Annotated in this window: 112 protein-coding genes, 3 tRNA genes, 1 pseudogene and 1 riboswitch (2 of these 117 cut by a window edge); of the genes and pseudogenes, 57 read left to right on the plus strand and 59 right to left on the minus strand. The window is 71.5% G+C overall.

Translation table 11 applies throughout. The annotated features are described in order from the left end of the window. Positions 1-381, plus strand: partial view of an MFS transporter gene (locus OVA02_RS04400; RefSeq protein WP_267659316.1) — the end only. The gene continues 915 nt to the left of window position 1, outside the view; the window shows 381 of its 1,296 coding nt (coding positions 916-1,296); its start codon lies off the left edge, out of view; the stop codon is at positions 379-381. A 92-nt stretch (positions 382-473) separates the two neighbouring features. On the opposite strand, the gene OVA02_RS04405 is transcribed toward OVA02_RS04400, so the two are convergent. Further along, on the minus strand, positions 474-599 hold the full coding sequence (locus tag OVA02_RS04405; protein ID WP_255349713.1) for a hypothetical protein: 126 nt from the start codon (positions 597-599) through the stop codon (positions 474-476). Positions 600-728: 129 nt separating this feature from the next. Beyond that, positions 729-1,214: an Asp23/Gls24 family envelope stress response protein gene (locus OVA02_RS04410; RefSeq protein WP_267659317.1), complete on the minus strand. Its 486-nt coding sequence runs from the start codon at positions 1,212-1,214 to the stop codon at positions 729-731. Between the two features lie 201 nt (positions 1,215-1,415). Here OVA02_RS04410 and OVA02_RS04415 point away from each other — a divergent pair, with 201 nt between their 5' ends. Both OVA02_RS04415 and OVA02_RS04420 read left to right on the plus strand, forming a co-directional pair. Then, the gene (locus OVA02_RS04415; protein ID WP_056043282.1) at positions 1,416-2,984 is read left to right on the plus strand and encodes a cryptochrome/photolyase family protein; all 1,569 of its coding nucleotides are present in this window, start codon (positions 1,416-1,418) and stop codon (positions 2,982-2,984) included. A 167-nt stretch (positions 2,985-3,151) separates the two neighbouring features. Then, positions 3,152-3,748, plus strand: a complete 597-nt coding sequence (locus OVA02_RS04420; RefSeq protein ID WP_267659318.1) for a hypothetical protein — start codon at positions 3,152-3,154, stop codon at positions 3,746-3,748. 133 nt (positions 3,749-3,881) lie between these two features. Here OVA02_RS04420 and OVA02_RS04425 read toward each other — a convergent pair whose 3' ends face one another. After that, on the minus strand, positions 3,882-5,051 hold the full coding sequence (locus OVA02_RS04425; RefSeq protein WP_056043272.1) for an SGNH/GDSL hydrolase family protein: 1,170 nt from the start codon (positions 5,049-5,051) through the stop codon (positions 3,882-3,884). 58 nt (positions 5,052-5,109) lie between these two features. Further along, positions 5,110-6,798: an ABC-F family ATP-binding cassette domain-containing protein gene (locus OVA02_RS04430; protein ID WP_267659319.1), complete on the minus strand. Its 1,689-nt coding sequence runs from the start codon at positions 6,796-6,798 to the stop codon at positions 5,110-5,112. 79 nt (positions 6,799-6,877) lie between these two features. Between OVA02_RS04430 and OVA02_RS04435 the strand changes: the two genes are divergently transcribed. After that, complete coding sequence (locus tag OVA02_RS04435) at positions 6,878-7,063, plus strand: PspC domain-containing protein (protein WP_054147120.1); 186 nt, start codon at positions 6,878-6,880, stop codon at positions 7,061-7,063. Positions 7,064-7,190: 127 nt separating this feature from the next. On the opposite strand, the gene OVA02_RS04440 is transcribed toward OVA02_RS04435, so the two are convergent. Continuing rightward, on the minus strand, positions 7,191-7,667 hold the full coding sequence (locus OVA02_RS04440; RefSeq protein ID WP_056043265.1) for a DUF2017 domain-containing protein: 477 nt from the start codon (positions 7,665-7,667) through the stop codon (positions 7,191-7,193). Beyond that, a complete protein-coding gene (clpS, locus tag OVA02_RS04445; protein ID WP_056043262.1) occupies positions 7,664-7,969 on the minus strand; it encodes an ATP-dependent Clp protease adapter ClpS in 306 nt (101 codons plus the stop codon). The genes OVA02_RS04440 and clpS overlap by 4 nt, the downstream gene beginning before the upstream one ends. Before the next feature lie 60 nt (positions 7,970-8,029). Continuing rightward, a riboswitch (ZMP/ZTP riboswitch) is annotated at positions 8,030-8,113 on the plus strand. A 44-nt stretch (positions 8,114-8,157) separates the two neighbouring features. On the opposite strand from clpS, the gene glyA reads away from it, so the two are divergent. Continuing rightward, positions 8,158-9,474, plus strand: coding sequence for a serine hydroxymethyltransferase (gene glyA / locus OVA02_RS04450; protein ID WP_082460133.1), 1,317 nt, complete (start codon positions 8,158-8,160; stop codon positions 9,472-9,474). Between the two features lie 62 nt (positions 9,475-9,536). Further along, entirely contained in the window at positions 9,537-10,454 is a 918-nt protein-coding gene (locus OVA02_RS04455) for a bifunctional methylenetetrahydrofolate dehydrogenase/methenyltetrahydrofolate cyclohydrolase (RefSeq protein ID WP_056044483.1), read from the plus strand. A gap of 385 nt (positions 10,455-10,839) precedes the next feature. Here the strand turns inward: OVA02_RS04455 and galK are convergent, their stop codons facing one another. Both galK and galT read right to left on the minus strand, forming a co-directional pair. Continuing rightward, positions 10,840-12,045: a galactokinase gene (gene galK, locus OVA02_RS04460; protein WP_056043260.1), complete on the minus strand. Its 1,206-nt coding sequence runs from the start codon at positions 12,043-12,045 to the stop codon at positions 10,840-10,842. After that, on the minus strand, positions 12,042-13,145 hold the full coding sequence (gene galT / locus OVA02_RS04465; RefSeq protein ID WP_054146884.1) for a galactose-1-phosphate uridylyltransferase: 1,104 nt from the start codon (positions 13,143-13,145) through the stop codon (positions 12,042-12,044). Before galT ends, galK begins: the two co-directional genes overlap by 4 nt. 79 nt (positions 13,146-13,224) lie before the next feature. Between galT and OVA02_RS04470 the strand changes: the two genes are divergently transcribed. Together OVA02_RS04470 and OVA02_RS04475 are read left to right on the plus strand one after the other, a co-directional pair. Beyond that, positions 13,225-14,091 (plus strand): DeoR/GlpR family DNA-binding transcription regulator, encoded by an 867-nt coding sequence (locus OVA02_RS04470; RefSeq protein ID WP_233568449.1) that lies wholly within the window; start codon positions 13,225-13,227, stop codon positions 14,089-14,091. A gap of 70 nt (positions 14,092-14,161) precedes the next feature. Further along, complete coding sequence (locus OVA02_RS04475; protein WP_056043257.1) at positions 14,162-15,103, plus strand: aldose 1-epimerase family protein; 942 nt, start codon at positions 14,162-14,164, stop codon at positions 15,101-15,103. Between the two features lie 442 nt (positions 15,104-15,545). Here the strand turns inward: OVA02_RS04475 and OVA02_RS04480 are convergent. Beyond that, positions 15,546-15,618: transfer RNA gene (locus tag OVA02_RS04480), tRNA-Lys, on the minus strand. A gap of 148 nt (positions 15,619-15,766) precedes the next feature. Here OVA02_RS04480 and OVA02_RS04485 point away from each other — a divergent pair. From OVA02_RS04485 to OVA02_RS04495, 3 genes are all read left to right on the plus strand, one after another. Beyond that, the gene (locus OVA02_RS04485) at positions 15,767-16,396 is read left to right on the plus strand and encodes a hypothetical protein (RefSeq protein ID WP_055977451.1); all 630 of its coding nucleotides are present in this window, start codon (positions 15,767-15,769) and stop codon (positions 16,394-16,396) included. A gap of 779 nt (positions 16,397-17,175) precedes the next feature. Further along, on the plus strand, positions 17,176-17,772 hold the full coding sequence (locus OVA02_RS04490; protein ID WP_056043251.1) for a sigma-70 family RNA polymerase sigma factor: 597 nt from the start codon (positions 17,176-17,178) through the stop codon (positions 17,770-17,772). Then, complete coding sequence (locus OVA02_RS04495; protein ID WP_056043248.1) at positions 17,769-18,713, plus strand: anti-sigma factor; 945 nt, start codon at positions 17,769-17,771, stop codon at positions 18,711-18,713. Before OVA02_RS04490 ends, OVA02_RS04495 begins: the two co-directional genes overlap by 4 nt. 115 nt (positions 18,714-18,828) lie before the next feature. Here OVA02_RS04495 and pstB read toward each other — a convergent pair whose 3' ends face one another. From pstB to OVA02_RS04545, 10 genes and pseudogenes are all read right to left on the minus strand, one after another. Beyond that, positions 18,829-19,608: a phosphate ABC transporter ATP-binding protein PstB gene (gene pstB / locus OVA02_RS04500; protein ID WP_043597259.1), complete on the minus strand. Its 780-nt coding sequence runs from the start codon at positions 19,606-19,608 to the stop codon at positions 18,829-18,831. Between the two features lie 64 nt (positions 19,609-19,672). Continuing rightward, positions 19,673-20,767 (minus strand): phosphate ABC transporter permease PstA, encoded by a 1,095-nt coding sequence (pstA, locus tag OVA02_RS04505; RefSeq protein ID WP_056043244.1) that lies wholly within the window; start codon positions 20,765-20,767, stop codon positions 19,673-19,675. After that, positions 20,767-21,729, minus strand: coding sequence for a phosphate ABC transporter permease subunit PstC (pstC, locus tag OVA02_RS04510; RefSeq protein WP_056043239.1), 963 nt, complete (start codon positions 21,727-21,729; stop codon positions 20,767-20,769). The genes pstA and pstC overlap by 1 nt, the downstream gene beginning before the upstream one ends. A 142-nt stretch (positions 21,730-21,871) precedes the next feature. Continuing rightward, positions 21,872-22,972 carry a phosphate ABC transporter substrate-binding protein PstS gene (locus tag OVA02_RS04515; RefSeq protein WP_369700715.1) on the minus strand — a complete coding sequence of 367 codons (1,101 nt, stop codon included), beginning with the start codon at positions 22,970-22,972 and terminating at the stop codon, positions 21,872-21,874. A 226-nt stretch (positions 22,973-23,198) separates the two neighbouring features. Then, positions 23,199-24,140 carry an NUDIX hydrolase gene (locus tag OVA02_RS04520; RefSeq protein WP_056043236.1) on the minus strand — a complete coding sequence of 314 codons (942 nt, stop codon included), beginning with the start codon at positions 24,138-24,140 and terminating at the stop codon, positions 23,199-23,201. Beyond that, positions 24,137-26,310: pseudogene (locus OVA02_RS04525) on the minus strand (RNA degradosome polyphosphate kinase). The gene OVA02_RS04520 and the pseudogene OVA02_RS04525 overlap by 4 nt, the downstream one beginning before the upstream one ends. A gap of 154 nt (positions 26,311-26,464) precedes the next feature. Further along, a complete protein-coding gene (locus tag OVA02_RS04530) occupies positions 26,465-26,683 on the minus strand; it encodes a hypothetical protein (RefSeq protein WP_054146872.1) in 219 nt (72 codons plus the stop codon). Between the two features lie 142 nt (positions 26,684-26,825). Next, complete coding sequence (locus OVA02_RS04535; protein WP_056043232.1) at positions 26,826-28,163, minus strand: hypothetical protein; 1,338 nt, start codon at positions 28,161-28,163, stop codon at positions 26,826-26,828. 93 nt (positions 28,164-28,256) lie between these two features. Beyond that, entirely contained in the window at positions 28,257-29,087 is an 831-nt protein-coding gene (gene mshD, locus OVA02_RS04540) for a mycothiol synthase (protein WP_056043229.1), read from the minus strand. A 13-nt stretch (positions 29,088-29,100) separates the two neighbouring features. Then, a complete protein-coding gene (locus tag OVA02_RS04545; protein ID WP_056043227.1) occupies positions 29,101-29,781 on the minus strand; it encodes a winged helix-turn-helix domain-containing protein in 681 nt (226 codons plus the stop codon). A 121-nt stretch (positions 29,782-29,902) separates the two neighbouring features. Between OVA02_RS04545 and OVA02_RS04550 the strand changes: the two genes are divergently transcribed. The 4 genes from OVA02_RS04550 to OVA02_RS04565 all read left to right on the plus strand — a co-directional run bounded on the left by OVA02_RS04550 (position 29,903) and on the right by OVA02_RS04565 (position 33,414). Further along, positions 29,903-30,193 carry a hypothetical protein gene (locus OVA02_RS04550; RefSeq protein ID WP_056043223.1) on the plus strand — a complete coding sequence of 97 codons (291 nt, stop codon included), beginning with the start codon at positions 29,903-29,905 and terminating at the stop codon, positions 30,191-30,193. A gap of 202 nt (positions 30,194-30,395) precedes the next feature. After that, entirely contained in the window at positions 30,396-31,019 is a 624-nt protein-coding gene (locus OVA02_RS04555) for an FABP family protein (RefSeq protein ID WP_043597230.1), read from the plus strand. Further along, positions 31,012-32,265, plus strand: a complete 1,254-nt coding sequence (locus OVA02_RS04560; RefSeq protein ID WP_420709633.1) for a YgfZ/GcvT domain-containing protein — start codon at positions 31,012-31,014, stop codon at positions 32,263-32,265. Before OVA02_RS04555 ends, OVA02_RS04560 begins: the two co-directional genes overlap by 8 nt. A 33-nt stretch (positions 32,266-32,298) precedes the next feature. Beyond that, entirely contained in the window at positions 32,299-33,414 is a 1,116-nt protein-coding gene (locus tag OVA02_RS04565) for an FUSC family protein (RefSeq protein ID WP_162234585.1), read from the plus strand. Between the two features lie 65 nt (positions 33,415-33,479). Here the strand turns inward: OVA02_RS04565 and OVA02_RS04570 are convergent, their stop codons facing one another. Continuing rightward, positions 33,480-34,256 (minus strand): hypothetical protein, encoded by a 777-nt coding sequence (locus OVA02_RS04570; RefSeq protein WP_056043213.1) that lies wholly within the window; start codon positions 34,254-34,256, stop codon positions 33,480-33,482. A gap of 41 nt (positions 34,257-34,297) precedes the next feature. Here OVA02_RS04570 and OVA02_RS04575 point away from each other — a divergent pair, with 41 nt between their 5' ends. Then, a complete protein-coding gene (locus OVA02_RS04575; RefSeq protein ID WP_267659320.1) occupies positions 34,298-35,041 on the plus strand; it encodes a phosphoglyceromutase in 744 nt (247 codons plus the stop codon). Positions 35,042-35,137: 96 nt separating this feature from the next. Here OVA02_RS04575 and OVA02_RS04580 read toward each other — a convergent pair whose 3' ends face one another. Together OVA02_RS04580 and phoU are read right to left on the minus strand one after the other, a co-directional pair. Further along, positions 35,138-35,671, minus strand: coding sequence for an AAA family ATPase (locus OVA02_RS04580; protein WP_267659321.1), 534 nt, complete (start codon positions 35,669-35,671; stop codon positions 35,138-35,140). A gap of 94 nt (positions 35,672-35,765) precedes the next feature. Then, positions 35,766-36,419, minus strand: coding sequence for a phosphate signaling complex protein PhoU (phoU, locus tag OVA02_RS04585; protein ID WP_043597221.1), 654 nt, complete (start codon positions 36,417-36,419; stop codon positions 35,766-35,768). 238 nt (positions 36,420-36,657) lie between these two features. Between phoU and OVA02_RS04590 the strand changes: the two genes are divergently transcribed. Together OVA02_RS04590 and OVA02_RS04595 are read left to right on the plus strand one after the other, a co-directional pair. Continuing rightward, positions 36,658-37,851 (plus strand): sensor histidine kinase, encoded by a 1,194-nt coding sequence (locus tag OVA02_RS04590; RefSeq protein ID WP_056044479.1) that lies wholly within the window; start codon positions 36,658-36,660, stop codon positions 37,849-37,851. A 13-nt stretch (positions 37,852-37,864) separates the two neighbouring features. Continuing rightward, on the plus strand, positions 37,865-38,545 hold the full coding sequence (locus OVA02_RS04595; protein ID WP_056043202.1) for a response regulator transcription factor: 681 nt from the start codon (positions 37,865-37,867) through the stop codon (positions 38,543-38,545). Positions 38,546-38,674: 129 nt separating this feature from the next. Here OVA02_RS04595 and OVA02_RS04600 read toward each other — a convergent pair whose 3' ends face one another. Next, on the minus strand, positions 38,675-39,241 hold the full coding sequence (locus OVA02_RS04600; protein ID WP_056043199.1) for a hypothetical protein: 567 nt from the start codon (positions 39,239-39,241) through the stop codon (positions 38,675-38,677). A 166-nt stretch (positions 39,242-39,407) separates the two neighbouring features. On the opposite strand from OVA02_RS04600, the gene OVA02_RS04605 reads away from it, so the two are divergent. The 4 genes from OVA02_RS04605 to rlmB are packed head-to-tail and all read left to right on the plus strand — an operon-like array spanning position 39,408 to position 43,666. Further along, positions 39,408-39,890, plus strand: coding sequence for a CarD family transcriptional regulator (locus OVA02_RS04605; RefSeq protein WP_043597211.1), 483 nt, complete (start codon positions 39,408-39,410; stop codon positions 39,888-39,890). Beyond that, positions 39,880-41,208, plus strand: coding sequence for a 2-C-methyl-D-erythritol 4-phosphate cytidylyltransferase (gene ispD / locus OVA02_RS04610; protein ID WP_056043196.1), 1,329 nt, complete (start codon positions 39,880-39,882; stop codon positions 41,206-41,208). Before OVA02_RS04605 ends, ispD begins: the two co-directional genes overlap by 11 nt. Then, a complete protein-coding gene (gene cysS / locus OVA02_RS04615) occupies positions 41,205-42,623 on the plus strand; it encodes a cysteine--tRNA ligase (RefSeq protein ID WP_056043191.1) in 1,419 nt (472 codons plus the stop codon). Before ispD ends, cysS begins: the two co-directional genes overlap by 4 nt. After that, positions 42,620-43,666 carry a 23S rRNA (guanosine(2251)-2'-O)-methyltransferase RlmB gene (rlmB, locus tag OVA02_RS04620; protein WP_056043187.1) on the plus strand — a complete coding sequence of 349 codons (1,047 nt, stop codon included), beginning with the start codon at positions 42,620-42,622 and terminating at the stop codon, positions 43,664-43,666. The genes cysS and rlmB overlap by 4 nt, the downstream gene beginning before the upstream one ends. A gap of 74 nt (positions 43,667-43,740) precedes the next feature. On the opposite strand, the gene OVA02_RS04625 is transcribed toward rlmB, so the two are convergent. After that, positions 43,741-45,042 (minus strand): DUF4032 domain-containing protein, encoded by a 1,302-nt coding sequence (locus OVA02_RS04625; RefSeq protein ID WP_056043184.1) that lies wholly within the window; start codon positions 45,040-45,042, stop codon positions 43,741-43,743. A 143-nt stretch (positions 45,043-45,185) separates the two neighbouring features. Further along, positions 45,186-46,286, minus strand: coding sequence for an ABC transporter ATP-binding protein (locus OVA02_RS04630; RefSeq protein WP_043597318.1), 1,101 nt, complete (start codon positions 46,284-46,286; stop codon positions 45,186-45,188). A 273-nt stretch (positions 46,287-46,559) separates the two neighbouring features. On the opposite strand from OVA02_RS04630, the gene OVA02_RS04635 reads away from it, so the two are divergent. Further along, positions 46,560-47,522, plus strand: a complete 963-nt coding sequence (locus tag OVA02_RS04635; protein ID WP_056043182.1) for a DsbA family protein — start codon at positions 46,560-46,562, stop codon at positions 47,520-47,522. On the opposite strand, the gene OVA02_RS04640 is transcribed toward OVA02_RS04635, so the two are convergent. Next, complete coding sequence (locus OVA02_RS04640; protein WP_056043179.1) at positions 47,519-48,070, minus strand: metallophosphoesterase family protein; 552 nt, start codon at positions 48,068-48,070, stop codon at positions 47,519-47,521. The two genes, OVA02_RS04635 and OVA02_RS04640, sit on opposite strands and share 4 nt — an antisense overlap. Before the next feature lie 194 nt (positions 48,071-48,264). On the opposite strand from OVA02_RS04640, the gene OVA02_RS04645 reads away from it, so the two are divergent. The 3 genes from OVA02_RS04645 (at position 48,265) to OVA02_RS04655 (ending at position 52,157) form a co-directional block, all read left to right on the plus strand. Beyond that, positions 48,265-49,398 carry an AI-2E family transporter gene (locus OVA02_RS04645; RefSeq protein WP_159827634.1) on the plus strand — a complete coding sequence of 378 codons (1,134 nt, stop codon included), beginning with the start codon at positions 48,265-48,267 and terminating at the stop codon, positions 49,396-49,398. Positions 49,399-49,700: 302 nt separating this feature from the next. Continuing rightward, positions 49,701-51,596: an MDR family MFS transporter gene (locus OVA02_RS04650; RefSeq protein ID WP_082460131.1), complete on the plus strand. Its 1,896-nt coding sequence runs from the start codon at positions 49,701-49,703 to the stop codon at positions 51,594-51,596. A 144-nt stretch (positions 51,597-51,740) separates the two neighbouring features. Continuing rightward, positions 51,741-52,157 carry a MarR family winged helix-turn-helix transcriptional regulator gene (locus tag OVA02_RS04655; RefSeq protein WP_043597312.1) on the plus strand — a complete coding sequence of 139 codons (417 nt, stop codon included), beginning with the start codon at positions 51,741-51,743 and terminating at the stop codon, positions 52,155-52,157. A gap of 88 nt (positions 52,158-52,245) precedes the next feature. Here the strand turns inward: OVA02_RS04655 and OVA02_RS04660 are convergent, their stop codons facing one another. Together OVA02_RS04660 and OVA02_RS04665 are read right to left on the minus strand one after the other, a co-directional pair. Further along, positions 52,246-53,289: an NAD(P)-dependent alcohol dehydrogenase gene (locus tag OVA02_RS04660; RefSeq protein WP_056043170.1), complete on the minus strand. Its 1,044-nt coding sequence runs from the start codon at positions 53,287-53,289 to the stop codon at positions 52,246-52,248. A gap of 171 nt (positions 53,290-53,460) precedes the next feature. Beyond that, the gene (locus OVA02_RS04665) at positions 53,461-54,402 is read right to left on the minus strand and encodes an ROK family protein (protein ID WP_267659323.1); all 942 of its coding nucleotides are present in this window, start codon (positions 54,400-54,402) and stop codon (positions 53,461-53,463) included. A gap of 82 nt (positions 54,403-54,484) precedes the next feature. Here OVA02_RS04665 and OVA02_RS04670 point away from each other — a divergent pair, with 82 nt between their 5' ends. Further along, entirely contained in the window at positions 54,485-55,408 is a 924-nt protein-coding gene (locus OVA02_RS04670; protein WP_056043164.1) for a carbohydrate kinase family protein, read from the plus strand. Positions 55,409-55,471: 63 nt separating this feature from the next. Here OVA02_RS04670 and OVA02_RS04675 read toward each other — a convergent pair whose 3' ends face one another. From OVA02_RS04675 to OVA02_RS04685, 3 genes are all read right to left on the minus strand, one after another. After that, positions 55,472-56,479, minus strand: a complete 1,008-nt coding sequence (locus OVA02_RS04675; RefSeq protein ID WP_056043162.1) for an NADP-dependent oxidoreductase — start codon at positions 56,477-56,479, stop codon at positions 55,472-55,474. 167 nt (positions 56,480-56,646) lie between these two features. Next, positions 56,647-57,543, minus strand: coding sequence for a neutral zinc metallopeptidase (locus OVA02_RS04680; protein ID WP_056043159.1), 897 nt, complete (start codon positions 57,541-57,543; stop codon positions 56,647-56,649). A 27-nt stretch (positions 57,544-57,570) separates the two neighbouring features. Beyond that, on the minus strand, positions 57,571-58,008 hold the full coding sequence (locus OVA02_RS04685; protein WP_043597192.1) for a DUF5997 family protein: 438 nt from the start codon (positions 58,006-58,008) through the stop codon (positions 57,571-57,573). 33 nt (positions 58,009-58,041) lie between these two features. On the opposite strand from OVA02_RS04685, the gene OVA02_RS04690 reads away from it, so the two are divergent. The 4 genes from OVA02_RS04690 to OVA02_RS04705 all read left to right on the plus strand — a co-directional run bounded on the left by OVA02_RS04690 (position 58,042) and on the right by OVA02_RS04705 (position 60,247). Next, complete coding sequence (locus tag OVA02_RS04690; RefSeq protein ID WP_056043156.1) at positions 58,042-58,767, plus strand: LysR family transcriptional regulator substrate-binding protein; 726 nt, start codon at positions 58,042-58,044, stop codon at positions 58,765-58,767. A gap of 68 nt (positions 58,768-58,835) precedes the next feature. Further along, positions 58,836-59,600, plus strand: coding sequence for an SDR family oxidoreductase (locus OVA02_RS04695; protein WP_082460130.1), 765 nt, complete (start codon positions 58,836-58,838; stop codon positions 59,598-59,600). 151 nt (positions 59,601-59,751) lie between these two features. Further along, positions 59,752-59,961, plus strand: coding sequence for a DUF2945 domain-containing protein (locus tag OVA02_RS04700; protein WP_056043151.1), 210 nt, complete (start codon positions 59,752-59,754; stop codon positions 59,959-59,961). A gap of 49 nt (positions 59,962-60,010) precedes the next feature. Further along, a complete protein-coding gene (locus OVA02_RS04705) occupies positions 60,011-60,247 on the plus strand; it encodes a hypothetical protein (RefSeq protein ID WP_043597179.1) in 237 nt (78 codons plus the stop codon). Here OVA02_RS04705 and OVA02_RS04710 read toward each other — a convergent pair. Beyond that, complete coding sequence (locus OVA02_RS04710) at positions 60,240-61,487, minus strand: MFS transporter (RefSeq protein ID WP_082460038.1); 1,248 nt, start codon at positions 61,485-61,487, stop codon at positions 60,240-60,242. The genes OVA02_RS04705 and OVA02_RS04710 overlap by 8 nt on opposite strands. Positions 61,488-61,573: 86 nt before the next feature. Here OVA02_RS04710 and OVA02_RS04715 point away from each other — a divergent pair, with 86 nt between their 5' ends. Beyond that, positions 61,574-62,266 (plus strand): TetR/AcrR family transcriptional regulator, encoded by a 693-nt coding sequence (locus OVA02_RS04715; protein ID WP_056043144.1) that lies wholly within the window; start codon positions 61,574-61,576, stop codon positions 62,264-62,266. Positions 62,267-62,325: 59 nt separating this feature from the next. Here the strand turns inward: OVA02_RS04715 and OVA02_RS04720 are convergent, their stop codons facing one another. Continuing rightward, positions 62,326-63,180, minus strand: coding sequence for an ABC transporter permease (locus OVA02_RS04720; protein WP_056043141.1), 855 nt, complete (start codon positions 63,178-63,180; stop codon positions 62,326-62,328). Continuing rightward, complete coding sequence (locus OVA02_RS04725; RefSeq protein ID WP_267659325.1) at positions 63,177-64,226, minus strand: ATP-binding cassette domain-containing protein; 1,050 nt, start codon at positions 64,224-64,226, stop codon at positions 63,177-63,179. Before OVA02_RS04725 ends, OVA02_RS04720 begins: the two co-directional genes overlap by 4 nt. A gap of 204 nt (positions 64,227-64,430) precedes the next feature. Between OVA02_RS04725 and OVA02_RS04730 the strand changes: the two genes are divergently transcribed. Next, positions 64,431-67,931: a bifunctional proline dehydrogenase/L-glutamate gamma-semialdehyde dehydrogenase gene (locus OVA02_RS04730; protein WP_267659326.1), complete on the plus strand. Its 3,501-nt coding sequence runs from the start codon at positions 64,431-64,433 to the stop codon at positions 67,929-67,931. A gap of 121 nt (positions 67,932-68,052) precedes the next feature. Here the strand turns inward: OVA02_RS04730 and OVA02_RS04735 are convergent, their stop codons facing one another. The 5 genes from OVA02_RS04735 to OVA02_RS04755 form a co-directional block, all read right to left on the minus strand. Continuing rightward, on the minus strand, positions 68,053-69,261 hold the full coding sequence (locus tag OVA02_RS04735) for an alcohol dehydrogenase catalytic domain-containing protein (protein ID WP_267659327.1): 1,209 nt from the start codon (positions 69,259-69,261) through the stop codon (positions 68,053-68,055). Positions 69,262-69,495: 234 nt separating this feature from the next. Beyond that, complete coding sequence (locus OVA02_RS04740) at positions 69,496-70,479, minus strand: NAD-dependent epimerase/dehydratase family protein (protein ID WP_267659328.1); 984 nt, start codon at positions 70,477-70,479, stop codon at positions 69,496-69,498. Beyond that, positions 70,476-73,253 (minus strand): alpha/beta fold hydrolase, encoded by a 2,778-nt coding sequence (locus OVA02_RS04745; protein WP_267659329.1) that lies wholly within the window; start codon positions 73,251-73,253, stop codon positions 70,476-70,478. Before OVA02_RS04745 ends, OVA02_RS04740 begins: the two co-directional genes overlap by 4 nt. After that, the gene (locus tag OVA02_RS04750; protein WP_056043127.1) at positions 73,250-74,272 is read right to left on the minus strand and encodes a 3-oxoacyl-ACP synthase III; all 1,023 of its coding nucleotides are present in this window, start codon (positions 74,270-74,272) and stop codon (positions 73,250-73,252) included. Before OVA02_RS04750 ends, OVA02_RS04745 begins: the two co-directional genes overlap by 4 nt. 183 nt (positions 74,273-74,455) lie before the next feature. After that, positions 74,456-74,737, minus strand: a complete 282-nt coding sequence (locus OVA02_RS04755; RefSeq protein ID WP_056043124.1) for a hypothetical protein — start codon at positions 74,735-74,737, stop codon at positions 74,456-74,458. A 63-nt stretch (positions 74,738-74,800) separates the two neighbouring features. On the opposite strand from OVA02_RS04755, the gene OVA02_RS04760 reads away from it, so the two are divergent. After that, the gene (locus tag OVA02_RS04760; RefSeq protein ID WP_123571699.1) at positions 74,801-75,046 is read left to right on the plus strand and encodes a hypothetical protein; all 246 of its coding nucleotides are present in this window, start codon (positions 74,801-74,803) and stop codon (positions 75,044-75,046) included. A 31-nt stretch (positions 75,047-75,077) separates the two neighbouring features. On the opposite strand, the gene OVA02_RS04765 is transcribed toward OVA02_RS04760, so the two are convergent. Next, a complete protein-coding gene (locus OVA02_RS04765) occupies positions 75,078-76,031 on the minus strand; it encodes an FUSC family protein (RefSeq protein ID WP_267659330.1) in 954 nt (317 codons plus the stop codon). Between the two features lie 226 nt (positions 76,032-76,257). On the opposite strand from OVA02_RS04765, the gene OVA02_RS04770 reads away from it, so the two are divergent. The 3 genes from OVA02_RS04770 to OVA02_RS04780 are packed head-to-tail and all read left to right on the plus strand — an operon-like array spanning position 76,258 to position 78,844. Beyond that, positions 76,258-76,755 (plus strand): MarR family winged helix-turn-helix transcriptional regulator, encoded by a 498-nt coding sequence (locus tag OVA02_RS04770; protein ID WP_082460032.1) that lies wholly within the window; start codon positions 76,258-76,260, stop codon positions 76,753-76,755. A gap of 57 nt (positions 76,756-76,812) precedes the next feature. After that, the gene (locus OVA02_RS04775; RefSeq protein ID WP_123571696.1) at positions 76,813-77,688 is read left to right on the plus strand and encodes a serine aminopeptidase domain-containing protein; all 876 of its coding nucleotides are present in this window, start codon (positions 76,813-76,815) and stop codon (positions 77,686-77,688) included. 49 nt (positions 77,689-77,737) lie between these two features. After that, positions 77,738-78,844, plus strand: a complete 1,107-nt coding sequence (locus tag OVA02_RS04780) for an acyltransferase family protein (protein WP_267659331.1) — start codon at positions 77,738-77,740, stop codon at positions 78,842-78,844. 11 nt (positions 78,845-78,855) lie between these two features. Here OVA02_RS04780 and OVA02_RS04785 read toward each other — a convergent pair. Further along, positions 78,856-78,928 (minus strand) — tRNA-Thr (locus OVA02_RS04785). A 145-nt stretch (positions 78,929-79,073) separates the two neighbouring features. On the opposite strand from OVA02_RS04785, the gene OVA02_RS04790 reads away from it, so the two are divergent. Further along, positions 79,074-79,256, plus strand: a complete 183-nt coding sequence (locus OVA02_RS04790; RefSeq protein WP_055974590.1) for a hypothetical protein — start codon at positions 79,074-79,076, stop codon at positions 79,254-79,256. Between the two features lie 46 nt (positions 79,257-79,302). On the opposite strand, the gene OVA02_RS04795 is transcribed toward OVA02_RS04790, so the two are convergent. Both OVA02_RS04795 and msrB read right to left on the minus strand, forming a co-directional pair. Further along, entirely contained in the window at positions 79,303-79,848 is a 546-nt protein-coding gene (locus OVA02_RS04795; protein WP_267659332.1) for a nitroreductase family protein, read from the minus strand. Continuing rightward, the gene (msrB, locus tag OVA02_RS04800; RefSeq protein ID WP_043593533.1) at positions 79,848-80,249 is read right to left on the minus strand and encodes a peptide-methionine (R)-S-oxide reductase MsrB; all 402 of its coding nucleotides are present in this window, start codon (positions 80,247-80,249) and stop codon (positions 79,848-79,850) included. The genes OVA02_RS04795 and msrB overlap by 1 nt, the downstream gene beginning before the upstream one ends. Before the next feature lie 91 nt (positions 80,250-80,340). Here msrB and OVA02_RS04805 point away from each other — a divergent pair, with 91 nt between their 5' ends. From OVA02_RS04805 to groL, 5 genes are all read left to right on the plus strand, one after another. After that, complete coding sequence (locus OVA02_RS04805) at positions 80,341-81,315, plus strand: DUF2332 domain-containing protein (RefSeq protein WP_267659333.1); 975 nt, start codon at positions 80,341-80,343, stop codon at positions 81,313-81,315. Positions 81,316-81,450: 135 nt separating this feature from the next. Continuing rightward, positions 81,451-81,738, plus strand: coding sequence for a DUF3263 domain-containing protein (locus OVA02_RS04810; protein WP_056043106.1), 288 nt, complete (start codon positions 81,451-81,453; stop codon positions 81,736-81,738). A 17-nt stretch (positions 81,739-81,755) separates the two neighbouring features. Continuing rightward, positions 81,756-82,328, plus strand: a complete 573-nt coding sequence (locus tag OVA02_RS04815) for a LytR C-terminal domain-containing protein (RefSeq protein WP_123571693.1) — start codon at positions 81,756-81,758, stop codon at positions 82,326-82,328. A 308-nt stretch (positions 82,329-82,636) separates the two neighbouring features. Beyond that, a complete protein-coding gene (locus OVA02_RS04820) occupies positions 82,637-82,840 on the plus strand; it encodes a cold-shock protein (RefSeq protein WP_054146828.1) in 204 nt (67 codons plus the stop codon). A 199-nt stretch (positions 82,841-83,039) separates the two neighbouring features. After that, on the plus strand, positions 83,040-84,659 hold the full coding sequence (groL, locus tag OVA02_RS04825) for a chaperonin GroEL (protein ID WP_043593524.1): 1,620 nt from the start codon (positions 83,040-83,042) through the stop codon (positions 84,657-84,659). 229 nt (positions 84,660-84,888) lie between these two features. On the opposite strand, the gene OVA02_RS04830 is transcribed toward groL, so the two are convergent. The 6 genes from OVA02_RS04830 to OVA02_RS04855 form a co-directional block, all read right to left on the minus strand. Then, the gene (locus OVA02_RS04830) at positions 84,889-86,649 is read right to left on the minus strand and encodes a sensor histidine kinase (RefSeq protein WP_267659336.1); all 1,761 of its coding nucleotides are present in this window, start codon (positions 86,647-86,649) and stop codon (positions 84,889-84,891) included. 116 nt (positions 86,650-86,765) lie between these two features. Further along, on the minus strand, positions 86,766-87,458 hold the full coding sequence (locus OVA02_RS04835) for a response regulator transcription factor (RefSeq protein WP_043593521.1): 693 nt from the start codon (positions 87,456-87,458) through the stop codon (positions 86,766-86,768). Between the two features lie 126 nt (positions 87,459-87,584). Beyond that, complete coding sequence (locus OVA02_RS04840; protein WP_056043098.1) at positions 87,585-88,148, minus strand: hypothetical protein; 564 nt, start codon at positions 88,146-88,148, stop codon at positions 87,585-87,587. Continuing rightward, positions 88,145-89,779, minus strand: a complete 1,635-nt coding sequence (locus OVA02_RS04845; protein WP_056043095.1) for a DNA repair helicase XPB — start codon at positions 89,777-89,779, stop codon at positions 88,145-88,147. The genes OVA02_RS04840 and OVA02_RS04845 overlap by 4 nt, the downstream gene beginning before the upstream one ends. 108 nt (positions 89,780-89,887) lie before the next feature. After that, a complete protein-coding gene (locus tag OVA02_RS04850; protein ID WP_267659338.1) occupies positions 89,888-91,747 on the minus strand; it encodes a helicase-associated domain-containing protein in 1,860 nt (619 codons plus the stop codon). A gap of 39 nt (positions 91,748-91,786) precedes the next feature. Beyond that, on the minus strand, positions 91,787-92,065 hold the full coding sequence (locus OVA02_RS04855; RefSeq protein WP_054146822.1) for a hypothetical protein: 279 nt from the start codon (positions 92,063-92,065) through the stop codon (positions 91,787-91,789). Positions 92,066-92,156: 91 nt separating this feature from the next. Between OVA02_RS04855 and OVA02_RS04860 the strand changes: the two genes are divergently transcribed. Both OVA02_RS04860 and OVA02_RS04865 read left to right on the plus strand, forming a co-directional pair. Further along, the gene (locus OVA02_RS04860) at positions 92,157-92,534 is read left to right on the plus strand and encodes a cold-shock protein (protein ID WP_043593516.1); all 378 of its coding nucleotides are present in this window, start codon (positions 92,157-92,159) and stop codon (positions 92,532-92,534) included. Continuing rightward, positions 92,527-93,150 carry a DUF3027 domain-containing protein gene (locus OVA02_RS04865; protein WP_267659339.1) on the plus strand — a complete coding sequence of 208 codons (624 nt, stop codon included), beginning with the start codon at positions 92,527-92,529 and terminating at the stop codon, positions 93,148-93,150. Before OVA02_RS04860 ends, OVA02_RS04865 begins: the two co-directional genes overlap by 8 nt. A gap of 96 nt (positions 93,151-93,246) precedes the next feature. Here the strand turns inward: OVA02_RS04865 and serC are convergent, their stop codons facing one another. Then, positions 93,247-94,359 carry a phosphoserine transaminase gene (gene serC, locus OVA02_RS04870; protein WP_056228870.1) on the minus strand — a complete coding sequence of 371 codons (1,113 nt, stop codon included), beginning with the start codon at positions 94,357-94,359 and terminating at the stop codon, positions 93,247-93,249. Positions 94,360-94,447: 88 nt separating this feature from the next. Between serC and OVA02_RS04875 the strand changes: the two genes are divergently transcribed. From OVA02_RS04875 to OVA02_RS04890, 4 genes are all read left to right on the plus strand, one after another. Beyond that, positions 94,448-95,140, plus strand: a complete 693-nt coding sequence (locus OVA02_RS04875) for a metal-dependent transcriptional regulator (protein ID WP_056043076.1) — start codon at positions 94,448-94,450, stop codon at positions 95,138-95,140. A 327-nt stretch (positions 95,141-95,467) separates the two neighbouring features. After that, complete coding sequence (locus tag OVA02_RS04880; protein WP_173153103.1) at positions 95,468-96,301, plus strand: C40 family peptidase; 834 nt, start codon at positions 95,468-95,470, stop codon at positions 96,299-96,301. Positions 96,302-96,648: 347 nt separating this feature from the next. Next, positions 96,649-97,143, plus strand: a complete 495-nt coding sequence (locus OVA02_RS04885; RefSeq protein ID WP_159827583.1) for an HNH endonuclease — start codon at positions 96,649-96,651, stop codon at positions 97,141-97,143. Between the two features lie 142 nt (positions 97,144-97,285). After that, positions 97,286-97,357, plus strand: a tRNA-Arg gene (locus tag OVA02_RS04890). Positions 97,358-97,624: 267 nt separating this feature from the next. Here the strand turns inward: OVA02_RS04890 and OVA02_RS04895 are convergent. Beyond that, a complete protein-coding gene (locus tag OVA02_RS04895) occupies positions 97,625-97,801 on the minus strand; it encodes a hypothetical protein (protein WP_158612924.1) in 177 nt (58 codons plus the stop codon). A 155-nt stretch (positions 97,802-97,956) separates the two neighbouring features. Here OVA02_RS04895 and OVA02_RS04900 point away from each other — a divergent pair, with 155 nt between their 5' ends. From OVA02_RS04900 to OVA02_RS04910, 3 genes are all read left to right on the plus strand, one after another. Next, positions 97,957-98,763, plus strand: coding sequence for a phosphatase PAP2 family protein (locus OVA02_RS04900; protein ID WP_123571686.1), 807 nt, complete (start codon positions 97,957-97,959; stop codon positions 98,761-98,763). Between the two features lie 112 nt (positions 98,764-98,875). After that, complete coding sequence (locus OVA02_RS04905; RefSeq protein WP_267659341.1) at positions 98,876-100,102, plus strand: sensor histidine kinase; 1,227 nt, start codon at positions 98,876-98,878, stop codon at positions 100,100-100,102. Next, on the plus strand, positions 100,099-100,713 hold the full coding sequence (locus OVA02_RS04910; RefSeq protein WP_267659342.1) for a response regulator: 615 nt from the start codon (positions 100,099-100,101) through the stop codon (positions 100,711-100,713). The genes OVA02_RS04905 and OVA02_RS04910 overlap by 4 nt, the downstream gene beginning before the upstream one ends. Before the next feature lie 15 nt (positions 100,714-100,728). On the opposite strand, the gene OVA02_RS04915 is transcribed toward OVA02_RS04910, so the two are convergent. Next, positions 100,729-101,274, minus strand: a complete 546-nt coding sequence (locus OVA02_RS04915; protein ID WP_267659343.1) for a GlcG/HbpS family heme-binding protein — start codon at positions 101,272-101,274, stop codon at positions 100,729-100,731. Positions 101,275-101,476: 202 nt separating this feature from the next. Beyond that, positions 101,477-101,839 carry a VOC family protein gene (locus tag OVA02_RS04920; protein ID WP_267659344.1) on the minus strand — a complete coding sequence of 121 codons (363 nt, stop codon included), beginning with the start codon at positions 101,837-101,839 and terminating at the stop codon, positions 101,477-101,479. A 72-nt stretch (positions 101,840-101,911) separates the two neighbouring features. Here OVA02_RS04920 and OVA02_RS04925 point away from each other — a divergent pair, with 72 nt between their 5' ends. Next, positions 101,912-102,352, plus strand: a complete 441-nt coding sequence (locus OVA02_RS04925) for a MarR family winged helix-turn-helix transcriptional regulator (protein WP_123571685.1) — start codon at positions 101,912-101,914, stop codon at positions 102,350-102,352. Positions 102,353-102,407: 55 nt separating this feature from the next. Here the strand turns inward: OVA02_RS04925 and OVA02_RS04930 are convergent, their stop codons facing one another. After that, the gene (locus tag OVA02_RS04930) at positions 102,408-103,430 is read right to left on the minus strand and encodes a LacI family DNA-binding transcriptional regulator (RefSeq protein ID WP_173153093.1); all 1,023 of its coding nucleotides are present in this window, start codon (positions 103,428-103,430) and stop codon (positions 102,408-102,410) included. A gap of 294 nt (positions 103,431-103,724) precedes the next feature. Here OVA02_RS04930 and OVA02_RS04935 point away from each other — a divergent pair, with 294 nt between their 5' ends. From OVA02_RS04935 to OVA02_RS04945, 3 genes are all read left to right on the plus strand, one after another. Further along, complete coding sequence (locus tag OVA02_RS04935) at positions 103,725-104,657, plus strand: carbohydrate ABC transporter permease (RefSeq protein ID WP_056043057.1); 933 nt, start codon at positions 103,725-103,727, stop codon at positions 104,655-104,657. An 89-nt stretch (positions 104,658-104,746) separates the two neighbouring features. Beyond that, a complete protein-coding gene (locus tag OVA02_RS04940; protein ID WP_056044474.1) occupies positions 104,747-105,580 on the plus strand; it encodes a carbohydrate ABC transporter permease in 834 nt (277 codons plus the stop codon). A 145-nt stretch (positions 105,581-105,725) separates the two neighbouring features. Continuing rightward, positions 105,726-107,054 (plus strand): ABC transporter substrate-binding protein, encoded by a 1,329-nt coding sequence (locus OVA02_RS04945; RefSeq protein ID WP_267659345.1) that lies wholly within the window; start codon positions 105,726-105,728, stop codon positions 107,052-107,054. Positions 107,055-107,151: 97 nt separating this feature from the next. On the opposite strand, the gene OVA02_RS04950 is transcribed toward OVA02_RS04945, so the two are convergent. The 3 genes from OVA02_RS04950 to OVA02_RS04960 form a co-directional block, all read right to left on the minus strand. Next, positions 107,152-108,507: an APC family permease gene (locus OVA02_RS04950; RefSeq protein ID WP_267659346.1), complete on the minus strand. Its 1,356-nt coding sequence runs from the start codon at positions 108,505-108,507 to the stop codon at positions 107,152-107,154. 206 nt (positions 108,508-108,713) lie between these two features. Then, positions 108,714-109,256, minus strand: coding sequence for a GNAT family N-acetyltransferase (locus OVA02_RS04955; RefSeq protein ID WP_267659347.1), 543 nt, complete (start codon positions 109,254-109,256; stop codon positions 108,714-108,716). A 56-nt stretch (positions 109,257-109,312) separates the two neighbouring features. Further along, positions 109,313-109,975 carry a TetR/AcrR family transcriptional regulator gene (locus OVA02_RS04960; protein WP_267659348.1) on the minus strand — a complete coding sequence of 221 codons (663 nt, stop codon included), beginning with the start codon at positions 109,973-109,975 and terminating at the stop codon, positions 109,313-109,315. A gap of 92 nt (positions 109,976-110,067) precedes the next feature. On the opposite strand from OVA02_RS04960, the gene OVA02_RS04965 reads away from it, so the two are divergent. Beyond that, a complete protein-coding gene (locus OVA02_RS04965) occupies positions 110,068-110,757 on the plus strand; it encodes a GNAT family N-acetyltransferase (protein WP_267659349.1) in 690 nt (229 codons plus the stop codon). Between the two features lie 217 nt (positions 110,758-110,974). On the opposite strand, the gene OVA02_RS04970 is transcribed toward OVA02_RS04965, so the two are convergent. Both OVA02_RS04970 and OVA02_RS04975 read right to left on the minus strand, forming a co-directional pair. Then, the gene (locus OVA02_RS04970; RefSeq protein ID WP_192122868.1) at positions 110,975-111,712 is read right to left on the minus strand and encodes a hypothetical protein; all 738 of its coding nucleotides are present in this window, start codon (positions 111,710-111,712) and stop codon (positions 110,975-110,977) included. Further along, positions 111,709-112,019, minus strand: the final stretch of a protein-coding gene (locus tag OVA02_RS04975) for an ATP-binding cassette domain-containing protein (RefSeq protein ID WP_324289770.1). 730 nt of this gene lie beyond the right edge of the window; the window shows 311 of its 1,041 coding nt (coding positions 731-1,041); the start codon falls outside the window, past its right edge; its stop codon occupies positions 111,709-111,711. Before OVA02_RS04975 ends, OVA02_RS04970 begins: the two co-directional genes overlap by 4 nt.

Consider the following 112,019-nt stretch of genomic DNA (forward strand, 5'->3'; position numbering starts at 1 on the left):
CGACCGCGGGTGAGCATCCCGATCGGCGTGGCCGTGGTCGGACTGGCCGTGAGCGGCATGCTCGTGTTCGAGGGCATGCTCGTGCCGTCGCTGGTGGCCTTCGTGCTGTGGGGCGTGACGTTCGGAGCGCTGCCGCCGCTGTTCCAGACCCGGATGCTGCAGGTCGCCCCCGAGCGGATGCGCGACCTCGCGAGCGCCTTCTACACGACCGGCTTCAACGCCGGCATCGGCGGTGGAGCACTGATCGGTGCCCTCGTGCTCGACGGGTCCGGGCTCGACTCGCTGCCCGTCCTCTACATCGTGGTCGCCGCGGTGGTGCTCGTCGCCGTGCTGGCGAGCGACCGCCTGCTCGCCCGTCGGTCGGCCCGCCCGGCCGCCTGAGCGGCGCTGCCGGGACGACGAAAGACGCAGGAGGCGCGACTCGCGTGAGTCGCGCCTCCTGCGTCCGAGGCGGTGCGGGTGGTGCCGGTGGGTCAGCGACGACGACCGGGCTGCTGGTAGCCGCCGGCCTGGCCGTTGCCGCCACCGCGCTTGTTCATGATCTTCTTGATGACGAAGCCCACGATGAGCGGGGCGAAGCGTCGGAGCAGTGATGCCATGGGGTGCCTCCTGGGGCGATGGTGCACGGGTCGTGCGGTCGAGCCGGTCGGCTCGGTGGGGTGCGGCCCGCGGTGCTGCGGGGACGATCGTGTCGGGACGACCGCCGCGGGTACCAGTGAACTCGCTGTCTACTGAACCCGCTGCGAGTCGTTCGTGCCGTCCGAGTCGTCGTCCTGTCCGGCGATGAAGATGTCGCTGACCTCGATGTTGATCTCGACGACCTCGAGCCCGACGAGCTGGGTGATGGCGTCGGCGACGGCCTGGCGGACGTCGTCCGCCACCTGCTGCACCGACAGCGGGTAGTCGACGACGATGCTGAGGTCGGCGGCGGCCTGGGTCTCGCCGACCTCGACCTTGACGCCCTGGCCGTGGTCCTGCTGGCCGACGGCGGTGCGCAGCGCGCCCACGGCACGCGACGCGCCGCCACCGATCGAGTGGACGCCGGACACCTGACGGGCGGCGATGCCCGCGACCTTGGCGACGACGCCGTCGGCGATCCGCGTGGTGCCCGCGGCGTCGGACGACACGGTCGAGGCACCGTCCACGCGCGCGGCGCCGTCGACGCGCGAGCTGCTGGTCAGGGTGGCGGGGGTGGGAGCGGCGGTGTTCGACATCTCGGGTCCTCTTTCGGCTGGGGGAGTCGTGCGGATGGTCGTGCGGTGGTCGTCGTGCGAGCGGGCGTGTCCGGGCGAACCGGGGCGATCCGGGTGAACCGGGGCGACCCGGGCTGCACGTCAATGAGACGCCGCGCCCGCCCCGTTCGTCACGGTGAACATGCTGGCAACCCGCTGAGTGCCCACGTCTACTGTCGGGGCATGCAGCGCACCCGGTGGATCTTCCTCGACCAGCTCGGCCCGCACTTCGACGACGGCGACCCGATGCTGCTGATCGAGAGCCGGTCGTCGTGGCGGGGCCGCACCCTGCACCGCGCCAAGCTGCAGCTGATCCTGTCGGCGATCCGGCACCGGGCGGCCGAGCTCGGCGACCGTGTCGACTTCCGGCAGGTCGAGCACTACTCCGAGGCCCTCGAGGGGCGGGACGACCTGCAGGTGGTCGACCCCACCTCGTACCGGGCGCGCCGTCTCGTGCGGTCGGTGGGAGCCGAGGTGCTGCCGAGCCGCGGCTTCGTCTCGAGCGAGGCCGAGTTCGCCGAGTGGGCCGCGGGTCGCCAGGGCGGGCGCGGTCCGGGCCGGTCCGCAGGCGCGACGGCGGACGCCGACGACGCCCGTCGAGGAGGCGCGGGTCGACCGACCGGCGCGTCCGGCGGTCGACCGGCACCGCGCCTCCTGATGGAGGACTGGTACCGGGCGGTGCGCCAGCGCACCGGACTGCTGATGGAGGGCCCGCAGCCCGTCGGAGGCCAGTGGAACTACGACCACGACAACCGCGAGAAGCCACCGAAGGGCGCGGCCACTCTCGGCCTGCCGCCGCAGGAGTGGCCCGAGGAGGACGACATCGACGCCGAGGTGCGGGCCGACCTCGAGCGCTGGGAGCGTGACGGGGTCGTCCGGCTCGTCGGCGACGACGCGCCCCGACGGTTCGCGGCGACCCGGGCCGAGGCGACGGCCGCGCTGGCGGACTTCGTCGAGGTGCGGCTGCCCGACTTCGGCCCGTTCGAGGACGCCACGCTGTCGGGCGACTGGACGATGGCGCACTCCCTGCTCAGCGCCCCCATGAACCTCGGGTTGCTCGACCCGCGCGAGGTCGTCGAGGCCGCCGTCGCGTCGTACCAGGCCGGAGACGCCCCCTTGCGGAGCGTCGAGGGGTTCACCCGGCAGATCGTCGGCTGGCGTGACTGGGTCTGGCACCTCTACTGGCACCTCGGCGAGGACTTCGCGACGACGAGCAACGCGCTCGGGGCCACGAACCCCCTGCCCGAGGTGTTCGCCGGCCTCGACGTCGAGGCCGTCGAGGCCGAGTGCCTCAGCGAGACGCTCGACGGCCTGCGGCGGCACGGCTGGAACCACCACATCCAGCGGCTGATGATCCTCGGCAACTGGGCCCTGCAACGCGGGGTCGACCCGGCGGCACTCAACCAGTGGTTCGTCGACATGTACGTCGACGGCACGCCCTGGGTGATGCCGGCCAACGTCGTGGGCATGTCGCAGCACGCCGACGGCGGCGTCGTGGCGACCAAGCCGTACGCGTCGGGTGGTGCCTACATCAACCGCATGACCGACCACTGCGGCTCGTGCCGCTTCGACCCGAAGAAGCGGCTCGGCGAGGACGCCTGCCCGGTGACCGCCGGCTACTGGGCGTTCCTCGACCGCGTCGAGCCGGTGCTCTCGGGCAATCCGCGCATGGGGCAGCAGTTCGCCGGGCTCCGCGGGCTCGCCGACCGCGAGGCCGTCGTCGAGCAGGAGCGCACCCGCACGACCTGGTGAGCCGCGGCGACCGACGCCGCCGGAGGTCGCACCACCGTCGCGTCGTCGAACCAGCCTCCGGGGTGGTTCGACGACGCGGCGACGGTGCGTCCTCGGAGGTGCCCCTCGTTAGGGTGACGGGAGCACCGGGCACAGCGAGCCCGAGGCAGATCACGAGGGAGCCCCCGATGACCACGACCATGCGCAGAACGGCCGTGACGGCCACCACCACGGGCGTGCTCGCCCTCGGCCTGCTGCTCGCCGGCTGCACCTCAGGAGGCGCGGGTGACGGTGACGAGGCCGGTTCCGGCGGGTCCTCGGCCGACTCGACGGAGGGCACCTTCGACGACCTCGCCAGCTGCGACGACGTCGGCTCGGCACTCGGCGGCGTCGTCGACGGCCTCGAGCTGCGCGATGACAGCACGTTCTCGGGTGACCAGGCGAACTGCCAGTGGGCCACCCCGACCACCGAGGCGACCGACGCCGCCGACGTGACGGCGATCGTCGTCCTCGCCCAGCGCCAGGAGTTCAGCGCCGACGACATCAGCGCCCAGACCTCGCAGATCGAGGGCACCGAGGGCGTCGAGACCGTCGACGACTCGCGCGTCCAGGCGTTCGGCGGCCAGGCCTTCTCGCAGTCGGTGACGCAGCAGGGCATCACGGCCTCGGCCAGCACGGTCCTCTCGCCTCACGGCCTGGTCGCCGTCACGGCGACCGGTGCGGGTGACGACGCCCCGCTCAGCACCGACGAGACGCTCGACGCCGCCTACGGCCTGTTCGACTGAGCTGCGCCGCGGCGGGCGTCCGTCCTCGTGACGTGCCCGCGCCTCCTCGTCCCGCTCGACACGTCGGTCGAGCGGTTCGGAAACGTCCTCGCGTGCGGGCCGAACCACGATTCGGGACCACTCGACGGGTCGCTCAGTCGACGCTGAGCTTCTCGAGCACGAAGTCGGCGATGACGCGTTGTCCGGCGTCGTTCGGGTGCACCCCGTCGGCCGAGAGCAGCGAGGCGATCCCGTCGGCGGGCAGGGCGTCGGCGAGGTCGACGTAGGCGCTGCCGGTCTCGGCCGCGAGGCGCTGCACGACGGCGTCGTACTCGGCGGCGTCGCCGGCCAGCCCCTCGGTGAGGTTCGTGCCCGGCACGAACTCGCCCATCAACAGGACCGACGGCGGGTCGTCGAGGCTCTGCAGGCCGTCGATCAGGGTGCGGTAGTCGTCCTCGAACTGGTCCGGCGTACGGCTGAACGCGTCGTTGGCGCCGAGCGTGATCGTGACCAGGTCGGGCTTGGTCGCGGCGATCGAGTCGAGGAACCCGGGCAGGTCGGCCGTGAAGGTGCGGGCCGTGGCGCCGGAGCGGGACGAGTCGAAGAGCGTGATGCCGCGGTCGCGATCGCCGTCGAAGGCGGTCAGACCCTCGAGGTCGACCGGCGTCTGCGCGTGGATCGTCACGGTGTGTGCGCCCGCGTCGAGCCCGGTCACGGACGTGATCCCGCTGGTGGCCATGGAGTCGCGGGTGTCGACCTCGACCGCCTCGCCGTCGTCGACGGCGTAGTCGAAGGTGCCGCGTCCGCTCGACCACCAGAGGTCGAGGTCGGTGCCCGTGAACGGGTACGTGGTGGTCGCGCCGGCACCGAGGGTGACCGCGCGGTAGCCGAGGTCGGCGGTGCGGGACGACGCCGACACCGATCCCTCGCTGCTCGAGGCCCAGCGGGCCCAGGTCGAGGCCGGGGGAGCGACGGCGAACGCGGCCGGCCGGTAGCCGACCCCGCCCGGCACGTCGTCGGTCGGGTAGCGCTCGCGCAGGCCGTCGAGGGTCAGGTCGATCCACCGGGAGTCCACGGTCGAGGCGCCCATGCCCTCGGAGATCGAGTCGCCGACGGCGACCCAGCGGGCGGAGTAGTCGTCGCGGGCGTCGAGGGCGGTCGCCCAGTCGGCGAGCTCCGAGGAGGCGCGGGTCGGCTGGGGAGAGGAGGTCCCGTCCGTGGAGGCGCCGCCCGTGGGCTCGCTCGGGTCGGTCGGGGCCGCCGTGCAGCCCGTGAGCAGGGCGAGGGCAGCGGCGACCGCGACCAGTCGGGTGGTTCGGGTCATGACGACGACGGTAGTCGAGGGGCGCGGGGGTCGTTCACCGGCGACGGCGTCGGCGCCCTCACGACTCGGTGACGGTGCCGCCCTCGACCCTCCAGTGGCGATCGAGCCGGACCGTCTCGAGCATGCGCCGGTCGTGCGTGACGAGCAGCAGCGTGCCGTCGTACGACTCGAGGGCCTGCTCGAGCTGCTCGATGGCGGCGAGGTCGAGGTGGTTCGTGGGCTCGTCGAGCACGAGCACGTTGACGCCTCGGGCCTGCAGCAGGGCGAGGCCGGCGCGGGTGCGCTCGCCGGGCGAGAGCTCGTCGACCGGACGCGAGACGTGGTCGGCCTTGAGCCCGAACTTGGCGAGCAACGTCCGCACCTCGGCCTGGGGCCAGTCCGGCACGAGCGCCTCGAACGCGTCGGCCAACGGCACGTCGCCGGCCAGGAGTGCCCTGGCCTGGTCGATCTCGCCGACGGCGATGCTGGCTCCGCGACTCGCGCCTCCTTCGCTGGGGGCCTGGCGGCCGAGCAGGCCGCGCAGCAGGGTCGACTTGCCGGCGCCGTTCGGGCCGGTGATGCCGATGCGGTCGCCGCCGTCCACCTGCAGCGACACCGGACCGAGCACGAACTCGCCCGTCGCGGGGTCGCCCTGGCGGAACACTGCACCGCTCAGGGTCGAGACGACCGAGCTCGACCGGGGTGCGGCGCCGATCGTGAACTCGAGCTGCCACTCTTTGCGGGGCTCGTCGACCTCGTCGAGGCGGGCGATGCGGCTCTCCATCTGGCGGACCTTCTGGGCCTGCTTCTCGCTCGACTCGGCCGAGGCCTTGCGACGGATCTTGTCGTTGTCGGGGGCCTTCTTCATCGCGTTGCGGACGCCCTGGCTCGACCACTCGCGCTGCGTGCGGGCGCGGCCGACGAGGTCGGCCTTCTTCTCGGCGAACTCGTCGTAGGCCTCGCGGGCGTGACGGCGGGCCGTCTCGCGCTCGTCGAGGTAGGCGTCGTAGCCGCCGAAGACGCGGTTCGACGACTGCGCGAGGTCGAGCTCGAGCACCTTCGTCACGCATCGGGCGAGGAACTCGCGGTCGTGGCTGACGAGGACGATGCCGCCCCGCTGCCCCTGCACGAAGCGCTCGAGTCGTTCGAGGCCGTCGAGGTCGAGGTCGTTCGTGGGCTCGTCGAGCAGCGCGACGTCGAAGCGGCTGAGGAGCAGGGCGGCGAGGCCGACGCGGGCGGCCTGGCCTCCGCTGAGGCCGGTCATCGGGCTGTCGGGGCCGACGGCTCCGTCGCCGTCACGGTCGAGGCCGAGGTCGGCGAGCACCTGCGGCAGGCGGTCGTCGAGGTCGGCGGCGCCGCTGGCGAGCCACCGGTCGAGGGCGGTCGAGTAGACGTCGGCCGGTTCGAGGCCGTCGGCTCGGGGCGCCGGGTCGGGGTCGCCGAGGGCGGCGGCGGCGGCGTCCATCTCGGCGGTGGCCTGCGTGCTGCCCGTGCGGCGGCCGATGTAGTCGGCGACGGTCTCTCCGGGCACGCGCTCGTGCTCCTGCGGCAGCCAGCCGACGAAGGCGTCGCCGGGGTTGAGGGTGATCGTGCCGGCCTGCGGCTCGTCGACCCCCGCCAGGAGGCGCAGCAACGTCGACTTGCCGGCCCCGTTCACGCCCACCACCCCCACGACGTCACCCGGGGCGACGGTCAGGTCGAGGTCGTCGAAGAGGGTGCGGTGCCCGTGGCCGCCGGCCAGGCCCTTGGCCACGAGTGAAGCGCTCATCCGGTCATTCTCGCGTACCGGGCGCCGGCCCGCGAGGCGGCCCTGGCGCCCTCCAGGCGGGGCTGGCATGCTCGGGGGCATGGCCTCCCTCACTCGTCCCCGCCGCGGCAAGATCATCGCCGGAGTCTGCGCCGCCCTCGCGAACCGCTTCGGCATCAGCGCCTTCCTGGTGCGCCTGATCTTCGTGCTGTCGATCATCCTCCCGGGGCCCCAGGTGCTCGTGTACCTCGTGCTCTGGGTCGTGTTCCCGAAGGAGAACCGCTAGACCTCGCCCCACGGGTCTGCTGATCGCCGGGTCGCGGCCCTCGCCCTGCGGGGCGCCGGGCGCGTGGCGCCGGACTGGGGCGCCGGGCGTGTGGCGCCGGGTCGGTGCGCCGGGTTCGGGCGCTGGGTCAGCCCTTGTGCAGGGACCGCAGCAGCGCCTCCTGCAGGTAGCCCAGCCAGTCGAAGACGTGGCCCATCGCCTGCAGCTGACGGTCACCGCCCTCGGGGAGGCCGTCACCCGTGACCCCCAGGCGCTCGCCGAGGGTCAGGCGAAGGTCGTTGAGGGTGCGCAGCCACGACTGCTGGGCGGCACGGTCGAGCGTCGACCCCGCTTCGCCGAGCGTCGCCAGCACCGCCCGGCCGTTCTCGACCTTGCGCCGGGTCAGGTCGTCGGCCGTGAACCGCCGGAACTCGGCGGCCGCCTCGGCGTCGTCGCGGTACGCCGCCGGCAGGAGGCGCGCCAGGGCCGGATCGCCCTCGTCACCGTTCTCGAGCAGCGACAGCAGTTGACCGACCAGGTCGGTGAGCAGGCCCCGCTCGTCGGCGTCGAGCCGCACGCGGATCTCGTCGCCGCCCCGGGGGCGGACGAACGGCACCAGCGTCACGCCTCGTCCTCCTTCGAGAGGGTCGCCCACAGGCCGTAGTCGTGCATCGCCTCGACGTGCCGCTCCATCGCTTCGCGGTTGCCCGTGGCGACGACCGCACGACCCTCGGTGTGGACCCGCATCATCAGGCGCTTCGCCTCGGCCCGGCCGAAGCCGAAGTAGGTCTCGAAGACGTGCGTGACGTAGGTCATCAGGTTGACCGGGTCGTCCCAGACGAGCGTCACCCAGGGGGTGTCGGGCGAGGTCAGGAGGCGCTGGTCGGCCTCCGTTCCCGTGCGGGTGTCGTCGAGGGTGGGGCTCACCCGTCCAGGGTGTCACACGGTCGCCGAGCGGGTTCCCCGTCAGGGGTCGTCTTGTTATGCTGTGCGGGTCGCGACTGGCGTTCAGATGGTCACCATCGGGGAGCGACTGACACACGTGCGTGGCCGTACGCCTGGGCCACGACATCCGACCTCCGTCCGTCCCGTGTGCCAAGGAGTCCTCCGTGACCATCTCCGACCAGACCAGCGCCCAGACCGCCGCCTCGTCCGCCGAGTCGACCGATCGCCAGCCGTCGACCTTCAACCAGCCGCTCTCGGTCGTCGACCCCGAGATCGCCGCCGTCCTCGAGCAAGAGCTGGGGCGCCAGCGCGACTACCTCGAGATGATCGCCTCCGAGAACTTCGTGCCGCGTGCCGTGCTCGAGTCGCAGGGCTCGGTGCTGACGAACAAGTACGCCGAGGGCTACCCGGGTCGTCGCTACTACGGCGGTTGCGAGTTCGTCGACGTCGCCGAGAACCTCGCCATCGAGCGCGCCAAGTCGCTGTTCGGCGCCGAGTTCGCCAACGTCCAGCCGCACTCGGGTGCCCAGGCGAACGCCGCCGTGCTCGCCGCGATCGCCGACATCGGCGACACGATCCTCGGTCTCGAGCTGTCGCACGGCGGCCACCTGACCCACGGCATGAAGCTCAACTTCTCGGGCAAGATGTACAAGGCCGTGGCCTACGAGGTCGACCCCGAGACCTACCTGATCGACATGGACGTCGTCCGTCGCCAGGCGATCGAGCACCAGCCCAAGGTCATCATCGCCGGCTGGTCGGCCTACCCCCGTCAGCTCGACTTCGCGGCCTTCCGCGCCATCGCCGACGAGGTGGGCGCCTACCTCTGGGTCGACATGGCGCACTTCGCCGGGCTCGTGGCCGCGGGCCTGCACCCGTCGCCCCTGCCGCACGCGCACGTGGTCTCGTCGACGGTGCACAAGACCCTCGCGGGTCCCCGCTCGGGCGTGATCCTCTCGAACCACGAGCCCCTGTTCAAGAAGCTCAACTCGGCCGTGTTCCCGGGCCAGCAGGGCGGCCCCCTGATGCACGTCATCGCGGCCAAGGCGACGGCGTTCAAGCTCGCCGCCGAGCCCGAGTTCAAGGACCGTCAAGAGCGCACCATCCGCGGCGCCCAGGCCCTCGCGGCCCGCCTCACGGCCGACGACGCCAAGGCCGCCGGGGTCGACGTGCTGACCGGTGGCACCGACGTGCACTTGGTGCTCGTCGACCTGCGCGCCAGCGAGGTCGACGGCAAGCAGGCCGAGAACCTGCTGCACGACGTCGGCATCACGGTGAACCGCAACTCGGTGCCGTGGGACCCCCGCCCGCCGATGGTCACCTCGGGCGTGCGCATCGGCACGTCGGCCCTCGCCACCCGTGGCTTCTCGGATGACGAGTTCGCCGAGGTCGCCGACATCATCGCGCTCACCCTGATGCCCTCGCCCGACGTCGAGGCCCTCGCGGCCCGCGTCAAGGCGCTGACCGACGCGTTCCCGCTCTACGCGTGAGCGCTGACGTCGCGGCCGGGACTCCGGCGGGCGTCGGGGTCGAGGCCTCGTCACGGGGTGCGGTGGGCGTCGAGCGTGCCCGTTTCGTCCCCGGCGACGACTCGTCCGCCGTGAAGATCGACGGCACGGCTCTGGCCGCCGCCGTCAAGGACGACCTGCGCCTCCGGGTGGACGCCCTCAAGGCCCGGGGCATCGCGCCGGGACTCGGGACGATCCTGGTCGGGGCGAACCCCGGTTCGCTGTCCTACGTCGCGGGCAAGCACCGTGACTGCGCCGAGGTCGGCATCGAGTCGATCCGCATCGACCTGCCCGACACGGCGACCGAGGACGAGATCCGTCGGGCGATCGAGACGATGAACGCCGACCCCGCGGTCACGGCGTTCATCATCCAGTTGCCGTTGCCCGCCGGCATCGACCCGACGGCGATGCTCGAGCTCATGGACCCGGCCAAGGACGCCGACGGCCTGCACCCGGTCAACCTCGGCGAGCTCGTGCTGGCCGTGCCCGGCGGCAAGGGGTCGATCGACACGCCCCTGCCCTGCACGCCGCGCGGCATCGTCGAGATGCTGCACGCCTACGACATCCCGATCGCGGGGACGCACGTCACGATCATCGGCCAGGGGCTGACGGTCGGGCGGCCGCTCGGGCTGCTGTTGACCCGCCTCGAGGCGACGGCGACGCTGACGCACTCCCGGACGGTCGACGTCGCCGCCGAGGTGCGCCGGGCCGACATCGTCGTGGCCGCCGCGGGCGTCGCGGGGCTGGTCAAGCCGGACTGGGTGAAGCCCGGGGCCGCCGTGATCGACGTGGGCATCACCCGCGTGCAGAACGAGGAGACGGGCAAGTACAAGCTGCGCGGAGACGTCGATCCGGCCGTCGCCGCGGTCGCGGGCTTCCAGTCGCCCGTTCCGGGTGGGGTCGGGCCGATGACCCGGGCCATGCTGCTGAAGAACGTGGTCGAGGCCGCCGAGCGTCCCTGACGCCAGGGCCTGCCGGGCGTGCTGCCGCTGCCCGCACCACGCCCGGAGATGAGCACAGCGCCAGGTTTTCCCCTGGCGCTGTGCTCATCTCGTGGTGCTGTGCCCACCTCGTGGAGCGCTGGCCGTCCCGTGGTGCTGAGTCGGGGTCGTGCCCTCATCCCGCCACGGACTCGACACGCCGCCACGCAATGACGTGGCGGCGTATTGACCTCGTGGCGGGGAGCACTGCCGCCGCCCCCACCACGCCAGAAGATGGTCACAGCACCAGGTTTTCCCCTGGCGCTGTGCTCATCTCGTGGTGCGATGCCCAACTCGTGGCGCGATGCCCATCTCGTGGCGCAGCACCCACGCCGTGGCGCTGTGCCCGTGGCAGGGCAGCCCGGCGTCAGGCGTCGCGGCGGGCGCCCTCGGCGGCGTGCACCGTGAAGACGGTCGGAGCCGTGTAGCCGGCCTCGGCGAAGGCGGCGACGATCGCGGCTTCGACGTCGGCGCGGGCCTCGGTGGGGACGAGCGCGATGGCCGACCCGCCGAAACCGCCACCCGTCATGCGGGCACCCACGGCGCCGGTCGCCTGGGCGGTGGCGACGGCGAGGTCCAACTCGGGGACCGAGATCTCGAAGTCGTCGCGCATCGACACGTGCGAGGCGTCGAGCAGATGGCCGATCGCCTGCGGGCCGTCGGTGCGCAGCGTGCGGACGGTGTCGAGTACGCGCTGGTTCTCGGTGACGACGTGACGGACGCGACGGAAGGTCTCGTCGTCGAGCAGCTCTTCGGCCCGACCGAGGTCGTCGGCGTCGAGGTCGCGCAGGGAGTCGACGCCGAGGGCGGCGGCACCCTTCTCGCACGACGCGCGACGCTCGACGTAGCCGCCGGTGGCGTGGGCGTGCTCGACGTGCGTGTCGACGACGAGCACCTCGAGGCCGGCGGCGGCGAAGCCGAGGTCGACGACGTCGGCGTCGAGGCTGCGGCAGTCGAGGAACACGCCCGAGTCGGCCTCACCCAGCAGCGACGCGGACTGGTCCATGATGCCCGTCGGTGCGCCGACGACCTCGTTCTCGGCGAGTTGCCCGACCGCGGCCAGGGCCGAGCGGTTGACGTCCAGCGACCAGAGCTCGGCGAAGGCCACGGCCACCGAGCACTCGAGCGCCGCGGACGACGAGAGCCCTGCGCCGACCGGCACCTCGGACTCGACGAACAGGTCGAGGCCGGGGACGCCGGACAGGTCGATGGTCGACAGGTCGCCCCCGGCGGCCGCGAACGAGGGTGAGTCGGCGCGGTCGTGTGCGACCGACAACGCCCAGGCGATGCCGAGGGCGTACGCCGACCAACCCGACATCGATGCCGGGTCGAGGTCGTCGAGCGACACCTCGTGCACGCCGCCCTCGAACGACGACGCCACGCGCAGCAGGCGGTCGTCGCGCCGACCGACGGTGACGGTGGTGCGTCGGTCGATGGCGAAGGGCAGCACGAAGCCGTCGTTGTAGTCGGTGTGCTCGCCGATGAGGTTCACGCGGCCCGGGGCGGACCAGCGTCCGGCGACCTCGGTGTCGAAGACCTCGCGGAAGCCCTGGGGAGTGGTGGTGTCGGTCATGATCGCTCGATCGCCTCTCGGATTCGGTCGGCCTGCACCTCGGGGACGAGGTCGCCCACCCAGGCTCCCATCGCCGCCTCGGAGCCTGCCAGGAACTTCAACTTGCTCTCGGCCCGGCGAGGCGAGGTGATCTGCAGCATCAGGCGCACGGTGTCGCGTCCGACGCCGACCGGGGCCTGGTGCCAGGCGGCGATGTAGGGCGTCGGGTCGTCGTACAGGCCGTCGACACCGCGCAGGAGGCGCCGGTACATGACCGCGAGCTCGTCGCGTTCGTCGTCGGTCAGCGCCGCGAAGTCGGGGGCGTGACGGTGCGGCAGCAGGTGGATCTCGATGGGCCATCGCGCGGCGAACGGGACGAACGCCGTGAAGTGCTCGCCTGCGAGGACGACGCGGGGGCCGGAGCGTTCGCGGTCGAGCAGGTCGGCGAAGAGGGTCGGCCCGTAGGTCTCGATGCTGTCGAGCAGCCGCGTGGTGCGCGGCGTGACGTAGGGGTAGGCGTAGATCTGACCGTGCGGGTGGTGCAGGGTGACGCCGATGGCCTGGCCGCGGTTCTCGAAGGGGAACACCTGCTGGATGCCGGGCAGCGCCGACAGGGCGGCCGTGCGGTCGGCCCAGGCCTCGACCACGGTGCGGGCGCGTGACTCGCTCAGGTCGGCGAACGACCCGTGGGTCTCGGGGCTGAAGCAGACGACCTCGCACCGGCCGACGCTGCGCAGGGTGCGTTCGAGGCCGATGCGGGTCAGGTCGTCGAGGCCCTCGGGAGCGTCGTCGCTCTCGAGCAGCGGCCCGAACGACGGCGAGCGGTTCTCGAACACGGCGACGTCGTAGACGTCGGGGATCTCGGACGGGTTGGTCTCGCTGGCCGGCGCCAACGGGTCGAGCTCGGCCGGGGGCAGGAACACGCGGTTCTGCCGCGACGCGGCGATCGAGACCCACTCGCCGGTGAGGACGTCCTGTCGCATGGTCGCCGTGTCGGGCCGTGGATCGAGCGTGCGCGCGTCGACGCGGCGCTCCGCCGTGAGCGTGGTGTCGGCGTCGTCGAAGTAGATGAGTTCGCGACCGTCGGACAGGACCGTCGCGCGTTTCGTGATGGACGACATCGCGCCTCCTTCAGTTCGGGGCACTCGCGACCACGATTTGCAGTTGCGAAAGTACGTGAAAGCATACGAAACTAGCCGGGTGAACGGCAACTCGACCCCGCCCCCGGTGCCGCAGCCGGCGGCGCTGCCGGGCGAGCGGCGCCGCGACCGCATCGCCGACCTCGTCGGGCGTCGCGGCTTCGTCCGCACGGCCGAGCTGGCGCGCGAGTTCCGGCTGTCCGAGGTGACGATCCGCACCGACCTCGAGAGCCTGGCGGCCGACGGCCTCCTCTCGCGCGTGCACGGCGGGGCGCTGTCCGTCGACCGCCCGGCCGAGCGACCGTTCGAAGAAGAGAGCTCGGTCTCGACCGAGGCCAAGCGGGCCATCGGGGTCGAGGCCGCGTCGCTCGTGCGGTCGGGCGACTGCGTCGTGCTCGACGTCGGCACGACCACCACCCAGATCGCTCTGGCCCTGCTCGAACGGCACGACCTCGAGGGCGTCGTGGTCGTGACGAACGGCCTCACCATCGCGCTGGCGCTCGAGCAGGCCGTGCCCCGGTTCACGGTCATCGTGTCCGGCGGCACCCTGCGGCCGTTGCAGCACTCTCTGGTCAACCCGCTGGCGACGAGCGTGTTCGCGAGCGTCACGGCCGACCTGGCGTTCATCGGCTGCACCGGCGTCCACGCCCTGCACGGGGTGACGAACGTCAACCTGCCCGAGACCGACCTCAAGCGCCTCATGACCCAGACCGCCCGCCGGTCGTACATCGTCGCCGACGGCAGCAAGCTCGGCGAGGCCCACCTCGGCGTCATCGGTCCGCTCGACACCTTCGAGGCGCTCATCACGGCGGGGGCCGACGAGGCGCCCGTCGCCGAGCTGCGTCGAGCCGGCCTCGCCGTCGTCACCGCAGGAGGCGCGGGCGAGGTCGACGCGCCTCCTCGCGACCCTGCCCCCTCGCGTCCCTGAGCCCCGGCCCCCGTCGCGGGGCCTCGAGCGATCCCGGACGCCACCGACACCCGAGAGCGAGACTGGAACGATGACGACGAGCAGCCCGACCGGAGAACAGTACGACCTCGCCCTGGAGCACGACGGGCACCGCGTCACGGGTGTGGTCACGCAGGTGGCGGCGGGCATCCGCGCGCTGGCCGTCGACGGCATCGCCCTGACCGAGACGTTCGGTGCCGACGAGGTGCCGCCGTCCGCCTGCGGCATCACCCTCGTGCCCTGGCCGAACCGGGTCGCGCGCGGCCGATGGACGCTCGACGGCCGCGAGCAGCAGCTCGACCTGACCGAGCCGTCCAAGGGCAACGCCAGCCACGGGCTGCTGCGGTACACGGCCTACCAGGTGGTCGGCCGCGAGCCCCACGCCGTGACGCTCGGAGCGACGGTGTTCCCCCAGCACGGCTATCCGTTCGAGCTCGACACGAGCGTGCGGCACGAGCTCGTCCCGGACGGCATGGTGGTGACGCACACGATCACGAACGTCGGCCCGGACCGGGCCCCGTTCGCCGTCGGGTCGCACCCGTTCTTCCGTGTGGGCGACCACGATCCGGCGACGCTGACCGTCACGCTGGCGGCCTCGACGCGCTACGAGACCGACGAGGCGAGCATCCCGGTCGGGACGGTGCCGGTGGCCGGCACCGAGTTCGACCTGTCGCAGGGCCCTCGCCTGGGCGACCTCGACCTCGACACGGGTTACCGCGACGTCGAGCCCGACGCCGACGGCATCCGCACGACGACCTTCACGGCCCCCGACGGCTCGGCGACCGAGCTCTGGCAAGACCCGTCGTTCGAGTACGTGCAGGTGTTCACGCCCCGCAACTTCCCCCGGGACGGGGTCGAGGGGCTGGCCGTCGCCGCCGAACCGATGACGGCACCGGCCAACGCGCTGGCCTCGGGCGAGGGCCTGCGCTGGCTCGAGCCGGGCGAGACGTGGACGGGCACGTGGGGCGTGCGGTACCGGGCGTCCGGCTCATGACGATGACGTGGCGGTTCGTCGCGACTCGCTCGAGGGTCAATGTCCAGAAAACGCGAACCTGAGACCGGCACGATGCCGGGCGCGTAACGTCGAGTGCTGTCTCCCCAGGGTCCCGTAACCCTGGCGTACCCCGTAACGACCGCGTCGGCTTGCCCGACACGTGTCGCGAGGAGGCCGAGCGCCCCTCCCGGCCCGAACCGGAGGGGCGCTTTCTCTCGCCCTCAACAGACTCGTCGAGACGCGGAGGCGGACAAGGCGTAGGTTCTGCGCATGCCAGGTGGGTGGGACCCACCTGAAATCGGGGGACAGGATTCGGGTTCGGTCTCTCGTGGTGGGGCCGCCGCATTCGGGTGCGACGTCGGCCCCACCTTCCTGGTCGGAAGGCGGCCGTCCGTGACGGGCGACGACGTCGGAGCGATGTGGCGACGGCGACGCGTACAGGTGGGCCCCGTGGGGCTCGAACCCACGACCCGCGGATTAAAAGTCCGATGCTCTACCAACTGAGCTAGAGGCCCGTGCGCGTCCACTTTACGGGATGCCGCGCCTCCTGGCCGCCAGGCCCACCCGCGCCTCCTCGGTGTCGACGGGTGCGCCCGGTGCAGGCGGTGATGCCGTGGGCGAACGCCCGGCTCGGTGTCGGTGGTCGCGCCTATCGTGGGTCCGGTGCCGAGACCATTCCACCGCCCCACCCAGTTCTCGGGGTCCGAGTTCGAAGCCTTCCAGGGCGGAGACGACCCCGCGACGATGAACCGCGTCGCCCACGAGTCGGCCTCGGCCCTCGTCGCGCGCGTCAAGCACGACCCGAGCCCCGAGATCCTCGACCGGCTCGTCACCTTCACCGACCAGCACGGCATCGACGCGGTCGCCGAACTCTGGGCCCGGGCCAGTCCCCACAGCCTTCCCGGCGCCCTCTGGCGCATCTACCTCGTGCGGGCCGTCATCCGGCAGAACCCGGTCGAGGTCACCCAGCTCTTCGAGCGCGGGGTCGAGGTCGCCACCACGATCGACCCGGTCGTCGCGGGTGCGCCCGCTCCGGCCAGCCCGGAAGAGATCCTCGAACTCGCCGACCTGATCCTCCGCGGGGTCTTCGTCGGGGACTTCGCCATCGCCCTCGAGCGGGGTGCCGCGTTCTGCCGCCTCGCCGCCGCCGGCGCCACCTCGGTCGCCGACGACCAGGACGCCGTCGGGTCCGACCGCGCGGGCGAACTCACCCGTCGCGCTCTGCGCTTCAGCGAGCTCGGGGTCGACCTCGTCGCCTGCGCCCACCTGTGGCGCGACGACAGCCTCGACTGAGCGCCGGGGCCAGCGCCGCGCGGGCGGGCCTGCGCCGCGCTGAGGAGGGCGGCACGGCCGAGCGCCGACCGCCGACCGGCGACCGCCCCCCGCTCGACACGCGCGGACCCGCCTCGCGTTCGCACGACGCGAACTCGGCGGACCGCTCGGCCCGAGGCGGGTAAAGTCTTCCCTGTCGGGCCGCAGTAACCCCGGGCTCCAAATTTAGCCGCTTCGAGCGGCCTCGCGCCGAGAGGCGTTTCTGCGGTCCGGCGCCTCTTCCTCCCGAGGTGGGTCCTCGGTCGAGAGCCGACGTGACGACCGACCGTCGGCCTCCTTTCCGCCGGCACCGCGCCTCCTCGGCTCGTCGGTTCGGGTACGTCGGGAGCAGGCGACGGCGTCTGGCGATCGCTGGGTGACGGTGAGCGACGCGTCGGGGCGAACCCGTCGGCCCCTGGACGGCTGTCGGTCCGCCCCTGTCAGGTTCGACACCCGGGGTCCGGCCGGGCACCACGAGCGCGCCGGGATGTTCACCCAATCCGGCGGGCCCCCCGTGCCGAATCATTGACGTGAGGGATCCACGATCCCCCGCCGACACCCGTCCTCCCTTAGTTTCGGGCGTCGGCGGGCTGGTCTCCCTGCGATGCACCGGGCCTGAACGCCATCCCAGACGGACGCATCGCAGGGAGTCCCGTCCGCACCACGAACACACCGCACCACGAACACCGCACCACATCACGATCCGCCCCGGATCGTGACCCACGACCCGACGAACAGTGCGACCGGAGGTGAACCCTGACATGCTCGAACTCGTGACCCGAGAGACAGAGACACCCGAGAGCGGGCCTGCTCCGTCGACCCCCGACATGTTGTTGCCGCGGGTCGCGCAGGGTGATCAGGCCGCTTTCGCCGAGCTGTACGACCAGACGGCGCCCCGCGTGCTGGGTCTGATCAAGCGCCTCCTGAAAGACCACGCCCAGTCCGAAGAGGTGGCCCAAGAGGTCTTCCTCGAGATCTGGCAGAACGCCACGCGCTTCGACTCCACCCGGGGCAGCGCCGCCAGCTGGATGCTCACGATGGCGCACCGACGAGCCGTCGACCGCATCCGCGCCTCCCAGGCCGGCCGCGATCGCGACCTCAAGATCGGCGTGCGCGACCTCGAGACCGACTTCGACTCGGTCACCGAGTCCGTCGAGATCCGCATCGAGCACGAGCGGGTCGAGCGGGCCCTCGGACGCCTCACCGAACTGCAACGGCAGGCGGTGAAGCTCGCCTACTACGGCGGCCTCAGCCACAGCGAGGTCGCGAAACTGTTGGACGTGCCGATCGGCACGGTCAAGACCAGACTGCGCGACGGCATGATCCGTCTGCGCGACGAGATGGGGGTGGCTTCGTGACCGACCACGACGAGCCCACGCACGGCCGCCACGCGGACGACGCGGGCACCACGAGAACCGACACCGACAACCTGTCCGGCGCCTACGTGCTCAACGCACTGAGCGACGACGAACGACACGCGTTCGAGGCACTCCTCGACGACACATCAGACCAGCACGACGACACCAGGACGGAGGTGGCCGAATTGAGAGAGACCGCATTGTTGCTCGCTCACGCGGCCCGGCCCGTCACCCCGTCGGCCGGGCTCCGCGCAAGCGTGCTCGACCTCATCGCGTCGACGCCGCAGCTCGCGCCGCTCACGGCGACGGCGGCACCGACGAGCCCCACGGCAGACCACGACATCGCGACGACCGCAGGAGGCGCGGGTGACGACGACCACGCACGTCGCGTCGAGCGCACCCCCGCCCCCGAGATGGAGCCGAGCGAATCCGAGGGTGCTCGCGTCCTCACGCCGACCGGAGCCGCGCACCGTCGTTGGTTCACGCGCCCCGTCGCCGTCCTCGGGGCGGCCGCCGCGGCCGCCGCGCTCTTCTTCGGCGGTGGAGCCCTCGTCGAGGGCCTCGGTCAGTCCGGCCAGCAGCAGGAACAGCAGGCCTCGGGCATCGACGAGATCTACGCCGCGAGCGACTTCCAACGCTCGGTGGCCGACGTCAGCACCGGCGGCAAGGCGACGCTCATCTGGTCGGACGAGCTCGGTCGCTCGGCCGTCGTCGTCGACGGGATGACCTCGCTGCCCGGCGACCAGACCTACGAGCTCTGGTACATCAACGATGACGGCGCCGTCCCCGCGGGTACCTTCGACGCCTCGTCGAGCGCCCCGGCCACGCACCTGCTCAAGGGTGAGATGAACGCGGGCGACACCATCGGCATCACGGTCGAGCCGGCGGGTGGCTCGTCCTCGCCGACCAGCGACCCGGTCGTCGCCATCCCCAGCGCCTGACCCGTCGCCACGCCAGAAGAGGCGGTCCACCAAATGGTGGACCGCCTCTTCTCGTGTGCCCCTCACGGACGCGCCGCGTGCGGGTGCGCCTCACCCCGAGGAGGCGCGGCGCCGATCAGCCGAAGCGTCCCGACACGTAGTCTTCCGTGGCCTGCACGCTCGGGTTCGAGAACATCTTCGCGGTGTCGTCGTACTCGATGAGCTTGCCTGGCTTGCCGGTGCCGGCGATGTTGAAGAACGCGGTCTTGTCGCTGACGCGGCTGGCCTGCTGCATGTTGTGGGTCACGATGACGATCGTGTACTGCTGCTTGAGCTCCTCGATGAGGTCCTCGATGGCGAGCGTCGAGATCGGGTCGAGGGCCGAGCAGGGCTCGTCCATCAGCACGACGTCGGGGGAGACCGCGATGGCCCGCGCGATGCAGAGGCGCTGCTGCTGACCACCCGAGAGGCCCGAGCCGGGCTTGTCGAGGCGGTCCTTGACCTCGTTCCAGAGGTTCGCGCCCTGCAGCGACGACTCGACGAGGCCGTCCTGGTCGCTCTTCGACATGCGGCGGTTGTTGAGCTTGACGCCCGCGAGCACGTTGTCGCGGATGCTCATCGTCGGGAACGGGTTGGGGCGCTGGAACACCATGCCGACCTGTCGACGGACCAGGACGGGGTCGACGCCGGGGCTGTAGAGGTCGTTGCCGTCGATCAGCACCTCGCCCTCGACGTAGGCACCGGGGATGACCTCGTGCATGCGGTTCAGCGTGCGCAGGAAGGTCGACTTGCCGCAGCCGGACGGGCCGATGAACGCGGTGACCGTGCGGGGCTCGATGGTGATGTTGACGTCTTCGACAGCCTTGAACTTGCTGTAGTAGACGTTGAGGTCGTTGACCTCGATGCGCTTGGACACGGTGATTCCTTCGGGGTGGGAGCCGGGCGGGAGCCGGGACGGGGTGTGGGTCGGGGCGGCCGGGTCAGCGGCCGAGCTTGGGGGCGAACACGCGGGCGATCAGGCGGGCCAGCAGGTTCAGCGCCATGACCATCAGGATCAGGGTGAGGGCGGAGGTCCAGGCCCGGTCGATGAAGGCCGCCGCGTCGGTGCCCTGGCTGACGTACGAGCTGTAGGCGAACACCGGCAGCGACTGCATGCGACCGTCGAAGAGGTTGTAGTTCATGCTCGCGGTGAAGCCGGCCGTGATCAAGAGCGGAGCGGTCTCGCCGATGATGCGCGCGATGGCCAGCATGACGCCGGTCGTGATGCCCGCGACCGAGGTGGGGATGACCACCTTGACGATGGTCAGCCACTTCGGGACGCCGAGGGCGTAGGCCGCTTCTCGCAACTCGTTCGGCACGAGCTTCAGCATCTCTTCCGTGCTGCGCACCACCACGGGGATCATCAGGACGGCGAGGGCCACGGAGCCGGCCGCGCCCATGCGGACCCCTTCGCCGAAGAAGATCACGAACAGGGCGTAGGCGAACAGGCCGGCGACGATCGAGGGGATGCCCGTCATGACGTCGACGAAGAACGTGATGGCGCGGGCCAGGCGGCCCTGACCGTACTCGACGAGGTAGATGGCGGTCAGCAGGCCGATCGGCACCGAGATGACGGCGGCCAGCGCCGTGATCAGCAGGGTGCCGGTGATGGCGTGCAGACCACCGCCGCCGGCTCCGACGACGTTGCGCATCGACATCGCGAAGAAGTCGGCGTCGAACCGGTTGGAGCCCGACGTGACGACGGTGAAGAGCAAGGAGACCAGCGGAACCAGCGCGATGATGAACGCCGCACTGACGGCGGTCGTGACGACGCGGTCCTTCGCACGGCGGATGCCCTCGATCTGCATCGCGACGACGAAGACGAGCACGGCGTAGAGCACGGTGCCGAGGATGATCGCCCCGACCCAGTTGAAGGAATCGGTGACGCCCGCCGCGTTCAGGAGGGCGAAGACGACGCCCATGACGACCCAGCTGCCGAGCAGGATGACGAGGGGCGCGGCCTTGGGCAGGCGCCCCGTCGTGAGGGCGTTGACCGTGCGGGTGGACCGGCGCACGCCGGCGGTGGTGGTGGCCATCAGTTCGCTCCCGAGAAGGCCTTGCGGCGGTTGATGACGTAGCGTGCGATCGAGTTGACGATCAGGGTGATGACGAACAGCACGAGGCCGGTCGCGATGAGGGTGTTGATGCCGATGTCGTGCGCCTCGGGGAACCGGAGGGCGATGTTCGCCGCGATGGTCGAGGAGTTCGTCGACGTCAGGATCGCGGGGTTGACGACGAGGGCCGGCGAGAGCACGAGCGCCACCGCCATGGTCTCGCCCAGGGCACGACCGAGGCCGAGCATCGCGGACGAGATGACTCCGGGGCGACCGAACGGCAGCACGGCGATCTGGATCATCTCCCAGCGGGTGGCGCCGAGGGCGAGGGCGGCCTCTTCGTGCAGTACCGGCGTCTGGAGGAAGACCTCACGACTCAGGGCGGTGATGATCGGCAGGATCATCACGGCGAGCACGATCGAGGCGGTCAAGAGGGTGCGACCGGTGCCCGAGACCGGGCCGGCGAAGAGCGGGAACCAGCCGAACGTGCTGACCAGCCAGTCGTAGAAGGGCTGGATCGCGGGGGCGAGCACGATGCTGCCCCACAGGCCGAAGACGACCGACGGCACGGCGGCCAGGAGGTCGATCACGTAGCCGAGCCCCTGGGCGAGCTTGCGGGGGGCGTAGTGCGAGATGAAGAGGGCGATGCCGATGGCGACGGGGAGGGCCATCAGCAGGGCGAGCGCGGCGGCGTAGACCGTGCCGAACGCCAGCGGTCCGACGTACTCCCAGAACGAACCCGGGTAACCCGAGAGCGAGACGTCCTCGGGAGCGGCCGTGAGGGCCGGGATGCTCTGCACGATGAGGAAGAGCGCGACGGCCGCGAGGATCGCGAGGATGAGACCACCGGCGACGACCGTGCTGCCCGAGAAGATCCGGTCGGCAGGACGTCGCTTGGGCTTCGGGACGACGGCGGGGGCCGAGGTCGTGGCGGGGGCGGTCATCGGACGGGGTCCTCCGGAGGCTCGGGTGGGGTTCGGGGACGAACACGGGTGCTGGTGCTGGTGCTTGTGCTGGTGGTGCCTGTCAGGCCGACGGCCCGGGAACGCACGCGGTGCGTTCCCGGGCCCCCGGGGTGGTGCCGTGTTACTTGATGAGCGCGATGGCGTCGGCGACCTGACCCGAGAGGGTGCTCGAGATCGGGGCCGAACCGGCGGCGTCGGCCGCGACCTTCTGGCCGTCCTCGCTGGTGACGTACGAGAGGTACGCCTTCACGAGCTCGCCCTTGGCGGCGTCCTCGTAGGACTCGCAGGCGATCAGGTAGCTGACCAGGACGATCGGGTAGACGCCTGCGGCGCTCGAGGTGCGGTCGAGCTTGATGGCGATGTCGCCGTCGGTGCGACCCTCTTCTTCGGGCGACTCGTCGACGATGGCGGCTGCGGCCTCGGCCGAGTAGCCGACGAAGTCGTCGCCGACCTTGACCTTGGCGACGCCGAGGTCACCGGCGCGCGAGGCGTCGGCGTAGCCGATGGTGCCGGTGCCGTTGGTGACGGCGTCGATCACGCCGGTGGTGCCCGAGGCGCCCTCGCCGCCGAACGCGGTCGGCCAGGTGCCGTCGGCCTCTTCGGTCCAGGTGTCGCCGGCCGTGGCGTGCAGGTAGTCGGTGAAGTTCTCGGTGGTGCCCGAGTCGTCCGAGCGGTGGACGGCCGTGATGCCCGTGCTGGGCAGGTCGGCGTCGGGGTTGTCGGCCTTGATCTCGGAGGCGTCCCAGGTGGTGATCTTGCCGCTGAAGATGCCGGCGAGGGTGGCGGGCGTGAGGTTGAGCTCCTTCACGCCGTCGAGGTTGAAGACGACCGCGATGGGCGAGACGTAGGCGGGCAGTTCGACGATGCCGGTGTCGGGCGTGCAGCCGGCGAAGGTGCTCGACGAGATCTCGTCGGTCTTGAACGCACGGTCGGAGCCGGCGAAGTCCGCGGCGCCCGAGATGAAGCTCTCACGGCCGCCACCCGAACCCTGCGGGTCGTAGTTGATCGTGACGTCGGGGTTGGCGGTCTGGAAGCCCGCGACCCAGGCCTCCTGCGCAGCCTGCTGCGACGAGGCGCCGATGCCCGAGATGGAGCCGGAGAGGTCGCTGGCCGATGCGTCGCCCGAGGGCGAAGCGCCGCCTTCGTTGCTGGCGCAGGACGCGAGGAGCATGGTTCCGACCGCGGCGATCGCGACGATGCTGCCGGTGCGCTTGAAGTTCACAGGGGGGTCCTTTTCGGGATGTGATGGCTGGGTGCTGTGGGCCAGGTGCCGACCCGTGCGAGACGCTACGGCGACGGGTTAACCACGGTCGCCTGCCCCGGTGAACGGAAGGTGAACGAGGGGGGAACATCGGCCCGGACAGGCGCGTCCGGACGGCGGTCGACCCCGGCCCGGTGCGGGCGGGGGTCGACCGTCTCGGCGTCGCGGCGAGCCGAGGAGGCGCGGGTCAGGCGGCCGGGCCGTGCGTCTCGATCGCGACGAGCGCCGTGTCGTCGACCGAGACGTGTAGCACCGTGAACTCGGCCGTGCCGAGCGAAGAGGCACGGCGCAGATCGATGCGGTCGCCCCCCTTGGTACCCAACGAGATCTGTCGGATGACCTCGGGCAGCACCGGGCCGTGGCTGCAGATGACGGCCGCGGCCTTCTTCTTGAGGCGCTTCTTGACGACGCCGGCGACGTCGTCCGTGCCCTGCTCGAAGGCGTCCTGGCTGATCGCGTCGGTCTGCTTGACGCCGACCCGGGTCAGCTCGGAGAGGGGCTCGAGGGTGGCCAGGCAGCGCGCCGCCGTGCTGCTGACGATGCGGGTGGGGGCCCAGGCCGCGATGACGGGGGCGACCGACCTCGCCTGGCGGCGGCCCTGGGGCAGCAGGGGGCGCGTGGCGTCCGAGCCGTGCCAGTCCGACGGCGAGGTCGTCTTGGCGTGGCGGAGGGCCACGATCGGGAAGGTGCGGGCCGTGCCCGTCGCCACCCGGTCGGCGAAGCGCTGCAGGACGTCGGCGTCGCGGGCGTAGGTCAGCATGGCCTTCGCCTTCTCGATGCCGACCCACTCGATGGCCGCGACCTCGTGGTTGGGCGTGAACGTCCCGGCCGCGGCGAAGGACTCGTCGGTCACCTCGGCGGACCAGTAGTGCACCACCTTGTCGCGACCGCCGGGCAGCAGGTACTCGGCCGTGCCGAGCGGGGCGCCCAGCGTCACCCGGTAGCCCGTCTCTTCGTGGATCTCGCGCACGGCCGTCTGCGGCGTCGCCTCGCCCGGGTCGACCTTGCCCTTCGGCAGCGAGACGTCGCCGTGGTGGTCGCGGTGGATCAGCAGCACCCGGACCTTGCCGTCGACCAGCCGCCAGCAGACGGCACCCGCGGCGACGACCGTCGTCGAGGTGATGGTCATCGCTTGGAGCGCTTCCGCTGCGTGATGGCCTTCATCTGGGCGTTCTGCAGATCGGTCAGCGAGCGGCCGTCGGCGTCACGCGCGTGGCGGGTCCAGGTGCCGTCGGCCTCGAGCCACCACGAGGCGGTCTCGTCCGACATCGCCTGCTCGAACAGGTCGGCGACCTCGGCGAGGTGGTCGGCCTGCGTCAGGCGCACCAGGGCCTCGACGCGACGGTCGAGGTTGCGGTGCATCATGTCGGCGCTCCCGATGAAGACCTGCGGGTCGCCGTCGTTGAGGAACCAGAACAGACGGCTGTGCTCCAGGTACCGCCCGAGGATCGACCGCACACGGATGTTCTCGCTCAGGCCCGGCTCGCCCGGCTTGATGGTGCAGATGCCGCGCACCCAGACGTCGACGGGCACCCCCGCCTGGCTCGCCTTGTAGAGGGCGTCGATGATCTGCTCGTCGACGATGGAGTTGATCTTGATGCGGATGCCGGCGGGTCGGCCGGCCTGGGCGTTCTCGATCTCGTTCTGGATCTGCTTGAGCAGACCTCGGCGGAGGGTAGCGGGGGGCCACGAGCAGCCGCTTGAACTTCTTCTCGATCGCGTAGCCCGAGAGTTCGTTGAACAGGCGCGTCAGGTCTTTCCCGACCTGGTCGTCGGCGGTGAAGAGCCCCATGTCTTCGTAGATGCGGCTGGTCTTCGGGTTGTAGTTGCCCGTTCCGATGTGCGTGTAGTGCTTGAGCGTGCCCTTCTCCTGGCGGATGACCAGGGCGAGCTTGCAATGGGTCTTGAGCCCGACGAGGCCGTAGACGACGTGCACGCCGGCCTTCTCGAGCTTGCGGGCCCAGGTGATGTTGTTCTGTTCGTCGAACCGCGCCTTGACCTCGACGAGCGCGAGGACCTGCTTGCCGGCCTCGGCGGCGTCGATGAGCGCCTCGATGATCGGGCTGTCACCGCTGGTGCGGTAGAGCGTCTGCTTGATGGCCAGCACGTTGGGGTCGGCCGCGGCCTGTTCGAGGAACGCCTGCACGCTGGTCGCGAACGACTCGTACGGGTGGTGCACGAGGATGTCCTGCCGGGCGATGCTCGCGAACATGTCGGGCTTCATGTTCGGCTCGGTCTGCTGCAGCTGCACGGCCGTGGTCGGCAGGTGCTTGGGGTACTTGAGGTCGGCCCGCGGCATCTTGGTGATCTCGAACAGGCCGGCCAGGTCGAGCGGGGCCGGCAGCTTGTAGACCTCTTGATCGGTCACGTCGAGTTCGCGCACGAGCAGCTCGAGGGTGACCGGGTCCATGTCGTCGGTGATCTCGAGCCGGATCGGCGGACCGAACCGGCGGCGCAGCAACTCGCGCTCGAGGGCCTGGATGAGGTTCTCCGACTCGTCCTCGTCGACCTCGACGTCCTCGTTGCGGGTGACGCGGAACACGTGGTGCTCGACGACCTCCATGCCGGGGAAGAGGTCTTGCAGGTGGTTGGCGATCAAGTCCTCGAGGGGGATGAACCGCACGCGCCCGCTGTCGTTGTCGGGCAGCTGCACGAAGCGCGGCAGCATCTGCGGCAACCTTGAGGCGCGCGAACTCCTGTCGCATCGTCTTGGGGTTGCGGACGCGGATGGACAGGTTCAGGGACAGCCCCGAGATGTAGGGGAAGGGGTGGGCCGGGTCGACCGCCAGGGGCATGAGGACGGGGAAGATCTGCTCGGCGAAGATCTCGCGCATGCGGACCCGGTCGGCCTCTTCGAGGTCGGACCAGTTCTCGATGTGGATGCCCGCGTCGTCGAGGTCGGGCTTGACGAGGTCGAGGAACGCCCGGGCGTGGCGTTCTTGCAGCTCGTGGGCCTTCCGGTTGATGTCGGCCAACACCTCGTTCGGCCCGCGCCCCACGTTGGTCGGCACGGCGAGGCCCGTCGCGATGCGGCGCTTGAGGCCGGCGACCCGCACCATGAAGAACTCGTCGAGGTTGCTCGCGAAGATCGCCAGGAAGTTGGCCCGTTCGAGCAGCGGCGTGGTCGGGTCTTCTGCGAGCTCGAGCACGCGCTGGTTGAACGCGAGCCAGCTCAGCTCGCGGTCGAGGTAGCGCTCGGCGGGCAGGGTGCCGTCCTCGAAGCTGACGATCTCGTCGAAGTCGTCGAGGAAGTCGGGGGTGACGCCGGCGCCGTCGACGCGGGGTTCGCTGCTGTCCATCGCACCATCGTGCCACCCCCGACCGCCTCGCAGCGTCGTCCCGGGTAAACGCGAGATGACGTGTGGACACCCGGCCGCGGGGGAGGAGCGGTCGAGGGGACGACGACGCCCCCGCCGGGTGGGCGGGGGCGTCGTCGCAGTGGAGGACCTGCGGTTACTTCTCTTCGTTCTTCAGGGCGAGGCCCAGGGCGAAGAAGGTCGGCGCCCAGTGGCCGATGAAGATGCCCCAACGGTCGGACTGGGCCTTGTCGGACGAGTCCTTGCCCTGCGAGGCGATCCAGGCCACGAGGGCGATCACGATCGAGGCGAACCCGCCCCAGTAGGCGTGCTTGCTCTGGAGGCCGAGATCGGAAAGGAACTTGACGGGGTTCATGTTGTTCTCCTGACGATGGGATGCGTGCCTTGCGCGGTGCCTCAATCCACTCCCCGGTGCTGGGAGTGCGGTGGCAGGTCGGCTCGGACCCCAGGAGTACGCGTCGCCGCCCCGCTTCTGTACCCCGGCTGTACCCCTTGGGTCAGGTGAGCGGCGTGGCGACGCTCGAGGTGAACGTGGCGCCGTCGGCGGTCACGTCGCTGATGAGGCCGCCCACCCGCACCGGCACGGGGGCGAGCGAGCCGTAGACGCCGCTGTTGCCCGCAGCATCGACGCCCTGGGCGGTGAAGGAGGCCGAGCCCGGAGTCGTGGTGCTCACCGTCCACCCGCCGTCCTGCCAGTCACCGACGGTGAACTGCGGCGCGGACTCGAGTGTCCACTTCTGGCCGGACAGCGTGTACCGACCGGACTCCGTGTCGTACAGGCCGAAGCTGCAGCCCTCCGGACGCAGGTCGGTCGAGGCGATGCAGCCCGCCACCCAGGCGTCGACGGCCGCGGTCGCCGCCTCGGTGCCGGCGGGCGTGAGCGCGGTCGTGAGCAGGGTCGGTTGGGCGATGGCGTCGGCGCCTTCGACCACGGCGGTGGCGGCGGTCGCCGAGTACGACTCGTTCTCGGCGGCGAGGGCGACCTCGTAGCTGCCGGGGAAGGCCTTGAGGCTCACCGATCCGTCGGACCCCCGGGTCACGGGAGTGCCGTCGACGGCGATCTCCGCCGATGCCGGTCCGGCGACCTGCACCGAGACCGTGCCGAGGTCGACCGGCTGGAGCGCCCATCGGTCGAAGAAGAGGAGATCGCGCCCGTCGCGCACGAGAGTGAACTCCTGGGCGTGGGTCGACCCGTCGCCGCGGTGCACGACGGTCTCGACCTGCGCGTCGTCTCCGTCGGTCGAGACGGCACCCACCTGGAACCCGTCGACCCGGTCGCCGGCCGCGGCGTAGGCGTCGTCGGTCAGCAGCACGTCGCCGTCGGCGACCTCGGTGCCGTCGAGCGCGAGGGCGCGTTCGACCTCACCGGCCTGGACCGCGCCGAGGTAGTCGCGGACGGTCGCCTCGGGCCGGTGGGAGGCGCTCATCGTGGCGAACGTCACGGCACCCGCCACGACCAGCACGAGCAGCAGGGCTACGCCACCGATCAGGCCGATCAGCAGTCGTCGACGTCGTGCGGCCTCTTCGGGCGTCCTCGGTGCCGGGGGAGTCGGAGCCTGCGCGTACGCGAACTGCGAGGTCGGCTGGCCCGAGGCGTCGTACGGCTGCTGGTACGCCCCCTGCGGCTGTCCCTGGTCGCCCTGCTGCGGCGAGGAGCCGTAGAGCTGGTCCCCGTAGCCGGTCGCCTGGTGCGGGTTCCCCTCGGGCTGCTGCCCGTACGGCAGTCCCTGGTACGGGAACGCGGCGGGCTGCTCGTGGCCCCCGGCCGGTGCCCCGTCGTGCTGCGGCTCGTCGTGCCCCTGGTCGTCGCCGTCCGGTCTGGTCTGATCGGTCATGATGCCCCCTCGATCGCTGTCATCCGATCCGCAGCATATCGGTGGACCGGAGGGGCCCGCACCCCCCGAGGACGGGCCGTGCCCGGGCGGGGTTCAGCGGGTGAGGGTGTACTGCACGTCGACGGCGTGGTCCGTGAACCCGCGGGCCGCGTAGAGCCGGAGGGCGGCGGTGTTGTCCCCTTCGACGTACAGCGCCGCGGTGCCGGCACCGCGCTCGGCGAGGCGCGCGAACCCGGTGTCGACCACCGCGCCTCCGAGTCGTTCGCCCTGGTGGTCGGGCGAGACGCCGACCGCGTAGAACTCCCCGGGCTGACCCTCGTCGAGCTTCAGCCAGCAGAAGGCCAGCAGGTCGTCGCCGCGCCAGAGCAGGAGGAAGTCGTCGGCGTCGAACCACGATTCGGCCTGCCGGGCGTCGAGGTCCGCCTGGACGAGCGAGCCCTGCTCGGGGTGGTCGGCGAACGCGCGGGCGTTGAGGTCGAGCCAGGCCTCGTCGTCGACTCCAGGCCGGAACGAGGCGACCCGGTCGGCGTCGCGGAGGCGGGGCGCACGGGGGTCGGCGGGGACGTCGGCACGCTGTTGCAGCAGGCGACGGGTCTCGGCGAGGCCGAAGCGCGCGGCGAGCACGCGGGAGCCGGGGTGGTCACCGTGTGCCCAGAACAGCAGCGGGCCCTCGGTCTCGTCGACGAGTCGTTGCAGCAACTCCGCACCGCGACCCTGTCGGCGGTCGTCGGGATGCACGACGAGCTCGGTCTCGCCCTCGCGCAGCACGGCCGCGGCGTGCGCGTCGCCGACGACGGTCGCGACGCCCGACCGGACGTCGACCAGGGTCTGGTCGGAGAACGGCGGGCTGCCGTCGGCCGTGGTGGCCGCTCGGGCGAGCGTGGGCACGAAGGAGGCGCTGGTCGCGTCGGCGGCGTCGGTCACCGCGACACCGTGCTCACGAGACGACCGCTTGGGCGTCGTCGTCGTAGACGTTGAACCGGTAGCCCACGTTGCGCACCGTGCCGATCAACGACTCGAGGTCGCCGAGCTTGGCCCGGAGCCGTCGCACGTGCACGTCGACCGTGCGCGTGCCGCCGAAGTAGTCGTAGCCCCAGACCTCGCTGAGCAGCTGTTCACGGGTGAAGACGCGGGAGGGATGCGTGGCGAAGAAGCGCAGCAGCTCGAACTCTTTGAAGGTGAGGTCGAGGGGGCGACCGTGCACCTTCGCCGAGTAGCTGGCCTCGTCGATGACGACACCGGAGGCGTGGATCTTCGAGCCGTTCTGCGACTGCGCGAGACGACCGGTGACCAGTCGGATGCGGGCGTCGATCTCGGCGGGGCCGGCCGTCTCGAGGATGACGTCGTCGACGCCCCACTCGCTGTTGACGGCGGTCAGCCCGCCCTCGGTGAGCACCAGGACGAGCGGCACCGTGACGCCCGTGGTCCGCAGGATCTTGCAGAGCGACTTGGCGCTGGCGAGGTCGACGCGGGCGTCGACGAAGATCAGGTCGCTCGAGGGGGCGTTCACCAGTTGCGCGGGTTCGGCCGGGATCTGCCGGGTACGGTGGCTTAGCAGGGCGAGAGACGGCAGGACCTCGGGGCCGCCCGCAGACGTCAGTACCAAGAGCTGCGCCACACGACCTCCAGTGAATGTACTGTCGAGCAGTCTAAAACATGAGACACCGCCACTCCGACCATCCGATGCTAGGGCAGGTCGGCAGGTCGGCAGAACGGCGGACACGAACGAGGGACGAACGGTGCAGACAGGCGAACGAGACGTCGACGCGACGACGGCACGGCTCAAGCCGATCACGGTCGTCCCGGTCTGGGCCGCCACGCTCGTCGTGGCCGTGCTGATCGGCCTGCGGTCGCCCGCCTCCGAGTACTGGGACCACGTCGTCCTGGCCCTCGGCGGGGCCATCGTCCTCACCTTCGTGCTGCAGCTCGCCACGAGCCAGAAGGACGGCCTGGTCTCACGCACGATGCTCAGCACCTGCGGCAGCCTGGTGATCCTGGCCGTCGTGACGGGCGTCTTCGCACTCGTCTGAACGCCCGACCTCCGGCTCGTCTGAACGGTCGCCCCGAAGGGCTGGGCACGTCCGCGGTCGCCGGGTAGGCTCGACGGCATGGATTCCCTGCTCGCACTCGAGGTGTTCTACATCGGGCTCCTCGGCCTCGCCACCCTCGCCATCGGCTTCGTCTCGGTCGTCGTCCTGCTCAAGTTGTTCAAGGGTCAGCGCTGACCGCTCCATGATCGACATCCCCACCGACCTGCCGTCCGAGCTCGTCCCCCTCTCGTGGTTGATCGGCGTCTGGCAGGGCACCGGCGTCGTCGACTACAAGATCGGCGAGGGCGACCCCGACTCCGAACCGGGCACCGAGCGTCGCACCCACGAGTTCGGGCAGCGCATCAGCTTCAGCCACGACGGCCTGCCGTTCCTCAACTACAGCTCGTTCACCTGGCTGCTCGACGACGAGCACACGCCACTGACGAGCGAGACGGGCTACTGGCGGCTCGAACGTCCGGCCGAGCCGGGTGACCGCGGCCCGGGGATGCTGCCCGGCGTCGGCGTCCAGCCCTTCACGTCGGCCCGGGCGGTCGAGATCCTCCGCACGCCCGACGACGGCTTCGGCCTCGAGGTGCAGATCGCCCACCCGACCGGCGTGAACGAGCTCTACCTCGGTCGGGTCAAGGGGCCGCGGATCGACCTCGCGACCGACGCCGTCGTCCGGTCGAGCAACGCGAAGGAGTACTCGGCGGCCACCCGCATGTACGGCCTCGTCGAGGGCAAGCTCTTCTGGGCATGGGACATCGCGGCCCTCGGGCAAGAACTGCGCTCGCACGCATCCGGGCAGCTGGCGCGCGTTGACTGACGTCGGCGGCCCGTCCCTCGACACCACGGGTCCCGTGGTCTCGCCCTTCTCGTCGCGCGACGGCTTCGTCGACGACGGCTCGGGCGTGGCGTCCCACTACGGCAATCCTCTCGGCGAACAGCGGCTGCTCGCCCGGGGGGCGGCGATCGTCGACCTCTCCGATCGTGGCGTGCTGACCGTCACGGGGCCGGACCGGCTCAGCTGGCTCAACTCGCTGACGAGCCAGGCCCTGGTCGGTCTCGCGCCGGGCGTCTCGACCGAGACCCTGCTGCTCGACGCCAACGGCCGCCTCGAGCACGCCGCCCGCGTCCTCGACGACGGCGAGACCACCTGGCTGCTCGTCGACCGCTCCGAGGTCGAACCGCTCGGCACCTGGCTCGACCGGATGCGCTTCATGCTGCGCGTCGAGGTCGTCGACCGCACGGCCGACGTCGCGACGATCGGCTCGATGCACGACCTGCTCGACGGCCCCGACGGCTCCGAAGGCCCTGACGGCTCTGCTCCGATCGTCCCGGTCCTGACGTCACACGACACGGCGCTCGTGTGGGTCGACCCCTGGCACGAGGTCGCGGCCGGCGGTCACAGCTACGCCGACTCCGACCGTCACCCGGGTCACGACTGGACCTACCGCGAGAGCCTCGTCCGGCGCTCCGACCTCGACGCCCTCGCCGCGTCGCCGGCCGACCGGCTCGCCGTCGCGGGCACCCTCGCCCTCGAGGCCCTGCGCATCGAGGCCTGGCGTCCCCGGCTCTCGACCGAGGTCGACGAGCGGACCATCCCGCACGAGCTCGACTGGATGCGCAGCGCCGTCCACCTCACCAAGGGTTGCTACCGCGGGCAAGAGACCGTCGCCAAGGTGCACAACATCGGTCACCCGCCGCGTCGGCTCGTCATGCTCCACCTCGACGGCAGCGACGGCGTGCTGCCCCCGCGCGGTGCCGAGGTCGTGCTGGCCCCGGTCGCCGGCGGTGCCCCCGACGCGGCCGCCACCGCAGGAGGCGCGGTGTCCGATCCCGAGGCGACCGCACCCAAGTCGGTCGGGCACGTCACGAGCGTCGCCCTGCACCACGAGCTGGGCCCGGTGGCCCTCGCGCTCGTCAAGCGCGGCACCGACGAGGCCGCACCGCTGGCCGTCGTCGTCGACGACCTGATGATCGCCGCTGCGCAAGAGATCGTCGTGCCCGCCTCGGCTGGTGCCGCCGCAGGCGTTCCCCGGTTGCCGCGCCTCGGCGCCGTCCGCCGCTGACGGCCTGGTGACGCGGTGCACCCGGGCCCGGTCGTGACCGGGCCGACGCGCGGCGGCGGGCTGCGACGCGGCTGGCACCGCGCCTCCTCGTCCTTCGACGTGCGCGACGCGACGGCGCGGACGATCGCGTCCGGTCCGGCGATCGTCCAGATCGTGCTCGCCGTGGCGGGGGCCTACGCCATCACGCACTACGGACTCGGGCACGCGGTCCCCCTGCTGGCCGTGACCGTCACGATCTCGTCGCTCGGCCTGGCCCGTGACGCCCGTCCGCGTCGGGTGCTCGAGAACGCGGTCGGCGTGCTCATCGGCATCGCGCTCAGCGAGGTTCTGCTCATGGTGGTGGGCAAGGGGCTGTGGCAGATCGCCCTGGTGCTGTTCGTGACGCTCCTCGTCGCCCGGTTCTTCTCGTCGAGCAGCGCCTTCGCGGCGGCCGCCGCGACCCAGTCGATGCTCGTCATGCTGCTGCCCGACCCCGACGGAGGGGCGTTCGTCCGCAGCATCGACGGCGCGGTCGGGGGAGCGGTGGCGTTGCTCGTCACGGCGATCGTGCCGCGCGACCCGGTCGGCCTGGCCCGCCACGACGCCCGGCGCCTGTTCGACGAGCTCGACCGGGCCTTCGCGGCGCTCGTCGGCGCCCTCCGCGCCGACGACGCCCCGCGGGCCGACGACGCCCTCGAGCGGTTGCGGTCGACCCAGCCGGTGCTCGACGACTGGTCGTCCACCCTCGAGTCCGCCGAGTCGATCGCGCGGCTGTCACCGTTCCTCCGCTCCCGGTTGCCCGACCTGCGGCAGCAGGCGACGGTCCGGCGCTACGTCGACCTCGCCGTGCGCAACCTGCGCGTGGTGGCGCGACGGCTCGACACGCAGCTCGGCGACGGCGTCGACCGGTCGGCCCTGGCCGACCTCCTCGAGTCGACCTCGCGCGCGGTCGCCGTGCTGGGCCGGTCGGTGCACGACGTCGAGCAGCGGCCCGTCGCCCGTGAGGCCCTGTCGGCCGTCGCCCGTCGACTCGATCCGACGGTCGTGCTGCCCGGGGCACCCGTGACCGAGGCGATGGTCGTGCTGATGCTGCGCCCGCTGCTCGTCGACCTGCTCATGGCCACCGGCCTGGACCACGACGAGGCCCGAGGCCGACTCGCCCACGTCTGAGGACACCCGCCCCGCCCCGACCCGACCCGGCTCGCCCCGACCCACCCGACCGGGCTCGACCCGGCTCAGTCGCGCGGCGTCACGGCGGCCCAGGGCAGCGAGAGCTCGCCGAGCCGCCAGCGGGACCGCCCGCCGAGCACCGGCCAACCCATGTCGCGGAGCCCCTGCACCGTCGCGAGCCACCGTTGGACCGGCCCGTAGACCGAGAGCGGGGCCGCCACCGCCCACTGCCGGTCGAGGTCGACGAGCAGGTCGTGCACGCGCTCACCCGGCACGTTGCGGTGGATCAGGGCCTTGGGCAGCCGTTCGGCCACGATCGAGGGCAGCTCGAGCCCGGCCAGGCGCAGCGAGATCGTGAACGTCGTGGGCCCCTCGGGGGTCACGTCGATCCAGCTCGCGACTCGCCCCACCTCGTTGCAGGTGCCCTCGACGAGGACGCCTCCGGGCTGCAGCCGGCCGGTCATCAACGCCCAGGCGTCGGCGACCTGGGACTCGTCGTACTGCCTGAGCACGTTGAACGCCCGGATCACCGCGGGTCGCCGGTCGCCGTCGAGCGGCACCTCGAAGCCGCCCCGCCGGAAGCTCACGCCCGGCCGCGCCGAGAGGCTCGCCAGCCGGACGCGCTCGGGCTCGATCTCGATGCCCACGACCTCGACGTCGTCTCGCACCTTCAGGAGGCGCTGGTGCAGTTCGAGAGGAGTCGTCGCGCTCGCCCCGTACCCCAGGTCGACGACGAGCGGGTCGTCCGCCCGCCGGAACGACGGGTGCGCGGCGATCCAGCGATCGACGCGGCGCAGGCGGTTGGTGCCGGTCGTCCCTCGCGTGACGGAACCGATGGGCATGAGCCAAGTCTGCCATCGGGCCGTCGCGATACGCTGGCGGCATGACTTCGACCCTCATCCTCCTGCGTCACGGCAACAGCGAATGGAACGCGAAGAACCTCTTCACCGGATGGGTCGACGTGCGGCTCACCGAGCAGGGGCGCCGAGAGGCCAAGCGTGCCGGCGAGCTGCTGCGCGAGGCCGACCTGCTGCCCGACATCCTCTACACGTCGCGCCTGACCCGGGCGATCCAGACCGCCGACATCGCCCTCGACGAGGCCGACCGCCTCTGGATCGACGTCAAGCGCTCGTGGCGTCTCAACGAGCGCCACTACGGGGCGCTCCAGGGCAAGGACAAGGCGCAGACGCTCGAGCAGTACGGCCCCGAGCAGTTCCAGACCTGGCGTCGCTCGTTCGACGTGCCGCCGCCCCCGCTCGACGACGAGAGCGAGTTCTCGCAGGCGCACGACAAGCGCTACGCCGAACTCGGCATCGACGCCCCGCGCACCGAGTCGCTCGCCCTCGTCATCGAGCGCATGCTGCCCTACTGGCACAGCGACATCACCGAGAGCCTGGCCGCCGGTGACGTCACCCTCGTCGTCGCACACGGCAACTCGCTGCGTGCGCTGGTGAAGCACCTCGACGGCATCAGCGACGACGAGATCGCCGAGCTGAACATCCCCACGGGCATCCCGCTCGTCTACGAGCTCGACGACGACTTCGTGCCCACCGGCCCGGCCCGCTACCTCGACCCCGAGGCCGCCGCCGCCGGTGCCGCCGCGGTCGCGAACCAGGGCAAGAAGTAGCGCCTCCCGACGTTCCCGCGCCCCGCGCCCCGTTCTCGGGGGCGTGGGGCGCTTCGGCGTCCGGCACCCCCGGCGCCACAGGGTTCGGGGCGGTCGTCAGTCGAACCGCTCGCTGATCTGCACGACCAGGTCGTCCATGTCGACGGGTGCGCTCGTGTCGACGCGGATCACGGGCCAGTCGCCGAGTGGCCCGGCCGCGGCGGCCCACGTCGGCCACGAGGCCCGGGCCGATTCGACCGTGCCGTGCGCCGGGTGACGACCGCCGGCCGCGAGCCGGTCGACCACGCGCTGCAGCGCGGTGTCGGGGTCGACGTCGCACCACACCTCGACCGTGCGGGGCGACCCGGCACGCTCGACGCCGGCCCGGGCGAACTCGAGGTCGCGCTCCCGGTGCCAGAAGGCGTCGACGACGACACCCGCCTCGACCTCGCCCGCCATCGCCCAGACGGTGTCCATCGCGATGCCGCCGAGGGCCTCGGGGGCGATCATCGGCCCGGCCAGGTCGACCAGCGCCTCCTTGACGGGGTCCTTCGCGAGCAGCGGGCATCCGAGCACCCCGGCGAGCGTGGCCGAGAGGGTGGTCTTGCCCGATCCGGGCAGACCGTTGACGAGGATCGCGACTGAAGCCATGCCCCCATCCTCGCGGACGACGCAGGCCCGACCGGACGCAGGAGGCGCGGCGCCCGTCGAACGGGCACCGCGCCTCCTGTGGTCCGAGGGTCGATCAGACCTCGGGCGCGACCCAGTCGCCGGTCGCGAGGTACTGGACCTTCTTGGCGATCGAGACGGCGTGGTCGGCGAAGCGCTCGTGGTAGCGCGACGCGAGGGTGGAGTCGACCGTGTCGACGGCCGCGCCCTTCCAGGTCTCGCCGAGCACCTTGTCGAAGACGCTGAGGTGCAGCTCGTCGATGCGATCGTCGTCGTTGCGGATCTCTTCCGCCAGGCGGACGTCCTCGGTCGTGAGCAGCTCGGTGAGCTTGTTCGCGATGGCGACGTCGAGCTCGCCGAGCTCTTTGAACGTCGGACGCAGCGACTTGGGCACGACCTTCTCGGGGAACCGGTAGCGGGCGAGCTGGGCGATGTGCTCGGCCATGTCGCCCATGCGCTCGAGCGAGGCGCTGATGCGCAGCGCGCTGACCACGATGCGCAGGTCGCGGGCGACCGGGTTCTGGCGGGCCAGGATGTCGATGGCCAGCTCGTCGAGGGCGATGGCGCGCTCGTCGATCTTGTCGTCGTCGGCGATGACCTGCTCGGCCAACGAGACGTTCGACTCGTTGAAGGCCGTGGTCGCGTTCGCGATCGAGACGGCGACGAGGCCGGCGATCTCGACGAGACGCTCCTGCACCTCCAGGAGTTCCTGCTGGAATACCTCGCGCATGTCGTGTTCGACCCTCTCGTCGTGGGGGCTCGGTGGCCCTGGGAGCACGGTGGCTGTGAGCGACGTGCGGGTCGCACGGTCGGCTCGTGACGTGGGGCAGAGTCGCCCGCACAGTCCCGACGATGGTCTCCGGTGAAGGTTAACGACCGGTGATCACCGCCTGAACTCTGACCAAAGTACAGCGGATGGGACGACCTCCCGTTCATCCGCCCGCTGGGGGGTCACTACTGTGAACGACATGGAATCCGCCTGGCTGGTGCCGTTGTCGCTGGCCTTCGGGGTCGTCGTCGGCGCCGCGATCGTGGTGGTCGTCGTCTCGGCCCACCGACGAGCCGTGCGTGCCGCGGCACTCGTCGACGTCGCCCTGCCCGACGGCATCGACGCCGTGCTCGACGCACTCGAGTCGGCGGGCCTCGTGGTCGACCCGTCGGGCAACGTGCTCAAGGCCTCGGCGGCGGCACGTCAGCTCGGCCTGGTCTCGGCCCAACAGCACCTCGTGCACCCCGAGGTCGAGACGATCGTGGACGCGGTGCGTCGGCACGGCGACCCGGTGGTCGAAGAGCTCACCCTCCCGCGCCTGCCCGGCAGCGAGGCCACCATCGCCGTGCACGTGCGGGCTGCTGCACTCGGTGGACGATTCGTGCTGGTGCTCGCCGAGGACCGCACCGAGGGTCGTCGGCTCGACGACATGCGCCGTGACTTCGTCGCGAACATCAGCCACGAGCTCAAGACGCCGATCGGGGCCGTCGGCCTGCTCGCCGAGGCGCTGGAGTCCGCGTCGTCCGACCCCGAGCAGGTGCGCCACTTCGCCGCTCGGCTGACCCGAGAGGCCGGCCGCCTCGGCCGCCTCACGCAGGACATCATCGAGTTGTCGCGTCTGCAGGCGACCGACGCCCTCGAGACCAGCGAGTCGGTCGACGTGCGCCACGTGGTCGACACCGCCGTCGACCGCAACCGCGTGGGTGCCGAGGCGAGGGGCATCGACCTCGTCGTCCGGGGTGGCAAGCACGCGCACGTGATCGGCGACCAGGCGATGCTCGTCACTGCCGTCGACAACCTGGTCGCCAACGCGATCAACTACTCGCCGGACGGTTCGCGGGTCGGCATCGGCGCCACCCTCGACCAGGCCGGCGTGGTCGAGATCTCGGTGACGGACCAGGGCTACGGCATCCCCGACGACGAGCTCGACCGGGTGTTCGAGCGGTTCTACCGGGTCGATCCGGCCCGCTCGAGACGGACCGGCGGCACGGGACTCGGACTCGCCATCGTGAAGCACGTGGTGCAGAACCACGGCGGCGACGTGCGCGTCTGGTCGCAGGTCGGCAAGGGGTCGACCTTCACCCTGCGCCTGCCGGCGGCGGACGTCGACCCCGTCACCCGATCGATCCCGACCACGGCCGCCTCGGCACCCGAGCACCAGGAGACACGATGACCATGGAGACCCGATGACCCACATCTTGATCGTCGAGGACGAAGAGTCCCTCAGCGAGCCGCTCGCCTACATCCTGCAGCGCGAGGGCTACCAGGTGAGCGTGGCCGAGGACGGCCCGGCCGCCGTCGCGGCGTTCGACAAGACCGGTGCCGACCTCGTGCTGCTCGACCTCATGCTCCCGGGCATCCCGGGCACCGAGGTCTGCCGCGTGATCCGCACCAGGTCCCAGGTGCCGATCGTCATGCTCACCGCCAAGGACAGCGAGGTGGACATCGTGGTCGGCCTCGAGCTGGGTGCCGACGACTACGTCACGAAGCCGTACTCGACGCGGGAGCTGCTCGCCCGCATCCGGGCCGTGCTGCGCCGCCGCGTCGACCCCGACGACCTGTCCGACTCGATGCTCGAGGCAGGCGACATCCGCATGGACGTCGAGCGTCACGTGGTGACGGTCCGCGGGGACGACGTCGCCATGCCCCTCAAGGAGTTCGAGCTGCTCGAACTGCTCATGCGCAACGCCGGCCGGGTGCTCACCCGCGGTCAGCTGATCGACCGGGTCTGGGGTTCGGACTACTTCGGCGACACCAAGACGCTCGACGTGCACATCAAGCGCATCCGCTCGAAGATCGAGGCCGTGCCGTCCGAGCCGAAGGCGCTCGTCACGGTGCGCGGTCTCGGCTACCGCATCGAGGCCTGATCCCGAGGGCGGGCCGTCGGCCCGTCCCCACCGCGCCGACGGCCCCGAGGAGGCGCGGTGTACGGAGTACGCGAGAGGCCCGGCACCGCACTCGGCGGGCCGGGCCTCTCGGCTGACGTGGCGGAGACGCTACGGCGTCGGCGACGAGGAGGGTGCTTGCTGGGTCGCCTCGGGCAACGGCGTCGACGACGGCGTGGCCTCGCCGGACGGCGTGGGCGAGGGCAGCAGGGTGGCGTACTCGCCCAGCGCGCCCGTGAGGACGGGTACGACGAACGACTTGCCGGTCTCGGTGCCGTACTGGACGAAGATCGTCACGAGGGCACCCGGGTCGGAGTCGAGGGACTCCATGAGGAACTGGTCCTGACCGGGCTCGGTGCCCAACGAGACCTGCGACGAGCCGTCGACGTCGACGGTCTGGGTCTTCTTGCCGTCGGTCGTGGGGTACTCGAACGAGACCTCGGCGGCTTCGTCGCTCGTGTTGAGCACGACCATGCTGAGGCTGGCGGTGCCGCCGTCGCCCTCGCTCGCGGTGAGGGCGATCGCGTTGCGCACCTGGATGGCGCCCACGTTGACGCTCGTGCCGTCGCTCGCGTCGTACTGCTTGGTGGTGGCCTGGGGGCTGATGAAGTTGCAGCCGGCGGCGGTCAGGACGACCACGGCACCGACGGCGGCGGCCGAGACGAGCCGCGTCGTCAAGCCACGCGACTTCAGGGTTGGGGCTCGCACAGGTGTCCTCCAGGATCAGCGTCACGACAAACGTACGTCGGCCAGCTTATCCGCGCCCGCAGGGGTCGGTTCCTTAGGGCAGCCTTACCAACGACGGCTTATGGTATCCTGGGTGTCGCAGAATGGAGCCTGATTCATGCAGTTCGAGGTCGGCGAGACCGTTGTATACCCGCATCACGGGGCAGCGACAATCTCAGAAGTCAAGAAGCGGATCATCAAGGGCGAAGAGAAGCTGTACCTCAAGCTTCGCGTCACCCAGGGTGATCTGACCATCGAAGTACCCGCAGACAACGTCGACCTGGTCGGCGTGCGAGACGTCATCGGCAAAGAAGGGCTGGACCGCGTCTTCGACGTGCTCCGCGCCCCCTTCACCGAAGAGCCGACCAACTGGTCGCGCCGCTACAAGGCGAACCTCGAGAAGCTCGCCAGCGGTGACGTCATTAAGGTGTCCGAGGTCGTCCGCGACCTCTGGCGTCGCGATCAGGACCGTGGCCTCTCGGCCGGCGAGAAGCGCATGCTCGCCAAGGCTCGTCAGATCCTGATCAGCGAGCTCGCGCTCGCCGAGAAGACCGACGAAGAGAAGGCGTCGAGCGTCCTCGACGAGGTCCTTGCGTCCTAGCACTCCCGACGACCGCTCGGTCGACGACGGCGGGGTCCACACCCCGTTCGCCGCCGGTCGGGCGGTCGTCGTCGTTGCGGCCGGAAGCGGCACGCGCCTCGCGCTCGGCAAGCCGAAGGCCTTCGTCGAGGTGGCCGGGCGCAGCATCCTCGAACGCTCGCTCGACGCCGTCTTCGCCTCGGCCGTGCCGACGCAGGTCGTCGTCGTCGTGCCCGAGGCGCTCGTCGACGAGTCCCGCACCCTCGTCGACGCCCTCGCCGGCCCGGCCCGTGACTACGCCTCCGTCGTCGTCGGCGGTGCCACCCGCCAGCAATCGGTCGCGGCGGGCCTGACGGCCCTGGGGCCCGACGTCGAGACCGTGCTCGTCCACGACTGCGCCCGACCGTTCACGCCCACCGCCCAGTTCGACCTGGTCGCGACGACCGTCGAGGCGAGCGGTGACGGCGTCGTCCCGGGGCTCCCGGTCACCGACACGATCAAACGCGTCGACTCTGACGCCGCCTTCGTCGTCGACACCGTCGACCGCAGCGAACTCGTCGCCATGCAGACGCCGCAGGGGTTCCCGCGCGCCGCCCTCGACCACGCCTACGCGACGGCGTCCGTCGAGCACACCGACGACGCGGCGCTCTTCGCCGCCGCCGGTCACCGCGTCCGCGTCGTGGCGGGCGACCCCGTGGCCTTCAAGATCACCACCCCGTGGGACCTGCGCCGGGCCGAGACGATCGTCGCCGAGACCGAGGCGACCCGGCCGGGTCCCGAGGCGAGCGGTGGACCGGCCCCGCGCCTCCTGACCGGGGTCGGCACCGACGTCCACGCGTTCGACGCGGCCCAGCCGATGCACCTCGGGCTGCTGCACTTCCCGGGCGAGGCGGGCCTCGCGGGCCACAGCGACGGCGACGCGGTCGCCCACGCGATCGTCGACGCCCTGCTCTCGGCCGCGGGCCTCGGCGACATCGGGTCGAGTTTCGGCACCGACGACCCCCGGTTCGCCGGGGCGTCCGGCGACGTCTTCCTCACGGCGACCCTCGAGCTGCTCGCGGCGGCGGGGGCCGCTCCGGTCAACGTCGCCGTCCAGGTCGTCGGCAACCGGCCCCGGCTGTCCTCCCGCCGCGTCGAGATGCAGGCGGGGCTGACGCGCGTGGTCGGCGCCCCGGTGAGCGTGTCGGCCACGACGACCGACGGGCTCGGCTTCACCGGTCGGGGCGAGGGCGTGGCCGTGATCGCGACGGCACTCGTCACGCACGACGGATCGTCCACGCGCCACGGGGCGTCCCCGGGCGACGCGACCGAAGCCGCGTCAAATAGGCTGATCACGTGACCATCAGGCTCTACGACTCCCGTCAGCAGACGCTCGTCGACTTCGTCCCGCTCGTGCCCGGCCAGGTCGGGCTGTACGTCTGCGGACCCACCGTCCAGTCGTCGCCCCACATCGGGCACCTGCGCTCGGCTCTGGTCTACGACCTCTGGCGTCGCTGGTTCACCTACCGTGGCCTCGACGTCACCCTCGTGCGCAACGTCACCGACATCGACGACAAGATCCTCGCGCTGGCCGCCGACACGACCGAAGAATGGTGGGCGCGCGCCTACCGCTACGAACTCGAGTTCACCGCCGGCTACCAGGCGCTCGGCATCCTGCCGCCGACCTACGAGCCCCGGGCGACCGCCAGCGTCAGCGAGATGCAGCAGATCATCACGACGCTGCTCGAGAAGGGGCACGCCTACGTCGCCCCGGACGGCTCGGGCGACGTCTACTTCGACACCGCCGCCTGGCCGACGTACGGTGCCCTGACCAACCAGTCGATCGACGACATGGCACCCGCGGCCGACGCCGACCCGCGGGGCAAGCGCGACTCCCGCGACTTCGCCCTCTGGAAGGGCCACAAGGCCGACGAGCCCGAGTCCGCCTCGTGGGCCTCGCCCTGGGGTGAAGGGCGACCCGGCTGGCACATCGAGTGCTCGGCGATGTCGGCCCGCTACCTCGGCGAGGCGTTCGACATCCACGGCGGCGGGCTCGACCTGCGGTTCCCGCACCACGAGAACGAGCTGGCGCAGTCGACCGCGGCCGGCATGGGCTTCGCCTCGTACTGGATGCACAACGGCCTCGTCGCCGTCGAGGGCCAGAAGATGTCGAAGTCCCTCGGCAACTCCATCTTCGCCGCCGACTTCCTGGCGCAGGCCCGTCCCGTCGTCGTCCGCTACTTCTTCAGCGCCGCGCACTACCGGTCGACCATCGACTACCACGAGGGCGCGCTGCTCGAGGCCGAGGCAGCCCTCGACCGCGTCGAGACGTTCCTCGAACGGGCTCAGCGTCGCCTCGCCGACACGCGCTTCGCCGGGGTCGGTGCCCGCGTCGTGCCCGACGAGTTCGGCGAGGCGATGGACGACGACCTCAACGTCCCCCAGGCCGTGGCCGTGCTGCACGACACGGTGCGCGCCGGCAACGTGGCCCTCGACGACGGCGACCTCGACACCGCCGCGCGCTCCTGGCAGCACGTGGCCGCCATGGTGGCCGTGCTCGGCATCGACCCGACGGCGCCCGAGTGGCGCGCCGGTGACGAGGTCGACGCGCACCGCGCGCTCGGCACGCTCGTCGACGTACTCTTGGCCGAACGCCAGCAAGCCCGGGCCGATCGCGACTTCTCGCGGGCCGACGAGATCAGAGGCGTCCTGACGGGCGCCGGCATCACCATCGAAGACACCCCCAGCGGGTCGCATTGGAGCCTCGAACAGTGAAGAACACCAGCGGAGCACGCAAGGGCCGTCCCGGCAGCAGTGCCGTGCGTCAGGGCAGCAAGGGCAAGCAGGTCGGCAGCGGCGGCCAGGGGCGCCAGGCGCTCGAGGGCAAGAAGCCCACCCCCGCGGCGGAGGACCGCCCGTACCACCCCGCGGGCAAGGCCAAGGCGGCGCGCGAGCGACTCGAGGCGGCCCGTGGTCGTGGCGGAGCCGGTCCCCGTGCCGGGTCGCCGATCGCCGGTCGAGGCGGACCGGACGCCCCCCGTCGTCGCCCCAAGTCGGCCGACGACCACGAGATGGTGACCGGTCGCAACTCCGTCGTCGAGGCCCTGCGGACGCGCATCCCCGCCACGACGCTCTACATCGCGGCCCGCATCGAGATGGACGAGCGCACGAAAGAGATCCTGCAGCTCGCCACCCGCCGCGGCCTACCGATCCTCGAGGTCATGCGCCCCGAGCTCGACCGCATCACCGGGCACGACTCCGTGCACCAGGGCGTCGCGCTCAAGGTGCCGCCGTACGAGTACGCGCACCCCGTCGACATGCTCGAGGCCGCGGTCAAGCGCCAGCAGAAGCCGCTCTTCGTCGCGCTCGACGGCATCACCGACCCGCGCAACCTCGGAGCGATCATCCGCTCGGTGGCCGCGTTCGGCGGGCAGGGCGTCATCGTCCCGCAGCGTCGTTCGGTCGGCCTGACGGCGTCGGCCTGGAAGACCTCGGCCGGTGCGGCCGCGCGCATCCCCGTCGCGATGGCGTCGAACCTGACCCAGACCCTCAAGTCGTTCAAGGAGCAGGGCGTGTTCGTCGTGGGCCTCGACGGTGACGGCGACGTCATGCTGCCGGGGCTGGAGCTCGCCGACCGCCCGATCGTGGTCGTCGTCGGCAGCGAGGGCAAGGGCCTGTCGCGCATCGTCGCCGAGACCTGCGACGCGATCGTGTCGGTGCCGATCACGGGTGCCGTCGAATCGTTGAACGCCGGCATCGCGGCCTCGGTCACGTTGTACGAGATCTCGAAGCTCCGCGCCGAGCGCAAGAAGAAGTAGCGCAGGCGCCCGCGAGACGCGGGGCCTCGAGGAGGCGCGGGTCGGCTGGTCGCCGGCCCGCGCCTCCTGCGTTCTCAGACCTTGCTGCGCCAGTCCTCGTCGGCGTCGGCCTCGTCGGCCTCGAGCTGGGCGGCCTCGGGCAGCGTGAGGGACTCGGTCGCGGGCTCGATCACCATCTGCTCGTCGCGACGGTGGCGCAGCACGTCGTTGATGTACGAGGTGAGGGCCTCGGCGATCGGCACGTCGCGGTTCTCGGCCTGCGACTGGTACCAGCGGTGCTCGAGCAGCTGGTGGAAGACCTCGGCGGGTTCGAGCCGTCCGCGCAGGTCGCGGGGGATCGAGCGCACGACGGGCTCGAAGACGCGCGAGGCCCACTCGTGGGCGATCATCTCTTCGTCAGAGTCCGACTGGTCGGTGCGCATGCGGTACGCGTCGAGGTCGTTCAACAGTCGACGGGCCTGGTTCTCTTCGACGTCGAGGCCGGTGAGTCGGAGCAGGCGGCGCGAGTGGTGCCCGGCATCCACGACCTTGGGCTGGATCTTGACCTGGCTGCCGCCCTCGGCCGTCTTGATGGCCAGTTCTTCGATGTCGAAGCCGAGGTCGTTCAGGCGCTCGACGCGGTCGTTGATGCGCCAACGCTCCGAGCTGTCGAAGGTCTCGGCCCCGGTCAGTTCGGTCCAGAGGCTGCGGTACGCGGCGACGATGCCGTTGCTCACGTCGACCGGGTCCAGGTTGTCGTCGAGGCGACCCCCGGCCTCGAGGTCGAGCAGTTCGCCGGCGATGTTGACGCGGGCGACCTCGAGGTCGTTCTCGCGCTGCCCGTTCGAGAGGCCGCCCGGGTAGAGCTTGCCCGTCTCGGCGTCGACGAGGTACGCCGCGAACGCACCGGCGTCCCGGCGGAACAGCGTGTTCGACAACGACACGTCGCCCCAGTAGAAGCCGATGATGTGCAGCCGGACGAGCAGGAGGGCGAGCGCGTCGACGAGGCGACGAGCCGTGTCGGGGCGCAACGTCTGCGAGTACAGCGCCCGGTAGGGGAGCGAGAACTTCAGGTGCCGTGTGACGAGCACCGGGTTCAGGGGCGACCCGTCGGCGTCCTGGCGGTTGGTGATGACCGCGAGCGGGTCGACGCACGGGATGTCCATGCGCTGCAGCGTGCGCAGCATCTCGTACTCGCCGCGGGCCATCTCGCCCGACGTCTCCTTGATGGCGATGACGAAGCCGCTGAGGTGCGCGAACCGGACGAGGTGGCGCGAGATGCCCTTGGGCAGGGTCGCGATGGCCTCGTCGGGCCACTCCTCGAGCGGGAGGGCCCAGGGCAGGTCGAGCAGCGCCGGGTCGGCCGTGGCCGAGGTGATGTTGAGGGAGTCGGGCATGAGGGCCTCTCGTGCGGGGGAGCGCCGCCTGAGGCGAGGCGGCGGGGGAGGTTCGGGAGGCGCGGGGCCGGAACGCGGGACGGCCCGCCGGGTCGATCGGAGGAGTGCTCCGAGCGGACTCGACGGGCCGACCCGACGGGGTGCTACGCGCTGACGACGGCCTTGTCGCCGAGGCGCTCGCCGCTCTCGGTGTCGAAGACGTGCACGTGGTGCGCCTGCGGGGTGACGTAGATCGTCTCGCCCAGCTTGGGGTGGTTGCGACCGTCGACGCGGACGACGACGTCGACGCGGTTGCCGTCGACCTCGGTGTGGCCGTAGAGGTACCCGTCGGCGCCGAGCTCTTCGACGACGTCGACGGTGACCGCGAGGCCCTCGCCGGTCGTGTTGACCACGACGTCCTCGGGACGCACGCCCACGGTCACGCTCTTGCCGTTGGCCTGGCCGACGGTGTCGCGGTCGACCGCGGTGACGGCGGTGCCGAACTGGATGCCACCGTCGACGACGTCGGCGGGCAGCAGGTTCATGGCGGGCGAGCCGATGAAGCCGGCGACGAAGACGTTCTGCGGCTTCTCGTACAGGTCGCGCGGCGTGCCGACCTGCTGCAGGACGCCGTCCTTCAGCACGGCGATGCGGTCGCCCATGGTGAGCGCCTCGGTCTGGTCGTGCGTGACGTAGACCGTGGTGACGCCCAGTCGGCGCTGCAGCGACGCGATCTGGGTGCGGGTCTGCACGCGCAGCTTGGCGTCGAGGTTCGACAGCGGCTCGTCCATGAGGAACACCTGGGGCTGACGCACGATGGCGCGGCCCATGGCGACGCGCTGACGCTGACCACCCGAGAGGGCCTTGGGCTTGCGCGAGAGGTAGGGCTCGAGGTCGAGCAGCTTGGCGGCCTCGAGGACGCGGGTGGCCCGCTCTTCTTTGCCGACGCCGGCGATCTTCAGGGCGAAGCCCATGTTCTCGGCGACCGTCATGTGCGGGTAGAGCGCGTAGTTCTGGAAGACCATCGCGATGTCGCGGTCCTTCGGCGGGACGTCGGTGACGTTGCGGTCGCCGATGTAGATGTCACCCGAGTTGACCTCTTCGAGGCCTGCGAGCATGCGCAGGGTGGTCGACTTGCCGCAACCGGAGGGGCCGACGAGCACGAGGAACTCGCCGTCGGCGACCTCGAGGTCGATGCCGTCGACCGCGGCGCGGGTGCTGCCGGGGTAGAGACGAGTTGCCTTGCTGAACGTGACTGACGCCATGATCTTCTCCTTCACCGGCAGGTACGTGCCGGACGATCCGTTGTGAATGGACGGTGATCAACCTCAGAGGTCTGCGGTGACCACCACCGATCAGCATGCCATGAAAATCTCTCGGATCGCCACGGGAGCGCCTCTTCTCCACCCGCTCTCGCCCGCGCCTGGCGGACTTCTGCCAGGCTCGCCTCGTACCATGTTTCGTGGCCACGACTCGTGGCGACCGTCCCCACCACCCGCTCGACGCGACCATGCGAGGCCGTCGCGCACCGGAGCCCCATGACTGACCTGAATCCCGACGACTCGTCGTTGACCAAGAACCAGCGGCGCGCGGCGGCCCGCCAGAAGGCCCAGCTGGCGCGCCAGAAGCAGAAGCGGCGCCAGCGCGCGGGCAAGTGGGCGCTGCAGGGCGGTCTCGCCCTCGTGGTGATCGCGATCGTCGTCGGCGTCGTGCTGGTCATCACGAACAGCATCCGCCCGGCCGGCCCCGGCCCCGCCAACATGGCCAGCGACGGCATCAAGATCGGCCAGGGCTTCGAGGCCGTGCAGACCGGGGCCCTCGGCCCCGACGACGAGCCCACGGCGTCGGCGTCCACGGCGTCGAGCGACACGGTCGACATCGTCGTCTACCTCGACTACCTCTGCCCCATCTGCGGCGAGTTCGAGCAGGCGAACAACGACTACATCAGCGGCCTCGTCGAGTCGGGGGCGGCGACGGTCGAGTACCACCCGGTCGCCATCCTCACGAACCAGTCCCTCGGCACGAAGTACAGCAACCGGGCGGCCAACGCGGCGGCCTGCGTGGCGAACTACTCGCCGAACTCGTTCTTCGACTTCAACACCGCGATGTTCGAGCAGCAACCCGAAGAGGGCACGCGCGGTCTCGACGACTCGCAGCTCGCCGACATCGCGACCGGCGTCGACGGGGTGACGAAGGCGAGCGACATCACCAGGTGCATCGACGACGACGAGTTCGGTTCGTGGGTGACGGCGGCGACCCAGCGGGCCATCGACGGTCCCTTGCCGAACAGCGACCTCGACGCCCTCACGGGCACGCCGACGGTCCTCGTCAACGGGCAGAAGTACGACGGCAGCCGTCCGTTCACGGTGCAGGAGTTCCGCAGCTTCGTCGTGACGGCGGCCGGCAACAGCTACACCGAGTCGGGTACGGCCAGCCCGGCGCCGACCCCGACCGAGTCGGCTCCTGCCGAGTCGGCCCCGGCCGAGACGCCGGCCGGCTAGGTCGTCATGCGGGGGTGCGGGAGCACCCCCGTGCGGTCCCGGGCGGCCACGGGCAGCTCGTGCAGCACCACGTCGCGCACCTCGCCCGCGTCGAGGGTCAGCGTGAGGTAGGTGGCGTGCGGCTGGCGACGGCGGTCCGTGGGCGACCCCGGGTTCAGCAGGCGCAGGCCCGCAGGGGTCGTCGTGTCCCACGGGATGTGGCTGTGCCCGAACAGCAGCAGGTCGGTCTCGGGGAAGTCACGGTCCATGCGTCGCTCGCGCGCCTCCTTGGCTCCCGTCTGGTGCACCACGGCGAGGCGCACGCCCTCGATCGTCGTGCGGGCCACCTCGGGCAACCGGGCGCGCAGCGCGTCGCCGTCGTTGTTGCCCCAGACCCCGATCAGGAGGCGCGCGCGGGCCTCGAACTCGTCGAGCAGCGGTTCGCCGGTCCAGTCGCCCGCGTGCACGACGACGTCGGCCCTCTCGACCGCGGTCCACACGGCACCCGGAACGGCCTTGGCCTTCTGCGGCACGTGGGTGTCGGACACGACGAGGACGGAGGTCGGCATGCCTCCCACGCTAGGCGCGCGTCGGGTCGCGGGGGCACCGATCCGGCCCGATATTCTCGTGACGGGGTTGGCTGTCCTAGTCGGGCCGATCACCCCCGACGCCTCCGTCGGCGCACCGGCACGCGGCCGTGTCCGGCCGTGCCCTCCCCGGCGCCCCTCTCGACCCCCGCACCCCCAGAAACGAGGACGACACCGTGGCACTCTTCCGCAGCCAAGAAGCCGAGGTGGCCAAGCAGGACGCCGCGGTCCGGCACTCCCTCTGGGCCGACGCGTTCGGCACGCTCGCGACGCGCGCCGTGCAGATCATCGCGGTGCTCGTCGTCGCGATCGGCGTCATCTACGTCTTCCTCAGCCTGAGCCTCGTCACCCTGCCGGTGCTGCTCGCGCTGATCTTCGCCTCGGCCATGCTGCCGGTCGTCGCCTTCCTGCGGCGCCACAAGGTGCCCTCGGTGCTCGCGACCCTGATCTGCCTCTTCGCCGTGTTGATCATCCTCGGGCTCGTCGCCTGGCTGATCGTCTGGGCCGTCGAGAGCCAGGCCAGCTCGCTCGCCGACTCGGCCACCTCGGGCTTCAACAAGCTGCAGGACTGGGTCACGACCCTTCCGTTCTCGATCAGCGACCAGCAGATCGACGACGTCCGCAACACGGCCGTCGACTTCGTGACGAGCTCGCAGTTCGGTTCGGGCGCACTCGCCGGCGCCTCGGCCGTGGGCAGCTTCGCGACGGGCCTCGTGCTGATGATCGTCGTGCTGTTCTTCTTCCTCAAGGACGGCCCGGCGATCTGGGAGTTCCTGCTGCGCCCGTTCAAGGGTGAGAACTACGCCCGCGCCCGTCGCATCGGCGACAAGACGGTCACCACCCTCGGCGGCTACGTGCGCGGCACGGCGACGGTCGCCGCCGTCGACGCCATCGGGATCGGCGTCGGCCTCTGGATCGTCGGCGTGCCGCTGGCCCTGCCGCTCGCGGTCATCGTGTTCCTGACGGCGTTCATCCCCCTCGTGGGCGCCACGGCCGCGGGCATCCTCGCGGCGCTCGTCGCCCTCGTCGCACTCGGCCCCGTCCAGGCGCTGATCGTCGTCGGCATCGTGGTCGTCGTGAACCAGCTCGAGGGCAACTTCCTGCAGCCGGTGCTGATGGGCCGCACGTTGCAGCTCCACGGCCTCGTCATCCTCGTCGCCCTGACCGCCGGCACGATCCTCGGCGGCGTCGTCGGGGCCGTCATCGCCGTGCCGCTCATGGCCGTCGTCTGGGGCATCACCCAGGTCTGGAACGGTGACCACCAACCGGCCGAGATGTTCCGCCAGAAGCGGCCCGAAGAGGTCCGCTAGCGCTCACGGGCGAGGCGGGACGCGCAGGAGGCGCGGTGCGAGGACGACTCGCACCGCGCCTCCTGCGCGTCCTCGGTCGGGAGCCCCCTCGCGCGGGCGTTCGAGAGAAATGTGCAGCAACTGCACTCAAATGGTTGCGGATCGTCAACGAAAGCGTATGGTTGACATTCTGCAACCAACGGACCCGGCCAACGGCGGTCAGTCCTCACCATCTCGAACCACCGGAGCGCACCTTGTCGCAGACCACGACCGCCGCGGGCACGAAGCCCGCGGCACCCCACGAACCGGGCGAAGCGCCCGGCATGAGCCACCGCGAAGTCCTCACGGCCCTGTCGGGCCTGTTGATGGGCATGCTCGTGGCGATCCTCTCGTCGACCGTCGTGTCGACCTCGCTGCCGCGCATCGTCAGCGACCTCAACGGCAGCCAGACCTCGTACACCTGGGTCATCACCGCGACCCTGCTGGCCACCACCGTCAGCACCCCGCTGTGGGGCAAGTTCAGCGACCTGACGAACCGCAAGGTGCTGCTGCAGGTCGCCCTCGTGCTGTTCGTGCTCGCCTCCGTCGCCGCAGGTTTCTCGCAGAACACCGCGACGCTGATCACCTTCCGCGTCTTCCAGGGGCTCGGCGCCGGTGGCCTCACCGCGCTGGTGCAGGTCGTCATGAGCGACATCATCAGCCCGCGTGAGCGCGGCCGCTACATGGGCTACCTCGGCGCCGTGATGAGCGTCGGCACCATCGGCGGGCCGCTGCTCGGCGGCGTGCTCACCGACTCGATCGGCTGGCGCTGGAACTTCTTCGTCGGCGTGCCCGTCGGCGTCGCCGCGCTCATCGTCATCCAGCGCACCCTGCACCTGCCCCCGAAGCCCAAGAAGGCCGTCGTCGTCGACTACTGGGGCGCGGGCCTGATCGCCGGCGGCGTCTCGCTGCTGCTCGTCTGGGTGTCGCTCGGCGGCAAGCAGTTCGACTGGAACTCGACCACCAGCTGGCTGATGGGCGTCGGCGCGGCCGTCCTGCTCGCGCTCGCCGTCGTCGTGGAGTTCCGCTCGAAGGAGCCGATCATCCCCCTGACGCTCTTCACGAACCGCACCTTCACCTTCGCGGTGATCGCCTCGCTCAGCGTCGGCGTCGCCATGTTCGGCACCAGCGTGTTCCTCGGCCAGTACATGCAGCTCGCGCGCGGCCAGTCGCCGACCATGGCGGGCATCCTGACCCTGCCGATGGTGCTCGGCCTGCTGATCTCGTCGATGGTCGCCGGTGCGCTCATCTCGAAGTACGGCAAGTGGAAGCCCTACATGATCGTCGGGTCGATCCTGCTCGCCGCCGGCCTCTTCCTCATGTCGACCATCGAGTACGACACGAACTTCGCCATCGTCTCGGTCTTCATGGCCATGATGGGGCTCGGCATCGGCATGGTCATGCAGAACCTCGTCCTCGTCGTGCAGAACTCGGTCGACGTCAGCGTCGTCGGTGCCGCCTCGTCGAGCGTCGCGTTCTTCCGCAGCCTCGGCGGCACGATCGGCGTCTCGGTCATGGGCGCCGTCCTCGGCACCAAGGTCTCGGGCTACATCACCGACGGCCTCACCGACGCCGGGGTCGACCCCAGCGCGCTCGGCAGCGGCGGCTCGACGAGCATCCCCGACCTCAGCACCGTGCCCGGCCCGATCCGGACCATCATCGAATCGGCCTACGGTCAGGGCGTCGCCGACGTGTTCCTCATCGCGGCGCCGCTGGCGATCATCACCATCGTGTTCGTCTGCCTGCTGCCCAACGTCGAGCTCGGCACCAAGACCGGCCTCCAGCGTGCGGCGGCGAAGACGGACGACCCGGCGGACGGCGCTGCCTCGGCCTCGGCCTCGGTCGAGCACGACGGAGGCGCGGCTCCGGTCGACGCGAACGCCGCGTCCCCGGCCGCCAAGGGAGCCGCGGCCACGGCCGGCCTGGCCCCCGCCGTGTCGAGCGCCCCGGCGACGGAGTCGACGCCGGCACCGGTCTCGCCGATCGACGAGGGCCGCGGTCCCGCCGAGGGCCAGCGCCGTCACCACGGCCACACGACTACCGCCACCGGTACCATCGACACGATCATCGCGACGGGCGCCGCCGAGGTGGCAGGGCACCCGGTGCCCGCCGACGAACTGGCCGAGAGCCCGGTGTTCTCGTCCCTGGTCGAGGAGAAAGATGTCGCAGCCGACCGTTGACGGCCAGCCCGAGGGTGCGGTGCTCGACGCGCCGCGCCCCTCGGGGGCGACCCTGCCGACCAGGCCGCACCGCACCTCCTCGGGGCTGCGGGGCAGGCCGCACCCCACCTCCCGGGTCCCGACGACGACGGGCGCGAGGGCCTCATGGCCGGCGTGGTCGACGAGATCGGCTCGATGATGGTCGAGGCCAAGCGCACCATCGCCGCGGCAGCGTCGCGCTTCGACCCGGACGTGCCGCCCACGGCCTTCTACGTGCTGCGCTACGTGATGAAGCACCAGCCGTGCAGCGCCGGCGACATCGTCAAGGCGATGGCGATGGACAAGAGCGCGGTCAGCCGGCAGGTCACGCTGCTGCGCGAGGCCGGGTTCGTCGACGTGGTGCCCGACGCGGCCGACGGTCGGGTCATGACCCTGCGCAGCACCGAGCGCGCCGAGAGCCGCATGCTCGAGGTGCGCCACGAGAACCGCGCCGTGTTCCGCAACCACGTCGAGGGCTGGTCCGACGACGAGCTCGCCGAGTTCGCCGGCTGGCTGCGCCGGTTCAACACCCCCGCCGGGTAGCGCCGGAGCCGTCCGGCAGCGCCCCGCACCACGACGACGAAGGCCCCCTCCCGTGATGGGAGGGGGCCTTCGTGCGTGCAGGTGGGTGCTAGATGGTCGCGGTGTCGATCACGAAGCGGTAGCGGACCTTGCTGGCGACGACGCGCTCGTAGGCCTCATCGACCTCGTCGGCGCCGATCGTCTCGATCTCGGCTCCGATGTGGTGCTCGGCGCAGAAGTCCAGCATCTCTTGCGTCTCGGGGATGCCGCCGATGTTCGAGCCGGCGAGGCTGCGACGGCCACCGATCAGCGAGCCGGCGCTGAACGACTGCGGGTTCTCGGGCAGGCCGACGAACACCATGGTGCCGTTCAGGCGCAGGGTGCGGGCGTAGGCGTCGATGTCCATGTCGGCCGAGATCGTGTTGATGATCAGGTCGAACGAGCTGCGCAGCTGCGTGAACGTCTCGGGGTCGCTCGAGGCGTAGTAGTGGTCGGCACCGAGCTTCAGGCCGTCCTCCTGCTTGGACAGGGTCTGGCTGATGACGGTGACCTCGGCGCCCAGCGCGTGGGCGATCTTGACGGCCATGTGGCCGAGCCCACCCATGCCGACGACCGCGACCTTCTTGCCGGGGCCCGCGCCCCAGTGCTTCAGCGGCGAGTAGGTGGTGATGCCGGCGCAGAGCAGCGGCGCGGCCTCGTCGAGCGAGATGCCCTCGGGGATCGACAGCACGTAGTTCTCGTCGGCGACGATCTGCTTGGCGTAGCCGCCGTAGGTGGGCTCGCCCGAGTACTGGCGACCGTTGTAGGTCGCGACGTTGCCCTTGACGCAGAACTGCTGTTCGCCCGCGAGGCAGTTCTCGCACTCGCGGCAGCTGTCGACGAAGCAGCCGATGCCGACGCGGTCGCCGACCTTGTGCTTCGTGACGTCGGAGCCGACCTCGGTGACGATGCCGGCGATCTCGTGGCCGGGCACCATCGGGAAGATGGCCTTGCCCCATTCTTCGCGGGCCTGGTGGATGTCGCTGTGGCAGATGCCGGCGAACGCGATGTCGATCTGGACGTCGTTCGGGCCGACGTCGCGCAGTTCGACGGTGGAGTGCTCGAAGGGGGCGCCGGCGGACGGCGTGAGCAGGACGGGGACGGTGGTGGGCATGAGATGACCTCTCTGCGAGTGGTGGTGCGGTGGTGGTGCGCGCCCCGCGGGCGCGACGGATTCCGACGACGTTGTGGGATGCAACCCAGCCTAGGCGGCACCTCCGACACCGGCTCTCAGAGAAGCGGCGGACCGGAGGAGGCGCGGGTCGTCGACCCGAGGAGGCGCGGCTCAGCCGAGCAGCTCGGCCTGCCAGACGAGCGCGGCGGCCCCGACCAAGGGGCTCTCGTCGCTCAACCCGGAGCGGACGACCCGGACGCGACGGGCGTACTCGTTGACCGGCGCCTCCTGGACCGCGGCCCGGACGAGGTCGAGGTAGTCGTCGCTGACGCGCGAGAAGCCGCCGCCGATGGCGACCACGTCGAGGTCGAGGAGGGTCGTGACCGACGAGATCGCCTCGCCCACGGCGTTCGCGGAGCGACGCACCGCCGCGACGGCGATCGCGTCCCCGGCGACGTAGCCGGCGGCGAGGTCCTCGCCGCGCTCGCCCGTCCAGCCTCGTTCCCGGGCCCAGGCGACGACGTTCGGGCCCGAGGCGATGACCTCGAGCGTGGCGGCCCAGGCGCTCTCGCCCTCGGGGCGGTCCGCGATCTGGATCTGGCTGATGTGACCGGCGTTGCCCGTGCCTCCCGAGAGCAGCCGGCCGTTGACGATCAGGCCGCCGCCGACGCCGGTCGAGACGGTGATCGCGAGGGCGTTGTCCGCCCCCTGCGTGGCACCCACCCAGTGCTCGGCGAGGGCGAGGCTGACGCCGTCGAGCCGCAGGGTGACCGGGGCCGCGTCGGGCAGGGTCGACGCCGCCAGGGCCGCCACCTGCTCGCGCAGCGGATAGCCGCGCCAGGCGTGCAGGTTGATCGGCGAGACGGTGCCGTGCACGAGGTCGACGGGCCCGGCGCTGCCGATGCCCGCCCCGACGAGGGCGTCACCGTCGGGCAGGGCGTCGAGGGCGTGCGCGACGACCGCGCGGACCGCCTCGGCGAGTTCGTCGGACGTCGACCCGGCACCGGTGGGGCGTCGGTCGCGACTTCCGTCGAGGAGGGCTCCGTCGGAGGCGACCAGCGCCGCCTCGACCTTCGTTCCGCCCACGTCGACGGCCAGTGCGTAATCGGTCACGTCGGCCAGCGTAGCGGGGGAGTGCGGCCCGACCGCGTGCCGGAATAGGGTGGCTGCCGGCACGCTGACGAAAGGCACCCCCATGGACACCACCGACGGTCGGGTCGCCGTTCTCGGCGACGCCCTCATCGACGAGCTCCGCACCGACGAGGGCTCGACCGACCACGTCGGCGGGGCCGGCCTCAACGTCGCCGTCGGGCTGTCGCGCCTCGGCGTGCCCACGACCCTGCTCGCCTCGATCGGGGACGACGCCGACGGCGAGGCCATCCGGTCGTTCCTCGCCGAGCACGGCGTCGAGCTCGTCCCGACGATCAACCCCCTCGGCACCGGCCGGGCGGTCTCGCTGCGGGTGGCCGGCGAGCCGACCTACGTCTTCACCGACGCCGCCGTCGCCCGCGGTCTCGACTTCTCGCCCGAGCAGCGGGCCGTGCTCGACGCCGCCCGCGTGGTCGCCGTCAGTTCGTACCCGTTCGACGACGCCCCGCTGACCGATCGCTTGCTGCGCGCGGTCGGCACCGACCCCGTGCGGCTCGTCGTCGACCCGAACCCGCGGCCGGGGTTCCTGCCCGGCGGGGCCGCGCAGATCGCCGACTTCGCCGCCGGCTTCGAGCGGGTCGCGGCCTCGGCCCTGCTCGTCAAGATCGGTGACGACGACGCCGAACTCGTCGCCGGGCGCTCGCTCGACGACTGGGAGGAGGCGCTGCTCGCGGCGGGCACCGGGGGAGTGCTCGCGACCCGCGGCTCGGCCGGGGCGGGTCTGGTGCTGGCCCCGTCGGCCGGCGACACGGCGGGCACCTCGCTCACCCGCGGCATCTCGGACGCCGACGGCGAGGTCGTCGACACGATGGGTGCGGGCGACGCGACCTTCGCGTCGATCGTCGCCTCGTTGCTCGCCGAGCGGCGCGGGCCCGGTTCGGTCGACTGGGCGGCCGCCCTCGGGCGGGCCATGGACGTGGCGGCGGCGACGGTCAGGGCTCCGGGAGCGCTCCTCCGGCTGCCCCGGTGACGTCGGCGGGTCCGGTGGTGCGCGCCTCCTGAGCCCGCCCGCCTCGCCCGCCGGGCGGGAGGCTCAGCCGAGCGACTCGGCGACCGCCCGCGCCTTGCCCGACAGGTACCAGTGCGAGCGTGCACCGGTCTCGACCGGCTGCATGCCCACGACGACCTTGCCGCGCGAGTGCTGCTCGGCGAGGTCCTCGAACGCCTGGGCGATGTAGTCGAACGGGTAGAAGCCCGAGACGAGCACGCGCAGCTTGTTCTCGGCGATGAGCTTCGCGAGGGCCGAGAGGATCATCGCGGGTTCGGTGTCGTCGCGCTCGGCGCCGATGAAGCGGATCTCGCGCTCGAGGCGGTCCTCGCTCGAACTGAACCGCGCCGGCAGGACGCCGAGGTCGGCGCTGAGGGCCGGGTTGTCCCCGCCGAAGTTGTCGATGAACGCCGTCACGTGGCGGTCGGTGCCCGCGGCCTTGTCGATGCGCTCGCGCAGGCCCTCGCCGTAGTCGACGGGCACGACGCCGATCGAGCGCAGGTAGTCGTGGTTGCCCGGGCTGCAGGTGCCGATCACCTTGGCGCCGAGCTGCAGGGCGAGCTGGCACTCGATGTGGCCCACGCCACCCGCCGCGGCCGTGATCACGACGACGTCGTCCGGCCCGAGGTGCAGGCTGCGGACGGTGTCGTACGCGGTGGCTCCCGCCAGGTAGAGCCCTCCGGCGACCTCCCACGGGACGTGCTGCGGCTTGGGCACGACGGCGCTCGCCGGCACGGCGATGTAGGTGGCGTGCGCGCCGCCCCCGACCGCGTGACCGATCACCTCGGCGCCGACCGAGAAGTTGCGCACCGCGGCACCGCGCTTCTTCACGATGCCCGCGAAGCACGAGCCCTCACGGGCCGGGAAGTCGAGGGGCAGCCGGTCGACGAAGTCTCCCTGCCGGATGAAGTTCTCGATGTGGTTGAGGCCCGCGCAGATCACCTCGACGACGACCTCGTCGTCGGCCGGTGTCGGCAACGGCTGCTCGACGAAGTGGAGCTGCGAGACGTCTCCGTACCCGTCGAACTCGATGGCCTTGCCCGGTCGTGCCATGACGTGCCTCCACTGCTGTCGTCGCGGCGGCGCCTGTGCCGTCGCGAGGGTGAGTGAAGTGTGCGCCCTCCGGGCCGCCCTCGCCCGGAAGCGCGCTTCGAGTTGCCTGGACGCACCGTGCCGCGGTGGCGGCGTCGACCGTCAGGAGGCGCGGGTCGGCCTCGTCGTCAGAGCTGGTCGGTCGGCACCGAGAAGGTGTCGCAGGCCGTCGCGCCCTGGCTGCGCCCGGTCTCGAACCACTTCTGGCGCTGCTCGGCCGAGCCGTGCGTCCAGGTGTCGGGATCGACCTGGCCGCCGCCGGCGGACTGGATGCGGTCGTCGCCCACCGCGGCCGCCGCGTCGAGCGCGTCGGCGACCTGCTGGTCGGTCACGGGCTCGAGGAACGTGGTGCCGTTCGCGTCCTGCACGGTGGACGCCGCGCCGACCCAGGCCCCGGCGTAGCAGTCGGCCTGGACCTCGAGCCGGATGGTGTCGGAGCCCGGGCCGGTGCCGCTGCGGTCGGCGCGGTCGAAGGCGCCGGTCAGCTGCTGGACGTGGTGGCCCCACTCGTGGCCGACGACGTACATCTGCGCGAGGGGGCCGCCGCTGGCGCCGAACTGCGACCGGAGCTGCTCGAAGAAGTCGGTGTCGACGAAGAGGGCCTCGTCGGGTGGGCAGTAGAACGGGCCCGTGGCGCTCGTCGCCCCACCGCAGCCGGTGTCGGTCGAGCCGCTGAAGAGGAAGAAGTCGGGGGTGCGGTAGTCGGTGACACCGAGTGCCGGGGCCTCGGCGGCCCAGTACGCGTCGAGCGAGTCGGCCGCGCCGACCATGCGGCAGTCCACGCTGTCGTTGGCCTGCGCGCCGGTGGTGCACTCGGACGACAGGTCGCCCTCGCTGACCGGCTGGGCGCCTCCGCCGGCCGTCCCGCCGCCGAGCAACCCCGAGACGTCGACGCCGGTGACCTGACTGATGAGGAAGACGGCGATCAGGCCGACGATGCCGATGCCGGCGACACCCACCGTGCGACCGCGACCGCGTCGCTTGACCTTGCTGCCGTCGAGGCGCGCGTCGTCGTTGAAGGACATGTCGCCGACGGTAGCGCAGGGCGGGGGTCAGTGCCCTTCGGCGGCTTCTTTCGCCTCGCGCTCTTTGCGGAGCACCTCGCGGCCGGCGTTGCGCTCTTTCACGCGCAGTTCTTCTTCGCGCACGTCGGCGTGGATGCCGCGTTCGGTGCGGAGCCAGTCGGGCATCTCGTCGAGCAGGGCGTGGATCTCGTCGGTGGTCATGACGTCGTCGACGCCGGCCCGGGCGAGGCCGGAGGTCGAGATGCCGAGCTTCTGGGCGACGACGGGTCGCGGGTGGGGACCGGTGCGGCGCAGCTCGGACAGCCACTCGGGCGGGTTCGTGCTGAGCTCGGCGAAGGCCTCGCGCGTGACGGGGGCGGCCTGGAACTCGGCGGGCGTGGCCGGCAGGTACACCCCGAGCTTCTTGGCGGCCGTGAAGGGCTTGAGGGTCTGCGGCTGCTTGCCGGACGGCGCGTCGGAGGTCATCTGCCCAGGGTACCGGGCCGATACCCTCGACCCATGACGACCGAGCCGGCCCGCACCCCGTTCCGCATCGGGGTCGTGCCCGGCGTCACCCTGTCGAAGTGGTCGAGGCTCTGGGAGGAACGCCGTCCCGAGACCCCGCTGGCCTTCGTGCCGCTCGCCGACGCGGACGCGGTGCCCGCCCTCGACGACGCCCGGGGCGACGACCGGGTCGACATGGTCCTGGCCCGTCTGCCGATCGAGGTCGAGGGGTTGTCGGTCATCCGCCTCTACGACGAGCGAGCCGTCGTCGTCGTGCCCAAGGACCACGCCGTCACCGCGGCCGGCCTCGAGGACGAGGTCGAGGCCGCCGCGTTCGACGACGAGCATCGTCACGACCTCGACCCGTCCCTCTCGCTCGCCGATGCCGTCGCCGTCGTCGCGACCGGGGCCGGAGTCGCCGTCATGCCGCAGTCCCTCGCGCGATTGCACGCCCGCAAAGAGGTGACGTACCGCTACGTCGCCGACCTGCCGCCGACCACGATCGCGCTCGTCTGGCCCGAGGGCGAACTCACCGACGACCTCGACGACTTCATCGGCGTCGTGCGGGGTCGGACGGCCCGCAGCTCGCGATCGCGGAGGCGCGACGAACCCGAGCAGGCCGCCACGGCCCGCAAGGGGTCGGCTCCCGACCCGCGCGGGGCGAAGCCGAAGCGCACGCCGCCGAAGGGCCGAGGGCCGCAGCGCGGCACGGGCCGCAGCCGACCGCGCCGCGGGCGCTGATTCCTCTCGCGTGACCCCGCCGGCGCCGACCGGTCTGACAAGCTGAGCGGATGTCGAAGGAGACCCGCATGTCGAAGAAGATCTGTCTGCTCACCGGTGCCGGCCGCACGAACTCGATCGCGAACGGCGTCGCCCACGAGCTCGCCGCCGACGGGTGGGACCTCGCCCTGACCACCTGGGACGGTTACGACGCCGCCATGCCCTGGGGTCTCAAGGCCGTCGACGTGGGGTCGCTCGTCGGCGAGCTCGAGGCCGCGGGTGCGCGCGTGGCCGTGTACCCGGCGGATCTGGCGGACCCCGCGACCCCCGCGCGCCTCCTCGGGGCGGTGAACGACGACCTGGGGCCGGTGACGGCGCTCGTGCTGTCGCACTCGCACAGCGTGGACTCGTCGATCCTCGACACGACGCTCGAGAGCTGGGACGCGCACTACGCCGTCAACGTGCGGGCGGCGTGGCTCGCGATCAAGGCGTTCGCCGAGCAGCTGCCCCCGGTCGACCTCCTCGACGACGGTGCCCGCATCGTCGCCCTCACGAGTGACCACGTCGTGCACAACCTGCCCTACGGCTCGAGCAAGGGCGCCCTCGACCGGCTCGTCATCGCGGCCGCCCGGGAGCTCGGGCACCTCGGCGTCTCGTCGAACGCCCTGAACCCCGGGCCGATCGACACGGGCTGGATGGACGACGAGATCCGCGCGAGCGGCATCGAGCGGCAACCGACCGGCCGTCTCGGCACGCCCGCCGACCTCGGCCCGGTCGTGCGCTTCCTGCTGTCGCCCGAGGGGCGCTGGATCTCGGGCCAGCTGATCAAGGCCGACGGCGGCTTCTCGGTCTGACCGGTCCGGCCCGCCGCCCGCCCGACCACGGATCGCCGCGCCCTGTACCCCGCGTCGCTGGGTGACGGGTCGGCACGGGCGGGGTACCGTCCACGCCACCACCGCGCGGCACCGGACGCCGACGGACGGATCGACACACCAAGGAGGCGCGATGTCGTTCAGCAAGGGAGATCACGTCACCTGGAACACCCCCCAGGGCGAGACCCACGGCACGGTCGTGGAGAAGCGCGTCGAGGAGTTCCAGCTCGACGGGCAGAAGTTCAAGGCCTCGGACGACGAGCCCTACTTCGTCGTCGAGAGCGACAAGAGCGGGGCGAAGGCCGCCCACAAGGGTTCGTCGTTGAGCCCGAAGAAGAAGTAGCACCAGCCGCACCCCACCCACCACCGCCCCACCCCACGAGGAGAACACCATGGCCGACCTGAACGACGTGCGCTGGAACGACGAAGCGCGTGACAAGATCCTGACCGACGCCGACAACGTGCTGCGTGATGCCGTCCGCGACGCGGCCGCAGCCCACTCGGGCGAGTCGTGGGAGGAGTCCTTCAAGGCGATCAACGACGCCGTCAAGGACCGCTTCATCGACTACGAGCCCGGCCCGGACGTCCGCAAGTACGCCGAGGCGATCGAGCGCGGCGACTTCAGCTGACCCGCGCCTCCTGGCCGGCGTCGATCCGTCGCACCCGTGAGCTCAGCGCCACGGCCACCGCGACGGCGACCACGAGGCCGGCCAGGGCGGCGAGGGTGGCCGGGGTGCCGATCACCTGGGTGAGCGGTCCGACCACCACCTCGCCGACGGGCACGCCCGCCAACGACGCCAGCGTCAGGCACGAGAAGACGCGCCCCAGGTAGGCCCCCGGCACCTGCCGCTGGACGACCACGTCCAGCGGCACCGTGAAGACCTCGAGCCCGACGCTGGCGGCGAAGAGGCCGAGGCTGATCCAGAAGAACCAGTGCAGCGGGTCGAAGACCACGGGGTCGGTGCCGTAGGCGAACGACAGCAGCACGAGCGGCAGGGCCAGCGCCGCGGCGCCGAGGCAGGCGGCCCACAACCGGAGCCGCCCGCGGAGGGCCCCGGCCCAGTACGCCCCGACGATCAGGCCGAGGGTCTGCAGGGCACCCGCGAAACCCCAGAGCAGACGTCCGAACGACTGGTCGGCCACGAGCGGACCCACCACCTGGACCCCGCCCGCGAAGGCGAACTGGAACGTGAACGCGAGCGCCGCGGTCGAGACGAGCCAGCGCGTGCGCCAGACGAAGCCGAGTCCGCTGCCGAGGTCCCCGAGCACCGACGTCCCTCCGGAGGCGCGGGCACCGTCCCGGGGCAACCCCACGAAGACGGCCGCCGCGACCACGAAGACGACCGCGCCGACGGCCAGGGCGACGCCCGATCCGGCGGTCGCCACGACGGCCCCGCCCACCGCCGTGCCGATCACCAACCCGACGTTCATGCCGACGCGGCTGAGCACCGTCGCGTCCCGGAGCCGGTCGTCGGGGACGGTCTCGCGCAGCAGCGCGCTCGTGGCAGGGCCGAAGAAGGCGGCTGCGGCGCCGCTCACCGCGCCGACCGCCGCGAGGGTGGGCAACGTCTCGGTCTGGGTCAGCATCAGGGCGGCCGCGACGACGAGCGACGCCGCCGACAGCCACGACGAGGCGATCGCGACGGTGCGTTTCGAGAAGCGGTCCGCGAGGGCACCGCCGACCAGGACCAGGGCGATGTTGGGCACCGACCGGGCGACGACCACGAGCCCGAGGTCGACGGCGTCGGCCCCCAGGTCGATCGCCGCGAAGACGATGGCCAGGGGCGCGAAGCCGCTGCCCACCCACGAGAACAGGCGCCCGACCCAGAGGGCCCGGAAGGCAGGCGTTCTCAGCAGCGACCACGGCACCGCTGAACTCTATGCCGACGCACCGTGTGCGGACGCCGCGTCCCGCGGCGTCGTCATCCGCGCGGGGACGACCTAGGCTGACCCCGATGGACGCCCCCGAGCCCGACACGACCCGCGCCGACGTCACCGACGTCCCGCCGGTCGCTGCGGTGCGCGAACCCGGTCGCTACCGCAAGGGCATCGCCAAGCGCGAGGCGATCCTCGACGCGGCCCTGCCGGTCTTCGGCAAGGTCGGGTTCCACGGTGCCACCCTGCGCGAGATCGCGCGGCGGTGCGGCGTCTCGCACCAGTCGCTCATGCACTATTTCCCGACCAAGGACGAACTGCTGATGGCCGTGCTCCGGCGGCGCGACGAACGACTGCGACGCCACTTCGACGACGACGGTGGCATGCGCGTCGACGAGCTCGTCGCGCTCGCCGAGTACAACGTCGACGTGCCGGTCGTCATCTCGCTGTTCATCACGGCGTCCGCCGAGGCCACCTCGCCCGACCACCCGGCGCACCGCTACTACGCCGACTACTACGAGCGCATCGTCTCGTCGACGTCGGCCTACCTCGGGCTCGCGCAAGCCCGCGGTTGGTTGCGCGACGGCTACACCGCCGAGTCGGCGGCCCGCGTCGTGCTCGCCGTGCAGGACGGTCTGCAGTTGCAGTGGTTGTACGAGCGCGACGCCGTGGACGTCCCGGCCCTCATGCGCCTCGTGATCGGGAGCGTCCTCACGGTGCCGACGAGCGAACTCGACACCGCCGTGCGCGAGGCGGCCGGGCACGCGGGCTGACCCGCGCCTCCTCGGCGGACGGGCGACGCCAACGGCAGGCGACGGGCGTCCGGCGTCCGCTACTTCGCGCTGATGCGCTGGAACTTGCGGATGCACAGCGGCACGAAGACCACCAGCATCACGGTGATGCCGAGCAGGACGGTCGCGTAGGGGTGCTGCATCGTCCAGATGTCGGGCACCGGGGTGTCACCCAGGTTGCCGAACGAGGTGCGGGCGGCCTGCACGAGCGACGACACCGGGTTCCACTCGGCGAAGACCCTCAGCACGGTCGGCAGGGTGTCGCTCGGCACGAACGCGTTCGAGACGAAGGTCAACGGGAACAGGATCATGAACGACGCGTTGTTGATGGTCTCGGGCGTCTTGACGCTCATGCCGAGCAGGGCCATAACCCAGCTGAACGAGTAGCTGAACAGCAGCAGCAGGGCGACCCCGCCCACGAACGAGGCAGGTGAGGCGTTGACCCTCCAGCCGACGGCGAGACCGGTGAGCATCATGATGACCATCGAGATCGTGTTGAGCGCCAGGTCGCTGTTCGTGCGACCGATCAGCACGGCCGACGGGCTCATCGGCAGGGTGCGGAACCGGTCGATGATGCCCTCCTTCAGGTCTTGGGCCATGGCGGCACCGGAGAAGGTCGAGCCGAAGACCACGGTCTGCGCGAAGATGCCCGCCATGAGGAACTGCGTGTAGTCGGTGCCCTGGACGGCGATGGCACCGCCGTAGACCTGGCTGAAGAGCAGGACGAACATGATCGGCTGCAGCACGGCGAAGATCAGCATGTCGGGCGAGCGCTTCACCTTGATCAGGTTGCGCTTGGTGACCGTCCAGCCGTCCGAGGCCCAGGTGCCGAGGCCCGTGTCGGTCGACGGGACGAGCGTCTGCGCCAGGGCGGAGGTGGTTCCGGTGGTGGTCATGCCCGTGCCTCTCTCTTCTTCGCACCGCGCCGACCGCGACCTCGACCGCCGGCCGGGTCGTCGTCGGGGGAGTCGTGGTCGTCGCGCGCGTCGTCGTCGGCCGCGCGGTGGCCGGTGAGCTGGAGGAACACGTCGTCGAGGGTGGGGCGTCGCATGCCGGCGTCGTGCAGCTCGATGCCGGCCGCCCCGAGGTCGGCGAGCGTCCGCTGCAGAGCGGTCGGGCCGTCGGTGACCGCGACCTCGAGCTGGCGGCCGTCGGCCCCGACGGTCGGCTCGGAGTCGCCGTGCCGCCGGAGCACCTCGACCGCCTGGTCGGCCCGCGCCTCGTCGACGAGGGCGACGACGAGGCGGTGGCCGCCGACCTGGGCCTTGAGCTGGTCGGCCGTGCCCTCGGCGATGACGGCGCCACCGTCGATGACCGAGATGTCGTCGGCCAGGCGATCGGCCTCCTCGAGGTACTGCGTGGTCAGCAGCACCGTCGTGCCACCGTCGACCAGCCCGGTGATGATGTCCCAGAGGGCGAGGCGGCTGCGGGGATCGAGCCCCGTCGTCGGCTCGTCGAGGAAGAGCACGCGCGGATTCGTCACGAGCGCCCCGGCGAGGTCGATCCGTCGGCGCATGCCGCCCGAGAAGCCCTTGACCGGCCGGTCGCCCGCAGCGGCGAGGTCGAAGACCTCGATCAGCTCGCGGGCGCGATCCCGACTCACTCGGCTGCCCAGGTGGTATAGCCTCCCGATCATGTCGAGGTTCTCGAATCCGGTGAGGTTCTCGTCGACCGCGGCGTACTGCCCCGAGACGCCGATCGAGCGGCGCACGGCCTGGGCGTCGGCGACGACGTCGAGCCCGGCGATCGTGGCCGTGCCGGCGTCCGGACGTTCGAGGGTGGTGAGCATCTTGACGCCCGTGGTCTTGCCCGCGCCGTTCGGCCCGAGCAGCGCCTTGACGGTGCCCTCGGGCACGATCAGGTCGAGGCCGGTCAGTGCGTGGACCGGGCCGGACTTCGACCGGTAGGTCTTCGTGAGGCCGCGGGCCTCGATCATCGCCATGGGTGCTCCCGGTGCAGGGGGCCCGTCCATCCGCAGACGGGTCCGTCTTGGCGGCCGCTGTGCACCGCCTGAACGCGCCCAAGGTAGCGCTGTCCGGCCCTCGCCGCCAGTGCCGATCGACCCCTCGTGGAGAAGGAGGCGCGGCCACGTTACGGTCTCGTGTCAAACCTTGCCAGGTGGCAAGTTCCGCCCTACATTCATCCCATGACCACCATCGACGAGACGGCGGGGCCGTCCACCGCTGAACAGCTCCTGCCCGTCGGCATCGGCGACGACGCCGTCGCCCTCGCCCGCCGCTGGGCGCACGAGGCGTCCGGCGCCCCGAGCACCGGTTCGGCCCACCTGCTCGCCCAGGTCCTCAAGGACGAGTCGGGCCTCGCGTTCACGATCGGTTTCGTCGACCGGGTCGTCCGGCCGGAGGACCTCGGCGTCGCGGCCCGCAACCTGTCGACCCTGGCGAAGCAGGCACCGGCCTTCCTGCCGTGGCACATGCGTTCCGCCGTGCGTCTCGGCGGCGTCATGGCACCCGTGCTCCCCGGCGTGGTCGTGCCGATCGCCCGTCGCGTCCTGCGCGGCATGGTCGGCCACCTCATCGCCGACGCCCGCCCCGCCAAGCTCGGTGCGGCCATCGCGAACATCAAGAAGGACAGGACGCGGCTCAACCTCAACCTGCTCGGCGAGGCCGTCCTCGGTGACGCCGAGGCCGAGCACCGCCTCGCCGGCACCCGGGCGCTCCTCGCCCGCGACGACGTCGACTACGTGTCGATCAAGGTCTCGTCCATCGTCAGCCAGCTCTCGATGTGGGCCTTCGACGAGACCGTCGAGCGCGTCGTCGAGAAGCTCACCCCGTTGTACGAACTCGCCGCCCGGTCGCCGAAGCCGAAGTTCATCAACCTCGACATGGAGGAGTACCGCGACCTCGACCTGACGATCGCGGTCTTCACGCGCCTCCTCGACCAGCCGCAGCTGAAGGGCCTCGAGGCCGGCATCGTCCTGCAGACCTACCTGCCCGACGCCCTCGGCGCCCTGCAGCACCTCACCACCTGGGCGACCGAGCGGGTCGACGCCGGCGGGGCCGCGATCAAGGTGCGCATCGTCAAGGGCGCGAACCTCGCGATGGAGACCGTGGACGCCACGGTGCACGAGTGGCCGCTCGCCACCTACGGCACCAAGCAGGACAGCGACACCAACTACAAGCGCGTCCTCACCTGGGCCTTCACCCCCGGACGCACCCGTGCCGTCCGCGTCGGCGTCGCCGGTCACAACCTCTTCGACATCGCCTTCGCCCACCTGCTCGCCGAGGCCCGTGGCGTGAGCGACCGGGTCGAGTTCGAGATGCTGCTCGGCATGGCCGAGGGGCAGGCCGAGCTGGTCAAGGCCGACGTCGGCGGGCTGTTGCTCTACACGCCCGTCGTGCACCCCCGAGAATTCGACGTCGCCATCAGCTACCTGATCCGCCGCCTCGAGGAGAACGCGTCGAGCGAGAACTTCATGTCCGCCGTTTTCGAACTCGCCTCGAACGAGGCCATGTTCGAGCGCGAGAAGGGCCGGTTCCTCGCCTCGCTCGCCGAGGTCGACGGAGACACCCCGGCACCGCACCGCGTGCAGAGCCGCCTCGACGCGGCCCAGGCGTTGCAGCCCCGCGCGGCCGGCAGCGGCTTCGACAACGAGCCCGACACCGACCCCGCCCTCGCCGACAACCGCGCCTGGGGTCGTGAGATCGCCGCCCGCTCGGCCGACTCGCGCCTCGGCGTCGAGCTGATCGAGTCCGCCCGGGTGACCGACGAGGCCACGCTCGACGCGATCGTCGCCGAGGCCGTCGCCGCCTCCGCCGCCTGGTCCGACCGCGGAGGCGCGGGTCGTGCCGCGATCCTGCGCGAGGCCGCGGCCACGCTGTCGGCCCGCCGCGCCGACCTGATGGAGGTCGCCGCGAGCGAGACCGGCAAGACGGTCGCCGAGGGCGACGTCGAGGTCAGCGAGGCCATCGACTTCGCCAACTGGTACGCCCACCTCGCCGAAGAACTCGACCGGGTCGACGGTGCGACGTTCGTCCCCGAGCGACTCACCCTCGTCACGCCGCCCTGGAACTTCCCCCTGGCGATCCCGGCCGGCTCGACCCTCGCCGCGCTCGCCGCGGGCAGCAGCGTCGTCGTCAAGCCGGCGGGCCAGGCCAAGCGCAGCGGGGCCGTCATGGTCCAGGCGCTCTGGGACGCCGGCGTGCCCCGCGAGGTGCTGAAGCTGGTCGACGTCGACGAGGGCGACCTCGGTCGTCACCTGGTGTCGCACCCGTCGGTCGACCGCGTGATCCTCACCGGCGCCTTCGAGACGGCCGCGCTGTTCACCAGCTGGCGCACCGACCTGCCCCTGCTCGCCGAGACGAGCGGCAAGAACGCCATCATCGTCACCCCCAGTGCCGACCTCGACCTGGCCGCGTCCGACGTCATCAAGTCGGCCTTCGGCCACGCGGGTCAGAAGTGCTCGGCGGCGAGCCTGGTGATCCTGGTCGGCTCGGTCGCCACCTCCGAGCGCTTCCGCCGTCAACTCGTCGACGCGGCGTCGACCATGCGCGTCGGACTGCCCTCCGACCCCACCACGCAGATGGGCCCGATCGTCGAGCCGGCCCACGGCAAGCTCGAACGTGCGCTCACCACGCTCGGCGCGGGCGAGACCTGGCTCGTCGAGCCGAAGCGACTCGACGACACCGGGCGCCTCTGGTCGCCCGGCGTGCGCGCCGGCGTCGCCGCGGGCAGCGAGTTCCACCTCACCGAGTACTTCGGACCGGTGCTCGGCGTCATGACCGCGAAGACGCTCGACGAGGCGATCGAGCTGCAGAACGCGACCGACTACGGCCTGACCGCGGGTCTGCACACCCTCGACCCCGCCGAGCTGTCGACCTGGCTCGACCGCGTCGAGGCGGGCAACCTCTACGTGAACCGCGGCATCACCGGGGCGATCGTGCGTCGCCAGCCGTTCGGCGGCTGGAAGAAGTCGTCGGTCGGTGCCGGCGCCAAGGCGGGCGGGCCGAACTACCTCGTGCACCTGGGGTCCTGGCAGCCGACGACGCTGACCGAACCGCAGGAGGCGCGCCCGGGTCGCGAGGCCCTGGCCGCCCTCGAGGCCGCGTCGCCCCTGCTCGGGGCGTCGGGTGCGTCGGCCCCCGACGACCTGCGGGCCGCCGCCGCCAGCGACGAGCACTTCTGGGCCACCGAGTTCGGCGTCGCCCGTGACGTCAGCGACCTCGGCCTCGAGCGCGACCTGCTGCGCTACCGTCCCCTGCCCGTCACGATCCGCGCCGCCGACGGCGCGGCCCCGGCCGACGTGGTCCGCGTGTTGCTCGCCGGTCTGCGCTCGGGCGCGCCGCTCACGGTGTCGTCGTCGGTCGAGCTGCCCGGCGCCCTCGTCCGTGCGCTCGGCCTCGCGGCATCCGACGTCGTGCACGAGGACGACGCCACGTGGCACGACCGGGTGCGTGCGGGGCGCCTGTCGACCGAGCGCGTGCGGTTGGTGACCGGTGCCGGTGACGCGACCCGCGCCTCCTCGGCCCTGGCGGACGCCCTGGGCGGCGACCCGGCGGTGGCCGTGTTCGTGGCCCCGGTCACGCCGACCGGCCGGCTCGAACTGCTGCCGTTCCTGCGCGAGCAGGCCGTCGCCATCACGGCCCACCGCTTCGGCAACCCCGACGACTGGAGCGCCTCGGTCATCTGACCCCGCTGGCGCACGCAGACGCCCGAACCCGCCGGACCCTTCGGGAACCGGCGGGTTCGTGTCGTCCACGGCGGTCCGGCGATGGCCCGCCGGGAGCGACGGGAACAGCCGGCCCGAGGCCCTAGCCGGGGACGACCTCGACCTTGGTCCAGCCGGGCTCCCGGCGATCGAACGCCTCGTAGGCCTCGATGGCCGAGCCGATGCCCTCGTGCTCGGTGATGAACGCCGTGGGGTCGAACTGACCCGAAGCGACCAGGTCGATCAACGGCGGGGTCACCGAGTGGTGGTCGCAGTTGCCCATGCGGATGGTGAGGTTCTTCAGCATCGCCTCGCCGAAGGGGAACGACGTCACGGTCGGCGAGTAGACGCCGATGACTCCGATGCGGCCGTACTTCGCCACGACCTCGACGGCCCAGCGCAGGGCCTGGGTCGGCGCGTTGCCGGGCACCCACTGGTCGCCCTGCGGGTTCGCGTCGGGGGCGACCTGCTCGACCTCGGCGGCGAACTCGGCGGCCGTGTCGGGGTCGGGGGCGGCGGGACCGTGGCTCGCGTGCTGGGCGTCCACGCCGACCGCGTCGATGACGGCGTCCACACCGGCGCCACCGGTGAGGCGCTTGATGGTCTCGACCGGGTCCTCCTCGTCGAAGTTCACGATCTCGGCGTTCTGGGCGAGCGCCTGCGCCAGGCGGGTCTCCTCACGGTCGACCACGATCACGCGGCTCGCGCCCTGCTTGAAGGCCGAGGCGATCGCGAACTGGCCCACGACGCCGGCACCGAAGACGGCGACCACGTCGCCGCGGGTGACCCCGGCGAGTTCGGCGCCGAACCAGCCGGTGGGGAAGATGTCGCTCAACAGGATGGCCTGCTCGTCGCTGACCGTGTCGGGCAGGCGGTGCATGGTGTTCTGCGCGAACGGGACGCGCACCTGCTCGGCCTGCAGGCCGTTCACCGGTCCGGTCGAGGCCGGGCCGCCGAAGAAGCAGGTGCCGGCGTCGGGGCCGTTGGGGTTCGCCACGTCGCATTGAGCGGTCTGGCCCTGGCGGCAGTAGCGGCAGGTGCCACACGACACCGTCGAGTTGATCACGACCCGGTCGCCGGCACTGAAGCCGCGCACGTCGTCGCCGACCGCGGTGACGACGCCCACCGCCTCGTGGCCGAGGATCGTGCCCTCGGCCATGGGCGCCATCGTGCCGCGCACGAAGTGCAGGTCGGTGCCGCAGATCGCACTCCGGGTGATGCGGACGACCGCGTCGGTCGGGTCGACGACCGTGGGGTCGGCGACCTCGTCGAGTCGGATGTCGCCGATGCCGTGCCAGACGACTGCCTTCATGGGATGGTCCTTCCGTTGAGCCCTGGGCACCGGAGCTGCCCGGTACCCGTGCGACGGTAGGCGGCACGACGCCGGAGCGACGTGTGCCCTCACACAGAGAACGGGGGACGCCGCCTCGCCCTGGTTCCCTCCGCCCGGGGGAGTCGGCAGACTCCCGCCACCCCTGGCGGGTCATCGCCGACCCGCCGGGCACGACGGGAACCCGCCGACCCGAGGGTGGCCGGGCGGCGGGTCTCAGACGGAGGGCTGCCCGGCGGCGTACCAGGCGGCGAGACGGCTCAGGCCCTCGTCGACGCTCACGGCCGGTGTCCACCGCAGGTCGCGCTGGGTGCGCCGCTGGTCGAACCAGTGCGCCGTGGACAACTGCTCGGCGAGGAACCGCGTCATGGGTGGTTCGTCGGTGCCCGGTCGCACGGCCCAGACGCGCTCGACCAGCGACCCCGCGGCGCGGGCGATCCCGGCCGGCACCCGCAGGCGAGGCGCGGGCACCCCGGCGGCCGCGCAGATGCCGGCCATCAGGTCGGCGACGGTGCGGGGCTCGCCGTTGCTGATCACGTACGACTCGCCGCTGACCTCGTCGACGCGTGCGAGCGCGGCGGCGATGCCGGACGCCGCGTTGTCCACGTAGGTGGAGTCGATCAGGGCGGCGCCGTGGTCTAGCAGCGGCAGGCGGCCGGAGCGCGCACGGTCGACGATCCGCTCGACGAGCTGCGTGTCGCCCGGTCCCCAGACGAGGTGGGGGCGGACGGCCACCACGCGCAGGTCGGCGTCGGCGGCCCCGAGGGCGACCCGCTCGGCCGCGGCCTTGGTGCGGGCGTAGTCGCCTCGAGCGTGTCCGGGCGAGGCGGGCAGGGCGTCGTCGCCGACGATGGACGACCCGGCGTGCGCCACGGACGGCGACGAGACGAAGACCAGCCGGGGCACCGAGGAGGCGCGCATCGCCTCGACCAGGGAGCGCGTGCCCCCGACGTTGACGGCTTCGAACTCGGCGGGGTCACCCGTGAGCGACACCTTCGCCGCGAGGTGGACGACGGCGTCCTGGTCGCGGACGGCGGCGGCGACGGCCCGCGGGTTCGTCATCGACCCGAGCACGTCGCGGGCACCGGGCACGCCGGAGGGCCGACGCTGGAAGGTCGTGACCTCGTGCCCGGCGTCGGTGACGGCGCGGGCGACGGCACCGCCGAGCAGGCCGCTCGCGCCGGTGACCAGCACCCTCACGGGCGACGCATCCGGCCGCCGGACAGCACGGACGTCGCCCACGCGGCCAGGCCCGTGCGGTCGATCTTGCTGTTGTGCCGCACGTCGGTCGGCAGCTGCGGCACGACGAGCACCGCGGCCACGGGTCGACCCGACGCCGACCGGACGGCCGAGCGGACCGAGGCCGCCAGGGCCGCGGACGCCAGCCCCGGGCGACGAGCCGGGGGGACGGTCTCGGCCACGACGACGACCTGCTGCGTGCCGGCCGGACCGACGCCGACGACGGCGGCGCGCGCGATGGCGGCTCGCGCCTCCACGGCCTGTTCGGATGCCACCGGCGTCAGCACGCCCGTCGACGTCGTGATCACGTGGGGCAGGCGGCCCTCGACCCAGAGCCGACCCTGCGCGTCGAGGTGCCCGACGTCGCCGGTGCGGTGCCAGCGGGTCTCGGCGGTCGAGCCCAGGCGGCTGAGGCGGTGCGTCAGCCAGAGACGGTCGTAGTGGTCCTCGACGTGGGGCGCCGAGACGACGATCTCGCCCGTGACGCCGGGGGCGTCGGTGAACGCCGAGGAGGCGCGGCCCCCGTCGTCGAGCGGAGCGATCCGCACGGTCGTGGTCGCGCCGGGCAGCCCGACGCAGACCCCGCCGGCGTCGGGCGCACCCGCGGCGACGGCTGCCCCACGGTCGGCGGCCGCGGAGCGCACGCCCTCGAGCGTGACGTCGGTCATCAGCAGGCCCTCGGTCATGCCGTAGGGCGTGTGGGGCGTCGCGTTCGGCATGAGGTCGCCGGCCGCCGCCAGCAGCGCCTCGGAGACGGGCGCGCCCGCCGACAGGAAGGTCTCGACGCCGGCCAGCGCGCGGTGGTCCGCGTCGTCGAGGTCGTCCGACGTCGCGACGACGTTGGCGAGCGCGGCGGGGGAGAGGAACACCACGGTGGCGTCCACCGCCGCCGTGGCGGCCGCGACGGACCGGGCGGTGAGGGTGCGCGGCTTCGTGACGTCCATGTCGGGGGTGACGCTCGTCGCCCCGAGGGCGGGGCCCAGCAGGGCGAACGGGGCGAAGCCGGCCACCAGGCCCGTGCCCGGACCGACGTCGTACTGCTCGGCCAGGGCGTCGCGCAGGGCCGTCAGCTGGCCGTGCCGGTAGACGACGCCCTTCGCGGGGCCGGTCGAGCCCGAGGTGAACAGGATGGCGGCCTCGGCGTCGGCCGTGGGGGCGTCGGGCAGCTCGGCGAGGGCACCGCGGGCGCGGCGGCCGAGGGCGGCGATCTCGGGCAGCGAGGCCTCGACGCCGAGTGCCCGGGCGGCGACCGGCGACAACGTCGTCGTCGAGATCTTGCGGCCCGGCCAACCGAGGGCGGTGGCCGCCGTGAGCCCCGGGAGCTGGCCGATCACGTGGTCGGGCCACGCGCCGCGGACGGCGCGGGTCAGGCCGCGCACGCCGAGACCGGCATCGGCCACGACCACGACGGCACCGAGGCGGACGCAGGCGTAGAGCACCGCGGTCAGGTCGGCACCGGGCTGGACGAGCAGCGAGACGCGGTCGCCGGGGCGCACGCCGTGCTTCCGCAGACCGAGCGCGATCTCGTGGACGCGACGGGCGAGCAGGCTCCAGCTGATCGAACGCGGGCCGTCGGCACCCGCGGGTGCCATCTCGACGAGCGCGGTGGCCGGGCTGTCGGCCAGGGAGTCCAGGTACGACCAGAGGGGGCGGTCCTGCGGTGAGGCGACCCGCGCCTCCTCGGTTCCGACCGGGGCGGCGACTCGGGCCTCGGTGGCGGCCCGGGCCGGGGCGTCGACGACGGCCGTCCCGCCGGGCAGCCGGTCGCCCAGCCAGGTGAGCACGGCTCCGGCGTAGTCGACGTCCTCGGCGACGAGGTGGCCCGCACCCTCGAAACGGTGCACGTCGGCGTGCGGCAGGCGGTCGACCAGGTCGTCGAGGTACCGGTCGGAGAAGATCGGATCGCGCGGGCCCCAGAGCATCAGGGCCGGCACGGTGAGTTCGCGCAGGCCCTCGGCGATGCGGTCGAGCTCGGGGCTGCTGACGTGCCCGTCGTCGACCGGGATGTCGGCCACGAAGCCACCGATGCCGCCGCGGCGGTCGGCCTGGCGGTACGGAGCGCGGAAGCCGGCCTTCACCTCGGGCGAGAGCGGCGGGTGGGCGAGGCCGAGGGTCACGTCGAGGAACCCGGTGGTGCCGACGGTCGCCCGGCCCAGCACGCCGCGGGCGAGGGTCAGGCGCAGGGGAGCGGGGATCTTCTCGCCCTCGGGCTGGTGGATCGCGGTGTTGAGCAGCATGAGCCCGGCCAGCTGGTCGGGGTGGTCGACCGCCCAGCCCATCGAGACGACGCCGCCCCAGTCGTGGCCGAGGGTGACGACGGGCCCGGTGACCTCGAGGGCGTCGGTGAGGTCGCCCAGGTCGGCGACGCGGCGGGCCAGCGTCTGCGGCGAGCCCGTGCGCTCGGAGAAGCCCATGTCGAGCTGGTCGACCGCGACGACGCGCCACGCGGGCCCCCCGGCGACGGCCGTCTCGACCGTGCGGGCGACGAGGCGGCGCCAGAGGTACGACCAGGTCGGGTTGCCGTGCACGCAGAGGATGGTGCCGACCGGTTCGGCGCCGACCTCGGCCAGCGCTTCGGCGTTGTCGAGGACGTGCCAGGTGCGGGAGGCGCGGTGTGCGCCGAGCCCGTACGGCACGTCGACGAGACGCGACCACGACGGGTCGAGCCCGTCGAGACCCGCGGGGGGACGTGACGCCGGCGCCGTGGCGGAGGCGGACCGCGGGAGCCGACTCACCAGGCGAGCTCCATCATCGCGGTGTTGATGCCCGAGCCGACGCCCATCAACAGGACGCGGTCGCCCTTGCTGAGGGTTTTGCTCTCTTCGACCAGCGTGATCGGGATCGACGCCGGGCCCACGTTGCCGAGGGTCGGGTAGGTGAGCGGGACGAGCTTCTTGTCGATGCCGGCGGCCTTGACGAAGGCACCCGTGTGCACGTCGCTGACCTGATGCATGATGTAGCGGTCCATGCGCTGCCAGTTCCAGTCGCGCTTGGCCTCTTTCCAGGCCGAGACGACGAGTTCCATGCCGCGCTTGAGCAGGGCCTTGGCGTCGGTGAACATGCCGTCGACGCTGCCGACGCAGAGGTCGTAGTTCTCGGTGGCGGCGCGGGTGACGCCGCCGACGATGCGGTGGCCCTCGGGGTGGAGGTCGGCACGGCCGATGACGGCGGCGGCGGCCCCGGAGCCCAGGGTGAGGCTGGCGAACTCGCTCATGAAGTCGTCGCGGCCGTAGCCCTTGGTGAGGAGGCGATCGATCGTGTTGACCTGGACGTCGTCGGCGTCCTCGCCGTCGATGATGACGGCGTAGTCGATCTGACCCGCGTCGATCAGCTGGGCGGCGAGGGTCATGCCGTTGACGAAGCCGAGGCAGGCGTTGGCGATGTCGAAGTTCGTGGCCGACGAGGGCAGGCCGAGGCCGTGGTGCAGGCGCACGGCGACCGAGGGCTCGAGGTGGGGGCGCGTGACCGACGTGTTGATCAGCAGGCCGACCTGGTCGGGGCGGATGCCGGCCTCGGCCAGCGCCCGCTTGCCGGCGTCGATCGCCGCCGCGTCGAAGCTCTGCTCGGTGCTCCAGTTGCGGCGCTCGTACACGCCGGCGACGCGCTGCAGCAGGCCCGTGGGCAGCTTGAGGCGCTTGAGCACGGGGCCGAGCTTCTCGTCGATGCTCTCGGAGGTGGTGACCCGGTCGGCCATGGTGCTGGTGACCGACAGCAACGCGACGTTGCTGTGCCGGGTCGTAGCGTTTCCGTTCAACGGAACTCCCTGTCGAGTTGTGGCGGGGTGGGGCTGCACGCGCGCGCGGGGTCGCGAGCGGAGCCGAACGTCGTGGGCACCGGTTCGGTGCATCAGTCAGTTTACGGCGGCGCACGCTGGGTGGTTGCCAGGTTGACGGGGCACGTCCATGCCATGAACGGCATGTGACCGGGGGTTCCGGCGTCAGGCCCCGGGGTCGCGGGGCAGCCGGACGATGCGACGGCGGTCGTCGCGCGTCCACCAGACGAGGTCGGCCACCGCCCAGGTGACGGCACCCAGGCCGGCGGCGACGACGACGACGGTGACGACGGTGACGTGGCCGCCGCCGACCGTCAGGGCGGCGACAATGCTCGCGATCACGACGAGCGCGCAGAACGACGTGACGAGGGGCAGGGCGAGGCCGCCGCGTTTGGTCAGCAGCCAGTTCGGCACGTCGGGATCGACGTGGACGTCGCGTCGTCGCACGGTGCCTCCTCGGCGGATCGGGTCCCGGCGATCGTAGCCCGCGCACCTTGTACCCTCGGGTGCATGAGCGACCTGCGGCGACCCTGGTTCACCCTGACGAAGACGGGTGCCGTGGTGCCCGCCGTGTTCGAGGTGCTGATCGGCCTGTTCGGCCTCGTCGTGCAGGTGCTCAACATCGCCTCGGGGGTGCCGGTCCAGGCGATCACCGTCATCATCCTGATCGTCGCCGTGCTGCTGGTCGCGCAGGGCGTCGCCGACCTGGTCTGGTGGAGCAAGGACGGCCGCCGGGCGAGGGCGCGCCAGGCCTGACCGCTCGGCCGGGGCCACCCGCCCCCTCGGGTCAGACGGACGCCTCCGGCCGGGGCCTCCGCAGCCGGTGCGTCGCGAGGAGCACGACGACCACCACGCCCACCCCGATGGCGGTGTCGGCCGTCCGGGCCGCCACGAGGGCGCCCACGTCGACGGGTGCGCCGCCGAGTGCCCGCATGCCGAGCGCCATGGGCGTGATGGTGACCAGCGCGAGCCCGTAGTTGCGGACGATCAGCAGCTCGGTCGCGAACTGGAGCACGCCGAAGGCGACGATCAGGGCCGCGACCCCGGGGTGCCACGCCAGCAGCAGAGCGGCGAGGCCCACCCCGACGAGGGTGCCGAGGAGGCGGTGGCCGGCCCGCACGAGCTGGCCCGCCGTCGCGGTCCCCACCACGGGCACCACGGCCGACACCATGGCCCAGTACGGGCTCTGCACGCCGAGACCGAGGCTGATCAGCCCGGCCGCGATCGACGCGACCAGGCAGACGGCGGCGTGGACGACCGTCCGCCGGCCGTCCAGGGGACGGGGCCCGCGCCTCCATCGGCGTCCGTCGACGGTCGCGAGCGCGCGACGACCGGCGGGCAGCAGCACGCCCGCGAGCGACGCGAGCAGGGCGAGGGCGAGGCTCGCCGGGGCGACCACGGCCGCGACGGCGACGGTCGACCCGGTCGCGGGCACGAACGCGGTGACGCCGAGGCCGAAGACGAAGAAGAGCGGCCCGGGCGGGCTCCAGCGGCGCAGGTCGGAGAGGGCCGAGGTGACGCCGGCCACGACGCCGATCGTGACGACGAGCAGCCAGACCGGGGCCGCCGAGGCGGCCAGCGCGGTGCCCAGCACCACGCAGGCGACGAGGACGAGCCCGGCCTCGAGCTGCATCTCGAGCCGCTGGAAGCGGGGCAGCCCCCGGCCGAAAGCCGAGGCGAAGGCCCCGAACACCGCGTAGGGGGTCCACTCCACATGGCCGATCAGGGCCAGCACGACCATCGGTGCCAGGACGGACGCGGCGACGCGGGCTGCCGGTCGGTGGGCGCCGTCGTGCGGGCCGGAGCGGACCAGGTCGCGCGGGTGCGGCAGCAGGCGGTGGGGGGAGGTCGTGGTCGTGATGGGCGGTCCTCTGGTCGGCGCGGCGTGGGCGCTCGTCGTCGAACTGCTTCACGGGTGAATGATCTGCGCATCACTTTACTCGTGAAGCATCGCTAGGCTCAAGGGCATGACCGATCCCGGGCTCCGAGACGTGATGGACGACGTCCACGACCGGTGGCGCGAACTCCGACCCGACCTCGACGTCTCGGCGATCCCGGTCGTCGGCCGGGTGAACCGGCTCGCCCGCATCGTGCAGCGTCGCAGCGACGACCTGCTCGCCGAGTTCGGCCTGGGGCGCGCGGACTTCGACCTGCTCGCCGCCCTGACGCGCCGTGGCGGACCGATGAGTCCGACGCAGTTGGCGGACGAGACCCTGCTCTCACCGCCGGCCGTGACGAAGCGCGTCAAGGGGCTGCTCGCGGCGGGCCTCGTCGATCGCTCGGCGAATCCCGCCGACCACCGTGGCTACTTCGTCGCGCCGACCGCGGCCGGGCGTCGTCTGATCGACCGCGTGCTCGAGGTCCAGCTCGCGGACGAGCGGGCCGTGCTCGCCGCCCTGCCCGAGGAGGCGCGCCCAGCTGTCGCGGACGGCCTGCGTCACCTGCTCGTCGCCCTCGAGGGGTGACCTCGGGGGGCCGGAGCTCTCGGCGGATGGTCGGTCGACCCTGGATACGCTCCTGACGTGCGACCGACGACGACCCGGCAGAGCTCCACGGGCGTGGGCCGCCGCGACGAGAAGACCCGATGGCGCAGGTTCGCCGTGATGACGGCCGGGCTGTGGGGCTCCGCGGCGCTGGTCGCCCTCGGGTTGGCCGCCGGGGGACCCGTGCCGCCACAGGCCTCGGCTCCGTCGGTCACACCCGTTCCCTCGAACTCCCCGTCCGCCGGGCAGCCCACCGTCGGCCCGGGCGCGGTCGCGGGCTCGACGGTCGAGACGTCGGACGGCACGGTCGTCGTCAGACCCCAGCGCCCCCGCGGCGACGTGGTCGTGTACTTCCACGGTGCCGGCCAGACCGCGTCGACGATCGTCGACGATCCCGAGACGAGCGGGCTGGTCGACGAGTTGGTGGCGGACGGCTACACGGTCGCGGCCCGAGACGCGGGCGGCAACTCGTGGGGTGACGGGCCGAGCGTGCGGGACTACCTCGACCTCGTCGGCGATCTTCAGCGCTCGTCGCCGGGTGCACGGATCTTCCTGGTCGCCGAGTCCATGGGTGCGGTCGCGGCGGCACAGGTCGCCGGACGCGCCGACGTGGCGGCCTGGGTCGCGATCTATCCGGTCTGCGACCTGTCGACCATCTCGGAACCCGGCCTCCGGGCGCAGATCCGCTCGGTCCACGGCACCGACCCGCCTGCTCGGTTCTCGCCCCTCTCGTGGCCGGACGTGCCGGTGGCCACCTGGGCGTCTCCCGATGACACCATCGTCGACGCCGAGGCGAATGGTCGGTCCTGCACCGAGCGGGTGTCGGGCGTCTTCACGTCTACGGTGGGCGAGCACGGCGACGCGTCTAACTTCGACGGTGCCTCCGTCACCGCGTTCTTCGACGCACATCGCTGAACGGAGGACCGGTCCATGAGGTCTCCTCGGCGATGACTATGCTCGTCCTGTGAGTGACGCGTCGACCGAGCTGGCCCGCCGGCGGAACAACCTCGACGCCATCCGCCTGGGCGGTGCGCTGATGGTCGTCCTCGGACACTCGTACGTGCTCTCGGGCAAACCAGTCGCCCCGCCGGTCATCTTCGACGTGCCGATCCACACCCTCGGCGTCTTCGTCTTCTTCATCATCAGCGGCTACCTGATCACCAAGAGCTGGCTGCGACGACCGCAGTGGAAGAGCTACCTGGCCGCGCGGACGCTCCGCATCTTCCCGGCGCTGATCGTCGCCGTGCTGCTCTCGGTCTTCGTCCTCGGGCCCGTCTTCACGGTCATCGACCTGCACGCCTACTTCACCGATCCGAACACGTGGCTGTACCTCCGGAACCTCTTCCTGCAACCCGTCTTCGGTCTGTCGGGCGTGTTCACGACCGTCCCTTACCCGAACGTGGTGAACGGTTCGCTCTGGACGCTCCCCATCGAGTTCTCCTGCTACCTGTTCGTCCCGTTGATGATGTTGGTCCCCCGTCGGGCCCGCGTCCCGGTGGTGGTCGTCTTCGGCCTCGCCTGCGTCGCCGCCGTCTTCTTCGCGACGCCCGCCCAGAACGTCTTCGGCTTCTACCTGCTCGTGACGGCGGCCGAGCCGTGGGTCTTCTTCGCCGGAGGCATGCTCTGTGCGCTCCTCCTCGAGCGTCACCTCTTCCGGCTCGACGCCGCACTGCTCGGCCTGTTCGCCCTCACCGTCGTCGAAGCGGTCCGACCGTCTCTCGGCCACGTCGTGATGTGGGTCGTCCTGCCCTACGCCGTGCTGGCCCTCGGGCTCGCGTCCTCGCCGATCATCCGTCGGGCGTCCCGTTTCGGTGACTTCTCGTACGGAATGTACATCTACGCGTTCCCGGTCCAGCAGATGGTCTTCGCGACGATCGGAGTGCGGAGCCTCACCGTGAACCTGGTGATCGTCGTCGCCGTGACCGCGGCCCTCTCGGTCGCGTCCTGGCACCTGATCGAGGCGCCGGCCCTGAAGCTCAAGACGAGGTTCGAGTCGACGGTGCCCGCCCGCGGGCGACGGCGGGCGAGTTCGAGCCCGAAGACGCTCGTCAGCAGCGACATCGTCGACTGACGTCCCCTCAGAGCCGGCCACGGGACTCGAACCCGTAACCTTCCGATTACAAGTCGGATGCGCTACCAATTGCGCCAGGCCGGCGAGGCTCGCCCATCTTACCCAGCCCGCGCCTCCTCACCCGGCGTGGTGCATGCGGTCGGTGCAGGATTGGCTTTCCGGGGCCGAGAAGTGGTGAAGTAGACGCAGCGCACCGCGCCCGCCGGACGCACCGACCTGAGGAGCCCCCTTGTCCACGATCTTGACCGCGCTCGGTTCGCTCGCCATGCTCTTCGTCAGCTTCGCCCTGTTCGCCTACTCGTTCGGCTCGGGCGAGCCCAACGCCTTCGTCTTCTTCGGGGGCATCGTCCTGATGACCGGGTCGTTCTGGCTGCCCATCACGGTGATCGGCAACAGCCACAAGACCTGGTGACCGGCGCGGCACCCGCGACCGGGTGCCGCCGAGGGCGGTCGACCCGCTACGGCGTGTTGACGAACTGCTCGGGGTCGAGCAGCTTGCGAGGCTTGGCGTCGTCACCGTCGCGTCCGCCCACGTAGAGCCAGCCCAGCAACTGCTCGCCCTCACGCAGGCCGTGTGCGGCCGCCACCTCGGGAGCCCGGGTCAGGACGCCCGTGCGCCAGAACACGCCCCAGCCCTCGTCGTCGAGCACGAGGGACAGCAGGTGCGCGACGCCCGAGGCGACCGATTCTTGCTCCCAGTAGGGCACCTTGCGGCTGTCGCGGGGCGAGACGACCACCGCGACGATCAGCGGCGCCCGCAGCGCCTTCTGCGTGAGCTTGTCGCGAGCGTGGCCCTCGGCCCCACCCGCGTCGGCCAGCGACCGGCCCACGACGAGCCGGTCGTCCCCGCGGAACTCGATCAGGCGCCAGGGCCTCAGCTCGGAGTGGTCCGCCACCGTCGCCGCCGACCGCACCGCGTCGAGCAACTGCTCGTGCGTCGGCGCGACGTCGGTGACCTTCGACCGCGACCGACGACGTCGGGCGGCGTCGGCGACGGCGCTCACTACTCGGCGGCCTTGAAGTCGAGCGAGATGCTGTTCATGCAGTAACGGTCGCCGGTCGGCGTGCCGAAACCGTCGGGGAACACGTGGCCGAGGTGCGAACCGCAGTTCGCGCACCGGACCTCGGTGCGGGTCATGCCGAGCGAGTTGTCCTCGATCAGCTGCACCGCGTCCGGGTTCACCGACTCGTAGAAGCTGGGCCAGCCGCAGCCGCTGTCGAACTTGGTGCCGCTCTTGAACAGTTCGGCGCTGCACGCCGCACAGGCGTAGACGCCCGCACGGCTCTCGTCGAGCAGTTCACCCGTCCACGGGCGCTCGGTGGCGGCCTCCCGCAGGACGGAGTACTGCTCGGCGTCGAGCTCTTCGCGCCACTGCTCGTCGGTCTTCTCGATCTTGTACGCCACGATGATCTCCTTGCTTGTCGGGACTCCTCATTCAACACGGTCGGCCGGTGCACGATTCCCCGGCCCCCACCGAGCTGTCAGACTCCTGCTCGTGAGCACCTCCGACCGCTTCCTGGCCGCGGCCCTCGCCTTCGACCGCGAGGGGTCGCCGTCGCAGGCAGAACTCGCGCGGGGCGTCGCGGGTGATCCGGCGGCGCTCGCCGTCGTCGATCGAGCCGAGGAGGCGCGGCGCCAGCCCGTCCTCGTCCTCGCGGTCTGCCGGTGGCTGGGTGCGCCGCACGGCCCCTGGTCGATGCTGCGGCCCTGGCTGCTCGCCCGCTCCGACGACGTCGTGGCCGAACTCGGCCGACGGCTCACCCAGACCAACGACGTGCGCCGCTGCGCGCCGCTGTCGATCGCGCTGGCCCGCGTGCCGGGCCCGATCGCCCTGATCGAGGTCGGCGCCTCGGCCGGGCTCTGCCTGTGTGTCGACCGCTACGGCTACCGCTCGGGTGACCGGAGCTGGGGCGATCCGTCGAGCACGGTGCAGCTCGGGATCGACGTCGTCGTCGAGGGCGGGGCCCGGTCCGAGGCGGAGCTGCCGACGGCCCCGCTTCCCGAGATCGTCTGGCGGGCGGGGATCGACCTCGACCCGGTCGACGTCCGCGACCCCGACCAGGTCGCCTGGCTCGCGACGCTGCTGCCCCCCGAGCGCGCCGATCGGCGGGACCTGCTGGGGCGGGCCGTCGCGCTCGCCCGCACCGCGCCTCCTCGTCTCGTGGCGGGGGACGCCGTCGACGGTCTCGCCCCGCTCGCGGCCGAGGCCCCGACGGGCGTCACGCTCGTCGTCGTCTCGACGGGCACGCTCGTCTACCTGCCGGGTCGCCGGCGTCAGGCCTTCGTCGACGAGGTCGGCCGGTTGGGCGCGCGGTGGATCTCGTACGAACGACGAGATCTGCTGAGGGACGTGGTCGCCGAGGTGCCGCCGGGGGTGTCTCCCGACGACGCGTTCGCGGCCCTCGCCCTCGACGGCCGGGTGCTGGGCGTGGGGGACGCCCACGGCACGCGGCTGCATCTCACGGCCTGACCGCGGGTCGGGAGCTCGCGACACCCGGCGGCTCCCCGAGCGGGTGGACGGGTTGTCGGACCACGCCCCCGGCCTCCGCGATCGGTCGGGGCGCCGCCCATAGGATGACCCGGAACCCAGGGGAGGGCCTCGACGATGGACGAGAAGGCGACAGGTGACGACGTGCGCTCGAGCGCGTTGTCCGAGCTCGACCGTGCCGTCCTGGACTTCGAGCAGCACGCCCCGGCCGCCGCCGGTGCCCGGGAGGCCGCCGTCCGTCGCGAGTTCGGCCTCGGGATCGTCCGCTACCAGCAACTGCTCAACTCGCTCATAGACCGACCCGCTGCACTGGCCTACGCACCCATGCTCGTCGGCCGCCTGCAGCGCCTGCGAGTCGCCCGCCGCGACGCCCGATCGACCCGTTCGTTCGGTCCGACCCGCTGACCCACGAGAGACCACGCATGCCGAAATTCGACCGAGACCGGTTCGACGACGTCCCCGCCGACCTCGACCGGGTCGGAGCCCACCGGGCCGAGAAGCGCCCCGGCAGCGGCTGGATCGCCTTCGCCTGGGCCGCGCTGGCCGTCGGCGTCCTGGTCGGTGCCGGCGTGGTCTACCTCGGCGTCGCGAACAACAGCTTCCAGTTCGTCAACCCCTCGTCGTCGAGCACCGCCGAGGCCGGGGCTCCCGAGAGCGACACGCCGACCCCGACGGCCACGCCGTCGGTCACCCCCCTCACCGACCCCTCACAGGTCGACCCCTCGGTGACGACCATCACCGTCCTGAACGGCACCGCCACGGCCGGGCTCGCGGGTTCGGCCTCCGAGCGGCTCGAGACCGCCGGCTGGGTCGTCGGCACCCAGGGCAACGCCAGCGAGCGCGTCGCGACGTCCACCGTCTACTACTCGGCGGCCGTCGACGAGGCCGTGGCGCTCGGGCTCGCCCAGCAGCTCGGCATCTCGGACGTCGAGCTCACCGAGGCGTTCCCCGGGGCAGCGGTCACCGTCGTCCTCGGGGCCGACTACAGCGCCTGAAGACGCCGCTCCCGCGGCATCGATCCGAGGAGGCGCGCGTCCCGTCGGGCCCTCACCGCACCTCCCGTGTTACGCCCACGTTTAATAACCGGTGAAATCCTCGTTTTCTGCGGGTGTTTCTCGGTCGGGGCGCGCTTTTCCGCTTTTCCCGTGGTTACCATCTGGAATTGGTCGCCCCTCACGGCTCGCCGACCTGGTGTTCTGCACGAGTGACGCTGTCCCGTCCGGGTTCGCAGGTCGCTGCGTCGACGACCCGGCCCTGCAGCACCGCACGCGCCGTACCACCACAGCAAAAGGGGAGCGACACCATGGCAAACGGGACCGTGAAATGGTTCAACGCGGAGAAGGGCTACGGCTTCATCACCGTCGAGGGTGACGGCCAGGACGTCTTCGTGCACTACTCGGCCATCGACATGAGCGGCTACAAGGTGCTCGAAGAGGGCCAGGCCGTCGTGTTCGAGGTCGGCACGGGCGACAAGGGGCCGCAGGCGGAGTCCGTCCGGCTCGCCTGAGGCCCGTCGGAGCGCCTCGCCGCGCCCACTCCCACGCCGCACGCCGTCACGGTCCACCGTGGCGGCGTGCTCGTGCGTCCGGGCCCCGTCACGTCACTTGCACTCTCATCGGGCGAGTGCCAGAATCGTTGCTGGCACTCGCGACACGTGAGTGCCAATGCTTCTGCTTCATGACGTCCGGGAGGGACGAAAAACACACATGGCTAAGATCATTGCTTTTGACGAAGAGGCCCGTCGTGGCCTCGAGCGTGGCCTGAACATCCTGGCCGACGCGGTGAAGGTCACGCTCGGCCCGCGTGGTCGCAACGTCGTGCTCGAGAAGAAGTGGGGCGCCCCCACCATCACGAACGACGGCGTCTCCATCGCCAAGGAGATCGAGCTCGACGACCCCTTCGAGAAGATCGGTGCCGAGCTCGTCAAAGAGGTCGCGAAGAAGACCGACGACGTCGCCGGTGACGGCACGACCACCGCGACGGTGCTGGCCCAGGCCCTCGTCCGCGAAGGTCTGCGCAACGTCGCGGCCGGTGCCGACCCCATCTCGCTGAAGCGCGGCATCGAGAAGGCCGCCCAGGCCGTCTCCGACCAGCTGCTCGCCGACGCGAAGGACATCGAGACCAAAGAGCAGATCGCTGCCACGGCCTCGATCTCGGCCGCCGACCCCACCATCGGTGCGCTCATCGCCGAGGCGATCGACAAGGTCGGCAAAGAGGGCGTCGTCACCGTCGAGGAGAGCAACACCTTCGGCACCGAGCTCGAGCTCACCGAGGGCATGCGCTTCGACAAGGGCTACCTGTCGCAGTACTTCGTCACCGACCCCGAGCGTCAGGAGGCCGTCTTCGAGGACGCCTACGTGCTCATCGTCAACTCGAAGATCTCGAACATCAAGGACCTGCTGCCGATCGTCGACAAGGTGATCCAGTCGGGCAAGCAGCTGCTGATCATCGCCGAGGACGTCGACGGTGAGGCCCTGGCCACGCTCGTCGTGAACAAGATCCGCGGCATCTTCAAGTCGGTCGCCGTCAAGGCCCCCGGCTTCGGTGACCGTCGCAAGGCTCAGCTCCAGGACATCGCCATCCTCACCGGTGGTCAGGTCATCGCCGAAGAGGTCGGTCTCAAGCTCGAGAACGCGACGCTCGACCTGCTCGGCCGTGCCCGCAAGGTCATCATCACCAAGGACGAGACGACCATCGTCGAGGGTGCCGGCGACGACGAGCAGATCGCCGGCCGCGTCCGTCAGATCCGCAGCGAGATCGAGGCGACCGACAGCGACTACGACCGCGAGAAGCTCCAGGAGCGCCTCGCGAAGCTCGCCGGTGGCGTCGCCGTCATCAAGGCGGGTGCCGCGACCGAGGTCGAGCTGAAAGAGCGCAAGCACCGCATCGAGGACGCCGTGCGCAACGCGAAGGCCGCCGTCGAAGAGGGCATCGTCGCCGGTGGTGGCGTCGCCCTCATCCAGGCCGGCAAGACCGCTCTGGCCAACCTGCAGCTCGAGGGCGACGAGGCGACGGGTGCGAACATCGTCCGCGTCGCGATCGACGCTCCCCTGAAGCAGATCGCCTTCAACGCCGGCATGGAGCCCGGCGTCGTGGCCGACAAGGTCCGCGGGCTCGACATCGGTTGGGGCCTCAACGCCGCGACCGGCGAGTACGTCGACATGCTGGCCGCCGGCATCATCGACCCCGCCAAGGTCACGCGCTCGGCCCTGCAGAACGCCGCGTCGATCGCCGGTCTGTTCCTCACGACCGAGGCCGTCGTCGCCGACAAGCCCGAGAAGAACCCGGCCCCGGCCGGCGACCCCTCGGGTGGCATGGACTTCTAGTCCGCAGCCGCGCGGCTCACGCCGCGCACACGCTCAAGGGCGGTTCCCCTCCGGGGGGCCGCCCTTCGGCGTCGCCGGGGGAGAGGCGCGCCTCGTGCTCGGTGGTTCGGCCGCTTCCGCTTCCGTGGAACACGCCAGGACGTGGTCACGACGCCACGAGAAAACGTGGTGCAGTGCCCACGTCGTGGCGTCGTGTCCAGGGCGCGGGGTGCCGGCCGTGCCGGTCGGGCTAGGCGGTCACGCCGGCGGGCTCGGCCGCGATGACGGCGTCGGCGGGCATCAGCGGCAGGGCCACACGGAAGGTGGCTCCACCGCCGGGGGTGTCGTCGACGTCCACCGAGCCGCCGTGGGCCGCGACGATGCCCGAGACGATGGCCAGGCCGAGGCCGCTGCCACCGGTGTCGCGCGTGCGGGACGAGTCGGCACGCCAGAACCGCTGGAAGATCTTCTCGCGGATCTGCGGCGGGATGCCCTCGCCGTGGTCGACGATGGCGACGGTGGCCACACCGCGTCCGGGGTCGGACTGCACCACGAGTTCGATCGGGCTGTCCGGCTCGGTGAACCGCATGGCGTTGCCCATCAGGTTGGTGATCACCTGACGGATCTTGTTCTCTTCGCCGTGCACGATGGCCGGGGCCTCGAACCTCTGCACCTCGTCCTGCAGCTGGGCGGCCGTCGCCGTGTCGCCGTTGCGGACGGCCCGAGCCCTCAGGCTGCGGAGGCGCGCGAGGGTCGCGCCCGCGAACGAGATCGGGCTCGTCGCGCCGACGGCTGCGCCCGTGAGCGCCGTGCCCGTCGCGGGGGTGTTCGCGGCGGGCGAGGCCGTCTCGGGGGACCGTCCGTCGGCCTGGGTGTCGTCGCCGTCGGCCGGGGTGGGCGACGGCGCGAGGACGGGCTCGAGCACGATCACGTCGATGTCGCGATCGGGGTTCGACGCCATGGTGTCGAGGGCCGAGTCGCGGGCGAGCTGGACGAGGTCGACGGGGCCGAGCTCGAGCGGCTTGGACTCGTCGAGACGGGCGAGGGCGAGCAGGTCCTGCACCAGGACGCCCATGCGGATGGCCTCCTTCTCGATCCTGTCCATGGCCTGGGCCACGTCCTCGGGTTTCGTCAGGGCACCCATACGGTAGAGCTCGGCGTAGCCGCGGAGGGAGACGAGCGGCGTCCGGAGCTCGTGACTGGCGTCGCCGACGAAGCGGCGCATCTGGTCGATCGTCTTGGCCCGGTCGTCGAAGGCGCTGTCGATCCGGTTGAGCATCGTGTTGAGGGATCGGTTCAGACGCCCGACCTCGGTGTTCGGCGTCGTCGAGTCGAGCCGCTGGGTGAAGTCGCCGTCGGCGAAGCGGGCCGCCGTGGCCTCGACGTCACGCAGCGGCGCGAAGGTCGACGTGACGAGCAGGCGGGTGAGGGCGGCGCCGAGCACGACGACCGAGAGGCCGAACCCCAGGAAGATGCCGCCGAAGCGCCCGATCGTCGCATTGGTGCCCGCCAGGTTGGTTCCGGCCACGATGACGGCGGGCACGGTCGTCACGCTGCCCTGGGCGTCGGTCGAGCGCAGGGCGGCCGCGTGGGCGAAGAGGCGCCACTCGTTGTCGCGGCTCGAGTTGTACCGGTTGAAGGCCTCGTCGAGGGGAGCGCCGGCGACGCCGACGCCCGTGAGGTCGGGGGCGTCGGTGGCACTCGACAGCTGCGAACGGGTGTCGCAGATGAGATCGCCCTCGTCGTCGAGGATCGCGACGTAGCTGCTGGTCAGGCCCGCGAAGTTCACGGTGCACGAGCGGGAGTCCGCCTGGTCGAACGAGGCGCTGGTGAAGTTGGTCGCCGAGTTCCGCAGGGACGTGTCGACCTGACCCATGAGGTAGGTGCTCAGGACGGTCATCGTGCCCAGGCCGGCGACGACGAGGCCGAGGGTGACCAGGGTCACCGTGATGCCGGTGATCTTGGTGCGGATGGAGATCTCGTTCCACCACTGCGAGAGGCGAGCGTGCATGAGGACAGACGCTAGCGGAACCGGCTGGGCGCACCCCGCCCGTCGGAGCACGCACGACGACGCCCGACCGCTCGGGGCGGTCGGGCGTCGTCGTGTTCGCGCACCAGAGCTGGTGGTCAGGCCTTCGTGGCCTTGAGCATGTAGCCGAAGCCCCGCTTGGTCTGGATGATGGGCTCCGTCGAGAACTGGTCGAGCTTGCGACGCAGGTACGAGATGTAGCTCTCGACGATGCCGGCGTCGCCGTTGAAGTCGTACTCCCACACGTGGTCGAGGATCTGGGCCTTCGACAGCACGCGGTTCGGGTTGAGCATGAGGTAACGGAGCAGCTTGAACTCGGTGGGGCTGAGCTCGATCGCGGTCTCGCCGATGGTGACCTCGTGGGTGTCCTGGTCCATCGTCAGCTCGCCGGCACGGATGATGGCGTCTTCGTCCTCGTTCATCGTGCGACGCAGGATCGCCTTGATGCGCGCGACGATCTCGTCGAGGCTGAACGGCTTGGTGACGTAGTCGTCGCCGCCGACCGTGAGGCCCGTGATCTTGTCCTCGGTGTCGTCCTTCGCCGTGAGGAAGAGGATGGGCGAGGTGTAGCCCGACGAGCGGAGGCGCTTGGTGACGCCGAACCCGTTCATGTCGGGCAGCATCACGTCGAGGATGATCAGGTCGGGTTCTTCTTCGAGGACCGCCGAGATCGCCTGCGCGCCGTTGCCGACCGCACGGACGGCGAAGCCGGCGAAACGCAGGCTGGTGGTCAACAGGTCGCGGATGTTCGGTTCGTCGTCGACGATCAGGATCTTGGGGCCGTCACTCATGCGCCCAAGTATCTGCGCGCCTCCTCGGTGTTTCCTGTGAGCCGGAGGCACGTCACCCGCACGTGCCCGGAGCGGCAGCCCTCAGGTGGCCGAGACGGCGGGACGCATGATCGTGGATGCGGACGCTCAGGCGTCGGGGGCGGACCACTCGACGTTGGGCACCAGGGCGACGCGCGTCGTCAACTCGAGCAGCTCGTCGGGCACGGCCAGCGTGAAGTCGACGCCCTCGCGCCGCTCGAGCACCGCGGTGTAGCCCGAGGCCCGGGTGATCTGCCACCCCGGGAACTCCTCGACCGACGCCGCGACGACCTGGGCCTCGGAGGCGTCGTCGGTGGCGCCGATCGCGGTGAGGCCGGCGAACAGGTGGTCCTTGACCGGCGACCCGGCGAGCAGGTCGCTGCGTTCGATCACCTCGGGGTCGGGGCTCCAGGTCACGATGCTGAGGGTCGCCCCCGCGTGGAGGCCGCCCTGCACCTCGTAGGTGCGGGCGACCGACACGACGACGGACGGGTCCCACTCGGCGAACCGGGCGACCTGGCCGCGGAACTCCATGGCGTCGTGATCGAGGGAGGCCACGAGCGGGCCGAACGTCGCGAACGGGGCCTGGTCGGCCGCGAACACCCGGCGCAGGCTGTCGCGCCAGAGCTCGTCGTCGCCCAGGGGGAGGTCGGCGTCCGTGGCGTCGCTCACGCGGCGACCACCGGCGAGTCGAGGATCGTGTAGCTGTAGCCCTGTTCGGCCAGGAACCGCTGACGGTTCTGGGCGAAGTCCTGGTCGACCGTGTCGCGGCTGACGAGCGTGTAGAACGAGGCCGGCAAACCCGACTTCTTCGGCCGCAGCAGACGACCGAGTCGCTGTGCCTCTTCTTGCCGCGACCCGTACGAGCCGCTCACCTGGATGGCCACGGTCGCCTCGGGCAGGTCGACCGAGAAGTTGGCCACCTTCGAGACGACGAGCACCTTGAGGTCGCCGTCGCGGAAGCGCTGGTAGAGGCGCTCGCGCTCGTCGATGGCCGTGCTGCCGGTCAGCGTGGGGGCGTCGAGCACCGCGGCGAGCTCGTCGAGCTGGTCGAGGTACTGGCCGATGACGAGGATCTGCTCGCCGTCGTGCCGGGCCACGAGGTGCTTGACCACGTCGAGCTTGGCCGGGGCCGTCGCGGCCAACCGGTAGCGCTCGTCGTCGGGGGAGGCCGCGTACTCGAGCCGCGCCTCCTGGGGGAGGTCGACCCGCACCTCGTAGCACGAGGCCGGCGAGATGAAGCCCTGGGCCTCGATCTCCTTCCACGGGGCGTCGAAGCGCTTGGGGCCGATCAGGCTGAAGACGTCGCTCTCGCGGCCGTCCTCGCGGACCAGCGTGGCGGTGAGGCCGAGGCGCCTGCGGGCCTGCAGCTCGGCCGTCAGCTTGAAGACCGGCGCGGGCAGGAGGTGCACCTCGTCGTAGACGACCAGGCCCCAGTCGAGCGCGTCGAGCAGCGAGAGGTGCGTGTACTTGCCCCCACGGCGGGCCGTGAGGATCTGGTAGGTGGCGATGGTGACCGGCTTGACCTCTTTCACCGAGCCGGAGTACTCGCCGATCTCGTCCTCGGTCAGCGAGGTGCGCTTGAGCAGCTCGTCCCGCCACTGTCGCGCGGAGACGGTGTTCGTGACGAGGATCAGCGTGGTGGTGCCGGCGGCCGCCATGGCCCCGGCCCCGACGAGGGTCTTGCCGGCGCCGCACGGCAGCACGACGACGCCCGAGCCGCCCTCGAAGAAGTTGTCGATCGCCTTCTGCTGGTAGTCGCGCAGGTGCCAGTCGCTCTCGTCGAGGTCGATGGCGTGCGGGGTGCCGGGCGTGTAACCGGCGTGGTCCTCGGCGGGCCAGCCGAGCTTGACGAGCTGTTGCTTGACCTCGCCGCGCGCCCACGGCAGGAGCTCCCACAGGTCGTCGGCCCGCTTGACGCCGAGCAGCTCGCCGACCTTCTTGGCCCGGGTGACCTCGCTCAGCACGGAGCTGTCGGTGCCGCGCAGCAGCAACTGGTCGCCGTCGCGCTCGATGACGATGCGGCCGTAGCGGGCGACGGTCTCGGCGATGTCGACGCTGACGCTCTGCGGCACCGGGAACTTGCTGTACTTCTCGAGCGTACCGAGCATGTCGTCGGCACTGTGCCCGGCCGCCCGTGCGTTCCACAGTCCGAGGCGGGTGATGCGGTAGGTGTGCACGTGCTCGGGAGCGCGCTCGAGCTCGGCGAAGACGCTCAGGTCGTGCCGCGCGTCCTCCGCCTGCTCGTGCGCGACCTCGAGCAGGACGGTGCGATCGCTCTGCACGATCAGGGGTCCGGTCATGAGGGTCGAGTCTAGGCGCGCCCGGTCTCGGCTCTCACAGCCGGGCACCGGTCGGCGCCCACCCGGCAGGACGAGGAGGCGCGGCTCGGCCGACGAGGGGCGCCCGCCTCAGTCGCGACTCGCGACCGCCACCACGTTCTTCAGCGGCAGCGTGCGCTCGACGTCGGACTTCTTGTCGCGACCGCGGACGCGTCCGCCGCCGATGCCGGTGGGCTCCATGTCGAGGGTGGTGGTGCTGCCGTCGGGCATCGCGACCGTCACGGTGACCGTCAGACGGCCCTTCACGGCGGCGTCGAGCTGGCGGGCGATCCAGGCACGGTCCGTGGACTCGTCACCGGAGCCGGGGTCGGTGTGCAGACGCTGGACGAGTTCGCGCAGCGGGTCACGCGTCTCGATCGGGGCCGGTCGCCGGGGTCGGCGTCGGGACGGCGGGACGACCTCGGCACCGCCCTCGTCGACCACGACGACGGGGTAGCGCTCGTCGCTCAACGACCAGAAGACGGTGTCGCGTTCGAACCGGCTCGCCACGGTCGTCGCGTCGACCCGGGTCAGGGCGAGGGGCGAGAGTGACTGGTCGACCTCGAGGGTGTCGAGGCTCGCGCGGTCGTCCGCGACCACGAGCGACAGCGCGTCGCCCGGCACGCCCGCGGGGGCGCCGCCCGGCGCGATCGCGCGGACGCGGTAGCGCCCGTGCCGTTCGGCGCTCTGCTGGATCAGGTAGTCGAGCGGCTGGGGGATGCCCGTCGACGAGATGCCGCCGAGGAACTCGCGCAGCGAATCGGCGGACTCGCCCTCGCTCAGGGCCCGTTGCAGTCCGCCCTCGGTGATGCGGTAGGTGGCCGCGAGGCCTGCGCTCTCGACCACCGCGATGACGCGGAGCCGGGCGTCGATGGCGGGCGACAGGGGCCCGGGCGACACGACGCTGAGGTCGTGCTGCAGGTAGACCTGCTCGACCGCGTCGGGCAGCAGGGCGGCGACCCGGGTGCGGGCGGCGGCCGGACCGTCGCGGAACAGGGCGACGGCCGCCGAGGTGGGGGTGTCGTCGGAGGTCAGGCCCAGCACCTCGGCGCTGCGCGAGAACGCGGCGATGCGCTCGGTGATCCAGCTGCCCCCGGCCGGGTAGGACCAGTCGGAGAACTCGCGCAGCGGCAGTCCCCACGACGTGTCGACGCGTTGCTCGAGCACCGCGAGGATCTCGGTCGGCAGCGATGCGAGCCAGGCCCGCGTCAGCGTCTGCCACCGGTCGGGCCAGGAGGCGCGGAGCCAGTCGGTCGCGTCGGCGGCCACGACCCAGCCGTCCGGGCTCGGCGCGGCCAACCCGGCCCGCACGGCGATGGCGAGCACGGTCGCCACGTCGTCGACGTCGATGCGGGCGGCCTCGGCGAGGCGCCTCGATTCGGGCAGGGCCAGGCCCCCCTTCGCGAGCTCGCGGGCAGGTGACTGCTCGAGGGCACGGAGGATCTCGGCCACCTCGATGACGACGGCGTAGAGCCGCTCGGCCGAGCGGGCGTCGGCGTCGTCGCGGGCCTGGTCGAGGACGGTCTCGAGCACGACCGGCGGTCGCTCGGAGGTGAGGACCTCGAGGGCCAGGGCGGGGTCGTCGTCGAGTCGCTCGCCCACGGCGTCGAGGGTCGAGACGGAGTCGCCGCGGCGGACCACGAGGAAGGCCTCGTCCACGCGGTCGAGCGCGGCGGCCACCGTCTCGCGGTCGACGTCGAAGGCGGCGTCGATGCGCTCGTGCACGGCGTCGACGTCGCCCGGCACCCGCACGACCTGCAGCACGATGAGCGCGACGCGGTCGAGGTGGGCGAGGGCGTCGCGCACGCTGGCCGGCTCGAGCAGGACGTCCGCGAGGTCGAAGGCGTCGTGGACGCTCGACGCCCGGACCTGCCGTCGAGCGAGGCGGCGCAACAGGTCGTCGTCGTCGATGGCGCGCAGGACGCCTGCGAGGTCGAGTGCACTAGCCATGGTCGAGGCCTCCAGCCGTCGTGCAGCCCGGGTCTGCGGTTACCGTCTGGTGCCCCGTGAGTCGCGGCTGCGACGCACGGCGCTCGCCACCACGAATGCGAGGAGCATCGCGAAGGCGATCGGGAGCCCGATGAGGGGCAGGATCGTGAGTGCGGGCCAGACGCCCGCGGTGAAGTCGGTGACACCCGTCGCCACGCCCACGAACCTCGTGAAGAACGCGAGGACCGAGACGACGACGATGGCGAGGATCATGAAGAGGAGGACGCGCTCTGTACGATTGACGTCAGAGGGCGCACTCGGTTCGATCTTCTTGGCCACGGGTCAACGATAGTGCGGTGCGGCCCTACCCGGCGATCTAAGCTGGGGCGACCCACCCCCAGGGTCACCCGTCTTCACGAGAGGTCCAGTCATGCCCACCGGCAAGGTCAAGTTCTACGACGACGAGAAGGGCTTCGGCTTCATCAGCAGCGATGACGGCCAAGAGGTCTTCCTCCACGCGTCGGCCCTGCCCGCCGGCACCGTGGGTGTCAAGGCGGGAACCCGCCTCGAGTACGGCATCGCCGACGGCAAGCGCGGCGCGCAGGCCCTGTCGGTCCGCGTGCTCGAAGCCGCCCCCAGCCTCGCCAAGATGAACCGTCGCTCCGCCGACGACATGGCCGTCATCGTCGAAGACCTCGTCAAGGTGCTCGACAAGGCCGGCGGCGACCTCCGTCACGGCCGGTACCCGCAGAACGGCGCCCGCATCGCCGTCCTGCTGCGCACCGTCGCGGACTCGTTCGATGCCTGAGGCCGCCACGCGCACGCCCTGGTCCGAGCTCGCCCGTCGCGCCCTCACCGAGATCACGCCCGACGAGACGATCGGTGCCGAGGCCGACCCGATCGACGACGAGCCCGGCGTCACCTCGGTGCGCTTCGCCACGCTGCTGCCCGGCTACCCCGGCTGGCACTGGACGGTCAGCGTCGCCCACCTCGACGGCGAAGAGCCCTCGGTGCTCGAGGCCGAGCTCATGCCCGGTGACGGCGCCCTGCTCGCCCCGGACTGGGTGCCGTGGGCCGACCGCCTCGCCGACATGAAGGCCCAGGAGGCGCACGGCGACGACGAGGACGACGAGTCGGACGAGGACGACGACGAAGACGACTCGGACGACGACGACGCGGACGACGAGGACGAGTCCGACGACGAGCGCGGGTCGATCGTGCACGGCGGCGACGTGGACGGCGTCGACATCGACGACCTGGTCGACGCCTCCGAGGACTCCGACGACGACTCCGACGATTCCGGGCGGGCCGTGGACGCACCCGTCGTGCCGGCCGCGCACCCCGAGGCGGACCTCGACGACGACTCGCACGACGACGACTGGGACGGCGAGGATGAAGATCCGCTGAGCAGGCGACGGAAGTAGTCCCTCAGGCCCGACCCGCGCCTCCTGCGTCGGGGTCGGACAACGACGAAGGCCCCGACACGATCGTGTCGGGGCCTTCGTCGTGCGGGCGATCGGTCAGAGGGCGTCGACGACGAACTCGATCGACCGGATCAGCTGGCGGACGTCGTCGGGCTCGATGGCCGTGAAGGTCGCGACGCGCAACTGGTTGCGGCCGAGCTTGCGGTAGGGCTCGGTGTCGACGATGCCGTTGGCGCGGAGCACCTTCGCGATCGCGGCGGCGTCGATCGACTCGGCGAAGTCGATGGTCGCCACGACCTGGGAACGGTGCGACGGGTCGACGACGAACGGGGTCGCGTACTCGGAGGCGGTGGCCCAGTCGTAGAGCGCCGACGACGACTCGCGCGTGCGGGCGTCGGCCCAGGCGAGTCCGCCGTTCTCGAGCATCCAGCGGGTCTGGTCCTCGAGCAGCAGCAGGGTCGTCAGGGCGGGCGTGTTCAACGTCTGGTCGAGCCGCGAGTTGTCGACGGCGTTCTTGAGGCTGAGGAACTCGGGGACGTAACGGCCGCTGGCGGCGATCCGCTCGACGCGCTCGATCGCCGCGGGGGAGAAGAGCGCGAACCAGAGGCCGCCGTCGCTCGCGAAGTTCTTCTGCGGGGCGAAGTAGTAGACGTCGGCCTGCGAGGCGTCGACGTCGATGCCGCCCGCCGCGCTCGTCGCGTCGACGACGGTGAGGGCGCCGGGGTCGCCCGCGACGCGGGTGACCGGGGCCATGACGCCGGTCGAGGTCTCGTTGTGCGGCCAGGCGTAGACGTCGACGCCCTCGAGCACCTCCACCTCGGCCAACGAGCCGCCCTCGGCGGTGACCACGTGGGGGGCCTCGAGCCAGGGGGCCGCGACGGCCTTGGCGAACTTCGAGCCGAACTCGCCGAACGACAGGTTCTCGGCACGCTTCTCGACGAGCCCGAACGCCGCCGCGTCCCAGAAGGCGGTCGAGCCGCCGTTGCCCAGCACGACCTCGTAGCCGTCGGGCAGGCGGAAGAGCTCGCCCAGTTCGGCGCGGACGCGACCCACCAGGTCCTTCACGGGGGCCTGACGGTGCGAGGTGCCGAGGATCGTCGCGCCGGCGGTGACGAGGTGCTCGAGCTGGGCGGCCCGCACCTTCGAAGGGCCGCAACCGAAGCGGCCGTCGGTGGGCAAGAGGTCAGTGGGAATCCGGATGTCCGCCATGCGCTCGATCCTAGTGACGCGGCGCGGTGCCCAGCGTGCAGCCGGTAGGCTTGCGGGGTAGTCCACGTGTTCCACCGGGAGGCCCCTGTTGACCGATCTCGTCGACACCACAGAGATGTACCTGCGCACGATCCTCGACCTCGAAGAAGAGAACATCGTGCCGCTGCGTGCGCGCATCTCCGAGCGTCTCGGCCACTCCGGTCCGACCGTGTCGCAGACCATCGCCCGCATGGAACGCGACGGCCTGGTCGTCGTCTCCGGCGACCGACACCTCGAGCTCACGCACGACGGACGCGCGAAGGCGACGCACGTCATGCGCAAGCACCGCCTCGCCGAGCGACTGCTCGCCGACGTGATCGGCCTCGACTGGGCCTACGTGCACGACGAGGCCTGCCGGTGGGAGCACGTCATGAGCGAGCAGGTCGAACGACGACTGCTCGACATGCTCGACCACCCGACCGAGTCGCCCTACGGCAACCCGATCCCCGGGCTCGACGAGCTCGGCGACTCGCCCGCGGGGCGCTTCCTCGACGGCGTGGTCAACCTCGTGGCCGTGCTCGCCGAGCACCCCGAGGGCGTCACCCGGCCGATCCGTCGCCTGGCCGAGCCGGTGCAGTTCGAGCCCGAGCTGCTGCAGCAGTTGCAGGGCGCCGGCGTGCTGCCGGGCGGCGTCGCGACCCTTCGCTCGGCAGGGTCGTACGTCTTCGTCAAGGTCGAGGGCCATGACGAGGGCCTCGAGCTGCCGACCGAGGTCGCACAGCACATCTACGTCGGGCTCTGACCGCTCGTCGAGGCGGGATGCGGCCGCGCGGGATTCTTGCGTCCGTGCGCCGCGCCTCCTGCGTTCTGCGCCGGATCACGCAATCGTTTACCGATTCGTTACAAATATCCCTCTCGAGGATGATCTCGCAGGGGTCGCTGGGCTACAGTCGCTGAGTCCCCAGGCTGCTGAACCGGCCGCCGGACCCGTGGCAGGACGTCTCTCACGCCCGTCTCCTGCCGTGTGTCGTCGCGATACGAACGAACGGACGGGACAGCTTCCCGAAAGCTGTCGAGACGCAGGAGACCCACCCTCTTGACCCTCCCCGGCTCAGACCACACCCCCGACGTGCGCCCGAACCGCACCGTCGCCACCCGCACCCCCGCCGATCTGCCGACCCGCTCGTCGCTGCGTCGCGCCCAGGCCACGGCCGCGCCCGCCGCCCGCCCGGGCCGCCCGTCGGTCAAGCGCAGCGTGGTCTCGGTGACCGTGATGACGCTCACCGCCGGTCTGATCGGCACGATGGCGCTGCCGGCGTTCGCGTCGAACCCGGCGGCGGCGAACGGCCCGAGCGTCGGCGCCGCGTCGACGAGCTCGTCGACCAGCCACGCGCAGAGCGTCGCGGTCGCGGACGACGTCGCCCTCGCGGACGCCACCCGAGACGGCTACACGGCGACGTCGCAGGCGGACCTCAACGCGGCCGCCCTCGCCAGCCAGCGTGAGGCCGAGCGTGCGGCCTTGGCCGCGAGCTACGCCAGCTACACGGGCCCGACGGCCGCCCAGAACGTGGCCGCCGCGACGACCTCGGCGACGGGCACCGTCGCCACGCCGGGAGCGTTCAGCCTCAGCGCCGTCTACGCGACGGCCCTGCAGTACGTCGGCACGCCCTACGTCTTCGGTGGCGCGACCCCGGCCGGCTTCGACTGCTCGGGCTTCGTGATGTACGTCTACTCGCAGTACGGCATCTCGCTGCCGCACTCGGTCACCCGGCAGGGAGCCCTGGGCACGCCGATCTCGGCCGCCGAGGCGCAGCCCGGCGACGTCGTCATCTTCAACGACGGGTCGCACGACGGGTTCTACGCCGGCAACGGCATGATCCTCGACGCACCGAAGCCCGGTGGCTCGGTCAGCGTCCGCCCGCTGTGGACCTCCGCGGTGCACTACGTGCGCTACGGGGCGTAGGCGACCCGCGCCTCCTGGGGCACCGCGCCTCCCGGGGCCTCGTGCGCCCGGACGGCGCCCCGCGTGAACAACCTGTGAAGGGTCGTCCTGCCTCTAGGCAGTGCGACCCTTCCGGGGTTAACCTGGCGATCTCGGAGTTCCGCTGAGACCAGGAGCGTCAGATGCCTCGTTCGACCGCCACCCGCACCATGGGTACGCTGTCGCACGAGCACATACGACATCCCGCCATGTGACAGAGCACCGTCCTCGTGACGGTGCTTTTTTCGTATCGGTGGGCCTGTTGGGCCTGCGCAGCCCCGAGAGATCGAATCCCTGGAAGCCGTCCAGGGTGCTTCGAAAGGGAAAGCATGCGCACTCTCGTCCTGAACGCCGGTTACGAGCCCCTCGCCGTCGTGTCCGACCGGCGGGCCCTCGTCCTCGTCATGAGCCAGAAGGCGACCGTCGTCGCCGCCGATGCGGAACACCCCGTGCTCGGGGCGGCGACGTCGTGGGATCGCCCGTCGGTCATCGTGCTGACGCGGTACGTGCGCATCCCGCACACCCGGCAGATCCCCGTCTCGAGGCGGGGCGTCATGCGGCGCGACTCGCACCGGTGCGCCTACTGCGGTCGGTCCGCGACGACGATCGACCACGTGCAGCCGCGGTCGCGGGGCGGGGCGGACAGCTGGGAGAACCTCGTCGCGTGCTGCCTCAAGTGCAACAACCTCAAGAGCGACCGCACCCCGCACGAGATGGGCTGGGAGCTGCTCTTCACGCCCAAGCCGCCGCACGGGGTCGGCTGGGTCGTGCGCGGCATGGAGCGGACGCAGGCGAACTGGGACGAGTACCTCGCCGCTGCGTGACGCCTGGCGCCGGCGCCCGCTCGTCTGCCCATGAACCCCGTTTGCGAAGACGAACCCCGCTACATCGGGGTTCACCTTCGCGAACGGGGTGCATGGCGGGCCGGACGGCAGGAGGCGCGGGTTCGGTAGACTCGCGGGGTCAGCCTCTGTAGCTCAATGGAAGAGCAGTTCCGTCCTAAGGAAAGGGTTGGGGGTTCGAGTCCCTCCAGGGGCACCTGACGTCGCTTAGCGACGATGCCCCTGCAGGGACTCGAACCCCTGCGGCTCCGCGCTCTGCGCGCCCGTCCAGGGGCACTCCTCGCTTGCGCTCGTCGAGCCCCTTGCGGGCCTCGAACCCGCGCGGCCCGACGGCGCTGGCGCGCCGTCCCCTCCAGGGGCACCTGACGTCGCTTAGCGACGATGCCCCTGCAGGGACTCGAACCCCTGCGGCTCCGCGCTCTGCGCGCCCGTCCCGGGGGCACTTCTCACGAGCGCCGATCGGCTACGCGGGCAGTTCGGGCAGGGCCAGGAGCGCGATGCCGAGTGCGGCCGCCACCGCTCCCAACGCCGTGATCGCCACGCCCGGCAGGGCGCTGCCGCCGTCCCGCTGCCGGACGATCAGGACGCCGCCGACGATGCCGACGAGCCCCAGGACGAGGAGGGTGATCGAGAACACCATGAGGAGCCTTCCGGTTGGTGGGAACGGTGCTGACGTCGCCGAGCCTGCGTGGGGGAGTCGCCGGCGCACACGCCACCGTGAGTGCCCGTCGCGCTCAGACGGCCGGGAACCACGCTACCTGGAGGCCCCGATCGCCGAGGGGCCAGAGTGGACACATGCCGACCGCCGCTGAGACCGCCCGCACGACCCGCTACGACCGGCAGATCGGCCGTCGCGACCTCACCGAGTGGCGCTCGAGGCCGGGCCGGCGTCTCGCGTCGCGGCACAAGGCCGTCGCCCAGAAGGTCGGCGCCCGCCGCGCCCTGGTCGCGACGCTCGCCGTCGGTGGAGGCATCGCCCTCGCGGCGACCGCCGGGGCGGCCTACATCTACGACGGTGTCACGGGTCGGGACGGCATCGAGAGCCTCGACCGGCCGGCGCTCGAGCGTGCGAAGAAGCTCCGGAGCCCGGCGACGAACGGCGCGGCCGCCGCCCTCGCCCACGTCTTCGGGCCCGTCGTCCTGCCCGCCGTCACCGTCGGAGCCGCAGCGGCCTTCGGCTTCCGGGATCGCCACCCCAGCCCCGTCGCCCTCGTCGTGGCGGCCGGTGCGGGATCGCTCGCCATGACGGTCGTGGGCAAGAGGCTCATCAAGCGCAACCGGCCCGACCGTCACGAAGCCATCCCGCCGTACGAGAAGTCCCCGTCGTTCCCGTCCGGCCACACGCTGAACACCACCACGATCCTCGGCGTGCTCGCCTACCTCCTGGCTCTTCGGCAGGAGAAGCAGGCGCCGCAGGTCGCCCTCGTGGGCGCCGCAGCCGGGACGGCCGGCGTCGTGGGGTTGTCCCGCGTGCTGCTCGGGGCCCACTGGTTCACCGACGTCGCCGTCGGCTGGGTCAGCGGCATCGGCTGGCTCTCGCTGATCGTCACGAGCCACCGGCTCTACCTCAGCACCCAGGACGACGACGACGTCCACGAGTGACGCGGAGCCCGACAGCCAGACCATCGGGGCCACACCTGGTGCGGCCTCCGCGGGGAACGTCACATGTCTCATTCTCAGCACCCTCTCATCCGACGGCGTCGATGCTGTCCGGATGACGAACCGGCCCTCCCCGCGCACGCCGGCGACGGCGGGTCGAGACGGGTGGGCCGCGGGCGCGACGCGTCGCGCGGGTCACCTCGTCGACCGCATGCGACGTCACATGGAGAGGCGCCCGATCATGCCGGCCGCCCTCGCGTTCTCGGCGACCACGGCTGTCGGCACGGTCCGCTACCACGACCGTCACGCCGCCGACGTGGACCATCTGGTCGTCGTGATCCTGGGGGCGCTCCTGGCCTGCACGGCGGCCGTGCTCGCCCTGGCCCGCATGCCGAGGCTCCGTTACTCCTCGGCCCTGGCCGGCCTCGCGTTCGGCACGATCGCCCTCGTCCTGCTCGCACCCAGCACGGCCTGGAGCGTCGTCCCGCTCGTCGTCCTCCTCCAGGTGTCGACTCCCGTCGTGGTCGCGACCCTCTCCGGCGGCGCGGCGGTGTCGGCCGTCGTGGTGGCGGTACCGCGCCTGACCGGCTCGCGGGACGACGTCGGGCTCGTGCTGGGCTGTGCGATCGCGGGCCTCGTCTTCCTGCTCGCCGTGGCGTTGGCCCGGTCCGCGCTCGACGCCCGCGCCCGTACGGTCCGCGAGCTGACGGCCACGCGCGCCCTGGTCTCGGCGGCCGAGCGACGTGCCGATCGGCTCGAGGCCCGACGTCACCTCGCCGCGGAGCTGCACGACACGGTGGTGCAGTCCGTCGCCGGTGCCCTCTTCCTCGCCGACGCCGCCGAGCGCACGGGCGAGGGCAAGCACGCGGAGGACGCGCGCCGGGCGCTCCGGGTCGCGGTCGCAGACACTCGGGCTCTCGTCCACGAGCTCGAGTCGGGGTCGGGGGAGGAGGCGGCGGCCGGGTTCGAGGGCGAGCTCGCCGAGGTGGCCGCTCGAGTGGGTGCCTCCTGCGAGGTGGCCGGAGAGCCGCGAGCGCTTCCTGCCGAGGCGTCCCTCGCGGTGCTCAGGGCGGCCCAGGGGGCGCTCGGCAACGCGGAGCGACATGCGAGGGCCACCTGCATCGCGCTCGAACTCGGGTACGACGAACACGGGGTCGTGCTGCGGATCGTCGACGACGGCGTCGGCTTCGATCCCCACGCCATGCGACCCGGCCGGCCGGATGGCGGGCACGGGCTCTCGATCATGCGGCGACGTCTCGAAGCGGTGGGCGGTTCGCTCACCATCAGGTCCGACGCGCGCGGCACGGTGGTCGAGGTGGTCGTGCCGTGGGTCGAGTCGTGATCCGCGTCGTGATCGTCGACGACCACCCGGTCCTCCGGGCGGGAGTCGCAGCGGTCCTCGCGTCGTACGCGGACATCGACGTCGTCGGCACCACCGGGAGTCCCACCGTGGTCACGCAGCTCGTACGCGACGCCGCTCCCGACGTCGTGCTGCTCGACCTGGGTCTCGGTCAGCGCGACGGGGGAGAGCTCATCCCCGACCTCGTCGGCTCCACGCGGGTCCTGGTCTTCACGGCCTCGGGCACCGACCTAGCGATCACGCGGGCCCTGGCCGCCGGTGCCACGGGGTACCTGCTCAAGGACGCGTCGTCGGACGAGCTCGCGGCGGCCGTGCGGTCGGTGGCCGTCGGGACCGCCGTGTTCTCCCACGCCGTCGCCGGCCGGATGCTCGACCGGGTGCAGCGGCCCGACGAGACGCTGACGCCGCGCGAGGGTGAGGTGCTCGAACTCCTCGGCGCCGGGCTGACGAACCGGGCCATCGCCGCGCGGCTGTTCCTCAGCGAGTCGACGGTCAAGACCCACCTGGTCCGCGTCTTCGCCAAGCTCGGCGTGGACGGCCGCGCCGCGGCGGTCGCGGAAGCGACCCGCCGCGGCGTCATCGAGCTCACCTGAGCGGGGACGCTCGCCTCACCCTGCGATCGCGTCGAGCCCGGCCTGGGCGTACTCCTGGTCCTTGTCGCCCGAGGGGGCGCCACCGACGCCGATGCCCCCGATCGAGGACTCGCCGGCTTTGACCGGCACGCCCCCTGCGAGGAAGAGGGTGCCGTCCAGGTCGCGTAGCCCGGCACCGTCGCCGCTGGCCCGCTCGGCGAGCTCGGACGTGACGGAGCCGAACGCGGCGGCCGTGTAGGCCTTCTCGCGAGAGGCGTCGAGGGTGTGAGCCGCGGCGTTCTCGCCCCGGACGAAGGCCTGGAGCTGACCGTTCCGGTCGACGACCGAAACGCTGACGAAACCCGTTCCGTCGGCCTCGGCCGCGGCGAGGGCGGCCGACGCGGCCTTCATCGCCTCGGCCGAGCTCAGCCTCTGTGCCTGGACGACGGAGGCCTCGGTGACCGTCGAGGCGAGTCGCGCGGTCGTGGAGTCCGGGCTCGGCGAGGACGTCGAGGTGCAGCCGGCCGTGACGGCGACGGCGAGGGCTGCGAGGGTGACGAGAGTGGTGCGGGGGAGGCGCATGCGAGTTCCTTCGTGTTCGGTGCGGGGACGTTGCCAGCGTCTCGCGGCCGCCCCTCCCTGCGCATCGACCGTCCGGTCCGCGCATCGCGTCCGAACGGACGACGTGCACGACCGACGGGACCACCGCGGCGGGCGCGCGCCGCGCCTCCTCGTCCGGCGCCTCCTCGTCCGGGGCCTCGTGCTCGGACGGCGGCGACGGGCGTCACGCGCGGTCGTGCAGGGTGATCTGGTAACCGTCGGGGTCGACGAAGGTGAAGGTGCGGCCGAAGGGGCCGTCGACCGGCGGGGTGGCGATCTCGACGTCGGCGGCGACCAGGGCGTCGTGGATCGCCTGGGCGTCGGGGGCGAGCAGCCAGAGGCCGACGCCGCGACCGAGCGGGGCCGCGTCGAGGTCGATGCCGGGCAGCGGGCCCCGCACGGCGAACGCGATCGGGGTCGTGGCGAAGACGACGGCGTGGGGCGGGCCGTCCTGCCGGGTGAGCCCGAGGTGCCGTTCGTAGAACGCGGCCGAGCGCTCGACGTCGCGGACCTGGAGGGAGATGAAGTCGGGGCCGGTGGCGGTCATGGTGCCTGCTCTCGTGTCGTGGTGGTTGATGTCAGTTGACTGACACAGCAGAACATATGTCAGACTACTGACATGAGTCAAGCCGCGTCGACCATCGACCTCGAGACCTCCGTGGGGTATCTGCTGAAGGAGGCGTCGAGCGCCCTCCGCGCCGCCATGGAGGCCGAGCTGCGCCCGTTGGGCATGACGATCACGCACTACTCGTGCCTCGAACTGCTGGCCCAGCGCCCCGGGCTCTCGAACTCCGAGCTCGCCCGCGGCGCCTTCGTCACGCGACAGTCCATGAACGTGCTGCTGCAGTCGCTCGAGCGCGACGGGCTCGTGCGGCGGGCCGAGCGGGCGCCGTCGGGGCGGGCGTTGCCGACCGAGTTGACGGCGGCGGGCCGCCGCCAACTGGCGACGGCGAGTGCGGCCGTGCGGGGCGTCGAGGACGCGATGACGCGAGGGCTCGACCAGGAGGCGCGGCGTCAGGTGGTCACGGCCCTGCGGGGATTCGCGGCCGCGTTGCGCTGACCGACGTCGTCGGGGCTCGTCTCGTCGCGCCTCCCCGTGTGGTGCCCGGGACGGGTCAGGCGCTCTCGCGCCACATGATCTCGGTCGGCAGCAGGAGCGCGGTGTGCGTCTCGTCGGTGCCGCCGAGCTGGTCGAGGACCTGGCGGGCGGCCCGTCGGCCCAGCTCTTCGGCTGGCTGGCGCACGGTCGAGAGGGGCGGGGTGCAGCGCAGCGCCCACGAGCTGTCGTCGAAGCCGACGATGCCGAGGTCGCCGGGCACCGAGATCCCGCGCCGGTGGAGGACGTCGAGAGCCCCGGCGGCGACGGCGTCCGACGCCGCGAAGACGCCGTCGACCCGGGGGTCCCGCTCGAGCAGCTCGGTCATGCCGTCGACGCCGGCCGAATAGCTGTAGAACGGGTTGCGCACCACGAGCTCCGGGTCGTAGAGGTCGCCGAGCGCGGCGCGGAAGCCGGCGAGGCGGTCTTCGCCCGAGTCGCGGTCGAGTCCCGAGGCGAGCATGCCGACCCGGGTGCGCCCCGTCGATACGAGTCGGCGCACGATCGCCTCGGCGGCGGCCTGGTTGTCGATGCCGATGAAGGGGATGTCGGGAGCGTCGCTCGGGTGGCCGACGAACGAGGCCGCCAGCCCGAGCTCGGCGACGGCCTGCGAGATGGGGTCGCCCGTCCGGGCGGACAGGATGATGGCGCCGTCGACGAAGCCCCCGCGCAGGTACTCGACCACGCGGTCGCTGTCGCGCTGGGAGTCGATCATCAGCGTGACGAGTTGGTGGTCGGCCTGCGACAGGACGGCGTTGGTGCCGATCAGGATGTTGCCGATGTTCGGGTCGTCGAGCACGACCGAATGGGGCTCGTGGACGATCAGCGCGATCGCGCGCGACCGCTGGGTGACGAGGTTGCGCGCAGCCGCGTTGCGGACGTAGCCCACCTTGGCCACGGCGGCCTCGACGGCCTCGCGCGCCTGGTGCGAGACGTACGGTTCGTTGTTCAGCACGCGCGACACGGTGCCCCGGGAGATGCCGGCCTCGGCGGCCACGTCGTGGATCGTGGCACGCCGACGCGGAGATCTCGGACCGGGCATGTCGGTCACCCTAGCGGAGCCCGGGACCCTCGGGATCGTTCCCGGGAGGGCGAAGGGAGGGCGAACGGAGGGCGAAGGACGGGCGGCCGGTCGGGTCACCGTTCGATCACGGTCGGCCCCTCCGCTTTGACAAACCGGCGGCCGTGGGCTTAGCTCTGTGAACGTTCCCAGAAAGTGCCACCCGATTCTTCGGGTCATCGTCTGGGAACGATCACAGAAACCCTGTGAACCTTCGCCGTCGAAGGGCCTCCGGCCGTTCGTGAAGGACACCCGCCGAAGAAGCCGAGGCCCCGTGTGACCCAGACTGCTGCCGAGCCCGCCGTCGTCGCCCCGCCGTCCCCGCGTCCGACGAGACCGCGGAAGCCGTTCCGGTACCGCAAGGCGATCGCGATCTTCATCGTCCCCTTCGCGGCGCTCTTCGCGGCGTTCTACCTGACGCCCATCCTCTACGCCGTCTTCCAGTCGCTGCAGAAGGTCGAACGCGAGGGCACGTTCGGCGCCCCGACCCAGGTCTTCGGCGGCCTCTCGCAGTACGCGTTGGTCTTCCAGAACACCGAGTTCTGGTCGTCCATCGGCCGGGTGCTGCTCTTCGGCGTCGTCCAGGTCCCGGTGATGCTGCTGCTCGCCCTGCTCTTCGCGCTGCTGCTCGACTCGCCCCTGCTGCGCGGCAAACGGTTCTTCCGCCTCGCGTTCTTCGCGCCCTACGCCGTGCCCGGCGTCATCGCGGCGATCATGTGGGGCTACCTCTACTCACCGAGCCTCTCGCCGTTCTCGGCCGTCACGTCGCGGGCCGGCCTCCTCGACGGCGGCACGGTGCTCTGGGCCGTGGCCAACGTCGTCACCTGGGTGTTCGTCGGCTACAACATGCTGATCATCTACTCGTCGCTCCTCGCGATCCCCACCGAGATCTACGAGGCGGCCCGCCTCGACGGGGCCTCGCAGTGGCGCATCGCCGTGTCGATCAAGATCCCGCTGGTCGTCCCCGCGATCGTGCTGACCGCCGTCTTCTCGGTCATCGGCACCCTGCAGCTGCTGACCGAACCGCTGGTCTTCCGCCAGTTCACGTCGACCATCTCGTCGACCTTCACGCCGAACATGCTCGTCTACTCGACGTCCTCTGTGCCCAACTTCAACCTCGCGGCGGCGTTCAGCGTCGTCCTCGCGGTCGCCACGTTCATCCTCTCGATCGGGTTCCTCCGGTTGACCCAGCGGAAGGCCGACCAGTGACCGTCGACGCCCCCATCCGTCCCGCCCAGTCGTTCGACGACGCGACGACCCCTGCTCGCCGACGCGGCGGGGGGCCCCGCGAGAGCGTGATGTCGCGAACGGCCGCCATGGTCATCATGGGTGCCTTCACGCTGTACTTCCTCGTGCCGATCTTCTGGCTGCTGGTGTCGTCGACCAAGACGCTCGACAACTTCAACTCGAGTGCCGCCCTGTGGTTCTCGCCGACGTCGGCGCAGGACTTCGTCGGCAACGTCGGCCGGCTCTTCACGTACAACGACGGCATCTTCCCGCGGTGGATGCTCAACAGCATCGTCTACGCGACGGTCGCCGGCGCGCTCGGCACGATCCTGTCGGCGATGTGCGGCTACGCCCTGGCCAAGTACCGCTTCTGGGGTCGTGAGGCGCTGTTCAACATCTTCCTGGGTGGCGTGCTCGTGCCGGCGACGGCCCTGGCGCTGCCGCTGTTCCTGATCTTCAGCAAGGTCGAACTGACCGACACCTTCTGGGCGGTCTTCCTGCCCAGCATCGTCAGCCCGTTCGGCGTGTACCTCAGCCGCATCTACGCCGCGTCGAGCGTCCCCGACGAGATCGTCGAGGCCGCCCGCATCGACGGCTCGAGCGAACTGCGCACGTTCTTCACCGTGGCGATCCGGCTGATGTCGCCCGCCCTCGTGACGGTGTTCCTGTTCCAGTTCGTCGCCATCTGGAACAACTTCTTCCTGCCGCTGGTGATGCTGCGGTCCCAGGAGCTCTTCCCGGTGACCCTCGGCCTCTACACCTGGAACTCCAACGTGAGCCAGTACCCCGAACTGCGCACCCTGGTGCTCGTCGGCGCGCTGGTCTCGATCATCCCCCTGCTCGTCGCCTTCCTCAGCCTGCAGCGCTTCTGGCGCAGCGGCCTGGGGTCCGGCGGCCTCAAGTAGCCGGTCCGCGGCCCCGGCCGTCCCGACCAGCCGCTCCCGTCCTGATCCACCGACCCGCACCTCCTCGACCTCCTCTCCGCAAGGCAACGACGTCGTTCCCTCCCGTGGCCGGCCCCTCCGGCTCCGCACCCCGATTGGACACCAGATGAAGACATCCCGAGTACTCACGATCGCGGCGGCCGCCGTGGTCTCGACCATGGCCCTCGCCGGTTGCAGCTCCGGCAGCGGCTCGGACGGCGCCTCCGGCGACTCCGCCTCGTGCGAGGCGTCCTCCGGCAAGGTCACCCTGAACTTCACGACCTGGGTGCCGAACATGGACAAGGTCGTCGCCCTCTGGAACGAGGAGAACCCCGACATCCAGGTCAAGGTCTCGATCGTGCCGAACGGCAACAGCGGCACCTACCAGAACTTCTTCAACCAGCTGCAGGCCGGCAACGCCCCCGACATCGGTCAGGTCGAGTACGACACCCTGCCCGCCTTCCGCGTGCAGGACGGACTGGCGAACATCGCCTCGTGCGAGGGCGTCTCCGCCGCGAAGGCCGACTACTCCGACGGCCTCTGGAACCAGGTCACCTTCGGCGAGGACGATTCCGTCTACGCGATCCCGCAGGACTCCGGTCCCATGGCGATGTACTACCGCAAGGACCTCTTCGAGCAGGCCGGCCTCGACGTCCCCACCACGTGGGAGCAGTACGCCGAGGACGCCGTGACGATCAAGGAGATGGGCGGCAGCATCACCAACTTCGCCAAGGGCGACGTGAACCAGTTCGCCGGTCTGGTGTCGCAGGCCGGTGGCCAGTGGTTCGACACCGCGGACGGCACCTGGAAGGTCGACATGGGCGACGAGGCCTCGACCAAGGTCGCCGACTACTGGCAGGACCTCATCTCGAAGGACCTCGTCACGACCCTGCCGAGCTTCACCGACGAGTGGAACAACGCGTACAACACCGACCAGGACTGGACCTGGGTCTCGGCGGTCTGGGGTGCCAACACCATCTCGAGCGGCGCCCCCGACACGTCGGGCAAGTGGGCCGTCGCGCCCATGCCGCAGTGGAAGGACGGCGAGTCCGCGTCGGCCGCCTGGGGCGGATCGTCGAACGTCGTCTTCAAGGGCAGCGAACACCCCGCCGAGGCGTCGAAGTTCCTGGTGTGGCTGAACACCTCGACCGAGTCGCTCGAGGCGCTGAACAAGGAGGCCAACCTGTACCCGGCCTCCACGACCGGCGCCGACCTGCCGGCCCTGACCTCGGGCGTCGAGTTCTACGGCGACCAGGCCATCTACGAGGACTTCGCGAAGGCCGCCGAGAACATCCAGCCCTTCACGTGGGGCCCGACGATGACGCAGACCTACAGCGACATCTCGGACGGCTTCGGGGCGGCCGCCTCGGGTGACGGCACCCTCCTCGACGCCTTGACGTCGGGCCAGGAGAAGACCGTGGCCGCGATGAAGGCCCAGTCGATCACCGTCGAGTAGCGATGGACCGAGGAGGCGCGGTGTCGGTGATCCCGGCACCGCGCCTCCTCTGCGTCTCCGGCCGGTATCGCGCCGGCCGGTGTCCGGCCGCGGCGCCTCAGCGCCCCGCGGTGGCCCGGTTCCTCGCCCGTGCGACGAGGTACAGCACGGTGCCCGCCGCGAGCAGGATCGCCCCGAACAGCCAGACCTGCCCGCTCTGCTGCGACATCAGCAGCAGGCAGGACGCGACGCCGGCCACCGGCACGGCCGTCCAGACGCGGAAGTGCGCGTGGTCGACCCGGTCGCGACGCAGCACCAGCACGGCCACGTTCGTGCTGATGAACACGAACAGCAGCAACAGGACGACCGTCTCGGCGAGGACGCTGATGTCGCCGACGGTGGTCAACGCCATGGCGACGGCCGTGGTGACCGCGATCGCGGCCCAGGGCGTCTTCCGCCGGGGCAGGACCGCACCGAGCGAGCGGGGCAACAGCCCCTGCTCGGCCATGCCGAAGGTCACGCGGCTCGCCATGATCATCGTCAGCAGCGCTCCGTTGGCGACGGCCACGAGGGCGATGAGGCTGAACACCCAGGTGGGCACGCCGACGCCGGTCGCGGCGACGACCGCCAGCAGGGGACCGGTCGAGTCCGCGAGCTCGGTCGGCGGCAACGCCACGGCGCTCGCGAGCCCGACGAGCACGTAGATCACGCCCGCCGTCGCCAACGCGCCGAACAGGGCGCGAGGGTAGACCCGACTCGGTTCGCGCACCTCCTCGGCGATGTTCGCACTCGTCTCGAAGCCGACGAACGAGTAGTACGCGATGATCGCCGCACCGAGCGTGGCCAGGGCGGGGTTCGCGTCGACGGGGAACTCCCCGACGCGCGAGACGTCTCCGCCCCCGCCGCCGAGCATCACGGCCACGACCACGATCACGATGACGAGGCCGCTCACCTCGACGACGGTCATGACCACGTTGCCCCGCAACGACTCGCTGATGCCCCGGGCGTTGAGCAGGGCGATGAGTGCCAGGAACGCGATGGCGGTCGGCACCGGGGGCAGGTCGACGAAGGTGCCGAGGTAGTCGCCGGCGAAGGCCAGCGAGAGGCCCGCCGCACTCGTCACGCCGGCCGCCAGCATGCTGAAGCCGACCAGGAACGAGACCAGTGGCCGACGGAACGCCCTCTCGGCGAAGATCGCCGCCCCTCCTGCCTTGGGGTACTTGGTGACGAGCTCGGCGTACGAACCCGCGGTCAGCAGCGCCAGGAGCAGGGCGAGCACGAGCGGGGCCCAGAGCGCCCCACCGACCTCGGCCGACAGGGTTCCCATCAGGGCGTAGATCCCGGCTCCGAGCACGTCGCCGAGGATGAAGAGGTAGAGCAGCGGGCCCGTGATCGCCTGCTTGAGCTTGGACTGCCCGACGGCCGGGTCTCCGGTCGGGGGCTGCGGGACGTCGCGGGTCGCCGGCTCGGCCATGGGTCCTCCTCGATCGGGCCGGGCGGGGTGCGCAGGCCTCGCCGACGAACGAACCACGACCGAGCCGTCGGGGGCCGAGTGCCGGCCGGGGGTTGACGAACGGCCGCCTCGTGGGCCACGAGCTGCCCGACGCGGTCGGCCGGGTCGCCGTGTCGGGGCGACCGGACCGCTGCGTCGAGCCGACCGGGTCGGGCGTCGCGGCCCGCTCAGTCGGTGGGGCGGGCGCCGTCCGACGGCCCGGCCGCCTCGGCGAGCCCGGCCCCGTGCGTCGGGGTGCCGTCCAGGGTGCGGCCGAGTGACACCGTGCCCTCGTCGTCCGCGTAGTGGCCGTAGGCCGCGATCGGCCGGTAGCCGGCCGACTCGTAGAGGCGGATCGCGGTGTCGTGGGCGACGTTGGTCTCGATCACCATCTCGGTGACGCCGGCGTGTGCGGCCGACCGTTCGAGCCAGTGCAGCACGAGCCGGGACAGGCCGTGCCCGCGCCGGTCGGGCCGCACGTACATCCGCTTCAGCTCGGCCCGTCCGTCGGGCAGCAGGCGCCAGGCTCCGAGCGCCACGGGCTCGCCGGCCTCGTAGGCCACGGCGAACGTGCCCCTCGGCAGCTCGAACTCGGAGCGGTCGATCGGGCTGTCGTCGCGCCCGCCGTAGATCTCGACGTACAGCTCTTGCAGTCCTTCGACGAGCTGCTGCACGTCGGGGTGGTCGTAGGGACGGGGTTCGATGCTCGTCGCGGGCGCCGGAGTGGTCACCGGACCATCTTCGCCGATCAGGCGAGGTGTGGCTCGGCCCGGTGCGGCCCGGTGCGTCAGTCCGCGCCGCGCCCGGTCACCCGGTCGAGACCAGACGAGGAGGCGCGGCGAGCGTCCCCGAGGTCGCACCCGAGGGCCACGAGCACGCGGGCGACCAGCTCGACCGTCCACGCGGGGGTGACGAGTTCGGGGGTCGACCACCAGGTGTGCAGCCCGCCGAGGAGGCTGCCGCCGACCAGGGACAGCGCCAGGTCGACGTCCAGCTCGGCGAAGGAGCCCGCCGCCTGCCCGGCCTGCACGAGAGCCCGCGCCTGCGGCACCAGCGCGGCCTCGGCGTCGAGCAGGCGCAGGCCGTTGCGCGCGACGACCACGGCCACGGCCGGGTCGCTCTCGGCCAGCCCGAGGACCACGTGCATCGCGATCGCCGCGGTCGTCACGGGGGAGTCGTCCGCGCGCCCGAGCGTCGCCATGCGCTCGGTCTGCGCGTCGAGCACGCTCTGCACGGCCTCGTCGAACAACGCGTCCTTGCCGGCGAAGTGGTTGTAGAACGTGCCGAGGCCGACATCGGCCAGCTGCGTGATCTCGGCGACGGGGACGGCGGCGTAGTCGGCCCGCCGCAAGAGGACGACGCCGGCCTCGACCAGCTTGCGACGCGTGTCGCGCGTGCGGCGGGACGTCCTCGAGGGGGCGACCCGCGCCTCCTCGTCGTCCGGTTTCACAGCGGCCTCTCACGTGTCGGGCGGGATGTCTGGCTACATTCTGTCATGACTGACGAATCCGTCAGTCATGACAAATCATTCGAGGAGACAGCGTGCCCGACGTGACCATCACCGCCGCCCGCCCGGACCAGCTGGACGCGGCCGCCGCCGTGCTCGCCGAGGGGTTCCGCGACGATCCCGTGATGCTCGGGTTCGTCCCGCGCGGGCGGCGGCGGCATGCCCGTCTGGTCGACCTCTTCGCGGCGATGATGCGCTCGATCCCGGCGGGCCGTCGCGCGGTCGACGTCGCCGTCACGGACGACGACGGGGACGTCGTGGGGGCGGCCGTCTGGGAGGCGCCGCGCACCCGACCGTCGTCGTCGCTGCGCCTGCCGGTGTCGTTCGCGGAGCTCGGGCAGCTGCCGCGGTACCTGCGGGCGCTCGGGCTCGGCGGGCTCGTGTCGGCTGCCCGCCACCAGGCGACCCTGGCGGCGCCCCGCCCACGGCTGCCGCACTGGTACCTCGGCGAGATCGCGGTCGGCGACGCGGCCCGGGGGCTCGGCGTGGGCACCTCGTTGATCGAGCACCGCCTCACGGCGATCGACGAGACGGGCGCCGCCGCCTACCTCGAGTCGTCGACCGAGCGGAACCGGGCGCTCTACCGGCGCCTGGGCTTCGTCGAGCTGGGCCCGATCGGCGGGCTGCCGGGGGCGACGCCCGCGGCGATGTGGCGCCCGGCGACGACATGGCCAGGCTCGACCTCCCAGCGATCGGGCACGGTGGCGGCCCCGACGCCGTCCTGATCGCGGTGGTTCGCGTCGCGCTCACCGCGGGCCTCGCATCCGGCCCGGAAGGTGCGGGTCGCGCCTGCCGGAACCTCGTGTGCGACCCCGGATGCTGGACGAGGCCGTGCCATGCATCACGGCTGTCGCCACCTGCGCCCGAGTCGTCGGTCGAGAATTCAGGAGATACAGCTCGCTTCTTACGCGTGAGCGGCATGTCGTGACTTCTGGGCGGGCCTCATGACACGTCGCGACGCAGTTGCCGCCACCAGCCGAGCCCGAGGGGCAGCGCCACCCAGAGCAGCAGGGAGGTGAGGGCCTGCCCGGCGCCCGGGATGTCGCCGGGGCCGTCCGCCCAGCTCAGGTGCGGCTGGGCGAGCCAGGCCGCGAATGCGAGCGTGGAGATCCACGGGGCCGCGGTCGGGACGAGGAGCGCCGCAGTGATGTCGTAGGTGAGCGGCAGCAGCATGGTGACGACGATGGCCAGGGGTGTGTTCAGCAGCAGCGATCCGACGGCCGTGCCGGTCAGGGCCGCTGCGACCGCGAGGGCGACGACTCCGCAGGCAGCCGCCGTCACTGCCCACCAGTCGGTGGTCGCCAGCAGGTCGGCATGCAGAACCACGAACGCGAGTGCTGCAGCGGCGGCGGTGACGAGGGCGACGCCCAGGACGAGCCCGACGATGGCGACGAGACGTGCTGTGAGGACGAGGAGGCGCTGCGGCGTCTGCGAGAACGTCGCGAGGGCGGACCGCCCGTTCCAGTCGCCCGTGACCGCGAGCACGGCCACGACGGGAAGCAGCACTGTGAGCGGGATGCCGACGCCGCTCACGAAGGTTTCCAGCGACGCGTCGGAGGCCTGGGACAAAGCGACCGCGCCGACGCCGAGAAGGGCGATGGCGGCGAAGAGCCCTCGGGCAGCCCGGGTGTCGGTCGCCTTCATGACCTCGATGTGCACGAGGACGGGCCACGGGGTCATGGGGTCCCTTTCGGAGTGGACGTGGACGTGTGAACGGGCTCGAGCGGTGACGTCCCCCTCGGTGGCCCCTGTGCCATGGACGGGCGGGCTGCATGTTCGCCCGAGGTCTGGTCGAGAAAGAACGACTCGAGTGACGGACGCGACTCGGACAGATGGGTCAGCGGAATGCCCAGGGTCACCGAGAGGCGTCCGACATGATCGGCGGTGGTCGTCGCGGTGAGGCGCGTCGTGCCGTCCCGCCCGCGGCCGACCGTCACCTCGTCGTCGACGAGGGCTCGAGCAAGCCGGTCATCATCCGTGCTGGCGA

The sequence above is a fragment of the Frigoribacterium sp. SL97 genome (genome assembly GCF_026625765.1).
GTDB lineage: Bacteria > Actinomycetota > Actinomycetes > Actinomycetales > Microbacteriaceae > Frigoribacterium.

Coding starts and splice junctions, on each gene's coding strand:
- OVA02_RS04850 (WP_267659338.1), bottom strand. CDS start 91,747: ATGGCTAGTGCACTCGACCTCGCAGGCGTCCTGCGCGCCATCGACGAC.
- OVA02_RS04425 (WP_056043272.1), bottom strand. CDS start 5,051: ATGACCCGAACCACCCGACTGGTCGCGGTCGCCGCTGCCCTCGCCCTG.
- OVA02_RS04905 (WP_267659341.1), top strand. CDS start 98,876: ATGACGAACCGGCCCTCCCCGCGCACGCCGGCGACGGCGGGTCGAGAC.
- OVA02_RS04730 (WP_267659326.1), top strand. CDS start 64,431: ATGACCACCATCGACGAGACGGCGGGGCCGTCCACCGCTGAACAGCTC.
- OVA02_RS04920 (WP_267659344.1), bottom strand. CDS start 101,839: ATGACCGCCACCGGCCCCGACTTCATCTCCCTCCAGGTCCGCGACGTC.
- OVA02_RS04770 (WP_082460032.1), top strand. CDS start 76,258: ATGACCGATCCCGGGCTCCGAGACGTGATGGACGACGTCCACGACCGG.
- OVA02_RS04475 (WP_056043257.1), top strand. CDS start 14,162: ATGACGACGAGCAGCCCGACCGGAGAACAGTACGACCTCGCCCTGGAG.
- serC (WP_056228870.1), bottom strand. CDS start 94,359: ATGGCGGACATCCGGATTCCCACTGACCTCTTGCCCACCGACGGCCGC.
- OVA02_RS04760 (WP_123571699.1), top strand. CDS start 74,801: ATGAGCGACCTGCGGCGACCCTGGTTCACCCTGACGAAGACGGGTGCC.
- OVA02_RS04970 (WP_192122868.1), bottom strand. CDS start 111,712: ATGACCCCGTGGCCCGTCCTCGTGCACATCGAGGTCATGAAGGCGACC.
- OVA02_RS04830 (WP_267659336.1), bottom strand. CDS start 86,649: ATGCACGCTCGCCTCTCGCAGTGGTGGAACGAGATCTCCATCCGCACC.
- OVA02_RS04820 (WP_054146828.1), top strand. CDS start 82,637: ATGGCAAACGGGACCGTGAAATGGTTCAACGCGGAGAAGGGCTACGGC.
- galK (WP_056043260.1), bottom strand. CDS start 12,045: ATGACCGACACCACCACTCCCCAGGGCTTCCGCGAGGTCTTCGACACC.
- OVA02_RS04700 (WP_056043151.1), top strand. CDS start 59,752: ATGTCGTTCAGCAAGGGAGATCACGTCACCTGGAACACCCCCCAGGGC.
- groL (WP_043593524.1), top strand. CDS start 83,040: ATGGCTAAGATCATTGCTTTTGACGAAGAGGCCCGTCGTGGCCTCGAG.
- OVA02_RS04735 (WP_267659327.1), bottom strand. CDS start 69,261: ATGAAGGCAGTCGTCTGGCACGGCATCGGCGACATCCGACTCGACGAG.
- OVA02_RS04640 (WP_056043179.1), bottom strand. CDS start 48,070: ATGCCGACCTCCGTCCTCGTCGTGTCCGACACCCACGTGCCGCAGAAG.
- OVA02_RS04810 (WP_056043106.1), top strand. CDS start 81,451: ATGGACGAGAAGGCGACAGGTGACGACGTGCGCTCGAGCGCGTTGTCC.
- OVA02_RS04630 (WP_043597318.1), bottom strand. CDS start 46,286: ATGGCGTCAGTCACGTTCAGCAAGGCAACTCGTCTCTACCCCGGCAGC.
- OVA02_RS04705 (WP_043597179.1), top strand. CDS start 60,011: ATGGCCGACCTGAACGACGTGCGCTGGAACGACGAAGCGCGTGACAAG.
- OVA02_RS04530 (WP_054146872.1), bottom strand. CDS start 26,683: ATGAACCCCGTCAAGTTCCTTTCCGATCTCGGCCTCCAGAGCAAGCAC.
- OVA02_RS04695 (WP_082460130.1), top strand. CDS start 58,836: ATGTCGAAGAAGATCTGTCTGCTCACCGGTGCCGGCCGCACGAACTCG.
- OVA02_RS04895 (WP_158612924.1), bottom strand. CDS start 97,801: ATGGTGTTCTCGATCACCCTCCTCGTCCTGGGGCTCGTCGGCATCGTC.
- OVA02_RS04670 (WP_056043164.1), top strand. CDS start 54,485: ATGGACACCACCGACGGTCGGGTCGCCGTTCTCGGCGACGCCCTCATC.
- OVA02_RS04435 (WP_054147120.1), top strand. CDS start 6,878: ATGGCCTCCCTCACTCGTCCCCGCCGCGGCAAGATCATCGCCGGAGTC.
- OVA02_RS04720 (WP_056043141.1), bottom strand. CDS start 63,180: ATGACCACCACCGGAACCACCTCCGCCCTGGCGCAGACGCTCGTCCCG.
- OVA02_RS04415 (WP_056043282.1), top strand. CDS start 1,416: ATGCAGCGCACCCGGTGGATCTTCCTCGACCAGCTCGGCCCGCACTTC.
- OVA02_RS04655 (WP_043597312.1), top strand. CDS start 51,741: ATGGCCGGCGTGGTCGACGAGATCGGCTCGATGATGGTCGAGGCCAAG.
- OVA02_RS04865 (WP_267659339.1), top strand. CDS start 92,527: ATGCCTGAGGCCGCCACGCGCACGCCCTGGTCCGAGCTCGCCCGTCGC.
- OVA02_RS04635 (WP_056043182.1), top strand. CDS start 46,560: ATGACTGACCTGAATCCCGACGACTCGTCGTTGACCAAGAACCAGCGG.
- OVA02_RS04420 (WP_267659318.1), top strand. CDS start 3,152: ATGACCACGACCATGCGCAGAACGGCCGTGACGGCCACCACCACGGGC.
- OVA02_RS04410 (WP_267659317.1), bottom strand. CDS start 1,214: ATGTCGAACACCGCCGCTCCCACCCCCGCCACCCTGACCAGCAGCTCG.
- OVA02_RS04715 (WP_056043144.1), top strand. CDS start 61,574: ATGGACGCCCCCGAGCCCGACACGACCCGCGCCGACGTCACCGACGTC.
- phoU (WP_043597221.1), bottom strand. CDS start 36,419: ATGCGCGAGGTATTCCAGCAGGAACTCCTGGAGGTGCAGGAGCGTCTC.
- OVA02_RS04815 (WP_123571693.1), top strand. CDS start 81,756: ATGCCGAAATTCGACCGAGACCGGTTCGACGACGTCCCCGCCGACCTC.
- OVA02_RS04605 (WP_043597211.1), top strand. CDS start 39,408: ATGCAGTTCGAGGTCGGCGAGACCGTTGTATACCCGCATCACGGGGCA.
- OVA02_RS04490 (WP_056043251.1), top strand. CDS start 17,176: ATGCTCGAACTCGTGACCCGAGAGACAGAGACACCCGAGAGCGGGCCT.
- OVA02_RS04940 (WP_056044474.1), top strand. CDS start 104,747: ATGTCGCGAACGGCCGCCATGGTCATCATGGGTGCCTTCACGCTGTAC.
- OVA02_RS04590 (WP_056044479.1), top strand. CDS start 36,658: ATGGAATCCGCCTGGCTGGTGCCGTTGTCGCTGGCCTTCGGGGTCGTC.
- OVA02_RS04595 (WP_056043202.1), top strand. CDS start 37,865: ATGACCCACATCTTGATCGTCGAGGACGAAGAGTCCCTCAGCGAGCCG.
- OVA02_RS04625 (WP_056043184.1), bottom strand. CDS start 45,042: ATGCCCGACTCCCTCAACATCACCTCGGCCACGGCCGACCCGGCGCTG.
- OVA02_RS04405 (WP_255349713.1), bottom strand. CDS start 599: ATGGCATCACTGCTCCGACGCTTCGCCCCGCTCATCGTGGGCTTCGTC.
- OVA02_RS04680 (WP_056043159.1), bottom strand. CDS start 57,543: ATGTCCTTCAACGACGACGCGCGCCTCGACGGCAGCAAGGTCAAGCGA.
- OVA02_RS04950 (WP_267659346.1), bottom strand. CDS start 108,507: ATGGCCGAGCCGGCGACCCGCGACGTCCCGCAGCCCCCGACCGGAGAC.
- OVA02_RS04860 (WP_043593516.1), top strand. CDS start 92,157: ATGCCCACCGGCAAGGTCAAGTTCTACGACGACGAGAAGGGCTTCGGC.
- OVA02_RS04580 (WP_267659321.1), bottom strand. CDS start 35,671: ATGGCTTCAGTCGCGATCCTCGTCAACGGTCTGCCCGGATCGGGCAAG.
- pstC (WP_056043239.1), bottom strand. CDS start 21,729: ATGACCGCCCCCGCCACGACCTCGGCCCCCGCCGTCGTCCCGAAGCCC.
- OVA02_RS04690 (WP_056043156.1), top strand. CDS start 58,042: ATGACGACCGAGCCGGCCCGCACCCCGTTCCGCATCGGGGTCGTGCCC.
- OVA02_RS04885 (WP_159827583.1), top strand. CDS start 96,649: ATGCGCACTCTCGTCCTGAACGCCGGTTACGAGCCCCTCGCCGTCGTG.
- OVA02_RS04555 (WP_043597230.1), top strand. CDS start 30,396: ATGATCGACATCCCCACCGACCTGCCGTCCGAGCTCGTCCCCCTCTCG.
- OVA02_RS04535 (WP_056043232.1), bottom strand. CDS start 28,163: ATGACCGATCAGACCAGACCGGACGGCGACGACCAGGGGCACGACGAG.
- OVA02_RS04845 (WP_056043095.1), bottom strand. CDS start 89,779: ATGACCGGACCCCTGATCGTGCAGAGCGATCGCACCGTCCTGCTCGAG.
- OVA02_RS04660 (WP_056043170.1), bottom strand. CDS start 53,289: ATGCCCACCACCGTCCCCGTCCTGCTCACGCCGTCCGCCGGCGCCCCC.
- OVA02_RS04900 (WP_123571686.1), top strand. CDS start 97,957: ATGCCGACCGCCGCTGAGACCGCCCGCACGACCCGCTACGACCGGCAG.
- OVA02_RS04650 (WP_082460131.1), top strand. CDS start 49,701: ATGAGCCACCGCGAAGTCCTCACGGCCCTGTCGGGCCTGTTGATGGGC.
- pstA (WP_056043244.1), bottom strand. CDS start 20,767: ATGGCCACCACCACCGCCGGCGTGCGCCGGTCCACCCGCACGGTCAAC.
- OVA02_RS04685 (WP_043597192.1), bottom strand. CDS start 58,008: ATGACCTCCGACGCGCCGTCCGGCAAGCAGCCGCAGACCCTCAAGCCC.
- OVA02_RS04930 (WP_173153093.1), bottom strand. CDS start 103,430: ATGCCCGGTCCGAGATCTCCGCGTCGGCGTGCCACGATCCACGACGTG.
- OVA02_RS04945 (WP_267659345.1), top strand. CDS start 105,726: ATGAAGACATCCCGAGTACTCACGATCGCGGCGGCCGCCGTGGTCTCG.
- OVA02_RS04835 (WP_043593521.1), bottom strand. CDS start 87,458: ATGAGTGACGGCCCCAAGATCCTGATCGTCGACGACGAACCGAACATC.
- OVA02_RS04675 (WP_056043162.1), bottom strand. CDS start 56,479: ATGGCACGACCGGGCAAGGCCATCGAGTTCGACGGGTACGGAGACGTC.
- OVA02_RS04575 (WP_267659320.1), top strand. CDS start 34,298: ATGACTTCGACCCTCATCCTCCTGCGTCACGGCAACAGCGAATGGAAC.
- OVA02_RS04430 (WP_267659319.1), bottom strand. CDS start 6,798: ATGAGCGCTTCACTCGTGGCCAAGGGCCTGGCCGGCGGCCACGGGCAC.
- OVA02_RS04925 (WP_123571685.1), top strand. CDS start 101,912: ATGAGTCAAGCCGCGTCGACCATCGACCTCGAGACCTCCGTGGGGTAT.
- OVA02_RS04570 (WP_056043213.1), bottom strand. CDS start 34,256: ATGCCCATCGGTTCCGTCACGCGAGGGACGACCGGCACCAACCGCCTG.
- OVA02_RS04915 (WP_267659343.1), bottom strand. CDS start 101,274: ATGCGCCTCCCCCGCACCACTCTCGTCACCCTCGCAGCCCTCGCCGTC.
- galT (WP_054146884.1), bottom strand. CDS start 13,145: ATGTCGTCCATCACGAAACGCGCGACGGTCCTGTCCGACGGTCGCGAA.
- OVA02_RS04520 (WP_056043236.1), bottom strand. CDS start 24,140: ATGACCATCACCTCGACGACGGTCGTCGCCGCGGGTGCCGTCTGCTGG.
- OVA02_RS04725 (WP_267659325.1), bottom strand. CDS start 64,226: ATGGCGATGATCGAGGCCCGCGGCCTCACGAAGACCTACCGGTCGAAG.
- OVA02_RS04765 (WP_267659330.1), bottom strand. CDS start 76,031: ATGGTCGTGCTGGCCCTGATCGGCCATGTGGAGTGGACCCCCTACGCG.